The 83,429-nt window shown below is 55.4% G+C and carries 68 protein-coding genes, 1 tRNA gene and 3 pseudogenes; 33 read left to right on the top strand and 39 right to left on the bottom strand.

The genetic code is table 11. From position 1 onward, the window contains the following. Positions 1–61: 61 nt before the first annotated feature. The 5 genes from NZK35_RS00770 (at position 62) to NZK35_RS00750 (ending at position 3,780) form a co-directional block, all read left to right on the top strand. Entirely contained in the window at positions 62–394 is a 333-nt protein-coding gene (locus NZK35_RS00770; protein ID WP_259630688.1) for a hypothetical protein, read from the top strand. Further along, the gene (locus tag NZK35_RS00765; protein ID WP_259630687.1) at positions 387–1,718 is read left to right on the top strand and encodes a tetratricopeptide repeat protein; all 1,332 of its coding nucleotides are present in this window, start codon (positions 387–389) and stop codon (positions 1,716–1,718) included. Before NZK35_RS00770 ends, NZK35_RS00765 begins: the two co-directional genes overlap by 8 nt. A gap of 215 nt (positions 1,719–1,933) precedes the next feature. Next, positions 1,934–3,046 carry a tRNA guanosine(34) transglycosylase Tgt gene (gene tgt / locus NZK35_RS00760; protein ID WP_259630686.1) on the top strand — a complete coding sequence of 371 codons (1,113 nt, stop codon included), beginning with the start codon at positions 1,934–1,936 and terminating at the stop codon, positions 3,044–3,046. Then, on the top strand, positions 3,043–3,345 hold the full coding sequence (locus NZK35_RS00755; protein ID WP_259630685.1) for a P-II family nitrogen regulator: 303 nt from the start codon (positions 3,043–3,045) through the stop codon (positions 3,343–3,345). Before tgt ends, NZK35_RS00755 begins: the two co-directional genes overlap by 4 nt. Before the next feature lie 361 nt (positions 3,346–3,706). After that, a tRNA-Met gene (locus tag NZK35_RS00750) sits at positions 3,707–3,780 on the top strand. Between the two features lie 339 nt (positions 3,781–4,119). Here NZK35_RS00750 and NZK35_RS00745 read toward each other — a convergent pair. Next, positions 4,120–4,374, bottom strand: a complete 255-nt coding sequence (locus NZK35_RS00745; protein WP_259630684.1) for an indolepyruvate ferredoxin oxidoreductase subunit alpha — start codon at positions 4,372–4,374, stop codon at positions 4,120–4,122. 98 nt (positions 4,375–4,472) lie between these two features. On the opposite strand from NZK35_RS00745, the gene NZK35_RS00740 reads away from it, so the two are divergent. Continuing rightward, the gene (locus NZK35_RS00740) at positions 4,473–5,921 is read left to right on the top strand and encodes a protein kinase domain-containing protein (protein ID WP_259630683.1); all 1,449 of its coding nucleotides are present in this window, start codon (positions 4,473–4,475) and stop codon (positions 5,919–5,921) included. Positions 5,922–5,977: 56 nt separating this feature from the next. After that, positions 5,978–6,709, top strand: coding sequence for a metallophosphoesterase family protein (locus tag NZK35_RS00735; protein ID WP_259630682.1), 732 nt, complete (start codon positions 5,978–5,980; stop codon positions 6,707–6,709). Between the two features lie 198 nt (positions 6,710–6,907). Here the strand turns inward: NZK35_RS00735 and NZK35_RS00730 are convergent, their stop codons facing one another. Together NZK35_RS00730 and NZK35_RS00725 are read right to left on the bottom strand one after the other, a co-directional pair. Next, positions 6,908–7,432 carry a GNAT family N-acetyltransferase gene (locus NZK35_RS00730; RefSeq protein WP_259630681.1) on the bottom strand — a complete coding sequence of 175 codons (525 nt, stop codon included), beginning with the start codon at positions 7,430–7,432 and terminating at the stop codon, positions 6,908–6,910. Continuing rightward, entirely contained in the window at positions 7,429–7,698 is a 270-nt protein-coding gene (locus NZK35_RS00725; protein ID WP_259630680.1) for a type II toxin-antitoxin system TacA family antitoxin, read from the bottom strand. The genes NZK35_RS00730 and NZK35_RS00725 overlap by 4 nt, the downstream gene beginning before the upstream one ends. Before the next feature lie 201 nt (positions 7,699–7,899). Between NZK35_RS00725 and NZK35_RS00720 the strand changes: the two genes are divergently transcribed. Continuing rightward, positions 7,900–8,193: a cyclic-phosphate processing receiver domain-containing protein gene (locus NZK35_RS00720; protein WP_259630679.1), complete on the top strand. Its 294-nt coding sequence runs from the start codon at positions 7,900–7,902 to the stop codon at positions 8,191–8,193. A 234-nt stretch (positions 8,194–8,427) separates the two neighbouring features. Here NZK35_RS00720 and NZK35_RS00715 read toward each other — a convergent pair whose 3' ends face one another. The 5 genes from NZK35_RS00715 to NZK35_RS00695 form a co-directional block, all read right to left on the bottom strand. Further along, positions 8,428–8,883, bottom strand: a complete 456-nt coding sequence (locus NZK35_RS00715) for a hypothetical protein (RefSeq protein ID WP_259630678.1) — start codon at positions 8,881–8,883, stop codon at positions 8,428–8,430. A 22-nt stretch (positions 8,884–8,905) separates the two neighbouring features. Then, positions 8,906–10,174 carry a DUF1501 domain-containing protein gene (locus NZK35_RS00710; RefSeq protein ID WP_259630677.1) on the bottom strand — a complete coding sequence of 423 codons (1,269 nt, stop codon included), beginning with the start codon at positions 10,172–10,174 and terminating at the stop codon, positions 8,906–8,908. A 33-nt stretch (positions 10,175–10,207) separates the two neighbouring features. Beyond that, the gene (locus tag NZK35_RS00705) at positions 10,208–12,667 is read right to left on the bottom strand and encodes a DUF1549 and DUF1553 domain-containing protein (protein ID WP_259630676.1); all 2,460 of its coding nucleotides are present in this window, start codon (positions 12,665–12,667) and stop codon (positions 10,208–10,210) included. A gap of 53 nt (positions 12,668–12,720) precedes the next feature. Continuing rightward, positions 12,721–15,276, bottom strand: coding sequence for a M56 family metallopeptidase (locus NZK35_RS00700; protein WP_259630675.1), 2,556 nt, complete (start codon positions 15,274–15,276; stop codon positions 12,721–12,723). A gap of 65 nt (positions 15,277–15,341) precedes the next feature. After that, complete coding sequence (locus NZK35_RS00695; RefSeq protein WP_259630674.1) at positions 15,342–15,722, bottom strand: BlaI/MecI/CopY family transcriptional regulator; 381 nt, start codon at positions 15,720–15,722, stop codon at positions 15,342–15,344. 186 nt (positions 15,723–15,908) lie between these two features. On the opposite strand from NZK35_RS00695, the gene NZK35_RS00690 reads away from it, so the two are divergent. The 9 genes from NZK35_RS00690 to NZK35_RS00650 all read left to right on the top strand — a co-directional run bounded on the left by NZK35_RS00690 (position 15,909) and on the right by NZK35_RS00650 (position 27,957). Beyond that, the gene (locus NZK35_RS00690) at positions 15,909–16,295 is read left to right on the top strand and encodes a hypothetical protein (protein ID WP_259630673.1); all 387 of its coding nucleotides are present in this window, start codon (positions 15,909–15,911) and stop codon (positions 16,293–16,295) included. A 798-nt stretch (positions 16,296–17,093) separates the two neighbouring features. Continuing rightward, positions 17,094–17,984: a DUF2924 domain-containing protein gene (locus NZK35_RS00685; protein WP_259630672.1), complete on the top strand. Its 891-nt coding sequence runs from the start codon at positions 17,094–17,096 to the stop codon at positions 17,982–17,984. Between the two features lie 5 nt (positions 17,985–17,989). After that, on the top strand, positions 17,990–18,205 hold the full coding sequence (locus NZK35_RS00680) for a hypothetical protein (RefSeq protein ID WP_259630671.1): 216 nt from the start codon (positions 17,990–17,992) through the stop codon (positions 18,203–18,205). Positions 18,206–18,307: 102 nt separating this feature from the next. Next, positions 18,308–20,755, top strand: a complete 2,448-nt coding sequence (locus NZK35_RS00675; protein ID WP_259630670.1) for a heavy metal translocating P-type ATPase — start codon at positions 18,308–18,310, stop codon at positions 20,753–20,755. Between the two features lie 248 nt (positions 20,756–21,003). Beyond that, positions 21,004–22,449, top strand: a complete 1,446-nt coding sequence (locus NZK35_RS00670) for a TolC family protein (RefSeq protein ID WP_259630669.1) — start codon at positions 21,004–21,006, stop codon at positions 22,447–22,449. A gap of 51 nt (positions 22,450–22,500) precedes the next feature. Next, positions 22,501–24,015 (top strand): copper oxidase, encoded by a 1,515-nt coding sequence (locus tag NZK35_RS00665; protein ID WP_259630668.1) that lies wholly within the window; start codon positions 22,501–22,503, stop codon positions 24,013–24,015. Between the two features lie 77 nt (positions 24,016–24,092). Further along, on the top strand, positions 24,093–24,371 hold the full coding sequence (locus NZK35_RS00660; protein WP_259630667.1) for a metal-sensitive transcriptional regulator: 279 nt from the start codon (positions 24,093–24,095) through the stop codon (positions 24,369–24,371). A gap of 159 nt (positions 24,372–24,530) precedes the next feature. Continuing rightward, positions 24,531–25,415 carry a potassium channel family protein gene (locus NZK35_RS00655; protein ID WP_259630666.1) on the top strand — a complete coding sequence of 295 codons (885 nt, stop codon included), beginning with the start codon at positions 24,531–24,533 and terminating at the stop codon, positions 25,413–25,415. A gap of 1,093 nt (positions 25,416–26,508) precedes the next feature. Beyond that, entirely contained in the window at positions 26,509–27,957 is a 1,449-nt protein-coding gene (locus NZK35_RS00650; protein ID WP_259630665.1) for a PP2C family protein-serine/threonine phosphatase, read from the top strand. Positions 27,958–28,128: 171 nt separating this feature from the next. Here NZK35_RS00650 and NZK35_RS00645 read toward each other — a convergent pair whose 3' ends face one another. From NZK35_RS00645 to NZK35_RS00630, 4 genes are all read right to left on the bottom strand, one after another. After that, positions 28,129–28,404, bottom strand: coding sequence for a hypothetical protein (locus tag NZK35_RS00645; protein WP_259630664.1), 276 nt, complete (start codon positions 28,402–28,404; stop codon positions 28,129–28,131). Positions 28,405–28,538: 134 nt separating this feature from the next. Next, positions 28,539–29,918: a hypothetical protein gene (locus tag NZK35_RS00640; RefSeq protein ID WP_259630663.1), complete on the bottom strand. Its 1,380-nt coding sequence runs from the start codon at positions 29,916–29,918 to the stop codon at positions 28,539–28,541. Between the two features lie 115 nt (positions 29,919–30,033). Then, a complete protein-coding gene (locus NZK35_RS00635) occupies positions 30,034–33,549 on the bottom strand; it encodes an efflux RND transporter permease subunit (protein ID WP_259630662.1) in 3,516 nt (1,171 codons plus the stop codon). A gap of 11 nt (positions 33,550–33,560) precedes the next feature. Beyond that, positions 33,561–35,684 carry an efflux RND transporter periplasmic adaptor subunit gene (locus NZK35_RS00630; RefSeq protein WP_259630661.1) on the bottom strand — a complete coding sequence of 708 codons (2,124 nt, stop codon included), beginning with the start codon at positions 35,682–35,684 and terminating at the stop codon, positions 33,561–33,563. Positions 35,685–36,649: 965 nt separating this feature from the next. On the opposite strand from NZK35_RS00630, the gene NZK35_RS00625 reads away from it, so the two are divergent. Further along, positions 36,650–38,362 carry a TolC family protein gene (locus NZK35_RS00625; protein ID WP_259630660.1) on the top strand — a complete coding sequence of 571 codons (1,713 nt, stop codon included), beginning with the start codon at positions 36,650–36,652 and terminating at the stop codon, positions 38,360–38,362. Positions 38,363–38,416: 54 nt separating this feature from the next. Here the strand turns inward: NZK35_RS00625 and NZK35_RS00620 are convergent, their stop codons facing one another. The 11 genes and pseudogenes from NZK35_RS00620 to NZK35_RS00570 all read right to left on the bottom strand — a co-directional run. Beyond that, a complete protein-coding gene (locus NZK35_RS00620; RefSeq protein WP_197203807.1) occupies positions 38,417–38,971 on the bottom strand; it encodes an RNA polymerase sigma factor in 555 nt (184 codons plus the stop codon). 32 nt (positions 38,972–39,003) lie between these two features. Continuing rightward, positions 39,004–39,624: a cation transporter gene (locus NZK35_RS00615; protein WP_146439880.1), complete on the bottom strand. Its 621-nt coding sequence runs from the start codon at positions 39,622–39,624 to the stop codon at positions 39,004–39,006. Positions 39,625–39,627: 3 nt separating this feature from the next. Beyond that, entirely contained in the window at positions 39,628–39,969 is a 342-nt protein-coding gene (locus NZK35_RS00610) for an RND transporter (RefSeq protein WP_146439879.1), read from the bottom strand. A gap of 26 nt (positions 39,970–39,995) precedes the next feature. Further along, positions 39,996–43,217, bottom strand: a complete 3,222-nt coding sequence (locus tag NZK35_RS00605; protein WP_259630659.1) for an efflux RND transporter permease subunit — start codon at positions 43,215–43,217, stop codon at positions 39,996–39,998. A gap of 3 nt (positions 43,218–43,220) precedes the next feature. Then, on the bottom strand, positions 43,221–44,864 hold the full coding sequence (locus NZK35_RS00600) for an efflux RND transporter periplasmic adaptor subunit (RefSeq protein ID WP_259630658.1): 1,644 nt from the start codon (positions 44,862–44,864) through the stop codon (positions 43,221–43,223). Between the two features lie 631 nt (positions 44,865–45,495). Further along, entirely contained in the window at positions 45,496–46,074 is a 579-nt protein-coding gene (locus NZK35_RS00595; RefSeq protein ID WP_259630657.1) for a class I SAM-dependent methyltransferase, read from the bottom strand. Positions 46,075–46,083: 9 nt separating this feature from the next. Next, positions 46,084–50,103, bottom strand: coding sequence for an efflux RND transporter permease subunit (locus NZK35_RS00590; RefSeq protein ID WP_259630656.1), 4,020 nt, complete (start codon positions 50,101–50,103; stop codon positions 46,084–46,086). A 2-nt stretch (positions 50,104–50,105) separates the two neighbouring features. Continuing rightward, the gene (locus NZK35_RS00585) at positions 50,106–50,459 is read right to left on the bottom strand and encodes a four helix bundle protein (RefSeq protein WP_259630655.1); all 354 of its coding nucleotides are present in this window, start codon (positions 50,457–50,459) and stop codon (positions 50,106–50,108) included. Positions 50,460–50,465: 6 nt separating this feature from the next. Beyond that, positions 50,466–52,823, bottom strand: coding sequence for an efflux RND transporter periplasmic adaptor subunit (locus NZK35_RS00580; protein WP_259630654.1), 2,358 nt, complete (start codon positions 52,821–52,823; stop codon positions 50,466–50,468). Between the two features lie 82 nt (positions 52,824–52,905). Beyond that, positions 52,906–53,577 carry a hypothetical protein gene (locus NZK35_RS00575; protein WP_259630689.1) on the bottom strand — a complete coding sequence of 224 codons (672 nt, stop codon included), beginning with the start codon at positions 53,575–53,577 and terminating at the stop codon, positions 52,906–52,908. A 135-nt stretch (positions 53,578–53,712) separates the two neighbouring features. Further along, positions 53,713–53,820 (bottom strand): annotated as a pseudogene (locus tag NZK35_RS00570) (zf-HC2 domain-containing protein); the annotation flags it as partial. A gap of 185 nt (positions 53,821–54,005) precedes the next feature. Here NZK35_RS00570 and NZK35_RS00565 point away from each other — a divergent pair. Together NZK35_RS00565 and NZK35_RS00560 are read left to right on the top strand one after the other, a co-directional pair. After that, on the top strand, positions 54,006–54,428 hold the full coding sequence (locus tag NZK35_RS00565) for a hypothetical protein (protein ID WP_259630653.1): 423 nt from the start codon (positions 54,006–54,008) through the stop codon (positions 54,426–54,428). A 49-nt stretch (positions 54,429–54,477) separates the two neighbouring features. Then, complete coding sequence (locus NZK35_RS00560; RefSeq protein WP_259630652.1) at positions 54,478–55,356, top strand: hypothetical protein; 879 nt, start codon at positions 54,478–54,480, stop codon at positions 55,354–55,356. An 8-nt stretch (positions 55,357–55,364) separates the two neighbouring features. Here the strand turns inward: NZK35_RS00560 and NZK35_RS00555 are convergent, their stop codons facing one another. Next, positions 55,365–55,781 (bottom strand): hypothetical protein, encoded by a 417-nt coding sequence (locus NZK35_RS00555; RefSeq protein ID WP_259630651.1) that lies wholly within the window; start codon positions 55,779–55,781, stop codon positions 55,365–55,367. Further along, positions 55,778–56,191 (bottom strand): hypothetical protein, encoded by a 414-nt coding sequence (locus tag NZK35_RS00550; protein ID WP_259630690.1) that lies wholly within the window; start codon positions 56,189–56,191, stop codon positions 55,778–55,780. The genes NZK35_RS00555 and NZK35_RS00550 overlap by 4 nt, the downstream gene beginning before the upstream one ends. Between NZK35_RS00550 and NZK35_RS00545 the strand changes: the two genes are divergently transcribed. From NZK35_RS00545 to NZK35_RS00515, 7 genes and pseudogenes are all read left to right on the top strand, one after another. Continuing rightward, positions 56,130–56,294 carry a macro domain-containing protein gene (locus tag NZK35_RS00545; RefSeq protein ID WP_259630650.1) on the top strand — a complete coding sequence of 55 codons (165 nt, stop codon included), beginning with the start codon at positions 56,130–56,132 and terminating at the stop codon, positions 56,292–56,294. The genes NZK35_RS00550 and NZK35_RS00545 overlap by 62 nt on opposite strands. Further along, positions 56,233–56,835, top strand: a complete 603-nt coding sequence (locus tag NZK35_RS00540) for a macro domain-containing protein (RefSeq protein ID WP_259630649.1) — start codon at positions 56,233–56,235, stop codon at positions 56,833–56,835. Before NZK35_RS00545 ends, NZK35_RS00540 begins: the two co-directional genes overlap by 62 nt. 93 nt (positions 56,836–56,928) lie before the next feature. Continuing rightward, complete coding sequence (locus NZK35_RS00535; RefSeq protein ID WP_259630648.1) at positions 56,929–57,390, top strand: dual specificity protein phosphatase family protein; 462 nt, start codon at positions 56,929–56,931, stop codon at positions 57,388–57,390. Then, entirely contained in the window at positions 57,387–58,019 is a 633-nt protein-coding gene (locus NZK35_RS00530) for a metallophosphoesterase family protein (protein ID WP_259630647.1), read from the top strand. Before NZK35_RS00535 ends, NZK35_RS00530 begins: the two co-directional genes overlap by 4 nt. A gap of 79 nt (positions 58,020–58,098) precedes the next feature. Beyond that, positions 58,099–58,554 carry a magnesium-dependent phosphatase-1 gene (locus tag NZK35_RS00525; protein WP_407699754.1) on the top strand — a complete coding sequence of 152 codons (456 nt, stop codon included), beginning with the start codon at positions 58,099–58,101 and terminating at the stop codon, positions 58,552–58,554. A 421-nt stretch (positions 58,555–58,975) separates the two neighbouring features. Next, positions 58,976–59,650, top strand: a pseudogene (gene istB, locus NZK35_RS00520) (IS21-like element helper ATPase IstB). Between the two features lie 70 nt (positions 59,651–59,720). Further along, positions 59,721–60,302, top strand: coding sequence for a hypothetical protein (locus tag NZK35_RS00515; protein ID WP_259630645.1), 582 nt, complete (start codon positions 59,721–59,723; stop codon positions 60,300–60,302). A 37-nt stretch (positions 60,303–60,339) separates the two neighbouring features. Here NZK35_RS00515 and NZK35_RS00510 read toward each other — a convergent pair whose 3' ends face one another. The 5 genes from NZK35_RS00510 to NZK35_RS00490 all read right to left on the bottom strand — a co-directional run bounded on the left by NZK35_RS00510 (position 60,340) and on the right by NZK35_RS00490 (position 63,489). Next, positions 60,340–61,218 carry an ankyrin repeat domain-containing protein gene (locus tag NZK35_RS00510; protein ID WP_259630644.1) on the bottom strand — a complete coding sequence of 293 codons (879 nt, stop codon included), beginning with the start codon at positions 61,216–61,218 and terminating at the stop codon, positions 60,340–60,342. 98 nt (positions 61,219–61,316) lie between these two features. Beyond that, positions 61,317–62,057: an alpha/beta fold hydrolase gene (locus NZK35_RS00505; RefSeq protein ID WP_407699753.1), complete on the bottom strand. Its 741-nt coding sequence runs from the start codon at positions 62,055–62,057 to the stop codon at positions 61,317–61,319. Continuing rightward, on the bottom strand, positions 62,032–62,457 hold the full coding sequence (locus NZK35_RS00500) for an ATP-grasp domain-containing protein (protein ID WP_259630642.1): 426 nt from the start codon (positions 62,455–62,457) through the stop codon (positions 62,032–62,034). The genes NZK35_RS00505 and NZK35_RS00500 overlap by 26 nt, the downstream gene beginning before the upstream one ends. A 34-nt stretch (positions 62,458–62,491) precedes the next feature. Then, entirely contained in the window at positions 62,492–63,115 is a 624-nt protein-coding gene (locus NZK35_RS00495; RefSeq protein ID WP_259630641.1) for a mobile mystery protein B, read from the bottom strand. Further along, on the bottom strand, positions 63,112–63,489 hold the full coding sequence (locus tag NZK35_RS00490) for a helix-turn-helix domain-containing protein (RefSeq protein ID WP_259630640.1): 378 nt from the start codon (positions 63,487–63,489) through the stop codon (positions 63,112–63,114). The genes NZK35_RS00495 and NZK35_RS00490 overlap by 4 nt, the downstream gene beginning before the upstream one ends. Before the next feature lie 2,327 nt (positions 63,490–65,816). On the opposite strand from NZK35_RS00490, the gene NZK35_RS00485 reads away from it, so the two are divergent. Then, positions 65,817–65,978, top strand: a complete 162-nt coding sequence (locus NZK35_RS00485; RefSeq protein ID WP_259630639.1) for a hypothetical protein — start codon at positions 65,817–65,819, stop codon at positions 65,976–65,978. 72 nt (positions 65,979–66,050) lie between these two features. Here the strand turns inward: NZK35_RS00485 and NZK35_RS00480 are convergent, their stop codons facing one another. The 6 genes from NZK35_RS00480 to NZK35_RS00455 are packed head-to-tail and all read right to left on the bottom strand — an operon-like array spanning position 66,051 to position 72,507. Continuing rightward, positions 66,051–66,545: a hypothetical protein gene (locus NZK35_RS00480; RefSeq protein ID WP_259630638.1), complete on the bottom strand. Its 495-nt coding sequence runs from the start codon at positions 66,543–66,545 to the stop codon at positions 66,051–66,053. A gap of 12 nt (positions 66,546–66,557) precedes the next feature. Beyond that, on the bottom strand, positions 66,558–66,863 hold the full coding sequence (locus NZK35_RS00475; protein WP_259630637.1) for a hypothetical protein: 306 nt from the start codon (positions 66,861–66,863) through the stop codon (positions 66,558–66,560). A 9-nt stretch (positions 66,864–66,872) separates the two neighbouring features. Beyond that, positions 66,873–67,412, bottom strand: coding sequence for a hypothetical protein (locus NZK35_RS00470; RefSeq protein ID WP_259630636.1), 540 nt, complete (start codon positions 67,410–67,412; stop codon positions 66,873–66,875). Between the two features lie 11 nt (positions 67,413–67,423). Continuing rightward, complete coding sequence (locus NZK35_RS00465; protein WP_259630635.1) at positions 67,424–70,864, bottom strand: efflux RND transporter permease subunit; 3,441 nt, start codon at positions 70,862–70,864, stop codon at positions 67,424–67,426. A gap of 37 nt (positions 70,865–70,901) precedes the next feature. Further along, entirely contained in the window at positions 70,902–71,081 is a 180-nt protein-coding gene (locus tag NZK35_RS00460) for a four helix bundle protein (RefSeq protein WP_259630634.1), read from the bottom strand. Positions 71,082–71,088: 7 nt separating this feature from the next. Then, entirely contained in the window at positions 71,089–72,507 is a 1,419-nt protein-coding gene (locus NZK35_RS00455) for an efflux RND transporter periplasmic adaptor subunit (protein ID WP_259630633.1), read from the bottom strand. A 305-nt stretch (positions 72,508–72,812) separates the two neighbouring features. Between NZK35_RS00455 and NZK35_RS00450 the strand changes: the two genes are divergently transcribed. The 4 genes from NZK35_RS00450 (at position 72,813) to NZK35_RS00435 (ending at position 78,411) form a co-directional block, all read left to right on the top strand. Next, the gene (locus NZK35_RS00450; protein WP_259630632.1) at positions 72,813–73,076 is read left to right on the top strand and encodes a hypothetical protein; all 264 of its coding nucleotides are present in this window, start codon (positions 72,813–72,815) and stop codon (positions 73,074–73,076) included. Positions 73,077–73,596: 520 nt separating this feature from the next. Then, complete coding sequence (locus tag NZK35_RS00445; protein ID WP_259630631.1) at positions 73,597–74,670, top strand: GNAT family N-acetyltransferase; 1,074 nt, start codon at positions 73,597–73,599, stop codon at positions 74,668–74,670. A gap of 901 nt (positions 74,671–75,571) precedes the next feature. Beyond that, the gene (locus NZK35_RS00440) at positions 75,572–77,167 is read left to right on the top strand and encodes an arylsulfatase (protein WP_259630630.1); all 1,596 of its coding nucleotides are present in this window, start codon (positions 75,572–75,574) and stop codon (positions 77,165–77,167) included. A 242-nt stretch (positions 77,168–77,409) separates the two neighbouring features. Beyond that, positions 77,410–78,411 carry an HAD family hydrolase gene (locus NZK35_RS00435; protein ID WP_259630629.1) on the top strand — a complete coding sequence of 334 codons (1,002 nt, stop codon included), beginning with the start codon at positions 77,410–77,412 and terminating at the stop codon, positions 78,409–78,411. A 26-nt stretch (positions 78,412–78,437) separates the two neighbouring features. Here NZK35_RS00435 and NZK35_RS00430 read toward each other — a convergent pair whose 3' ends face one another. The 3 genes and pseudogenes from NZK35_RS00430 to NZK35_RS00420 form a co-directional block, all read right to left on the bottom strand. Beyond that, complete coding sequence (locus tag NZK35_RS00430) at positions 78,438–79,613, bottom strand: carbohydrate porin (protein ID WP_259630628.1); 1,176 nt, start codon at positions 79,611–79,613, stop codon at positions 78,438–78,440. Between the two features lie 456 nt (positions 79,614–80,069). Next, positions 80,070–80,465 carry a hypothetical protein gene (locus NZK35_RS00425; protein ID WP_259630627.1) on the bottom strand — a complete coding sequence of 132 codons (396 nt, stop codon included), beginning with the start codon at positions 80,463–80,465 and terminating at the stop codon, positions 80,070–80,072. Between the two features lie 579 nt (positions 80,466–81,044). Further along, positions 81,045–82,411, bottom strand: a pseudogene (locus NZK35_RS00420) (IS3 family transposase); the annotation flags it as partial. A gap of 49 nt (positions 82,412–82,460) precedes the next feature. Between NZK35_RS00420 and NZK35_RS00415 the strand changes: the two are divergent. Next, a partial coding sequence (locus NZK35_RS00415) for an IS66 family transposase (RefSeq protein WP_259630626.1) occupies positions 82,461–83,429 on the top strand: 969 nt, incomplete at its 3' end.

The raw sequence follows: 83,429 nt of genomic DNA, 5'->3' as shown, positions 1-83,429 counted from the left end.
GTTAACTTAGCGGTATTGCGTTTAAACATCCTGACGACGTCATCTGGCCCCGGTTGACCGAATGCACGCCGCACCGATCGCCGGAAAAGTCGTGCAAAAATCTCCAAATCCAAGCGAAGTCTGCCAAGTTTTTTCGATCTTTTTCCGGTTAATGGTTAAAAAACGTCGTTCTGGTGGGCTTTTTCTAGAGCGATCGGCGTGCCACGACTCGACAAAAAATATTTTTTTCGCTAAAAATTTTAATGCTGGGCGAGCTCCCGTCGCCGCCCGGGCCAAAAAAGTCGGCCAGACAGCTCGCACGCGAGGCTGTTGCGGCAGCAATCGTTTCTGGACCGACGGACCAACACAACAATCGCTCGCAGCCGCGAGCAGGAGAACTGAACTCGATGAATGAAGTCGAACTGGACGTCGTCGACTTGAAAGAACTCATTCTGTCGAACAATTCGTTCGGACCGAATGATGTCGCCGAGATTCGGCAAATGATCGCGGAAAACTACGGCCATTTCGCCGAGCTTCGAGACGCGGTCAATGAAATGGAAGATGATCCGGCTCTGACGCCGGCCGGCAAGACAAAGATGGGGGTCTGCCAGTTCTTACTGGGCCATTTCGCCGAAGCCTTGAAAACGCTTCGCGCCGCCGATGGCAGCGCGACGGCGCTGTTCTACTGCGCCCGCTCGCTGTTCGAGCTGAAGGATTTCGATGCCGCGATCGAGACCTACGAACAAGCCCAACGGGCCGGCTACAACGAAGATCAGTGCAAGATTTTTATCGCCGAATCGCATCGTTACAGCGGTCGCATCGAAAAAGCGATGTTGCTGCTCGACGACATCTTCGGCCCCGCCGAACAGACCGCCGAATACATGTACCAACGCGCCGCAACCGTTGCCGGTGTCGGTGGACGTCGCGACGAAGCGATCACGCTGTACCAACGCGCCGTCCAGACCGACGAAAACCACGCCGGTGCCCTGTTCGGGTTGGCCTGGGAAAATGACCGCATGGGCAACGACGAAGAAGCGCTGCGTTTATACGAACGTGCGGCCAAAGCCTTCCCGACCGGTGTCGGTGCCCTGATCAACCTCGGACTGATCTATGAAGATCGCAACGAGTTCGACAAGGCGCAGATGTGCTACAAGCGAATCTTGGACGCGCACCCCGATGACGAACGCACCCGGCTGTACATGAAGGACGCGTCGGCCAACGGCAACATGCTGTACGACGAAGAAATGCAGCGTCGCAACGATCGCTTGGCCCAAACGCTGAACATGCCGGTCGCCAATTTCGAATTGAGCGTTCGAAGCCGCAACTGTCTGTCCAAGATGGGCATCGAAACGATCGGCGATTTGACCCGCACCAGCGAGTCCGAACTGCTGTCCAGTAAGAACTTTGGCGAAACCAGCCTGATCGAAATCCGAGAGATGTTGGTCAGCAAGGGACTCAAGCTCGGACAATTTGCACACGAGAAAAAAGCTCCCGAGCCGCCGGTCGATACCAGCCACTTGTCGCCCGACGAACAAGCCATGCTGGAGCGACCGATCTCCGATCTGAACCTCTCCGTCCGGGCGCGCAAGTGCATGGCGCGATTGCAACTCAACTCGATCGGCGAATTGCTCCGCAAGACCGGCGACGAGTTGCTCGAGTGCAAGAACTTCGGCGTCACCAGCCTGACCGAAGTCCGCGAGAAACTGACCGACCTGGGGTTGAAACTGCGCGGCGATTGATTCGCATCACCCTCCTCGTTCCCAGGCTCCCGCCTGGGAACGCACTGCCCGGAGGCTCCGCCTCGTGAGCCAGCCGGTTGACTTCACCCCGCATGCAACAGCAAGGCGTCACGCGGCGCCACTCGCCAACGCGTCTGGCTGACCTTTCTCTCATTGATTCGACCTTTCAAATTTGAGATCTCGGATCGGGAATTCTTGACCGAGCCCGCTTGCGCATGACCTTCCGCTTCCAGCTCCACCACACCGACACGGCAACCGGTGCACGTCGCGGGACGTTCACCACGCCCCACGGGCCAGTGGAGACGCCGGGGTTTATGCCGGTCGGGACGCAGGGGACCGTCAAGGGGCTGACGATCGACCATGTCGCGTCCACCGGGGCACACATGATTCTCGGCAATACCTATCATCTGGGGCTGCGGCCCGGGCATGAAACCGTTCGCGCCCTCGGTGGGTTGCACGCCATGTCGGGATGGGATGGCCCGATCCTGACCGATAGCGGCGGGTTCCAAGTCTTCAGCTTGAAAGGCATCAACAAGATTTCCGAGCATAGCGTCATCTTTCGCAGCCACATCGACGGGGCGTTGATCGATCTGACGCCCGAACATTCGATCGAAATTCAAGAATCGCTCGGTAGTGACGTCGCGATGGTGTTGGACCACGTCGTCGCACTGCCGGCCGAGCGAGACGACGTGCAGCAGGCGATGGAACGATCAATTCGTTGGGCCAAACGTTGTCTGGAATACGCCAGCCGCTCCGACCAGGCGAAATTTGCGATCGTCCAAGGCGGTCTGGATGTCGAACTGCGTGTGCAGTGCGCCCGTGAGTTGTCGTCAATGAATTTTGAAGGCTACGCGGTCGGAGGACTCAGCGTCGGCGAGACCCCCGAGGAGATGTATCGCATCACCGCGGCGACCACGCCGGAGTTGCCGGCCGAAAAACCCCGCTACTTGATGGGTGTCGGTCGCCCGATCGACCTGTTGGAAAGCATCGTTCGGGGGATCGACCTGTTCGATTGCGTGATGCCGACACGCAACGGCCGCAACGGGTTCGCCTTCACCGACACCGGACCGATCAAAATTCGAAACGCGAAGCACAAAATCGACACGTCGCCGTTAGACAAATCGTGCGACTGCCTGACATGCACGCGTCACAGTCGCGGCTACTTGCGGCATCTTTTCATTGCCGGTGAAATGTTAGGCCCGACACTATTATCGTTGCACAATTTGACGTATTACCAGAAAGTGATGCGGGGTGCGCGGGACGCGATCCGAGCGGGTACACTCGTGGAATACATCGCGACGAAAAAAAGCCAATGGGGAATCACGTGAGACAGATCATCGCCGTCGTTCGCCCCCATTTGGCCGAACGGGTTTTGGAGACCCTCAAACGAGCCCCCTTGGAAGCGCTCACGGTCAGCGAAGTCAAAGGGTACGGTCGTCAGAAGAGCTACCTGGACGAGTATCAAGAGACGGAATTTTCCGAAGCGTTTTTGCCGAAAGTCGAGATCACGATGTGGGTCGACGACTCGCGTTACGAAGAGACGTTAGAAAAAGTGGTTGCGGCGGCGCGGAGCGGACGGATCGGTGACGGAAAAGTTTTCACGTTGCCCGTCGAAGTCTTTCAGTAAACGCTTTCGCGAGTCTGCCTACTTCGTCACCCTCCTGGCAGGAGAGTCGAGCGAAGCGAGGGGAGGTCGAAACGCAACGCATCCACGCCCGTTCGACTTTCAGGCCAACCGCGAATCATCAAATGCCGCTCCTGATGTGCGACGCGTTCGCGGTGACGTCATTCGGCCTGGTGTTTTCAACATACGAGCGAGCGGCGTGTGGACGATTCATCATCGCCGACGCCTTCTCACGTCGTGTCTGTTCGCGCGACCAACGTTTGCGCCGTGCGGAGTTCCGGCGGTAACGATTTCATCTTCAAGAATTTTTGAGTTTCGAATCGAAACGGCTAGGCGCGAGAGAAGCGATCGACGATAACTTCGGTGCGGGATGGAGCAGCCCGGTAGCTCGCGAGGCTCATAACCTCGAGGTCGTCGGTTCGAATCCGGCTCCCGCAACTTCAATTAGACCCTTCGGTTTACTCCGACCGTCGGGTTATCGAACAAGCCGACGTTGGTCCCATGGACTGACGCCGGCTTTTTTCGTGTTTTACCGCAGTCCTGGTAAGGACTTACGTCAACGCTGGCCGGCGAGAGATCTCTCCGAGTGTCTCTGGAAAAGTACTATCCGGCCGGCGGCGAAACGGTCTCTGGGGCGATCTCGGCCAAAGGTCTCTCTTGTCTCTGTACTATTTGACCTCAAGGTTATGAAGTCTCGGAGTGCTATCGGAAAAAAGTGGTCAACGTTCCCGGCTGCAATCTAGATCTTCGATACGGCTCTTGTTCGGACAGAAACAATTACTCATGTGCCGACGGGCATTCCTGTGACTTCTTAGCGTTGATCTCGACGAATCCTTTCCATTGGTCCGGCACATCGTCTTCGTAGAAAATCGCTTCGGTTGGGCATTCAGGCACGCAGGCTCCGCAGTCGATGCATTCGTCGGGGTCGATGTAGACCATGGATTCGTCTTCGTGAAAGCACTCGACCGGGCAAACCGGTAAGCACGCTTTGTCTTTGCACCCAATGCAGGGCTGTGTAACCACCATCGTCATTTTCGTGTCTCCTAAAGTAGAACGGTGTCACCACCGTTGAAAAAATTTTTCGTCACGGTGGCGAAGCCCCGTGTCATCCAGGAAGTGAGAAAGCGAGTTTGGAACCGGACACCAGCCACGAAAAAGAGTCTGAATTTTCCGAGTCGATCACGGATCGTCCGGATGGTTGGCTGCTGCGCGAGTGGAAATCAGGCGACGAGCGAGCCGCCAAAGTCCTATTCGACCGCTACGCGATACGCTTGGTGGCTCTGGTCGCCAGCCGACTGAATTGTCGCTACCAGTCTTCGATCGATCCGAGTGAAGTCGTTCAGTCGGCAATGGGAAGCTTCTTTGAAGCCGCGAGGCACAGTCGCATTCAAGTCAGTGCCAGTGTTTCGCTGTGGCGACTGCTAGCGACATTCGCCCGCCGCAAGATGGCTCGATCAATTGAGCGTCAGTCGGCCATCAAACGCGGCAGCGGCCAGAATAGACTCCCACTCAATAGTGAGATTGCGATCGTTGAAGGCTCCTACGCCGAAGACGACGCGGACACTTTTCTCGCTACGTTGAAGACAGAACTGACCGACGATCTGTTTGCGATCGTCGAGGGTTTGCTAATGGGCCAGACGCAGCGAGAGCTAGCCGAGTCGCTAGGGATCGACGAACGAACCGTGCGTCGTCGCCTGTCGCGAGTTCGCAAACTACTCGCTCCGAAATCCGCAACCGTCGAAGTGTCCGCACTCGCGGCAGACAGCCCGCCGGTGTTGCCTCGCGTAAACTACAACAAGTTTGTACTTGGCAAGCTGATTGGTAGCGGCGGATTTGGCAAAGTCTATCTCGCCAGGATGCAATCCGACGGCCGAACCGTAGCTGTCAAATTTCTTCGCAAAGCGTTCTGGCAAATCGAAGACGCTCGTCAGTCGTTCCAGCGCGAGATTGATATCGCGTCGCAGATTAGTCATCCCGGTGTCATTCGCTACCTCGGATATGGCGAATCCCCACACGGTGGTCCGTACGTTATCAGCAAGTGGATTGATGGGCAGTCACTTCAAAATGCCTCTGACGCAAAAGAGCAACAATGGATCAAGTGGCTCGTGCAAATATGCGAGGCGATACAAGCAGTGGATCAAGTCGGACTGATCCACGGCGACCTGACGCCGAGCAACTTACTCGTCGATGCTCAAGATCGAATCACAATCACCGACTTTGGATTCTCACAGGCTTCAACTAGATCGGCTTTGCCCGTCCTCGGTGGAACGCTTGGATTCGCAGCACCCGAGCAAATTGACCCGGCTTTCGGTTCCATCAGCTTCAAAACAGACATCTACGCCAGAGGCGGGTTGGTCCACTGGCTGCTGTTCGGGCGACCGCCCAATGCGGGCCAAGATTTCGACGAGTCGCTTTCGCAAACGATCTCGCATCGGGATTTTAGAGCATCAACCTTCGATGCTATTCCTCAGGCATTTCGCAATATCCTCGTTGCCACGCTTCGCAAGTCACCCGCCGACCGATCAATGGGCCTAACCGATATCATTCGAGTGTTGTCGCCGACGACGTTGGAGGCCTAGTGATTGGTCTCGCTATCTTGGACAGCGTCACATTCCGAGCCAATCCGAGATATTTGATGCAAGCGATCATAAGCGACGTTCATGGCAACCTAGAAGCGCTGACGGCGGTGCTGGACGCGATTGAGTCGCTGGGCATTGAACGGATCGTGTGTTTGGGGGACATCGTTGGTTACGGTCCAAACCCAGTCGAGTGCATCCAATTGCTGAAAGACTGTGAATGCATCGTCACCGGTGACTGGGATGCTGCCGCGATATCGACGGACGATCCGTGTTGGTCACCGCTCCTTCTCGAACAATTGCGTTGGGTTCGCGATGAGATCGCAGGCGATCAATCTGCACAGCAGATCATCAAATCAGGTTGCCTTGCAAAAATCATCGGGAACATCGCCCTTTTCCACGCCATGCCGCGTGATTTCAGCGACTGGATTTTCCCAGAAGATGTATTTGCTCCGAAGAAGCTTGATCGCATCATCAAACAATCGGCGTCGCTTGCCTTCTGCGGTCATAGCCATTTAGCTGGCGTGCATGTCAAAACATCCGAGTGGAAGTACGAGAGCTATGTCGAGGTTGGTGACGACTGGTTCACGCCAGAAGGTCCATGCATTTGTAGCGTTGGTTCGGTTGGTCAGCCTCGGGACAGCGATCCAAGGGCGTCGTTCGTTGTTCTTCGCGACCATCAATTTCGATTTGTTCGAGTCGACTACGACCACCAACTCACCGCAGATAAGATTCGAGCAAATCCTTTAATCCGTGACATTCACGCAGACCGGCTTTCGCAAGGCCGATGAGACTCTCGTCGCGAGAATTTGGTTAACCCTACCGAGTTCTCTCCTACATAACCCTGAGGGCGATCGCCGTTTCGTTCGGTTCGCTAGAGATTGGTTTTAGGAGAAAGGGTTATATGGCGTTGGACTATATCCAGCCTGTGGTGCAGGTGCGGAAAGTGGCGAAATTGCTGGAGTTGGTAGTAGTCGAAACAATCCATGCTACTTGCCCGTTGCGAGAGCCTCGAGTGATTTGAATGGCAAGTACAAACGCATGCGGTAGCCCGGCAGCTGCTCAAAATCGAACTGCCCGTAAAAACGTTTGGCTTGCTCGTCCACGCAATCAAGAATCACGGCAATGAAGGCAAACGTTTGGCTCGCTTGGTAGCAGTCGACGAGTGCTGTGGCGAGCAACCGCCCGCCAATGCCACGGCCCTGATACGATCGATCAACTCCCAACCAAGCTAAAACACTCACCGGCAATTGGCGACGGGGAAGCTTTTTTGCGAGCTCTGCTGGTAAGTCGGAGAAGTCGATCTGCGAGAAAGCGAGGCTGTAGTAACCCGCGATGTTGCCAGTCTCATCCAGCAGCACTTTTGAGGTCGTCAGATGCTTCTTTTGGCTCTGCAATGCTGACTTCTTCAGCCAATCGTCAACTTCACCATTGCCTGACTGAAACTTTGCTCGCGGATGCGACTTTTCGAGAACCTCGATGGACCATCCTTCAGGAAAACGCGGTCCGCTCACGCCTCCCCTCGCATGACTTTGCCTAATTGCTTCTGCGCTTTGGTCAGCTTGGGCGGTTTCGACAGTGCTTGCCAAAACTCGAGTTGCTCTTCGGGAGTCATCGAGATCACGTTCGTACCCGCTGCGGCCAACTCACGTCGAGCTTGGCCGACGACGATCGAGCGAACGTAATCGCTTACGCTGATCTTGCGGAGTTCTGCCGCAGAAGCCAGTAGAGCCTTGGATTCGTCATCAAGACGCACCATTAGCGAGTTGTTCTTTTGCATGGTTCTTCTCGTGGCTTAGAGATTTGGTTAACTTCAATTGTACTGCGATCCGCAATACAAGACAACACTTGTTCGGCTGCGAACTTTTGACCCTGGTGGCTTGTCTTTGGCCTGAGTCGATCTGGATAACGCCGGACCGCGAGGACGCCGCTACCACAAGAATTCGTTGTCACGCCAAGTCGACAAACGAGAGAAACCATCGTGAAAGTCTACCTCGATGACGAACGGGCAACGCCGGAGGGCTGGCATCGTGTGTACTGGCCCGAGGACGCGATCGAGCTACTTCGAACGGGGATGGTCGAGGTCATCAGCCTCGATCACGATCTGGGCGACGACGATCGTGGGACGGGCGACGACGTGGTGAAGTGGATCGAGGAACAGGTCGTCACGGCCGGCTTTGTTCCGCCGGAGATGCGCGTTCATTCGGCAAATATTTCGGCTCGAACGAAGATGGAACTGGGGATCCGTTCGATCGAGCGACTTGCCAAACGATAGGCCGGACGAGTTCTGCGAACCTTTGTCATAGTATCGGGTTCGTAATGGCAGCAATCTCTTTTGGCCAAGTGCAGGATTTCCATGATGGATGACGAAACGAACGACGAGCGAACCGCGGAACTCAAGTATCAGTTGAAGGACTTTTCAACGAAGTCGATTACCGATGTTAGCCCAGAGAAGGAAACTCACCCGAGGAAACCAACCATTTCAGCAAGTCAGTCGCTGTTGAAAGCGCTACTCTGAAGATTCCTCATTCGCCGTTTTTGTTTGGAAGGGCTGATGCCAGTCACTCCATAGAGACCATTGGCCATTGCTACTTCGTTGCCGCACTCGAATGAGATAGGAGGTGTCGTTAGCGAGTGACGATGATTGTGATAAACGGCCAAGGAATTCACCATTTTCCAAGTTGATGGTGACTTGGTTTGAATCAGCCTGCATCAAGGATCTCCAGACCGGATCCCCAACCGCGGCCCCCATTGAATCTTTCTCCGCAATCTCGGCCTGCCATGAATGCTGGTACCCGGGGCCGATGTAACTTGTTTTCAAAATCGTGGGATTGGTGGAGCAGACCACCGGACCGATGGGCTTGGTAGAAATTACCAAATTGTCAATCCACCGGGCCTGATCGTCTGCTCGCGCCGAGAAGCAGGTCAAACAAGCGAATACAATCGCTACATGAGTCTTTGTCATGGTTAACTCAACATTTTGCTTTCTAAGTGAACAGCCCGGGAATCGTCGATCCATCCCGGATCAGCGTGATCGGCCGTCCGACGTTTGCGCTATATTCTGTTTTGGGGTCGATTCCGATGTTTCGAAAGAACGAGGCGGCTAGGTCGTCCGGTGTAAAACCGTTGCCTTTGGGACCGGCAGCCTTGTCGTCGGTTTCACCAATGAATTGTCCTGTGCGAACATCGCCGCCGGCCATCAGAGAGCACATGGCCCTCGACCAGTGATCGCGTCCCGCATTGTTATTCACTTTGGGCGTTCTGCCGAATTCGCCGGTCACCAAGATCGCTGTCGAATCGAGCCTGCCTTGTTCACCGAAGCGATCAAGCATCGCCGACAGCGACTGGTCCAGGTCGGGTAGTAGCTGGCGTCCTAACTGATTGAAGTTATCTTGATGTGTATCCCAACCTTCCAGGAGAACAGTAACAAAACGAACTCCGGCTTCAATCAAGCGGGTCGTCAGCAACAGACTTTGTCCAAAATCGTGACGGCCAAATCGCTCCACTTCGCGATCGTTCTCGAGCGTTAAATCAAAAGCGGAACGGGCTTTGGATGAGCTGATTATTTGAAAAGCCTGCTGTGAAAAACGATCGAGACTACGGACCGAATCATCCAGGTTCTCAAACTCTGCAAACGCCGTATCAATATCGTCAACCAGCTTTCGCCGCTTGCGATATCGATCCAGCGTCATCGTTCCATCGAGTGTGATTCCTCGAACGCGAAAGGGCTGACCGAAACGAGGTTTTTCGCCCGTGGAGAGCGGACCATACTCGGCACCCAAGTAACCCGGACCTTCAACAGGGCGTTCGATGGAAACAAAGGAAGGCAGATCGGCAGCGGCGGGAAATTCTTTGCTGACGACCGAACCGTACATCGGGTAATCAACCACCGGCGTCGGCAAGTTGCCGGTCATCAGATAGCGTGTTCCCAAACCGTGGTCGGCTAGGCTGTGCGAAATTCCACGAATGATTGCGTAGCGATCGGCGCGACGAGCGAGTTTGGGGAGATGTTCACAAATCTCGACTCCGGGCACCGAGGTTCGAATCGGCTGGAATTGCCCGCGATACTCAACCGGAGCGTTGGGCTTCATATCGAACGTGTCTTGATGCGAAGGTCCGCCGCCTAAGAACACCAGAACCGCCGAACGGCCTGGATCGACCTGATCTTGAGCGTTGGCGAAGCGAAGGTAATCGCTAAGCGTCAAGCTCGTTCCGATCGAGCCCACCTGCAGAAACTGGCGGCGTGTAGCAAACATCGTAAACTCCTTGTGTGATTGGTTTCTTGAACGCTACTTGATCAGCAGGAACTCTTTGGTATTCAATAGCGCCCACAACAAATCTTGCATTCCGCTGCTCGTCGATTCCGCGCTGTTGAGATGCGCAAGACTTCGCTGAATCTCAGCCTGGGTCGGCATGCGGCAAAGTGATCGCAACCAAGCTTCTTCAATCAGCTCGATCAGTGGCGGCATCGAATCGGTAGATTCGGCGGCTGCGATTTCCGCCAACCATCCGCTGTTTTCCAGTCGTTGCTCAATGATCGGGTCGTTTTGAAGGAATACCGATTGAAGTAAGGTGGGATGATCGTTCCTTTCGCAGTCGCAGTTCACTGCTCGCTCCGGCTTTCCGAAAATCTGCATCGCGTAGGTTCCCGCTAATCGCATCGACAGATGGCCAGAAGCCCGCCGTGTGAGATCGGTTCGCACTTCATCTGTCTGGTCACTGCCAGCGACCACTTGCTTCACACTGTCGTAAACCACTTCCGCTGGCATTCTTCTCGGAACGGCTCGGCTAAAGTTTTTATTGTCGCTGTGAGTATTGTCTGTTGGCTTGCAGCTTCGTTGATACGCTTGGCTGGAAACAATTTCCCGGTGCAACCATTTCATTTCGTATCCGTTTTCGACAAAACTTGCTGCCAGCCAGTCGAGTAACAGAGGATGCGAGGGTGGGTTGGCGGGGTTCAGGTCATCGGGCGGGTCTACGATTCCTTTGTGGAAATACGACGCCCACACGCGATTGACGAACGCCTTTGCGAACCATGGATTCTCGGGTTGGCTCATCCATGCCATGATCGGCTGCCGAGGATCCGCCTGGCCTTCTAGCGTGACGCTGCCACTCCGCAAGAGATTGACTTGCTCGACTCGGTCACGCGGTTTGATATAGAGTTCCCGCCATGGATAAACCGTGCCACTGGCAAGCCTTCTCAACGCATCATTGCCAATTGGTGCTCCGTCATCACCACGCATATTCACTCCGACGCGCTTCGCCATTTCGCGGTAGATCTCAAGATCGCTCGAAGGGACACCGAATTTCACCGTTTCAAAGAACCGACTGAAGTCCCGATAATCCTCTTGCGTCCACTGGGCGAACGGGTGCTTGTGGCATTGGGCACACTGCAGACGAACACCCAGAAAGTTGTGAGCAAATGCTTCGGCGGCCCGTTCGGGTTCCTGCATGCTTCGACGGGTCCAGTAGTGAGGCATCGTCTCCCGGTCGGCAAAGTCTGACTTTGAATCATTCTCGAAATAAGCCGACGTTTCCTTGGCGTAGTCTTCGTAAGATTGGTGAGGATGCCGACCTTGGGCCAAAACGATCCTTATTACCAATTCGTCATAAGGGACATTTTCTTCCAGGCGAGCAAAAATCCACATGTACCACTGAACGGAAAGTTCTTGCCCCAGTTCGGCTTGCTGTTGCGGGTTACAACCGGTGTAATCGCAGAGCTTGTTCGTCCACCAAGCTGCGTACGCAGGCCGGGTTAAGAGTTCATCGATTTTGCGAGCCCTTTTGTCTTGTCGCGGATCGCTAAGAAACTCACGAACTTCCTGAGGTGGAGGGAGCGTTCCGGTCAGATCGATGCTGACGCGACGGAGGAATTCAGTGTCACTGCATTGTGCCGAAGGTGTGATGCGCAGCTTGTTCAGCTTGGTCGCGATAAACCGATCGATGGGTGACATCGGCGAATCGATTTTGATCGGCTGGTGTTCCGTGGACGACAGAGGACGAATCACCGGTACCGAAGCGATTCCGTTATCATAAAACGCGATAATGTGCGTATCGCCCGATCCGGTGGAGCTCACGATTCCATCCCGCGAGACGGTCGCAACCGAATCGTCGTTGGTGCGAAAGCGGCAGAGCGGCGTAACATCTTCTTGATCGCCGTTTTTCCAAGTCGCGATCACTTGCAAACCGGCGGTGTCATTCTCGTGCTGGAACAGAATTTCGCTCGGGATCAACTCAATCCGCTCGAGTTCCTGAGACGCGGCAGGCTTCGGTGCGCCCGCTTGGATCCAGCGGCGAAGTAACTCGTGCTCCCATGAGTCAGCGGTGAATCGTTCGCCACCCTCATGATCAACCGCGAGCGTCGGTTTCTTCAGGATCAGACTATTCGCTGGAGCCCCGCGATCGATCCGCCGACCGTCTGTAGAGGCAGCTTCTCCGACCAGTCCCTCGTGGTCCATGGCGAAGTCGTAGCCGAACAATGAGAGACGAAAGTCACCACGCCCCTGAAAGGATCCATGGCAGTTACGACTATTGCATCCCAATCGCCCCAAAAGCGGAACAACATGACGCTGGAAGTCTGGAACTTCTGTTGTCGTCTTTGTTTGATATCGCTGGTTGGCGGGCGGCCGAGTCTCGTCACCCCAGGAAAATGTCCCGCAGATGTTGAATGTGCAGAGTGCGAAAACGAAGCTTGCGAAGAGCTGAAAACGCCAATAGAAGACTCGCGATTTGGCGACGGATCGAAGCATATACATTCTCCCTTAAGCGTTCTCAGCGCGAACGAATCAAATCCCAGGCGAATTCACTTGTCGAGCTTGCGGACACCTTCAATGACGCTCAACTGGTCACCGAGTCGTTGAGGATGCTCGACGCCTAGCTCGATGTGGTCGCCAACCGTGATCCCGTGGTAGGCGTCTTTCTTGTTCCAGAAGCCGCTGAGCATCACTTGCTTTCCAATAATGCTTTTGGCGATTCGCGAGCGATCCTTCTCGAAGGCTTTGACAACGTCGGTCACTTCAGCGGTCAGTTCCCACAACTGCTCGTCTTTCTTGACGACCTTCGCTTGCAAGATTCCGCTAAAGCCACGGAAATCGTCGGGCAGTTCTGGGTAGTCGCCCGCTTCGACGGGAGCAACCTTGCGAAGCACCTCGCCAACTCGCAAATTCTCTCCACCGTCGTGCAACGCCCCGAATTGGATCGTCTCACCGATTCGCGTGACGACCAGAGCGTCCAGGAGGCCGGGGGGAACACCTTCGGCGTTTACGTTGTTTCCGAGTAACGATTTCGGTGAACGTGACTGATTGTTTTGCCAGACACGTGGGACGGCATCCACCGTGACCGTAAACGTTCCCCGCTCAACATCCTTCTTCACCAATCGCCCCACGATCATCCCGCGAAAACCTTGTATAGGATTATCCGATCGACCGACGACGGGGCTCTCTTGACGCATGTTCTCCATCTGCGCTCGATCACTCTGGCGCACAAATTCCGCGACCGTCAGATGATCACTTTGGCGTCCGATATGCTGCATGCCGATTTCGATCTGATCACCGACGTTCAGCTTGTGGTAAGCCTCTTTGCGGTTCCAGAAACCAGCCAGCATCATTTCTTTGCCGACGATGCTTTCGGGTTGCTTGGCTTCGTTCCCCTTCCAAACGTCTGCGATTTTCTTGACTGCGATGATCAGTTCAAAAGTTTCCGGATCTTTCTTTTTCACTTCGGCGACGACCGCTCCTCGGAAGCCACGAAACGCTTCCGGCAAGACGGGATAGTCCTCCGCCTTATAGGGAGCGACTTTCCTGAGCAGTTCTCCTGGAAAGACCAATGCATCCCCATCGTGCTTGCACTCGAACTCAACCGTCTCGCCTGGACGTGTGGTTACGAGTACGTCTAGAAACTTCCCAAAGACTCCTTTGATCTCGACCGACTTACCCACAATGGATTTCGGGTTCTCTGCTTGGCTATTTTTCCAAACGCGCGGGATGGCATCCACAACGACGACAAAGGCCCCCTTCTCGACATCCTTAGCAGCAAGACGACCGACTAACATGCCATTAAATCGTTTGATTCCTGCTGGCAATTCGTCGGGCGTTGACTTGAGTTCTGCCAACTGTTGGACGGGGTTTTGGCTCTGTGGCTCGTCCGCGACAAGCGGTGCGGACAAACCGATCAGAACTGCCAAAGCGGAAAGCTGTGATTTCATCGTGTTTCCTTGACTTGAAAGAGTTTGATATCGTGGGGTGTTAAGTTTTCGCTCGGCAACAGCCTGTGGAACGAGCGCTGTGACTGCTAAGGCGAGTAGGGTTAAACACGTTAGCAATTTGAACCGGGTGGCCGGCGCAACTTCTGTGCTGAAAGTGTTTTGGCTGAGAAGCCTTTCAACGCGCTGCCCGAGCGTTGAACGAAATGCCGCGACTCCGGCAACGAGTCCCGATTGCTTCAAGCGATGCATTTGCTGATCAATGATTTGATCTCCCATCCGGATCAAACAATGGATCAGTCCCTGTTGGTCACCAAGAACTCGCGAAGCCGAATCATCCGCAGCGAAGTCCATGGCGATTCGCAGTTGCCGACTGGCAAAACGATTTAGTAGCTGAAATGGGAACAGACACTGAACCAATCGCGCGAAAAGATTCCATTTCGCATCGCGATTTGCAATGTGAGCAAATTCGTGGGCGAGTAGGGCGTCCCATTCCGAGTTCAATCGGCTGCCATTTGCGTCGCCCACCTTCTGTGCTTGCACCAAAATGAAGGGACGCCTTATCCCAGCAGTCAAGGCTCCGTCGACATTCGCTGTTTCCAATAAGTCAACCGGTTGCCGAATTCGCATCTTTTGTGCGATTCGCATAAGCCCACGCTGAACCTCGGCCGACTCAATGGGGACGGAATTCATTCGGAGAGTGCGCAGTCGCTTGATCTGGATAGCGAGCCGCACTAGGCAAACCACGACGGTTACCGACCAAAGACCGGTAATCGCTAGAGACAGCGTTTGCCAGTTGAACCGAGGGAGCATGGGGGCGACGCTTCGGTCGTCCATGACGGGGCTCAGTCGCTTCGCATGGTGATTGAATTCGCTTGCAGGGACCGAGTGCGGCAATGTCGAATCGGTTGCTGAGATGGCAGTGGTTTTAATGGGCGCGAGTCTCTTTTCGATATCCAAGCTCGACATTGTCGAATCGCCCAGTGTTGAATCGCCCACTGCGTACTGGTACCCCAGATGCAGCGATGGAGCTAACGTCACAACAGTTGTTGTCAAAAGCGGCAGCAGGATCGCCAATTTCCAGCTTAAGACTTGTGAGGCCGGCACTCGCAATCCTCGTATCCTGCGAACCGACCAGGCAATGCCGCCGATGATCAATGTCGAGTGAATCAGGTAGGTGAGCAGAAAGCTGAAGACCACCATCACGAACCAAATCGGAATGCTCATGATTTCCTCTTTGTTCGTTTGGCATGTTCGTTGACGAGCTGCTTGATTCGTTCCAGTTCGTCCGCGTCGACTTGATCGCTGGCCAAGAGTTGGTTGACCAATTCCGCAGGGCTTCCTCCAAAGACTCGATCAACTAGGTCGCCGACCACCGACTGGTTTGCGCCGACTTCCGAAACGACGGCTCGATAATAGTACTGTCGATCCTCGACGCGATGGGTAATCAGCCCCTTGCGTTCCATTCGCGATAACACGGTAGCGACCGTCGAGTAGGCAAGTGGGGGATCTGTCTCCAATGCCTGTTGCACCTCGGCCACGGTCGCTTCCCGCCGCCGCCAGAGCAGCCGCATGACCGCCAGTTGTCGTCCCGCAAGCTTCACAATGATGCCTCGCTTAGATTGTACGTGATTCTACAAGCTGTAATACTACAGCTTGTAGAATTGCCGGTCAAGTGTCCGTCAATGCAGAAAAGCAAACAATCCCCGTGCTCACGCGGCTCGATTGAAAAGGGGAGCGAGTCTGCTGACATGCTGTGAGTGGAATTGCCGCTACAATCAAGAGAAACAATGTTCACGCACACCGACTTCAACGCGCGTTCGTCAATCCGCAACAGCGTGGACGAACCAATTCACCCAGTGAATCCGATGAACGAACCGATTCGAATGCTCCGAAGGGATTTCGTCAAATACGCAACAAGTGTTGCTTCAGGGCTGGGAATCTCCGGCGTCCTGTTTCAATCGTCTGGTGCTGATGAAGGGCTGACCGAAACGGCGTCTTCACTGAACATTACCTACCTTGAAAAAGGGCTCAACGCGTTGGCACGTGCCCATCACATGAGTTCCATGGCTGGGCATCTTGGAGCGTCTCTGATCGCCGGTTATTACGTTGGCTTACACCCCATAGCCCAGCATACTGGACCTCAGGCGACGTCCCCTACGATCGCGCACTTCTGACGCATCGCGTAAAAACCATGTTCGGCTTTGGCGAACTGGTTAGAACGGTTGATGAAGACGCGAAGGAGAAGGCTGCTTACGCCAAGCTGCGATATATGCTGTAGTGATCGCATCGCACTTCTATATCGCATTCGCGGCATGGTGTGACTCACTGAAGATAAACGTGAAGGTATTCGATACCGTGAGGGGTTTTCGCCGTCGACTATTTGGAGGAATTCCATTCACAAGCCAGACGACCGCCGTTCATTCCGTCGGGTACGCACGATCGGCGTTGGTGGGCCGAGTATCTCTACTTCATAACCCGAAGACAGCGCATATTCCGACGTCCGACGCCCCGGAGCGGGCTGGCTTAGTTGATCCCAGAGCACCCTCTCGAAACTGCCCTTGCCATAACATGTTTCCTGGCAATCACTTACAGCAATGCCGCAAAAATCGACCGTATCTCCAGAGCGGTTGGATCCAAGTCCGGGTTGCTCAACTCTAGATTTCTCAACGAACTTCGGTTGACTGTCGGGTAAACGAATTGGCCGGCGATTGTGTAATACACGATCGCCGGTTTTTTTTGGTTTCTACGGCGTTTTTTGCCGTGTCAAATGCTGCTTGGCGGTGTCTCGCCCGGTTCTCTGCCTCTCCGTTTAGAGAGTCTCGACACGAGACGGGAGACACAGGCGTTGTGCGAAGAACAACGGAAACAAATCGCGGAGCTAATCGTCGAAGCGTTCCGGCGAAATGCAGAGAAGGTTGCCAACCAGAAATCGGCAGCGGACGCAGAGAAGAACGACAAGTCGGACGCTGCCAATGAGTCCTGAAACAAAATTGAAAGTGGCGAAGCTGTCCGATTTGACGATCGGGCAACTCGCGGCGAAGTACGAAAAGCTGTTTGGCGAAAAATGTCGCTCTCGAAATCGGAGGTACGTTCATCGCCGCATCGCGTGGAAACTGCAAGCCGACGACGAAGGCGGATTGAGCGAACAGGCAATCTTGCGAGCCACCGTCGTGGCGGGCGAATCGTTGATTCGATTGACGCCGCTGAAGTCACGCAAATCCAAGAAAAAAGAAGAGTCGAAAGTTCCCGAGATATTTGACTTCTACTTGAAGCTGCGTTCGTTGTTGCCGGTAGTTGAGAAACTCGAAGAACTCGGATGGGCGAACAAAACCTGGCTGACTCGCAAGGGACGCCATAAAGGCGGTCGGCCGTTCGACAAGTGTTCGGTGCATTCGCTTCTGACCAACGTCTTGTACGTCGGCAGAATTCGTCACAAGGAAAACGTCTACGACGACGTTCACGAACCGATCATCCAGCCCGATGTTTTTGACGCTGTCCAAAAAATGCTCAAAGAACACGGTCAGGGCAGCGGCAAGCGTTTGATTAATCGACAAAACGCGTTGCTGAAAGGAATGCTGTATTGCCCAACGTGTGGATACGCGATGGCCCACAGCCCGACGAAAAAGAAGAGCAAGTTGTACCGACACTACGTTTGTCAAACGGCCATCAAGCGTGGCCACGCTCAATGCAGGACTGAATCCATACCGGCCCGGCCCCGGCAACGAACTGAAAAAGATGATCGCTTGATTTGCCAAGCCGAGCGAAACGTGCAACTGCGAAACCCGCGTCGACACGATGAACGACTGGGGTGCCGATGGATGTCGGCGCAGGCCTTGCGAATCGCTGCGCAAGCTTTGCAGTAGTGCACATGGTGATCGCTGTTGCGGCTCATGAAGTCGACGCAGGCAGCACAGGCAGCGATGCAATCGAGCATCAGCTCGACGTGCGTTTGCTCGACGTGGTCGCCACCTTCCGACAGGCAATGACTGATCAGCATGTCAGCACAGGTCGTTTGGCATTCTTGGCAGTTTTCGATGCACTCTTTCATGGATGCGGTTGCGGCACTCATTCGTTTCTCCTTTAGAAATTGTTGTTGCGTCCCCGTTGCCGCTGCATTAGCGGTATGCAACTTGCATACCACTATGGGGTATATTGGAGAATGACTTTTTGACAGCCAGGAGAAATCATGGACCACGATAAGAAACACGAGACGTCCTTGCCGGTCGCCGATCCGTCAACGCAGATCGACCCGGTTTGTGGAATGACCGTTTCGGCGGATAGTCCACGATCGGCTGAGTTTGGTGGCAAGAACTACGTTTTTTGCAGCGACGGATGCTTGAAAAAGTTCCAAGATGATCCTGCGGGGGTGCTGGCGAAGCGATCACAGAAAGAGGCATCAAGCGGTTCGCCTTGTTGCGGTGGCGGCGCAGCGGTGCAGATCGAGGAAACCTCGGATACTTCTTCGTGCTGCAGTGGTCACTCATCGACCAAGGCGAGCGATGCGCCCGCAGACCCGACGGCGATCTACACCTGCCCTATGCACCCTGAAATCGAGCAGGTTGGGCCAGGCGATTGTCCGATTTGCGGGATGGACTTGGAGCCGAAGGTCGTCGCATTGGATGACGGGGGTGAAGATAAAAAGTACGCCGACATGAAACTTCGCTTTTGGGTGGGCGTTGCGTTGTCGATGCCATTGCTCGTGATCGCGATGGGGCCGATGGTGGGTTTGCGGGTCGCGGATTGGATGAGTCAAAGCGTCTTTGGCTGGTTGCAGTTGGCGTTGGCGACGCCGGTTGTGTTCTGGTGCGGATGGCCCCTGCTGGTTCGCGGAGCCAAATCGTTTCGCACGATGAACTTGAACATGTTCTCGTTGATCGCGGTGGGAACGTTAGCAGCCTATCTTTTCAGCTTGGTCGTCGTGTTGCTTCCTGGTGTGATCCCAGAAGCCTTCTTCGAGAACGGTGTTCCACCTCTGTATTTTGAAGCGGCAGCAGTGATCATCACGTTGGTGTTGCTTGGGCAAGTGTTGGAACTGCGAGCACGCCAGCAGACGGGCGGAGCGATTCGCGAACTCATGAAGCTTGCCCCCGACACGGCACACCGAATTACAGACGATGGCGAAGAAGACGTCTCGCTCGATTCAGTCCACAAAGGCGATCGGCTGCGAGTTCGTCCTGGTGAGAAAGTTCCGGTCGATGGGAAAGTTCTCAGCGGGTCGAGCAGCGTCGACGAGTCGATGTTGACGGGCGAGCCGATGCCGGTGAAGAAGGTGGAAGGTGACGAAATCACGGGCGGAACGTTGAACCAGACCGGTGCGCTCGTGATGGAGGCCGTCGGTGTTGGCGGGGACACGGTTCTGAACCGTATCGTGCAAATGGTTGCCGACGCTCAGCGAAGCCGCGCCCCAATTCAGAAGCTGGTCGATGTGGTCGCGCGTTACTTTGTGCCAGCGGTGATCGTTTGTTCGATTCTCGCGTTCATCGGCTGGGCGGTGTTTGGTCCAGAGCCGCAACTGGCTCATGCGTTCGTAGCGGCCGTTGCGGTGTTGATCATTGCTTGCCCGTGTGCGTTGGGACTGGCGACGCCGATGTCCGTGATGGTGGGTGTTGGCCGAGGAGCGAAGGAAGGCGTGCTGATCAAGAACGCTGAAGTCCTCGAAGTCATGGAGAAGGTTGACACGATTGTCGTCGACAAGACAGGCACGCTGACCCAGGGACGACCGGAAGTGACAGGCGTCGAAACGTTTGGTGACTGGAATGAGAACGAGGTGTTGACGTTGGCTGCGGCGGTCGAATCGCAGAGCGAGCATCCGTTGGCTCAGGCGGTCGTTCGCCGAGCGAAGGCGGATGAGTTGCAGCTTGTGGAGGCGAGTGAATTCAATAGTATCACCGGTGGTGGCGTTCGCGCTCGCGTCGATGATCATGATGTGTTGATTGGCAAGGCTGACTTGTTGGACGAACAAGGCATCGAGGGCGTTGATGCGGGGCGAGACAAAGCGGGATCGCATCAGGTCGAAGGTGCGACGGTTGTGTTCGTGGCGATCGACAACAAGCTGGCGGCACTTCTCGCCATCACTGACCCGATCAAGCAAAGCACGCCTGCAGCGCTAAAGACGTTGCATGAACTGGGGTTGAGAGTGGTGATGTTGACCGGCGATGCCGAACCGACCGCGAAAGCCGTCGCATCCAAACTGGGCATCGACGAATTTCATGCTGGGGTTTCGCCTAAGGAAAAGCATGATTTCGTTCGCAAGCTGAAGAAGGAAGGCAAGACAATTGCGATGTGTGGCGATGGGATCAACGACGCTCCTGCACTTGCCGAAGCGAACGTTGGCATCGCCATGGGCACCGGGACGGGCGTTGCGATTGAGTCTGCCGGTGTCACGCTTGTCGGTGGCGATCTTCGCGGTGTGGCTGCGGCGGCAAACTTGAGTCGCAAAACGATGAGCAACATTCGTCAGAACTTGTTTTTCGCTTTCATCTACAACACCCTGGGAATTCCGGTCGCAGCTGGGTTGCTGTATCCGATCTTCGGCGTGTTGCTCAGCCCCATGATTGCAGCAGCAGCGATGAGTTTTAGCAGTGTGTCGGTGATTGCGAATGCGTTGAGATTGCGGGCAGCCAAGCTCACATAGTTCCGGTTGGTCGATTTGCGACCAGCGCATAGGCTCGGTAGACCGTACAACTGAACCCCTTTTCGCAAATGACTTCCAGAAAGTTCACTGCAAACATACCCCTCGCAGGTATCTAGCCGATCTGAAAAGCAAGCCAACATGCCGCTGCTCAGATCAAAGGAGTGATTTCAGTGCGATCGTTTTTGTTCAAGTCCGGACTATCAGTCATTGCGACTGCCGGAATTTTTTGTACCGCTGCCAGTGCCCAAATGCCTTCGATTGGTAACACGGCTTCGGCGATCGGTCGCACATTCACGCCTCCACCACCTGTGCCATCGGCACCCTACGGTTTAGATCAGCTCGATCCAAGCGGGCCACTATTTCCCGGTGTTCGCATCGACGGCAGCGACTTCGGTAGCGCGCCAGCTCCCGTTTACGTCGACGGCGAAATGATCTCGGAGACGTTCCCAACGGAAACAGAAGTCCAAGGATACAGGCTAGATGATTTCCTGACTCTGGCGGCTCAGAACAATCCCACGATCCGTCAAGCTCGACTGCAGATTTCAGCACAGACCGCCAAGGCATTGCAGGCAGGTTTGTACCCCAACCCGACTCTGAACTACATCGGCGAACAGATCGGAGTTGATGTCGAAGGCGACAAGGATTCGCCGGGCGAGTTTCAGGGTATGACAGTGAGTCAACGTTTTGTCACTGCCGGCAAGCTAAAATTGAGTCGTGAAAAATACATGCGCCGTGCTCATATCTCCGAACACCTCGCGATGGCTCAACAGTTCCGCGTCTGCAATGACGTGCGGATTCACTTCTTCCGAGCGTTAGCGGCTCGCGAAATCGTCGAGCTGCGAAAGGAGCTGTTGAAAACGGCCGAAGATGGTGCTGTCACTGCACGCGAGCTTTACAACCAAGGCCAAGCAACACGTCCACAAGTTCGCAAATCGAGCATTGCGTTGCAGCGGGCGAGGCTAGACGTGTTGTCCGCAGAGAATCACTACCGCGAATCATTTCGACGGTTGGTTGCGATCGTTGGTGTCGACTTGACCGACGGTGTCGTGTCCGGCGAGCTGATGCCGCAAGGTGAACCGCTTTCTTATCAGGAGGCGATGTCTTTGGTGCTGACGGAAAGCCCAGAACTTGCCGCCGCCCGAGCGAAGTTGGCGGCGGACCGCGTCACCGTCAGACGTGAACAAGTCGAGTGGGTTCCGGACATCGTTGCCGAAGGCGGAGCCGGATACAACTTCGAGGCCAAAGAAACCACGGCAGCGGCCGGAGTCTCGATCGAACTGCCTGTGTTTGATCGGAACCAGGGCACAATTCGCCAAGCCCAACTGGACTATCGCCGGCAACAGGAAGAGATTCGACGAACCGAGTTGATGCTGCAGCAGCAGATGGCCAACGTCTACCAGCAGTATCTGACGGCACTGCAAATCGCGACGGAATACGACCGGGTGATCATTCCCGAAGCCGAATTGGCCTATCAAGAATTGCTCGAAAGCTACAAAGCGAACCGAGTTGATTGGCCGACCGTTCTGGATGCACAGATGGATTACTTCGACTCACGTTTAACCCGAGTCCAACATCTCGAACAAGTCCGCACGAACGAAGTTCTCGTCCGAGGCTACCTGCTGCACGGCGGTTTGATGGCAGCCCCAGGGCCAACGCCACCAGGTCATATCGACGCGGTTGCGAAACCTCGTTAATCAACGCTTCGTCTTCACGAAAAACCATTCACAACAAACAGTTTCAATCTCATGCCCAGCCCAGAAGATCGTCGTAAGTTTTTGAAAGTAGGCTCTTTCGCCGCAGCAACTGGTTTCGTTGGCAATTTGCTGGGACGCGATGCCAATGCGCAAGAGCCCATGCAGCACAGCGGCATGAAGCAACACGACAACATGCCGCAGCCAATCGGCAACGCCTCGGCTCGCCCTGAAATCCCGGCCTCATCTGAGGTCGCCGCGGAATACGAGGGATTCTCTCGCTTCAAACCCAGTCGCGGGCTCGATCCAGACTCGGACTATTACATCGGCAAGCTGGTTCCAGGGTTTCGCAAGGCTTCCGATGGCCCCGCGCCATTTGAGGCTCCCGACATCCCAACGTTGCCCTACAAGATGGACAACGGTGTGAAGGTGTTTGAACTTGTGCCGATGGCAGTTCAGCAAGAGTTTCATCCTGGCGTGAAGATGAACGTTTACGGTTACAACGGCAGCATGCCTGGCCCGACGATCGAAGTCACTCAAGGCGATCGAGTTCGCATCGTTGTCACCAACGAACTGCCGGAAGATACGTTCGTGCATTGGCACGGTTTTGAGCTGCCCGTTCAGTATGACGGAGCCGCCACGTTGACACAGAACCCCATCAAGCCTGGAAAGACGAAGGTCTTTGAGTTCGACATCCATGAAGAAGGCACGTTTTTCTATCACTCGCATGTTGCGATGCAAGAAGCGTTTGGGCAAGTCGGATGGTTCATCGTCCATCCCAAGAGAGTCTTCGACCCGCCGGTGGATCGCGATTTTGGATTGCTGTTTCAGAACTTTCATATTCCGCCGACGCACACGATTAGCGATTCGTGGTCGATGGACTGGAATTGGCACACGATCAACGGCAAGAGTGGCCCCTACACGACACCGCTTGTATGCAAACATGGCGAGCGTGTTCGTGTGCGACTGTTGAACTTCGCCCCGATGCAACACCATCCGATCCACCTGCATGGGCATACGTTTTGGGTGACCAGTCACGAAGGGGCTCGCATTCCCAAGAGTGCCTGGGTTCCACGCAACAACGAATTGGTCGGTGTCGCTCAGGCTTCGAGCTTCGAGTTCATCGCCAACAACCCCGGCGATTGGATTTTCCATTGTCACATGATTCACCACATGATGAACCACATGGTCAAACAAGTGGGACCGCGAATGCGCGATGACGCTTCGGTCGATCAGTACCTCGCGAATCTCAGCAGCCGCCCGCAGGTCGACGCTTCACGAAGTGACAAATTTGCGACGCCAGGCTACCCACAGAAGATGCAGGGCATGGAGATGTCCGAGGATTTTATGAACGCGATTTGGAGCCGAAAGGAAGTTCGCGGAATGCGAGCGAACTATGCGATGTCGGTCAAAGGATTGATGACCGTGCTGCGAGTTCTGCCAGACGATCTGTATGAGTTGGTAATGAACAGCGACCAGCCGGTTGAAAAGGGAGCGGTATTCGCTGAAATCGTTCGTCGTTTCGGTGACCCCGGTAAGTACGAAGCTGCGCCCAAGATGATGATGTGAAGCGGACTAACTGCGGAGCCGTTTAGAGGCTAAAATCGGGAACTCCGCGAAACCAACCTGACTAAAAGTCTCCACGAATGCTGACCGACGACGAGAAAAAGAAGCTCAACAACCGACTTCGACGTGTCATCGGACAAGTCGAAGCGGTTGGTCGTATGATCGAGGATGAGGAATACTGCGTCGATATCCTTATGCAGTTGTCCGCCGCGACGGGAGCACTCAACAAAGTCGGCCAGATCGTCCTAGAGCAGCACATCCGATCCTGCGTCAGCGAGGCGATCAAGAGTGGCAGTGCCAAGGACCGTGACGAAAAGGTCGAAGAGCTGATGACAGTCTTTCGGAAGTACGGCGAGTGAGTTATTAACGCGATGAATTGGTTCCTGACTACTGGTGGGTTTCTGGTGACCTGCCTTGGCGTCTGGGAAACCTTCATGGCAGTTCTGCATCCTCGTGCGACGGTTGGCCCGATCACGAAAGGCATCAATCGTGGCTTTCACTTTTTAGTCCGAACGCGAATGTTCGCTCATCCGCGAGTTGTGGTTTACTGCGGACCGGCGTTGATAGCGACGCAGGTGTTGTGTTGGGCGACGCTACTGTTGCTTGGAGTCAGCCTGATCGTATGGCCTCAGCTCGGCACGGGCATCACGGCAACCGGACTGACACCGACGGATACGGATTTTGCAATCGCGGTGTATTACGCTGGTTTCACGATCACCACTCTGGGTGTGGGCGACTTGGTGCCGCGAACGCCAGCAATGCAGTTCTTGACAATCACCGCTGCCGGCTTGGGGTTCAGCTTCTTTACGCTCGTGTTGGCTTATGTCATTTCGGTCTATTCAACCCTGGCCCGTCGCAACCAGTTTGCCAACGAAATTGAGTATCGCACCGGACGAACGGGCGACAGCTTTGGCTATTTGCGAGCGTATCTGACCGGGAACGATCCTTCGTTAGTCAACCAAGACCTATACACGATGTCGTCGAACATGGCGGACTTGTTGGAGTCGCATCATTTCTATCCGGTCCTGCATTACTTTCGATTTAGCGAACCGCGGTATGCAATGAGCCGAATGCTGAGATTCTGCCTGGAGGTATCTTCGATGATGCGAGCGGTGCGGCAAGTCGATGCGGCCAAGCTCCCCGCCAGCTCCGAGGCTGTTGATCGGCTTTGGCACGCTAGCATGCAGATGCTGGAGGAGACCAAACGGCATTTCGTGATCTGTCACTCGACGCATGACGCGCCCGACCCACGGTTGGCGATCGAGATTTCACCGTTGATCGGCGACTCTGACGATTTATTGGACCAGCTAAAAGCTGCCTTTGTCGATCAGCAATCCGAGTGGCTTCACGACCTGAACGCGCTAGCCGTTTGCACCAGAAGCGAACCCCGAAAAGAATCCTGAAATCTTTTCACGAAGTCGTGAAGAAGCGTCGGGGCCGTGCATCCAAAGAGCATCAAAGAAGAGATTCCCTCAGTGGGAGTCCTCTGAAAGCTCTTGGAACTGTCCGCCATGAACCGTCGTCACACCAATGCTGCCACTCGATTGTTTGCTGCTTTTGCAGTGATCGCGGTGCTGTTGGCGTCCTCACCGGCCGCCCGAGCAGGATCAAACGACGCGAAGCCTTGCCTTCATGCGTGCTGCCAACCGCAGCATGTCGGGCACGGCTGCTGTGACAGTGATCCTTTGCACGAATGTCCCGCGATGGCTTCGTGTGAATTAACGGTTTGGCTGCCGCCGAGAACTTCCACCAACGATCTGACGCCTCGCGGTTTGGACCGCAGTGACTTCTTACGGATTGACTGGAGGACGGAGTCGGTCGCACTCGTGCGGTCGGTCTCGTTGGTTCGTCCCAGCTCTCTGATTGATTGGCACATTCGTCTTCAGATTTAGCAGTTGGCTCTGCTTCGACTTGCGAAGCCAGACCAATTCAAAAATGAAGATGTCTCTGTTCCCAAATCGGTGCATGTCGATGTCGGCTGCGCCATCAATCCTGGAGTTTCCAAAATGTTAGCGACTGTATTCTCTGCTGTTTTGTTTGCCGTTTCGCTGGTCCCTGCTGGTGATGTTGGCACCGCCGCATCGGCTGAGCCGACGTGTTGTGCCAAGCATGCATACTGCTGCACTGTCCAAGCGGCGTGCTGTGGCAAGCAAGCGGAACCGACAGCAACCACTGACGAAGTGGCCGGCGCAACTTCTCAACCGACTTGTTGTGCCAAGCGTGCCTATTGCTGCTCGGTAAACGCACGATGCTGTGGGAAGCACGCTGGAACGAACGCAGCAACCAGCGACATCGCCAGTTCAACAGGCAAACCGACCTGTTGTGCAAAGCGAGCGTACTGCTGCAGCGTCGGTGCGGCCTGCTGTGGAAAAGGATCGGCAAGTGCAACGGAATCGAAATCGGCTGAACTCAGCTAACCGCTTCTGATTCCGTTCGATCCCACATCAGCCGGGCGAGCCTGAACACTCGCCCGGCTTCTCTGTTTAAGGTGCCATGATGGACACATTCAAACACCGATGGCATCAGTTGCCGATTAGCCGGCAACTGCTTGTCCTCGTCAATGCAATTCTCTTTGGATTTGTCGTTCTGTTTCTTGTCGTTGACTACCGAGTACGGATGGATCGGCATTTGAAAGAGAAGCAGATCGCGTTGACCGAAGAAGCGAAAACGATGTACGAATCACTGTTGGTCGCTGAATCCAACGGCGGCGAGGCGATTCAAAATCTAGTCGACAATGTCTGCGCTCGAATGAATACTGACGATTCGCCCGGTCACCATATTGCTGCGGATTGGCGAGGGCTTCCGTACCAAGCTGTCTCGCATGGGCATGCTTCCGACGAAATGCTCCTGGCAATGCGATCGACTGTTGATTCAACCCTCGCCAGATCAAATGCTACCGGCGCGCTCGTTGTCGGGTCTTTTACTGGATCAGCGGGCACGGTCTACATTTCAGAGAAACGTTCAGCCGTTGTGGGCGCAACACGCCGCTCGTTGTTGATCCAGATGTTCGGAGTCCTATTGCTGGGAGGGATTACTGCCTTCGTGGTCAGCGCGGTACTTCGGCAATTGATCGCCAAACCAATCCAAGGTTTCGTTTCGGCGCTGCGGAGTGTTGCGGCCGGAGACCTAAGCGTGATTGCACGTACTCGAAGCTGTCGAGAACTGAGTTATCTGGCTGATCAGATCAATTCGATGACCGAGGCTTTGGATCACGCTCAGCGCGACCATCGCGTTCACATGGAAAAGGCGCGTCAAATTCAACAGAACTTACGACCGACGGTGAATGGATTGGTTGGAATCGACGTCGCAGAATTGTTCGAGCCGGCCGACGATGTTGGCGGTGACTACTACGACGTGATTCCATTGTCCGATGGACAATATCTACTTTGCGTCGCGGATGTGTCGGGTCATGGCGTGCCGGCCGCGATGGCGGCGACGTTGTTGAAGGCGTTTGTGTCGGAAGCGGCAAAGAAATCGTCCAGCCCCGCCCAGATTCTGACAGATGTCAACAAGCGATACTGCGAGTACGTGATGATGGGACACTTTGCGACGATGACGCTACTGGTCGTTGACCCAAAAAGGCGACAACTGACCTACGCCAATGCAGGCCATGAATTTCCGTTCTTGCAGATTGGACGCGAAACACCGGTGCGATTGAATGTGGGCGACCTGATTTTGGGCGTCGAGGACGATACCTACTACAGCGAAGAAACAATCCAGCTCGGCGATACGGCCCGTTTAGTCCTTGTTAGCGACGGAGTGACTGAAGCGTTTGACCCGAGTGAAGAACAGTACGGAACGGAGCGGATTGAGCAGTTGATGAACACCGCCAAACGCTGCAACGCTCGGGAACTGGTTGAAGCGTTTGAGTCGTCCATTGAGGCATTCCGCAAGGGCCGCAAGGCGTTCGATGACACCACGCTATTGGTGGCTCAGTTAACTTGAATGGGCTGCGGTATCGTCGCCGATATATCGTCCGATTGTGAATCCAGCATCTTTTGGAAGCGTCGGTAGAAGTGACAGACGTTCGCGATCGCAAAACGCCGGACTACTCGATACGCCAACCAACGTATCGAGCGTGTGGATTGAGACTTCATGGTAGAATGTGCTCCCGCGTTAGTGGCAACAGCTTCCGCCACCCGATGAGGGACGCTGCGAAACTGAAGTGGGAGCGGTTGTGAACGAATTTGCTGCGGGCGGTTGATAGTCAGTGTCGAATGCAACCGTCGTGTCGTATTGAATGTTGGCGGCAGCTTGCTCGGCGTATTGCTGAGCAGTCATTGCCGGTTCGTCTTTTCGATTGCCCACCCAGGGCAGCGATTGGCATCCGGCGGACAGTAAGAGGGTCAGAGTGAGCGCAGCGGTAGCACAGTATTTCCATAGCGATTTCATGACGACGTCCTTGTCGTAAGTTGAAAACAAAAAGGCAGGGACGGCGTGGTGACGTCACCACTTGCGTGAATCAGCCGCGACACCGCCCCCGCGTGAGTCAGATCGGAAGCGAGCAGTTCTCGCTCCCGAGTTGATTAACGAATCAATGGAGCATCGACTCCTTGAGACTTTAGAACAGCCAGCCACTTTTGCGGCTCGGCCACAATCTTCTTCGCGCATCCAGGGCAACAGATGTAGATCGCCTTTCCATCCGCATTGACTTTGTATGGCCCACCCATCGCATCAAGCGGTTCGTCCATCACAGGACATTTCTTTTGTGCGGCAATGAACGGCGCATCGGCAGAAACGACCTTGAAGATGCCTTCCCGAACTTGTTCGGTACCTGCGGGAACGGACGCTTGATTACCGCTGCCGTAAACCATTGCCAAATACTTTGCTGGCTCGGCCTGAATCTTCTTGATGCATCCTTTGCAGCACAGATAGATGGGCTTATCGCCGACCATCACCTTGATCGGTATACCCATGCCACCAAGTGGTTCATCCATGACGGGGCAGGTCTTCTGGGCCGCGATGGCCGCTGCGTCGGCTTGGGTTGAGGTCGAGACAGTGATCTTTGCCGTCGTCGTGGCAGCAGGCTGGGCACTGGCTTGCGTGCCGTTGCCATAAACCATCGCCAAATACTTCGCTGGCTCAGCCTGAATCTTCTTGATGCATCCCTTGCAGCACAGATAGATCGGCTTGTCACCAACCATCACCTTGATCGGCGTACCCATGCCGCCGAGCGGTTCGTCCATGACGGGACAAACTTTCTGGGCGGCAATGGCTGCTGCATCGGCTTGGGTCGCTGTGGTGACCGTGATCTGCGGGCGACCGGCGGCATACTTAGCCGGGTCCGACTTGACCGTGCCCACACAGCCCGCACAGCAAACGTAGAGCTTCTGTCCGTTGACATCGACTGCGACGGGATCACCCATGCTGCCGAGCGGTTTGCCGCTGACGGGGCAGATTTTTTGTCGTGCGATCGCCGCGGCTGCCAGCTGTTGCTCGCTGGCCGGAACGGTGGCGACTTCGTTGAAAGAGATTGTGCTGGCCGCAATACCGACCAATTGCACATCGACGTCAATCTGTCGGCCAGCGATTTGCGACAAGTTCACAGGAGCGGTCAACGCTCCTTTGCCATCGGGCAACAAGTCGTAGCGATAACGTTTTGCGTTGCCTTCGACTCGTACCGACACGGCACCACGTCCCCGGTCAACCGACACCGGCTGACCAGCGCGGTCGTAGACGAACATTTGCAGTCCGCCTTGTGAAACAATCGTTTCGATTTGCAGGTTGCCGGTTTGCTTCAAACTGCCGCCATGCGGCCCCGCTTGCGTCGCTTCGCGAGCCTGCGTCATGCCGGGCATCGCGTGGTTGTGCCCAGCGTGATTGTGCTGCGATTGGATCGCCTGTCCAAACACGCCCGACGTGGACATCGCGAGTGAGAAAGCGGTGATGATGAGTGTTCGTTTCATGGGAGAACTCCGTTGTAATAGTGTCAGGACTCCATCCGTTGGGTCCGTCGATCTTGGTGAGGTTGGTTGATTGGATGCTTGAGTCGTGAATTCCTTCACGGTCAAAAGAAAAGTTTTATGCAGCTTTCATGAGTTCCTCCCCCGGCATCGCTTTGGTGCCTTCCCAAAGCTCGTCTTGAAATCCGAATCGCATCTTCAATTCGAGGTAACCGCAGTAGAGCGTTGGCACGATGAACGACGTGAACGGCTCGGCCAACATGCCGCCGAACACGGGAATCGCCATCGCTCGGGCAACGTCCGCACCACGGCCTGTCGCGATTAACACCGGAATCAACGCGGCAAGCGTCGTCACCGTGGTCATCATGCATGGCCGAATGCGTTTGAGCCCGGCTTCGTAAACCACGCTGCGAATGTCTTCGACCGATTCGATTTTGCGTTTCTTGAGAAGTTGATGGATGTAGGTCGCCATCACCACGCCATCGTCGACCGCGAGACCGAACAGCGCGATGAAGCCAACCCAAACTGCCGTATTGAGTTCGACGCCCATCGTTGCCACTGCAATCATGCCGCCAGCGAAGGCGACGGGGATACCGGAGAACACGGCCAACGAAATCGAGAGGTTTCGGAACTCCATGTAAAGCAACATCAGATTGATGCAGATCACCATCGGAATGATCCACATCAAACGCCGGTTGGCTTCGATCTGATTTCGGAAGCTCCCAACGGCCTCGAGAGAGTATCCCGCTGGCAGCGATAACCGATTCGGGTCGGACGGAGGCAGCGACTGTGCCGCGCGGAGCTGTTCTTCGATCGCGGAAACCGATTCCAAATCGCCCTTGCTGCCATTGGTCATGAAAGAAACATGAGCGACGAGTCGACCGTTTTCGCTGTTGATTGCACCCGGCCCCCAAGTCGTTTCCAGTGTTGCGAGTTCTTCCAATGGCACAACGGCCCCCGAGTGCGTGACGACGGGCAAACGTTTCAGACCGTCGATCTGTTCGCGGAGGTCGCGGTTGTACCGAAGCCGCACGGGATAACGTTCTCGCCCCTCGACCGTTTTAATCAGGTTCATTCCGCCGAGGGCTGTTTCGATGACTTGGTTCACCATCGACGAACTCATCCCGTACCGCGATGCCGCTTCGCGGTCGACGGTGAACTCGACGTAGGGTTTACCGAGAACGATGTCGGGATTTACCGTTCCGGCGTTGATCAGCGGCGACTTCTTCAGCTCAGCGGAGACATTCATGGCCGCGTCAGCCAACTCGTCGAGTTCGTTGCCGTAAACTCGAATGGCCATCGGTGCCTTGATGCCAGACTGCAACATCACGACTCGGCCCTCGATCGGTTGTAACGCCGACGCGGGCGTGACACCGGGCAACGTGGCGACTCGGTTGATTTCGTCCCACACGTCGCGAGCAGTGACGCCTTCTCGCCACTCGCTTTCGGGTTTGAGCATCACATAGGTTTCGACCATCGCGGCCGGCGCGGGGTCGAGTGCCGATTCGACGCGACCAATCTTGCCCAGCACGTCTTTGACTTCGGGAATTTGGCCGATCAAAACATCTTGCGTTTGCAATACCTGCATCGCTTGCGAGAAACTGGCTGCCGGGTACAGCGTCGGCATGTAGAACCAGCTTCCTTCGTCGAGCGCGATCCAGTCGTCGCTCTGCAACCCCGTAAAAACATGCTTGGCATCGACGTAGCCGGGAAAGTCATTCAGATCGGCACCGAACAGGTTCGCGAACTTTTCGACCGGACGAAGCACGGTTGGCATTCCGACGTAGGCACCCACGCCGATGATCAACAGCACCAACGGAAACGAAAGTGCGAATGCTTTGTGGTTCAGGGCGTGTCGCAATCGGGCTGCGTAGACCCAGCGAACGAAGCGACTAGACGGGATTTCCTCGATAGGCCGAATTCGCTCTCGCAGCAATTGCCAGCCGGCAATAAACCCAATCGTGCCCGCGATCACGGTCACAATCCAAGTATCCAAGCCGAAACGCTCTGCGAGTCGTGACCCCCACAAGAAATGGGACGCGGCACCGAGCAATCCGGAGAGAGACAACGCGGCAACCAGCGCGGTCGATTTTCGACGCACGCTGCTCCGCAACATTAATCGACACAAGGCGGGCACAATCGTGACGGCCGCGATCATCGCTGCAGCAATCGCAAATGTCTTGGTGTAAGCCAGCGGAGAAAACAGCTTGTAATCGCGACCGGTCAAAAAGAAGACCGGCAAGAAACTGACAATGGTTGTCGCCACGGCGGTCACGACGGCCGGTGCGACTTCGACCGTGGCTTCGTAGACGACTTCCGTGCGAGGTTGCTTGATTCTCTCCTCTTCGCTGCCAGTCTCCCAATCCGAAAGATGCTGGTAAATGTTCTCCGAAACAATGATCGCCATGTCGACCATCGTTCCGATTGCGATCGCGATCCCCGCCAGCGACATGATGTTCGCTCCGACGCCGACGAACCGCATCGCGATGAACGACATCAACACAGCGACCGGCAGACAGATCGCGACAACGAAACTGCTGCGGATGTGCAATAGAAACAAGAGGATGATGATCGCCGTGATGATGATCTCGTCGCGTAACGCATGCGTCAGCGTCGCCATCGTCTCGTCGATCAGTCCGCTGCGATCGTAGACGCCATGAATGGTCACACCTTGTAGCGACGGCGTTATCGCGGCAATCTTGGCTTTCACGCGGTCGATGACGACTCGAGGATTCTCGCCGTATCGCATCACGACCACGCCGCCAACCGCTTCGGCTCCGTTGTAGTCCAATGCACCGCGACGAAAGTCTGGGCCAATCTGCACATTGGCAATGTCGCGGACGCGAACGGGAACTCCGTCACGCTGCATGATGACGGTGTCCTCGATGTCCTCGACCGCTTTGTCTTTGTCACCGCCAGTACCGAGGAACCCCTTGCTGCGGACGATGAACTCCATGCCGGTCGTTTCGACTGTCTTAGCACCGACGTCCAAGTTCGATCCATTGATCGCCATCGCCAACTTGTCGAGCGATACGTTGTGAAAGCGAAGCTTGTCGGGATCGACTTCGATTTGATACTGGCGAACATAACCGCCGATCGACGCGACCTCGCTGACCCCTTCGACCGCCTGCAACTCGTACTTCACGACGAAGTCTTGCATGCTGCGAAGTTCTGCGAGCCCCATACCTTCGTCGGGTGGTTGTAACGTGTAGTAGTAAACCTGTCCCAATCCGGTCGCGTCCGGGCCAAGTTGTGGCACAACGCCATCGGGCAACTGTGACGCGGCACTACCGAGTTGCTCAGAAACTCGACTCCGTGCCCAATAAAAGTCAATTTCGTCCTTGAACGTGACCTGCACAAAGCTGTAGCCGAACATGCTCTTGCCACGCACCGATTCCGCACCGGGAACAGCGAGCAACGAAACGCTCAGCGGATAGGTGACTTGGTCTTCGATATCCTTTGGCGAGCGACCCGGCCAAGGCGTCAACACGATAACTTGGTTCTCGCCAATGTTGGGAATCGCGTCGATCGGAATCGACTTAAAGCTGACCCAGCCAGCGACGCTTAGCCCGATCGTCAGCAAGACGACCAGCCAAGGTTCTTTGACGCAGAAGCGAATGATGAGATTAAGCATGGTTCGTCTCCTTACTGCACCGTGCGCGCGATTGAGGGAACCATGCCCGCGGGCATCGCCATGTCACGAACGACTTCGCCGCACGTCAGCATCTCGCTGCCCCAATACGGGTTCTGCAAATCGCCGCCGGGCTGCATCCAGTCTCCACCGCCGCCGGGAACCATCGGGCAGTAATAGTGCGTCAACTTCACAGCCGTCTTCGGCCCGCGAGCCACCGTGGCCGCTCGCAACATCGCGTGACTGACGCCGCGATAGGCTTCGCGAGCCGTTTCCAACGAACCGTCCATGCGTGACGCCGCGCGGCGAGCGGTCGCGAACCGGCGTTGAGCTTCATCGGGAACATTGGCCAACATTTCCAGTTCGCGGAGACCTTCGATCAGCGTGTTCAACGCAACGGGCGGAGGCGTTTGGTCGGCCGCCATCGCACACTGGATTTCAAAGTACGCGTCGTAGGTTCGATCAAGCGTGTTGCCAGCGTCGCTGGCCAGCATGACAGGAGTGGTATTGGGAAGTTCCAGCGGTCCCGGCGAATAGCTAGGTGCTTTGGTCGGGTCCATCAACGATGGGTTTCCGGCGAGCTGCATTTGTGAGTCGATCAAGAAATTGCCACCTGTTGCAACCGTCTCGCCAGCCGAAAGCCCTTCGACGATCACCGCTTCTTTTCGATTCATGGGACCGACTGTCACTCGGCGAATCTCAAAACGACCGGGTTCGGTTTCGACATAGATCACGCTGTTCTCGCCAGCTAGAAGCACGGCGTCGCGCGGCACAGTCACGACTTGCTGCATCGGCAGGGGTTCTGATGCGAACCCGAGCTGCGATGTCGGCACCAAATCCATATCGCAAAGCGGGCACTTGCCCGGTTCGTCGCGGATGACTTGCGGGTGCATCGGGCTGATGTATTTGTTCGCCAGTGCCGGATCGTAAACTTGGTCCATTGGGATCGCTGGCACGGTCACCCGAGCAGTGGCGTAGTCGCCCGGTCGCAGTTTGCCGTCAAAGTTCATGATCTCGACTCGCACGCGTACCGTTCGAGTCTTCGGGTTCACGGTCGGGTCAATGAAAGCGACGCGGCCCGTAAATACTTCGCCCGGCATCGACTGTATTTCCGCTTCGACTTGTTGGCCGAAACGAACAGCCGATGCGTCGTCGGGAAACAGATCAAGCATCAACCAAACACTGCTCAGGTCGGCTACACGGTAAAGCTTGTCCCCCGTTTTCACATAGTCGCCCTCAACGGCTGACTTTTCGATCACCGTTCCACTTTGCGGTGACTTGATGCGGATACGCGACATTGGTTTTCCCGACCTACCCAACTCGTCGATCTGACTTTCCGTCATGCCCAGTTCCGTCAAATTCTCCCGTGCCATCTTGTTCAGATCGCCGCCAGAGATTTGAAAGCGACCGATCTTGCCATCGCTGTTCATGCTGGTGATGAACTCGGTTTGTGCGGTGTAGAGCTGCGGGCTGTAGATCAACGCCAGGTCGTCGCCTTCATTGACTTTCACGCCAGCGTAGTTCGCGTACATCTTTTCCAAGCGGCCGTCGATGTACGCACTGATGGTCGACAGTTGGCTTTCGTCGAAGTCGATCGAGCCAATAGTGCGGATCGTTCGACTAACTTCGCCCATCTTCGACATCGCGGTTTGAATACCGACCAATCGCCGGGCGGATGGTTCGATAGTGACCGAGATTCCATCGCCGCCTCCGCCGCCAGTCGCTTCGACCAATTCCATCGCACACACCGGGCATCGTCCGGGTTCGGTCGACGGTGGCGTACACATCATCGGGCAGATGTATCGATTGTCTTCGCCGCCGCCGGTTTCTGCGACGGTATCACCTTGTCCGCCGGAAAAACCATCCGCAGTCAACCACTTCGTTCGCTGTGCGACACCGAGTAAGAAAAAGACAAGACCGGCGACGATTACAACGGTCGCGGCTTGCACACCCGTGCGCACCAGCCATTTCATCCCGTCACCACGTTGAGGTGCAGTCGGCTTGGCTTCAATAGGCGTGGTCGTTTCTTCGGCCACCGCTTCCACTGGCTCGCTATCGGTCGGCGCATCCGTATCGACACTGCTGACTTTATCGTCAACGTCGGCTTCGTTGGGTTGGATTGGTTCGTCCTGATTCATTACAGTTCTCGCGGCGTTTTCCGGCACGCGTTTGTGGTTCCATCCACGAACGTCAGCTCAAGAGGTGACTGGCCGACGACGCAATGGAGGGGATCGCATCATCGACCAGTCATCGCCTCCAGGCTGTGACCGGTTCATTGTTTTGGTGACGCGATCAAATCGCGTGGGGATTGCATCTGGAAAGACTTCATTCGGAACGAGCGCGCAGCATCATTCGCGTGAAAGCCAACTTGAAAACGAAGAGCTACGAGCGCGCAGCTCTCCTATCGAGACGACGCTAGATGCGCCAGATGCAAAGAAACCGCTGAGAGAAATGCGGTGAGTGATCGCCGATCGGCAATCGTGACATCAGTTGATCTGGACGAATTGAAAGTCCAGCCTCGGATGCAACGTTATCCAAGTACGCAATCACGACTAATTCACGAACCTGAGGAACAGGTACGCGATGTGGTGCCGGTGCTAGCGGTTCTGATCGAATGCCACACATGCACGATGACAACGCAACTTGGTCTTGAACCAATTTCTCGTCGTCGGATTTCGGTGGCTCGGGCACGACGTCGGAGATTTCACCGAACAGGTCGTCATGCTTTGATTGTTCGCCTTTCTTCGTGCAGCAACTGCTGGCGCCTTCTTCATTGCCGCTACAGCAACCGCACAGATCGCCGTCCGTTTTCACTTCACAGCATTTGCAAGCGTGGCAGACCGTTTCGGCCTCGCAGCACTGACCTTGAGCACATATTCCCTGCGCAGCCACCAGCGCCATCGGCTGAATCACCATTGCAGCGATCAGACAAAGATTAACGGCGGTGCGAATTAGGGGGGAGTTACTCACTGTGACCTTCCGAAAAAGATACCCATGCCCGGTATATGAACTGTATCGGAAATTTGGCCGAAGAGTTCAATAGGAATTAACCGGTTAGACAAACTTTAACAGCTCAATTTTAGCTCATTAGGACCTGAACGCCATGGATCGGCATTCTTTGAGACTCAGAACGACCCACGCGAAACGATTGCTGCTAGCAGCATTGGTTGCCGCGTCGACGTCTGGTTGTGCCTCTCATCGCGGTGTTCAGGTAGCAAAAGTCGCCGATCCGGTCGCCGCTTCGCCCCCGATGTCGGGCGCGACCAGCGACGTCGATTGGCAGCAAATCCTCAGCGAGCCGGAAACTGCTTCCATACAGCCCGTCGGCTACAACGACGGAGTGGTGATCGAATCGCCCGCCGTCTTCGCTCAACCACCCCAGGAAGACAGCAAACGAAGTTTCGGAGACTTTCTGCAACTCGATCCGCCCAAGGAAGATGGGGAGTTTGAAGGTGGGAGTGGGGAGAAAGAAGACGAGCAGGAGGAAGGCACGGAGAAGGGGAGACAAGGAGACACGGAGAGTGATGAAGATGACAAGACAAATGACAATTCCGAGACTCCCGATCTCCCAGACTCCCTGTCTCCCCCTCTCCCAGACTCCCCTTCTCCCAACTCCCCAACTGGTCAGCCTGTCGAGTATTTCATAGGCATTGCCCTCGCACGTCACCCCAAAGTCCTCGCCGCCAGACAACGCGTCGCTGCTGCAACCAATGTCATCCCGCAAGCCAAAGCCTTGCCCGACCCGACATTCAACAACACCTTCTGGCCTTTGCACGACAACGCCATCCAAACCGCGGCCGGCCGGGTAGCTAACCAGATGTCGATTAACCAGATGGTGCCGTTTCCTGACAAGCTGAAAACCAAAGCGGTCATCGCCAGCCGCGAAGTGCAAATCGCCCAATCGGAAGTTGACGCGATTGCTCGCGAGATCACCGAGTCTGTTCGTCTCGCCTACTACGAAGTCTGGTTCGCAACCCGCGCGATTGACATCGTCGAGGAAACCAAAGACCTCGTTGCCGACCTGACCGACGTTGCAGAGGCGCGTTATCGCAGTGGCGGTTCGCAACAAGACGTATTGCGTGCCCAACTCGAAACCGATCGACTCGACGAACAGCTCATCACGCTTGCTCGGCAAAAGCTGGTTGCCCAAGCCGACCTCGCTACGCTGCTACAGCAACCCGTCGGGATTCTTCCCGAAGCAACGGATGAACTCGGTATCACTGACACGCCCCAGCAAATTGAAGAATTGATCGCGTTGGCCGAGCAATGCAACCCGAAGCTACGGGGCCTCGCATGGGAAATCCAACGCGACCGCGACAGAGAACGCTTGGCTTGCTTGCAGCAGTATCCAGACTTTAGTGTCGGACTAAACTGGGGATTGGTCAGCGACAACCATGACATACTTAGCCCAGTGGCCAACGGAAACGATCAACTCAGCATCAGTTTCGGTACAACATTGCCGATTTGGCGAGAGAAGATTAACGCCGGCGTCCGCGAAGCAGCTCATCGTCGCAGCAGCACGACTCGACGCCTGGAAGCCGAACGCGACGAACTTTACGGCAAGATTCGCCGACTGATCGTTCAAGCCGACGCCTTAGTCGAGCAACGCACCATCTACAAGAATCGCATCATCCCGCGAACAGAAGACACACTCAAACTTTCGATCGCAGACTACCGAGGCAAACGGACGGACTTTTTCACGCTGATCGAAACCTACCGCGAGCTGTTGATGTTCGAGACCCAACTCGCCCGCATCGACGCCACATTGGCCGGCACGATCGCCCAGTTGGATCGCACGGTAGGTTGCCCTCAATAAGAAGTAGGGGTGTTGGGGGGTGAAGGAGAAGGGAGAACACAACTCGCTCCTCCCTCACTCCCGACTCCCATCTATCAACCTCCGCAATTCACGCCGTGCCCGGTTCAACCTCGATCCAACAGTACCTTCGGGGATGTCTAGCGTCTGGGCGATCTCTTGGTATGACAGACCGCTCTCTTCTTTGAGCGTGAAGATCGCCCGTAGTTCCGGATCGAGTTGATCGAGTGCCTGGCGTACCATCGCGACTCGTTCGTCTTGCTCGACGTGGTCGGTTTGGTCAGCGGTCGGCTCGACCACCAGTTCTTTGGTCCGCCGATGTTTCTCGCGGCGTAGATGCTGCAGAGCTTCGTTGGTGGCCAGTCGATACAGCCACGTCTCGAACTTCGATTCGCCGCTGAACTGATCGAGCTTCGTAAACGCTCGGACGAAAGTTTGCTGCGTTAAGTCGTCGGCGTCCTGTTGACCGACCATCCGCACCATCAAGCGAAAGACGCGATCCGCAGTGGCCTCGTAAATCTGGCGGAGCGCAGCGCGATCGCCGCCGGCACCGGCCTTGACCGTTGCGTCGTCGATTGGCTCTTTGACATTGCTCTCACTGCGATGCTCCATTTGTCAGATTGTACCGATACCCGAGGGGGGTACTAGCGGCCTTTGCTACTAGGCGGGTGAATCATTTGCTGCTTCGTCTCGAGCAATATTTTGCAACCACCGCGGACTACGACGGCGGCGATCAGGATGCCGATGACGAGGTCGGGGATTTGCGAGCCGGATAGCTTGACGATCAGCCCGGAGACGATGACGCCGATGTTGGCGATGACGTCGTTGGCCGAGAAGATGTAGGAGGCGCGGAAGTTGACGTCGCCACCTTTGTGTTTCGCGATCAGACGGAGACAAATTGAGTTGGCGATCAGCGCAACGACGCCCATGCCCATCATCGCCAGACCAACGGGTTCGCCACCGCCAATGAATCGACGGGCGGCCTCGACTAGAACACCGACGCCCAAAATTAATTGCAGCACACCGCTAGCGGTGGCCGCGCTGCGGCGGATGCGTGCCGCTCGGCCGACGGCATACAGACTGATCGCGTACACACTGGCATCGGCCAACATGTCCAGCGAATCGGCAATCAAGCCTGTCGAATCGGCGACAATCCCGATGGCCATTTCCGTCAGAAACATCGCCGCGTTGATGACCAGAACGATGCGCAGCGTACTCCGCTGCGCATCGCTATCGGCTTCCAGTTCGCATCCGCAGTCCGCCATCAATTACTCTGTTGGCTGAGGTGGCTGTTCGCCGAACTTGGCTTCGTAGCGAGCGGCGAACTTGTCGAAGTTGTCTGGGTTGCAGGTGAAGCACTGCGAGTCGGGGCGACTGTGTTCGTCGCACCAGTCGCCTTTCTCCTTAAAGTCGCCGACCAAGCTGGTGTCGCACAAAGGACATTCCTCTTCGGGGACGCCGTGCTCGACGCACCACCAACCGCTGTGGTCGCCCGTGGATACTTCGGCGACCGGTTCCTCTGTCACTGGAGCTTCGTTGTTGCCGCAGCCCGTCACTCCGACGAACAACAGTGCAGCAAACGCAAACGACATTCCATAGATCAAACGCATTTTCATTTCCTTTGTGTAGAGACTTCTCATTCGGTTCCGACCCCGAAACGATCGGGAGCGGTTGCGACGCCATCAGCGCCGCGTGGTTCGCAAACGTGCCCATTGCTTTGATGGGCAACGATTTCCTCGTTGGCTAATTTGTTGTTCGAGATCGGCGACTGAAAAACCATGTAGAGCACTCGCAGGACCAGCAACGACATCACCATCGCGCTGATCACGCCGCCGATCACCACCGTGGCCAGCGGTCGTTGCACTTCCGCGCCCATTCCCGTGCTAAACGCCATCGGGATGAATCCCAATGCGGCGACCAGCGTCGTCATTAACACGGGTCGCAACCGAGTGAGTGCCGCTTCCTCGACTGCCTTTTCCAAACCGAGTCCACGCTGTCGCAACGCTCGGATGGTCGACACCAATAACATGTCATCCAACACCGCGACGCCGGATAGAGCAACGAACCCGATGGCCGCCGAGATCGAAAACGGCATGTCTCGCAGCCACAACGCGATGATGCCGCCGGTCCACGCGAACGGGATGCCGGTAAAGACGCGGACGGTGTCGACGATGTTTCCGTAGGTCATGTAAAGCAACGAAAAGATCAGCACGAGCGCGACGGGCACGACGATCATCAAACGTTGTCTCGCCCGAATCATGTTCTCGAATTGTCCGCCGAACTCGACGTAGTAGCGAGCCGATGGCATCACGATTTGTCTGTCAATCTTGCGGCGTGCTTCAGCGATGAAGCTGCCGACGTCGCGGCCTCGAACATTGACCGAAACCGTGACGCGGCGTTGACCCCATTCACGAGCGATCTGCGAAGGACCGGTGGTGACATCCACATCAGCCAGTCGTCCAAGCGGGATTTGCTCTCCGCGCGGAGTCGTGATTGGGATCGCTCGAATCGACTCTGGGTCGCCGCGGTACTCGTCCGGCAAACGAACCGTCAGTGGGAATCGCAACTGGCCTTCAAATACATCGCCAACCGGACGGTTGCCGATCGCTTCGACGATGTTCAACACCGCATTGGCCGGAACGCCGTATCGAGCAATTTCGTCCTGCCGGACTTTGACTTGCAGCATCGGTTGGCCAGTCAACTGTGTTGCCCCGACGTCGGCCGAACCGTTGACGGTCAACAACACACGTTCGATCTCGGCGGCCTTGTCAACGAGCACATCTAAGTCGTCGCCGTACAGCTTGACCGCGATATCGGAACGACTGCCGGTACCGAGTTCATCCAGTCGTAGCTTGATCGGTTGTGTGTAGGCCAGTCGCTGGCCGGGCAGGTCGCGAAGAGTTTCCTCGAACAACCGAGTCAGCTCGGCTTGCGTGCTCGCTTTTTGCCACTGCGAACGCGGACGCAGCGTGATGAATACGTCGGTCAATTCGAGTCCCATCGGGTCGGTCGCAATCTCTGCTGATCCGATGCGGCTCCAAACGTGAGCGACCTCGTCCGGAAACGCATCGAGCAACGCCTTTTCCATTCGCGTGTTGAACTGGATCGAATCGTCCAGCTCCGTCCCGGCCAATCGCACCACGTTGATCGCAACCGCACCTTCGCTCAGTTGCGGCATGAACTCGGTGCCAAGGTTGGGCGCAATCATTCCAAACGCGACGACCAGCACCGCCAACGCAAAACCGATCACAGCGATCCGTTGGTGCATCGTGAAATGCAAGATTGGTCGGTAGATGAGTTTAAGTATTCGCACCAGCAGCGGTTCGCGATGACTGATCTTCTTGGGCAACAGCAAACTGGCCAGCACCGGCATCAGCGTCATCGACAACAGCATCGAACCGGCAAGCGCGAAGATGACCGTCAACGCCATCGGTCGAAACATTTTGCCCTCGACCCCTTCGAGCGTCAGGATCGGCAGGTACACAATCATGATGATCAGCTCGCCGAACATCGTCGGCCCGCGAACTTCGACCGCTGCGTCGCGGATGCGTTCGAGTCGACTGCGGCCGAGCGGGTTTGCCAGACTCAAATGCCGGACGCAGTTCTCGACCATCACGACGCTGCTATCGACAACCAAACCAAAGTCGATTGCCCCCAGACTGAGCAAGCTGGCCGCGATGCCGAACCGCCACATGCCCGTGAACGCGAACAACATCGACAGCGGGATCGCCAACGCGACGATCAAACCGGCTCTTAAGTTACCAAGGAACAGGAACAGCACCGCGACCACCAGCAGGCCGCCTTCAAATAGGTTCTTGCGAACTGTGTCGATCACCGAGTCGACCAGTTCGGTTCGGTCGTACATCGTCACCAACGTCATGCCGGCCGGCAGGTTGGTTCTGATTTCCTCGACGCGTTTCTTTAAGGCGGCGGTGTATTGATGCGTGTTCTCACCCATCAGCATGAAACCAAGACCCATCACCGCTTCGCCGCGACCGTCGGCCGACACCGCACCGCGACGAATTTCGTGACCGATTTCGACGCTCGCGACATCGCTGATTCGCACCGGCACGCCGTCTACCGATTTGATCACAATCGCTTCGATTTGTTCTTCGCTGGATGTGCGTCCCAATCCTTGCACGAGCAACATTTCGCCGAGCCGGTCGATATTGCCGCCGCCGACGTTGCGATTGTTTTCTTGCAATGCCGTGATGACTTCGTCGAACGTCAGACCACGCGACACCAATCCCGCTGGATTGATGCGAACCTGGAACTGTTTTTCGTAGCCGCCCCAACTGTTGATCTCCGCCGTGCCCGGAACCGTCCGCAGTTGCGGCTTGACAACCCAATCGTGCGTCGTGCGAAGCTGGGTAAGCAATCGCAACCGTTCGTCTTCGGGTAGCGCCCGGAAGTCAACTTCGGGATACGTCAGCACGTAGTGAAAGACTTCGCCAAGTCCCGTCGCTACCGGCCCCATCTCTGGCCGCCCGACGCCTCGTGGTAGCTCGACGGTCGCCAATCGCTCGCCGACGACTTGCCGAGCGAAGTAGATGTCGGTGCCGTCTTCAAAGGTGACGACGACTTGCGAGAAGCCAAATTTGGAAACCGAGCGAATGTTTTCGAGCGATGGTAAACCGCTCAACGATTGCTCGATGCTGTAGGTAATCTGGCGTTCGATCTCTTCGGGCGAAAGCGACGCGGCGGTCGTGTTGACTTGCACCATCACCGGGGTGGTGTCGGGAAACGCGTCGATGTCCAGTTGAGTGAGCGCGTAGCCGCCGCCGGCAATCAGTACAACGACGGAGAGCAGTACGGCGACGCGATGGCGAAGCGATAGGTCGATGAGTTTTTCGAGCATGAATCAGTGACCGCAGGTGCAGCCGGCTCCCAAGTTGCTACGAAGGAGTTGGGCGCGGAGCACATCGCTGCCACCGCTCGCGACGACTTCGCCCGGCAGCACGCCAGCGATGATTTCGACGAAGCCATCCTGCTTTGCGCCCGGACGCACTGATCGAGTCACGAAAAACTTCTGTCGATCCTTTTCAAAGAACCTCGCGTCGCGAACAAACACGACGTGGCTCGAACCATCCCACTGCAATGATTCCTCGGGGACGACGATCGCCGCCAGTTCTTGCCGCAGCACGATCTCACCACGTCCAAACGACTCATTGCGAAGGCTAGCGTCGGCGTTCGGTAGCTCTGCACGAACGCGTACCGTCCGGGTCTGCGAATCCACATCGCTGCTGATCCAAGTGATCGTTCCTTCGTGTTCGACTTGGCTGCCATCGCCTCGGTAGCGAACCGGCAATCCGAGCCGAGCCAGCGACGCCTGTTCGGCGGGCACTCGAAGGTCCAGCCAAACCGATCGTGTATCCGCGATGCGGAACATGCGGCTGCCGCGATTAACCACTTCGCCCAGCGTGACTTCGCGATCAACGATGCGACCTTCGATCGGTGCAGTCGCCGCGATCAGGTTATCGCCACCGGTCGACGATTCAATTTGTTTCATTCCGATCGCTCGAACCCGTCGTTTTGTCTCGGCCAAACTAGACGATTGCAGTGTTTCGGGATCGACGGTCACGCCCAGGTTTGCAAATCCACGCACGGCCTGTTCGACCATAACGGTTGCTTGTTGCAGATCGGTCTTCACCTCAATCACGCGGCGACCGGGAACCGCGCCGCTGGGGGCAAGCTTCTCGACACGCGCGAGTTGATCGAGTTGCAGGCGTTCCTCAAGCAGTGCCGACAACAACTCTGACTTCAGCCGTCCGATGTCTTTGGAATCGACCACCGCCAACACATCGCCGATTTTGACCCAGTCGCCAACGTTGACCAAAACCTTGCGAACAATGCCGTCGGCCGAAGGCGACACTTGGGCCGTCTTGGTCGCGTCGTATTGAATCTCGCCCGCCGCTTCGATCGACTCGGTGATGCTCGCTCGCGTCACTGGTTCTACGTCCACGCCCGCTTTGTTCATCGCTTCGATCGAGGCGAATTGAATCCGCGAACCCGCCGAACTGCTCAGCGGCAGGTTCTCCGCTCGTGGTATCAACGCCAACGCCTCGGCGGCTCTTTGCAAGTCCGCGTCGGTCACATCGACCGCCGTTTTGGTTTGTGCCAATTCAGGATGATGAAGCACGCAACCATGGACACCGTGTTCGTTGCAGAACGTTAGTTCTGGCGGTGATTCAAGCAGCGACGGATCGCAAACGACGCAGTCATCTTCCGGCACGCCGTGGCTGTCGCACCACTTCGGCCCCGACGCCACCTCCGTCGTCGCAATCGAGCTGTACGAGGGCAGCTTCCAATCGTTGTGATGCCCGTACCACCCGATGCCGGCCAGCAAGCCGAGCACGACGACAGACGGAATCCATCCAAGAATCGTTGCGACCATGTTCGGCTGCGGGTCCACCGCTTCGTTTCGCTCGGCCTCCGCGACGCCGTTTGGCATCGGCTGTTTGGTCGCCGGCGCATCGACTTCCGGCTTATCAAGAGTTGTAGACATACGGGCACACTCAAACGTTTTCGACTTTCAAAGATCGAGCGATCACCCGCGCAACATGCGCGCAGCAACCCGCTCAGGGATTTGACGATCCGCTCGTCAAATGCGTGGGAAAGTCGTCTGCTAGATCAGCAGAGTGCAGAGAGTGGCCAATCGTTCGCCGGTTGTCGGCGGCCACTGGCAGACATCGAGCCGAGTAGAAGTACGATGCGAAGAGGACAGTTTTGAAGCCGACGTCAAAACAACAAAATCAAACGAAACCTCGTGGAACGAAAGCGAATCCAAGATGCTAGGCCCAATTGGCAAAGCACCCGCACAGAAGCAATCGTGGCATTCGCCGCCCTCAGACGGGCAAGCAGGTTCCGGTGACTGCGAATCGTGGCAGCAGCAAGATTCGCAAGCACCGACCGCCGGGCTTTCGGCGGTAACGTCCGTTCTCCCAGCATCGCAGCAGCGACCACCCAGTGCTGGGCAGCCCAACACGGTGGCGATCATCAAAATGCGAAGCGATGCTTGAAACATGGCACTATTATCGGTCGCGATGGCGTAAATGTAAAGCTCAATCCATCGCGCCCGACCGTCCAGGTTGGCCGAAACTGAGCGAATTACCGCATCACATCGTGTTTGTTTCTTCCTAATCACCGCGTCGAAACCAATCAAAGACGTGGTCGTGGCCTTCGATGCCGGTAACGTTGTGGCGCGCGGGGGCGTCAAGGAATCCGGTGTGCTCAAAGCGTAATGTGATGTCTTCGTTGTGGGTCGGATCGGGCGTTCGGTCGGCGTCCCAACCGAGCATCAGGTGGCCGCTGGGTAGTAGAGCCTGATGGCATGCCGTGATCATGTCACGGACACTTTCTGGCGTATCGACTCCGAAGCCCAAGAGTCCGTTGATGTGGATCATGTCGAAGCGTACACCGCGAAAGACTCGGTCGACTTCGCAAATGTCGCCCGTGCGGTGAAGTTGGCCGTTGCCAAAACGCGCCGCCGACCGATCGAAGTCGATCGTCCAAACCGCCGTCATCTGACGGTCGAAAGCTTCCGGATACCGCCGCGTGTAGCGACGTGTTCCGGCAAGCAGGACATTGGCGGGTTTCATCCTCGCCATCGCCGGAAGCATCACTTGCAAAAGATAAACGCGATCCGGCAACGATTGAACTTGCCAGTTGAATCTGATCGCCGAGACGATCGACTTGGTTTTGGTGACTATTTGCATGATGTTGGTTTATGCGTTCTCTGCAAAGCGTTCGTCTCGGATACCCAGCCGCAACTTCCACTCCATCGCACTGCAATACAAAACCGGCACGATGAACATCGTGATGATTGCGATGACCATGCCGCCGAAGCTGGGGATCGCCATCGGCACCATAATGTCGCTGCCACGGCCGGTCGATGTCAGGATTGGAATCAATGCCAGGATTGTCGTCGCCGTGGTCATTAAACACGGTCGAACGCGACGCAGACCCGCAGCCACAGTGGCTTCGCGAGCGTGCTGGGCGTTCTCGATGCGATCCTTGCGGAAGCTTTCGTCAAGGTACGATGCGATCACGACGCCGTCGTCGCTGGCGATACCGAACAGGGCTAGGAATCCGACCCAGACCGCGACACTGAGGTTAATCGTTTTGACTTGGAACAGCTCACGCATGTTTGTGCCGATTAAACTGAAATCGAGGAACCATTCGGTCCCGTACAACCACAGCATGATGAAACCGCCCGCCCACGCGATCAGAATGCCACTGAAGACTAGCGATGTTGTGATGGCTGATTTGAATTGCAGGTACAGAATCAAGAAGATGATCCCGAGCGCGAGTGGCAAAACGATTGCCAACGTTTTTTGCGATCGGATTTGGTTTTCGTAGTTGCCCGCGAACGTGTAGGTGACTCCGGCTGGCAGCGTGAACTCGCCCGAGTCGATTTTCGATTGCAGGAACGCTTGAGCATCTTCGACAACGTCGACTTCCGCCTCACCGGGCTTCTTGTCGAATAGCACGTATCCGAGCAAGAACGTGTCTTCGCTCTTGATGACCTGCGGGCCGCGCGTGTAACGAATGTCTGCGAGTTGTCCGAGCGGAATCTGCGATCCCATCGGCGTTGGGACCAGAATCCGTTCGAGCGATTCGAGATCGTCCCGCAGTTCGCGGGCGTAACGAACTCGCACTGGGAAACGCTCACGGCCTTCGACTGTCTTCGTAATCTGCCGGCCGCCAATCGCAACCTCGATCACGTCCTGCACGCTGCGAATATGCAGTCCGTATCGCTTGATCGCGTCACGGTCGATGTCGATCTCCAAGTACGGCTTGCCGACGATGCGGTCAGCGATGACGGCTGACGATTGGACCGTTGGAATCTGCTTCAACAGCGATTCCAATTCCAGCGCAACCCGCTCGATCGTCTCCAGGTCCGGGCCTTTCACCTTCATTCCCATCGGCGCACGCATGCCGCTTTGCAGCATCACGATCCGAGCCGCGATCGGCTGCAATTTAGGGGCGGACGTCGTGCCTGGAATCTGGGCCGCCGTCGTGATCGCTTGCCAAATGTCGTCAGGCGTGCGTATTTCGTCTCGCCATTGCCGGAACGGACGACCGGTGGGATCAAGGATCAGCTCACCGTCGTCGTCGCGGACATACTCGTTTCCTTCCGTGTCATAGCGGAAGTTCAGCCGGTGACCGTCTTCGTCGGTTTTGTATTCCGACTTGTAGGTGATGTAGGTTTCGATCATCGACACGGGTGCCGGATCAAGCGGCGTGTCGGCGCGACCAATCTTGCCGACGACCGATTCGACTTCGGGGATCGAGACGAGCAATTGATTCTGCAACTGCAACACGTCCATCGCTTCACCGATCGAAGCGTGAGGCATCGTGGTGGGCATGTAGAGAAACGAACCTTCATCGAGCGGCGGCATGAATTCTTTGCCGAGTCCCGGTAGCACGCCGGTTGCTGTTCTCCAAGGACCGGACTCCCGAACAGTCGAATCAGAAACGCCAACCATCGAGAGCGTCTTGGGGACGAAACCGAAGACCTTGTCGAAACCCAACCAAGCCGATCCGCCGAACAGTAGGATCGCAGTTGGCAAGCAGAGAAACGCGAGCTTGTGATTCAGGCACCAACGCAGGATCGGTTCGTACAGGAACCGTTGAAAGACAGTAAAGAAACCGAGGATGCCGCCAATCAATCCGCCAGCGAACAGAAGATTCAGCAGCAAACCTTTCTGCGGCCCCAGCGGCAACCACTCCTGAGTCAGCAGAACACCGACGACTATCGCCGCGAGTGCACTGGCCGCGTACGGTCCGAAACGGTGGTAACGCTCAGGAATCCGTTCTTCGTACAGTTTGTATGCGGACAGCACGATCAAGATTGCACCGACCCACCATGTCAGCAGCATCGACGCGGCAAGACCGAGAATCAGTAACGCGAACCAAGCCCCGCGACGCAAACTCTTTGACTCAATGCGCCCGCCCATCAACACGTGGGCGGCTGGCGGAATGATTGTCAGCGCCACAATGACGGATGCCGCGAGTGCAAACGTCTTGGTGAATGCGAGCGGACGAAACAGCTTTCCTTCCGCACCGATCATCGTGAATACTGGCAGAAAACTGACCACGGTCGTTGTCACGGCGGTCAGCACCGCACCGGCGACTTCGTGAGCCGCCTTGAAGATCACCGTCATTTTGTCGTCTTCGGGCGCAGCTTCATCCAGGTATTTGAGAATGTTCTCGGTGAGAATAATCCCCATATCGACCATCGTCCCGATCGCAATCGCGATGCCGGACAACGCCACGATGTTTGCGTCCACGCCAAACGTCTTCATGGCGATGAAGCACATCAACACCGCCAGCGGCAATAAAGCGCTGATCAGGAACGAACTGCGTAGGTGGACGACCATCACCAGGATCACGATGATTGTCACGAGGATTTCTTCAAAGAGCGCTGTGTTCAGCGTGCCTAGCGTCTCATAAATCAAGCCCGTGCGATCGTAGAATGGCACGACCGCGACTTGACTGGTCGTAATCCATGTCGGCCACTGTTCTTGGGGCATGCTACGAAGATGCTTGACGAGTTGAGTGTTGAGAGTCGAGGGTTGAGAGAGTGAAGTGACGATGTCTTCGGAACTCTCAACTCTCAACCCTAAACTCTCAACCCACTGCTCAACTTCATCGGCCGACGTCTTTGTGTAATCGACAAGCACCTTCGTCGGCAGGCCCGGCGAAACTTCCTTGATACGCTGTTTGATGTTCTTGATCGCTGCCAGCGGGTTGTATCCGTAACGCACGACCGCGACTCCGCCGACGGCTTCGGCACCGGCCTTATCGAGCGCACCACGTCGGAGAACCGGCCCGAGTGACACGTTGGCCACGTCGGCCACCGTGATCGGCACGTTGTCCGTCACTTTTACGACCGTCTTTTCGATGTCTTCGATGTTCTCGATGAAGCCAAGACCGCGGATGACGTATTCCGCCTTGTTCAGTTCGATCGTCCGAGCTCCCACATCAACGTTCGTCATGCGGATCGACTCGAACACCTTCGCAAGCGTCACTCCAGCGGCCCGCATCGCATCGGGATCAACGTCGATTTGGTATTCCTGAACGAATCCGCCGATCGACGCGACTTCACTGATCCCTTCCGCTGAAGTCAAAGAGTAGCGAACGTAGTAATCTTGAATCGTTCGCAGCTCTCGCAAGTCCCAACCGCCGGTCGGGTTGCCGTCGGGATCGCGGCCCTCAAGCGTGTAAAGATAAATCTGCCCCAATGCTGTCGCGTCCGGTCCGAGAGTCGGTTGCACGCCATCGGGCAAGGTACCAGCCGGCAAGCTGTTCAGCTTTTCCAGCACTCGCGTTCGCGACCAATAGAAGTCTGCGTCTTCGCCGAAGATGATGTAAATCGACGAGAAGCCGAACATCGAATAGCTGCGGATCGTCTTGACTTCGGGAATGCCCAACAGCGCAACCGTCAACGGATAACCGATCTGGTCCTCGACGTCCTGTGGGCTGCGACCCATCCACTGCGTGAACACGATTTGTTGGTTCTCGCCAATGTCGGGAATCGCGTCGACGGGAACGGGATTGCGAGGCAATGCGCCGGTGTCCCAGTCGAATGGCGCGACCATGACGCCCCAGCCTAGCGTGGCAATGACCAGCAACAACACAACGAGCTTATTGGTCAGGCAGAACCAGATCAACCGGCCGAGCAGGCTCCGCTTCGCTTCGTCTAGTTGAGAGTCGGTAGTTGAGAGTTGAGAGCTAGGCATACTTAGACGCCCAGGCTACGTTTCAGGCCGCTAATCATCCGTGCAATTTCTTCGCAATCCTGATACAGCTTCCGTGCATCTTCTTTCGGAATGAACTCTTGCCGTTGAGCGATATGAAGTTGCGACACGACCTCCATGACAGATCCGTAGGCAATCTGAAGAAACCGAGAGAAATCCTTTTTTGATTCGCGACCACTGCCCTCGGCGATATTCGACGACACCGAAACTGCCGCGCGACGCATCTGATTCGCCAAACCAAACTTCTCATAGTCGGGAAAGTCACGAGTAAAACGATATACTTCGTCGGCCAAATCAACTGACTTTTGCCAGACATCAAGCTTTTCAAAACCAAACATGGACGTCTATTCCCTCCCCTTGCTCTCAACTCTCGACCCTAAACTCTCAACTCGGTCCACACACTTCAGCATCGACGGGCCGTAGTACGGATTGCGAACTGCATCGTCAGACTGAATCCACGATGCACCACGTCCCTCAAACGCCATCGGGCAATGCAGTTCGTAAAGAGCCGCGTCGGTGGGAAGGCCGAACATCCGCTCCAGGCTCAGCATCTGCTCAGACAGCAACGCGAATCCGCTCCGCAACGCGGCGAGGTCGTTTGCTTTCTGCATTCTTGCGACGATCTCGGACAAGTCGCGTTTCTCTTTGCTCCACATTTCGACCGCTTTGGACTCAGAGACGATTGGCAGCAAGGAAGCCAATCGCTGATGCAACGGATCGACGGCTTGCTTCGCAGCCTCCAGATCGTCGGCCGCGAGCGCCTTGCCAACTCCCAAGTAGGGACCGACAAAGCCGTTCAATTGCTGAGTCACTTCTGGCGGAGCGTCCATGTTTGTCATGGCTGGCATCTGCATTTCGTCGTGAGACATCGGCAGCGGGAACTGAACCTTCATTTGATCGACGTGCTGGCGAGTCAACGCGAACACACGATCGGCTTCACGCATGGAATCCACTTCGCGACCTTCGGTGACGTCGTTCCTCAATAACATCGCAATCTCGAACCACTGCGGTCGCATCGGAGGACCGATCAAGTCCGCCGGCACCGCCTCGACCGCTTTACCCAACTCGTCGTAGCCGGCACGAATCTCTGCGAGGTTCGCTGCTTCGACCTTTTCTTGAATCGTTTTGTATTGCTCAACAATGCCCTGCATCGCATCACGTACCGCTGCCACCAACTCCATCGGACTCGCGGGCATCGTGACACCTTCGTCTGCCTTTGGCATTTCCATACCGCCGTGGTTGTGTCCACCGCCGCCGCCACCTTGAGGTGTCATCATCGAGGGCTTCGCAGAAATCTGCAGCGCACTGTCGAGCTTGAAGTTTCCGTTGGTCACAACGAGGTCGCCTTCGTTGAGACCGGACTTCACCAGATAGAAGTCACCTGCTCGCGGACCGATCACAATCTCGCGACCTTCATAAGTCGGCTTGTCTGCGTCGGGAATCTGAACGTAGACGATCGCTCGTGTACCGGTTAGCAACACGGCTGACGTCGGTACGATCAACGGCTTCGCAGCATTGGTCGGTTCCGCAGTGACATAGCCCAATGATTCGGCCCGCACCAATGGCATCCCGCAAATGTCGCAGTCGCCCGGTTGATCTTTCACGATCTCCGGATGCATCGGGCTGATCCACTTTCCAGCCAACGACGCATCAAGCACTCGGCCGCCCGCCGCGACGTTGCTCTTCACGATCGCCCGCACGAACATCTCCGGCTTCAGTCGGCCGTCATCGTTGCTGACGTTCACGCGAACCTTCACCGTTCGTGTGTCTTTGTTCAACACCGGGTCGATGAACGCGATGCGACCATGAAAAACCTCGCCCGGATAAGCTTCCGTCGTGAACTCGACGTCTTGCCCGTACCGCAACCAAGCTAGGTCCGATTCGTAAGCATCCATCTGAACCCACAAGTGGTTCAAATCAGCGACAGTGTAGATTCGGTCGCCGGTCTGTACGCGATCACCTTCTTGTTTCATCTTGCCGACGACCACGCCGCCAACCGGCGAATAGATCGTTACGGTTTCGGATGACTTACCACGTTGCTCGATTGTCTGAACCTGTTCTGGCGTCAGTCCCAGCAACCGCAACTTCTCGCGAGCGGATTCGGCAAGATCGAGTGGTTCGATGAAACGCGATGAGCTTTGCGGCCGGTCCCGCCGAGCGGCGGCAAGCAACTCTTCCTGTGCGGTGTAGAGTGCCTCGCTGTAGATTTGCACCATGTGGTCGCCCTTGTTGACTTCGACGCCCGTATAGTCAACGAACATGCGTTCGAGCCTGCCGGGAACCCAAGCCGTGATGTGGGCAAGTCGTGTTTCGTCGTACTCGATCTTGCCCACCATCCGAACATCGGCCGTCACGTATTGCCGACGGACGGGGCTGACCTGAACGTTCATTAGGCTCTTGATCTCAGAGCTGATCGAAACGGTGCGAACACCGTCGGCCGATTCTCTCACTGGAACCAAGTCCATCCCACAGATCGGACAACTGCCCGGACCATCGCGACGGATTTGCGGATGCATCGAGCAAGTCCAAATCGTCGGTTTCCCTTGCATGGCCTCCGAATTCGACGTACCGGAATTCGAGGACACTTTCGGCTCATCCGATCCGCCGCCAAACCATGAAGCGACGAAGACACCGAGCAGCACAAACGCCACCGCTTGTGCAATCCAGAGTTTCCCGCGGTGTTGTTTGAAGAATTCGTTCATGAGATTAGTTGAAAGTTTATCGTTGAGAGTTGAGGGTTTGTCAGATGGAAGTTTGGATGGTCGGACGCTTTACTGTCGACCCTCAACTGTCGACTCTCAACTTCCCCAACCAAGTCACCAGCTTCGCCACTTCATCTTGGTCGCGAACGCCGACGGCGGTGACGCTTCGAGTGCCTTGCTTCCAAGTTGCCGCGATGCTGGAATCGAGATCGACTAGGCAGCAGTCTTTGTCGCCGCACGTTGCCATGCTTTGGTGGCGATCGCCAAACCAAGCGGTCTCTTCGTCGTCGTGTTCAAATAGAACCAACGTCGAACCGTCGTTGCGTTTGCAGACCGCCTTTACGCACGTGCAACAAGGCATCTTCAAGACGCTGGTTGATGCCAACGAATAACCCTCTGGCAATCCGCCCGAGACGATCGGTCGATAGCCGACCAACTTCACTGCTCCGTCCGCGTCGACTTTCTCACCGTCGTACTTGGTAAGCAGCATCTGTTCCGCTGCGTCAGGGTCGTTGGGCAACTTCTGTAAATAGTCATCCATCACCCCAGCGAACTCGAGCATGTGGTCAGCTGACATGCCTTCTTCGCCTTCGTGCGAATGCATCGCCATGCCGCCGGCAGTGTTATTTACGCTACCCTGATCGCCGCCGTACCAAAGGCCAAAACCGAGCAACAACAGAATCGACGCGGCCAACGACACCAGCCCCGCGCCGTACGGCGACTCGCGAATCCAAACGCTAAACCGTCGCGACAAGGTCACCGGCTCAACGGCCGTCGGCGATTCACGCTCAATTCGCTGCCACAGATTAGACGGCTTTGCAGGGATGGGCGTTTGAGCGAAATTCGACCCGATTGACCTGAACGAACTCAGCTCTGCCGCACACGATTCGCATGACTCAACGTGTTTCGCCACCGTTGCCGCTTGTCCAGCCGCAAGCTCGTCGTCGTGATAAGCCGACAGATATGGCTGCACTGTTTTGCAATCGTTGGTTGACATAACCCGCTCATTCTCTGGGAGACGCTTCTGCTGATGTGTTTTTGATGCCCGAGTTACGTGTTTCTTCACGCATTTCAGTGAATTTGCAGAATTCTTTCCGCATCGCGTGAAGAAAGCGACCGCCCAAGTATCCAAATGCACGTCAATCGAAAATTCGCCCTCCTCATCCGCGAAGGCAAGACCCCATGCGACTCACGAAATTCATCCCGTTTCTACTCGGCGGGCTGCTCATTCTCGGCATTTACGGCTGCAGCTCGCCCGAATCCGATCCCGTGACGCCATCCGCGACTCCCGCCAGCGACACGGCCGAGGATCACGCAGGCCATGACCATGGCGACCATGCCAATCACGGTCACGGGGATCATGCCGCCGTCGACGCCGATTCGCCGATGGCCAAGATGATGCCCGGTTTGAAAGAGCTTTCGCCGGAAGACTACAAGTCCGCCATGGCCCAACACATGTGCCCCGTCAGCGGTGAGATGCTGGGAACAATGGGAGCACCCGAAAAGGTCGACGTGAACGGCAAGTCAGTGTGGATTTGCTGCGACGGCTGCAAAGACAAACTGCTCGCCGACCCAGACAAGTACCTCGCCAAGTTGAATCAGTAGCCCCACGTTCATCACCCTGCACCATCACTTTTTTCTAAGAACTATATCAATGAAACTTCGCATTCTCACTGCAATTGTCGCCGCCACACTGTTCGCGTCGCCCCAACTCGCGACCGCGCAGGACATCCACTCCGGACACGACCACGCTGGCCACAGCCACGCCACTGCGGCAACTGGCCCACACGGTGGCACTGTGCAAACCGTTGGCGACCGCCGAGTCGAAACGGTGATCGCCGACAAAGGCATCATGTTCATGATTCTTGGCAAGAACGATCAACCCATCGCTCCGCCCGATGCGAGCGGTACACTGAAACTTCGAGTCGGCGACAGCGAGAAGGAATACACCTACCAACTCAAAACGCTCAAGAATCTCGCGATTGGAGTCGGCGTCGACCTTTCCAAAGTCGTTGATCGACCGTTGCACATGAACGTCGAGATCACCAACATCGGAAACCAGCCTCTGGTATTCCACGCGATGGGCAAACTCGCCAGCGGTAAGCTCTCTGATGAACTCCTCATCAGCCTCCAAGCCACATGCCCCGTCAGCGGTCAACCGCTCGGCTCGATGGGCAAGCCGCCCAAAATCACAATCGGTGACAAGTCACTCTTCGTCTGCTGTGCCGGCTGTACCAAGAAAGTCGAAGCCTCACCCGACCAGTACCTCACCAAGTACTACAGCGCCAAAGGGGAACAAGTCCGCGAGGGCGTTTTCAAATCGACGCTTGCCGATGCTGCCGCAATCGCCGCACAGAAAACCTGTCCCGTGATGGACGAACCGTTGGGCGGCATGGGCGTCCCAGGTAAAGTCAACGTCAACGGAAAGGCCGTCTACATCTGCTGCCCTGGCTGCGTTAAAAAGCTAGTCGCCGAACCCGACAAGTACCTCGCGTCCCTCAAAGCCAAGGGAATCACGCCACCCGCGTTCTAAATATGGCGTCAAACATCTTTCGCCGCCGGACCGACTGAGCGAATCAGATCGCTCCACATTTCACGCTGCTTGACCCAATACAGTTGCTTCGTGATCGGACGCAAGTTCCTTTCGTGAATTTTTGAACGCCCCGTCATTTCGCGGGGCAAGTACAGCAACGCTTCCTGGATCTCGGGTGCGAGCAGCGATAGGCTCAGGATTTGAGTGAGACGAGGCTGTGATACTTTGCCCATTTTGGCAAGTTCGATCGTATCCTGCGCTTCGCCACGCCGCAGCATCTCGTCCATACGAATCGCGAGCGCCATCAAGCGTGAAATCCTTGGAACCTTCCCTCGCCGTTTCACCGGTGGTTCGTCTGCCGGCTCCGCCTTCTTTTTGACGGGTTTCTTCAGGTTCACGTTGACATTGCATTTGACCATGATCATGAGTTCGTCTCCTGTTGTTGTTCGGTCGCTTCGGCGGAAATGGTTTTGATGCCCGCCGGGTGCATCGAAATCGAAAGTGAGCTTTCGTCAGCGTCGAATTCGATCCGGCTGATCAGCAACGTCAGCACCGCCGACTTCTCGCGAGTGTTCAGCTCATTCCAGACGTTGCCAAAATCTGCAAAGGCGGCGTTCACATCACGCTCGTCGATCTGTTCCGCAGCCAAACGTTTGATCTCGCCGTCAACGATTTCAAGCGACTCAATAATCCCAGCAACCTCTTGATGCAAGGCGGTCAGCATGTGGTGGCGATCAAGCGAATGGTCGATCCGGGAATCCTGTCGCAACGCATTGGCACTGGCAGAGGAGAAGAATTTCAATTCGATCGCGTTGCCACTGATTGGTGCTGGCACCGGTGGCGGGTCGACTGAGGCAGTTTTTGATATGATGAGGGATGAACTCGCAAACGTTAGCTTCGGAGGGCGAATCGTCATCGTTCAATTTCAGAAAGACTGAATATACAGGTTCCGATCAAATGCAGATCAATTCTCAAGTCGGTGATGTACTGGAAGTAGCCGCTGATGTTTTGATCTCTACCGCGAACCCTTGGCTAAATCTATCGGGCGGCGTCAATGGAGCGATCCTTTCGGCGGTTGGACCGACGATTCAAGAAGAACTGCACGCCCACCTGAAGAGCCAAGGCATCTCCGCCGTGCCGGCTGGAACCGTCGTTCAAAGTCGGGCCGGAAACCTCCCGTTCAATTGCATTCTGCATGCTGTAGCGATCGACCCGTTTTACGATTCGTCCATTGAGCTAGTCCGCCAGACCGTCGCCGCCGCACTGGACCTTGCCATCAAGGCGGGAGCGAAAACGATCTCTACGCCGACACTGGCCACCGGATACGGCCCCATGTCGATCGCTGATTTCGGAACTGCAGTGGCACCGCTTGCGGGTGCACCTAGGTTTGATGGGCTTTCATTGACAATCGTAGTCCGCTCGGAAACGCACCGATCCGAGCTGTCCAAAGCAATCTCAGCGGCTCAGGCTCAGGCGTGAAGGAAACCGCATGAAGTACGGTTTCCTCTTTCTATTGTTGGCTTTGGCAAGCGTTTTGATGGCGGGCGTTCTAGACTCGGAACACTGCTTGTGTTGCCGTACGCGTTGTATGTAGCGGTGGTGTGGCATGTCGTTCGACTGCTGTCGCGAGAGCCAGAATTGAATTCGCTTGGCGACGACCTCGTCCTCTCGAGACGACTCCTTGGCCATGAGTTGCCAGATAACATCGCTTCAGTGGTCGACTTAACGTGCGACTTTACGGAACCCAATGATCGCTGGAAGATTCAGTCTTACACCTGCTATCCGATGCTGGACGGCTCTGGAGCGACGGCAGACGAACTACGAGCGTTAGCAGTGGAAATCAATGACATGCCGAAGCCCGTGCTGATCCATTGTGCCCAGGGCCACGGTCGAACAGGCCTTGTTGCTGCAGCGGTTCTGCTTGTATCGGGAAAAGTACAAACCGCTGCAGATGCAATCGCGATGGTGCAGTCGGTCCGACCAGGAGTTGAGTTGAATCGAGAGCAAAGGTCTGTTCTGGAGAAACTTCAGTGAACCGCTACTCCATTGTCAAACCTAGTTCGGGGATGGATACCCTAGCGATCATAAGCGACATTCATGGCAACCTAGAAGCACTGACGGCGGTGCTGGACAAGATTGAGTCGCTGGGCATAGAACGGATCGTGTGTTTGGGGGACATCGTTGGTTACGGTCCAAACCCAGTCGAATGCATCCACTTGCTGAAGGACTGTGAAGCAATCGTCACGGGTGACCGGGATGCTGCCGCGATATCGACGGACGATCCGTGTTGGTCACCGTTCCTTCTCGAACAATTGCGTTGGGTTCGCGATGAGATCGCAGGCGATCAATCTGCACAGCAGATCATCAAATCAGGTTGCCTTGCAAAAATCATCGGGAACATCGCCCTTTTCCACGCCATTCGTCCACGAGTAGCGAAAGCGATTCCGTATCAAGTGAGTCCGCATTGGAATCCCAGTCGCAATCCGAATCGACGTCGCCGTCAGCCAGCGAATCGGGAAGCGAATCTCAAAGTGAATCAAGCATCGACCGCAGTTCGGACTCGCAAAGCTACTCATCGAGTGTCATTGACGGACTTCCTGATTAAACCTGACCCTCCATCGGGCCGTGGCGACCAAAGACAGAACAAAAAGCATGTTTGCTGACGCTCAACCGACATCAACAGCAGTAGGTTCAATACCGGTCACGCTGTCAATTTTATCCTGCATCGACTGCTCACGGTCTGTGCGTGTTCCGACTTTGATGCTGGTGGTGATATCGCCACCGTTCCGCTGGCGGAACGAACGAGTCGTCGACCGAGCGAGTCGCGAGGTGCGATTGTACGATGACGTCACCAGTATCCTTGACCACTGCGACGATCATTCGATTCCGATGGCGCTCGCGTCGCGAACGGAACAGCCGTCGTGGGCGCGAGAGCTGATTGAATTGCTTTCGATTAATCACCGTTTTGCCTTCGCCGAGATTTACCCATCGTCAAAATTGAGGCATTTCGCGGCGTTGAGTGAATCCAGTGGCCTCGAATATTCGAGCATGGTCTTCTTCGACGACGAGATGCGAAACATCAACGAAGTCTCGTCGCTGGGTGTCACCAGCATCCACGTACCCGATGGCATCACTGCCGGCCTCTTTCATAACACTCTGCGAAAATTCGAGAACCAAGGCAATGCGAGCCGGCATTAAGATTGACACGGAGTCGGTCGGCGAGTGTCTAGCGGCGATTGGTTTTCCCGGCTGGCGACAATTAGAAATCCCGGTTTGAGGCTGGCTTTGGCAACGATGCCGGTGCGGTCAGCGACAATTACAATTCCCGGATTTTGCGATTCGGGTCATCATCGTAACTCCTTGTTTTCACGGAGATTGCGATGGTCACGGACGGAAAGGTTAAAGAACTGCGGCGTTTGCTAGCATCTGGCAAGTCACTGGCCGCATCGTCAAGGATGACTGAGATGGATGAGAAAACGGCAAGACATTATCGAAACGACAATCGGATCGGCCATCAACTACCGGCACGTGATCGATTCATTGGTTCGCAAACCGGGAGCATTCGAAAACTACAAATACCGTCAGGACATGTTCCCGACGAGTCACTTCCGAATCGCCTATGACATGCCATGTTCAATACTTATCGGAACTGGCGGAACTGGAATGCCAGGCCCGCAACGAGAGTCGGATCAAGCGTCTAATGACCAACTCACGTCTTCCGCTGGGCAAGACATGGGAGACGTTCAACTTCGATCGCTTGCCATTGTCAGTGACACGACAACTGGAGAGTCTTCGGGAGGGATCGTTCTTGGATCGTCGGGAGAACGTACTGATTTTCGGTCAGCCCGGTGCGGGGAAGAGTCACGCGCTTCGTGCCTTGGCGAATCAACTCGTCCAGCAAGGCCGGAGCATGCTTCTGACAACGTGCAGCTTGCTGGTGCAACAGTTGCTGATCGCAAAGCGGGATCTTCGCCTGCAAAAGTACATCAAGCAACTGTCTCGTTTCGAGGGCCTGATGATCGACGACCTGGGTTACGTGCAGCAGAATTGAGAAGAGATGGAGGTGCTGTTCACGCTGCTGGCGGAACGTTACGAGAGAGGGAGTGTTCTGTTGACGAGCAACTTGGCGTTCAGCAAGTGGGACCAGATCTTCAAAGATGCGATGACGACGGCGGCGGCGATCGATCGCTTGGTTCACCACAGCGTGATCATCGAGTTGAACGTGCCAAGCTATCGCGTGGAAACAGCCAAGAAAACGAAGTCAGCTGGACGGTCAGCAAAGGCTTCTCAATAAAAATCGGATTCGTAATCGGGAATTCTAGTTGTCGCTAAAGCGGAGAACCAATTGTCGCCGAACAGGCCTCATGATTCGCGAAACCATCATTCGCAAGATTGTCGAGCGTGACGTTGCCGGCGAAAGTTTGCTCGACGACGTTGTGCGTCGCGACGACGAACTTCTCCACGTTGCCGCGTGCAACGAATTCGGCGCGTGGAACACGGCACTCCAGTACGCCGGCGTTGACGTTCGCCATGTTGGCGACCGTCGCGACCTCACGCAAGCCCGCGTAGAACAACAACTCCGCCGTTTGTGTACTACAGGCTACGACCTGGGGGCCATGGTGAACCGCAACCGCGACCGCCCGCTCTACGAAGCCGCACTGCGCTACCACGGCACCTGGCGTGCCGCGCTCACGGCCGCCGGCATCAACCTCGCAAACGTCTCCCGCCGCCGTCCCGAGCATTTCGACCGAGAGACCATGATCCTCTGGATCCGCCAGCGCCAAGCCGTCGGCCAATCCATGACCTACACCGAAGTCTGCCTGGAAAACCGAGACAAAGCCATGGCCATCCGCCGCACGTTCGGAAGTTGGTCCAAGGCGATTAAAGCTGTTAATACGGAAGAAGATGGATCAACGAATGCTGCAAATTTCGCTGAGGGCCAATAGACAAGTGCTACGTGCGACTTGGAGGCTTTCTTAGACCCTACTTCTTCTGTTTCCTGACAACGGACTTCTTCGCGGGCTTCTTTCTCGGCTTTTTCCGATTCCAACCGGTACGCGCCGACTCGATGATTTCGGTCATCTCTTCGTCCATTTCCAACATCACCTTGGCAAAGGACGTGAACTCCAATGTCGGATTCGCTCCGGCGTCCAGCAGTCGCTGGACACACTCTTCGTCTCCCATCCATGTCGCTCGCATGAGTGCCGTCCCATTGTCTCGCCCGCTGCGGCGATCGACGTCAACACCGTGCTCGATGAGCAGATCGATGCTATCAGGGTGCATCACACATTGACTCAGCAGCGAATTGCCGCCTTTATCTGTGATCTCCGGGTTCAGCCCAGCTTCCAGTAGGCAGCCCAACAATCGTGGACTTTCAAACTTATCAATCTTCGGCCACTCACCATCCTGGATTCCACTCAGATCTCCCAGCTCTGTCACAAGCTGCTCAATCTCTTCGACTTCATCGCACTGGTCGGTGATGTAGTCGTGTTTCATCAGTCGCAATAGTCGCTTGAGTGTCGGTTTCGCTTTGCTCGTTTTCGTCACGGTCACGGTCGTCTGTGGTTTCCTCTCGGCCTTGCTCTTTTTCCAATTGGCGCGAGCCTTCTCGATAAGTTTTCCTAGCTTCGCATTGGAATCTAGTTTGTGCTTGATGGGCCAACTGAGCCGCACCGTCGGATTTGCTCCCGCTTGCAGCATGCGTTTTGCGACTCGAATCGCATCGCTAAGTTGGCTTGCCAGTGCACCGTTATCTTGAAACTGTTGAGCCTCGAGCCGCACATCCTTGGGGTAGTGGGCGTTTGCTGAAATCCAATGCAAACCGTCAAAGCCGCCAAGTTTAAGGTTAAGCGACTTCTCCATCCTTCCGGAGATAATTGCTTGAACTTTCTGGGTGTGGTTTGCGAACCCTGATAGTGCCGCACCCAACCGATCGAGCGCAGGAGACGAAGCTGGCGAAGCTACTTCGGCAAGGATTCGTGTTCCGGTCCCTTGCGCTCGGGTGCGGTTCTCGATGTGGACGCAACCTCGCTAAGAATCTGTCGAATGTAGGAATTCACTTCGATCGGGTGAGTAAGCGAAAGTACGTGGCCGCCGCCTGCAACGCTCTCGTCGGGATCGGTGTAGCGCAACGGTAGTGTCCAGTCGCGGTCACCGTGCAGGTGAAAGACGGGACAGGATACCTTCGGTGTAATCGACCAATCCAAGATGCGACGTAACGACCATTTGAAAACGACCGGGTTGGAGTCGCGGAACTGACAAGCAAGTCCGTATGCGAACGGTGCATGCCGTTTGACGAACCGCGTTGCGATCGGTCGAGTCAAAGTTTGAAGAAAGCGTACCGGCATGAAGGGGATCAAGAACCGAAATGGTCGAGCACAGCGGGCATACATTGGCAGTTGTGACGGCGACTTGATGCTGCCAATCAAAATCACAGCTCGGGCGTCAATGTGTTCTGCCAGATGCAAAGCGACGATTCCGCCAAACGACGCGCCGCCAACAATGCACGGACTTTCGTCAAGTGTTTCGGCTAAGCGGCCAGCGTAGTCATTGATGGTTTCGGTACGCTCTGGCTCCAGCCAACCGGGGCAACACATCTGCGGAAACGCAATCTTCTGCGCGGTGAAGATGCGAGCGTCTGCGGCAAGCCCGGAGAGCAGAACGAGCGGTGGCGTATCAGTTGAAGTTGTAGACATTGCCATGAGTTAACTTGGGATATCGTTCGTCGTTCCTCATCGCGTATTCGGAAACCGCCTCCACGATCGCGTTCGAGTCACAATCGTACAAGTCGGCTCCGCCAAACGGGTTCAATTCGATCAAACGATATTCATCGCCGACTTGGCAGATGTCTAAGACGTAAACCGGGCAAGGTGGTAGCATTGACGAGGCCACCTCAACAGCTAATTTCCGTGCTTCAACGCCGCCGCCACTGTCGGCCGCACACCGCGTGTCCGCGTTGTACCCGCTGCTAGCGACCACTTGACGTGCAACCACGACAAACCGCCACTCGCGGCCAACGTCGACGACCGGTGCAACGACTACCGGCAACGTTTCATTTTCGTAGTAGAAACCGTGATCGAGCGTCTTGAGCGATATCGACACGTTATTCGACTGGTGCCTGGATTAATCCGTGTGTTTACTCGCTGAACCTTTCGTGTAAGTCAATCAGCGGTCCATAGTTTCGCGAGTCAGCTGCTTTGATTGCAGCAATGTACTCGTCGCGAATCGGACTCTCGGTGTCGCGAAGATCGGTTGCCGGCCAGAGTGTTGCTGGCTGGTCATGTTGCATCAGCCAGACATTCGTCAATAGTCGAGCCCATCGACCATTCCCATCTTCAAAGGGATGAACCCAAACCGCGCGGTGATGAAACTCAGCGGCGGTTGCGATCACGAGAGCGCCCGTTTCGTTGTGTCTCTTGTCGGCCTCCATCGCAATGACGCCGAGTTCCGCGGCGATGATGTTGGGGCTCACTCCGATGTTCTTTTCAGTCGATCGGATCTCTCCTGCCCAACTCCAGATCGAACCAAGCATTTCACGATGGAGTCCGAGAAGCCAATCGAAATTGAACGGTGCGATCTTCCGGGAAGGCTTCGACAGCAAGTATTTCTCTGTCACGCGAAGGATCGAAGCAAACTCGACTTCGTTGAGCTCGCGCCGTGTTTTGATCGTCTTGAGCTTTAGGCCCGATCCGTCAAACGGCGTGTCGTCATCTTTCCCGCTAGAACCAAGCCCCGTACCTTTGCTACGACCAGCAATCATGAGGCCCACAGTTTTCGGCTGGACGATGCAATCCGAGCTTTCGCTTCTTCGAGATGCGATTGAGCGGAAGCTCGCGAGACAGCTTGGGACTCGAGAGCCACATTGCCCTGCGTAAGTGCAATCAAACGTTTGGCTTTTGCAGTGGCAATCTGATCTCGGAATTGCTCGGCGGGAATCTCTGTTAGATCAAGAGAGATACCCAACGCGAGCAGAATGGCCTGCAAGTTTGCAAACGAGAATTCGTGGTCCTCACCGCCGAGAATCCGAATGACCGTGGCCCGCGAAACGCCGCTGCGGCGCGCAAGATCCGAAACAGAGATATCGAGCTCTCGTTTTCGTTCTTGGATGCGGGCGACTATTTCAGGAACGGGCATGGCGACACGTCCGGGGCATATGGAGGGGCTGATTCGCAGATGAGGCAGAAAACCGCAGCTCATCGGCCACGCTTTAGTTGTTGCATACGTGCTACAAAAGTCAACTGATTATTTGCTTGGCAGCGACGATACGCCCTGCAAAAGACGACAAAAACGCGATACTACTCAAGCGGGAACAAAAACGGCCCGATACTGGCCCCGCCAATACCCGCACAAGCACGAACCCCTCAAGAGAGTGGTCAAGAATCGGTTTGAGGGAGGTGTGGTTTGCTCAACTTCTCTGAAAGGTTGGAACACTTTCCGACCCAACGGTAAACGAAAAGCCGACGTGTGCTCCACGTCGGCTTTTTTCGTTTTATCCCGTTACGGTCGCATGAAGCTCAATTACTTCTCTTCGAGGGAAGCGATGAGTTGATCAAATTGCTTTTTCCATCGTGTTTGGAATGATTTCGATTCAGGAGTTTTCCCCGTCACCAGACGCGTGACCTGCGGTAGCAGTTATCAAAACCGAAGACGCGTGATTGGCGAATCGAGCCGCGCATCACGCGGATCGCTCCCTTCCACACTTGCACCAGCGACGTTACCGATGTCCAAGATGATGAATCCACCACACTGAACTAACTCACAAGCCATCTAAATTGACTGCGACTTTCGTGAACGGCGTTTTCGTTGGAAACGCAGTATCACACAGGTTCGGTCGCTCTTGAACAAAGAATTCTACCCACAGATTCTGCGGAAGTCCCAAAATAGATGGTGTTCATCCTTACTGTGAAGCGACGATGGCACCCCAGAGGAATAGGCAAGTCAAGAATGCGTAAGCCGCGTATCGCCATGCTTGGCGATTGTTGAGCCAGCCCCCTGGCCCAGTCCTTGCATGGGAAATCGCTGCCAGTGTCCCGAAGATGGGGATTCCCCAAAGTCCGATGACGATTGGCATAAAGACTCCCCAATTGTCTGTGTTTCGATTTCCTATCACCGCAAAGAGGGTGAATAGGCACACAACGGCGTAAAAGCTGAACCCGCCGAAAAGGAACACAGCAATACCGCTTGTCCCTCCCGTTCGGATCTCAACTGCTTGGGCCGAATCGCTCGCGGGCGGCGATGGCGTCTTGGCATTTGCGTCTGACCGTCGTGTGCCGGTTGCCATGGTGTAGACGAGCAACAGGATCGCGGCTAGGAGCAATCCCGGAAGCGGTAACATGAAATAGGCGTGCATCAGCGACAGAATCACACCGATGCAAATGACTCCGGTGGAAATCTCCCAACGTCGAAACCTTAGGTAGGCGGCGGCGGCGCTCGTTCCCCAAATTGCAGCGTTCAGAAGTTGAATCAGCCACAGGATCGATCCAGCCCAGGCTCCCGGGCCAAATCCGAGGGTCAGGACGAAAACGAGCATCATCGCTGTGTAGGCAGCCGCGGAGTAAACAAGAATCGAGCGGATGACAGAAACGCTTGCAGTCGATGATTGCGGAACGCCGGATTTGCCATTCACCACCCCAAGGCATGAGGAGACACTAAGAATGAATCCCGCGACCGCTCCGAGGATCGAGAAAGCGATTGGAATCAGTCCCAGCGAAAACACGTAGACTGCCAGGAGCTGATTCGTACTCTGCCGGCCGCCTGCCCAACCGTATTCGAGGTCATGCCCGGGAGATCCGGAAAACATCTCACCGGGATCTCCACCTGATCCCCAGATGGCACCCTTGATCCAGGCGCAGATGAAAAGGAACCCATGAATGGACACTGCCCCGATGAGCGTTGCCCAAATGATTCGAGGCCAAGTCGAAACGCGCGTGTCGGGCTGAGAGCTTTCTGGTTCCATGTTTGATCTTTCGTGAAGGTTGCCGGAGAGAGTTGAATCGTAACTCTTACCCATTTTTCGGCGTGTCCGCAGGACTCCGGTGTCACAGATGTGAGAAAACGAATAACACAGTGACCATGATCCCCGCGGTGACGGTTCCGAGAACCAAACCGAGACTCGTTCCCAGGAATGTGCTTGACAGATTGAAACCGATGGCTGCACCGACTGCGGTTACAAAGCAGACCGCGAAAGCAATCCCAATGGCTGCCGGCCGATGGTCAGCACGAGGACCAGCCGCTTCGGCGGGTATGGCGACAAGACGTCGGAAAATCCACCCTGAGATAGCGCCGGCCACCGGGACGCTCAGGGCGGACAAAGAAAGCGATTCGACTTGCAGCCAGACAATGAACGCGACGATCGTACCACAAACGATTCCGATTTTGATCGGATTGATTCTCTCAACCCATGCCGGAGGGGCTTGGAGAGATTCGGTCGTTTCTCGCTGAGGTTCAGCTAATGACTGTCCATGATTTGTAAGTTGGTCTTGCTCAGGATCGACCGCTCGCACTTGCACTCGGTCTCGCGTACCGCCGGTGACTTCAACTTCTTGGCCCGCGTCAATCCATTCGCCCGACGATACCGCAGCAAGCATCAATTCGCCCAGGCAAATCTGCCCCGACGGTTTTAATGGGCCACGTGTTCTTCCGCGATCACCAATTCGGATGATGACTGACAATTGAGTCGCCTCGATAAAAGTGGACTAGGGTTTGGATAAGCGACCGTTGATGAAAAATCCGCCTATCACTCCAACGATGATGGAAATTGGGAATACGATGAAAAGATAAATCGCCCACCACCAACTCAGCTCAAATCCGTCCCCGAGCGAGGTTTCGCCCAAAAATAAATCAGGTTTGGACACTCGCAACCAGACAATCATTACGATTGCGGACAGCACGGGGACGAGGACTGCACCCGCAAAACCAGCCAGGATTGGATGAACGCCCCGTCCTGAAACCGTCAAAAAAGCTGCGAGACCCGAGGATGCTCCGATCATCCCACCGAGAACACCGGGGATGAGAATATAGAAAACGACGTCTTCAAAATCATGACAGGAGCTGCCCGCGAAAACGAATGCCAACAGTGTTACGGTTGCAAATCCGAGCATGCCACCAACAAACGCTGCATGCGATGGCCAGAAGACGCGATGGTCATTGCGCTTTGCGATCTCCACAAGTTCGTGCTTTTCTAACTTCATGAATTGTTGGGTTCACTCATCGATTTGCAGGAAGACTGGAATCAACACAGCGGCGACGCAAACGATGGTTGTCAGGGTACCAATGACAAGGCGATTGGAATAGGCAGAAAGCAGGTGCAGTCCGCTCAACATGCCAACGATGCCGGCACCTGCCGTGATCCCGGCACGAAACTTCGCTGTCTGGCCTGCCGCAATGAAGGTGGTTACCAAGCCGGCAACAATCCAGACGGTGAGAAAAGTTTGGAAGCCAGCGGCAGCCAGCCCCGGCGACGCATTGACGATCGCCGAGATCAGCGTATTGAAAATCAATGACCACATCGCGTCGGCTCAGTGCCCGTGGTCATCGTGAGCTTCTTCGCTAAAGTCGCCCGAATAGGGAGTGCCATCGACAACGCCCGTCATCGTTCCCGCGTACTCCTGCACAACGCCAAGGCTTTCATGCGTGCCAACGAAACGAGACGACTTTCCCTCAGGATCGCCTTCTTGCGGATCGGCTGACAGGACAACTTGCATCTCGGGATCGGTGATGGCCAGTTCGATGGACTCTGCGTCGATCGGCGTCGCGGTTTTCTCGTCGCTGCCTAGCACGTAAACCGTTGCTCGTTGCTTGTCGTGGTTCACGGTGAACTCGACATGGAACTTGCCTCCGCCCCAATCGGCAATCGTTCCATCGTGCGGACCGACTCCATGCCCGTGGCCTTCAACACTGTGGTCCTTCTCTCCGTCGTGCGGATGGTCGTGGCCATGGTCATCGGTCGCGGAACTGTCGGCTGTATCAGACGCCTGGCCGGTTGTCGGACTGGACTGATTGCACCCCATTACGGAAGCAAGCAGGCACATCACAGCAACCAAACTGAACTTTTTCATCTTTCGATCCTTCAAATCGAGGTAACTTCCTCAGCGCCCAAGATCCGTTTGGTGTCTTGACCGCTGAACTTCCAAAAGAGTCCCGGGTGAATCAGGAACTCACAAAACGTCGAGGTAATCAGGCCACCAAGAATCACAGTCGCCACGGGGTAGAGAATTTCTCGACCAGGCTCCTGTCCTCCGATGACCAGTGGGATCAATCCGATGCCGGCCGTGAGCGCCGTCATCAAAACGGGAGCCAGTCGTTCCAGGCTGCCACGCATGATCATGTCTGTGCCGAACCCTTCTCCTTCTTCCTTCATCAAGTGGAAGTAGTGCGTGACCAGCAGAATTCCATTGCGGACGGCGATGCCACCAAGGGAGATGAAGCCGACCAGGCTGGCGACCGTCAGGTTTTGGTTTGTCAGCACCAACGCGATCACCCCACCGATGAACGCTGTCGGTAGTGCATTCAAGATTTGCAGAACCACACGAACGGACGGGAACAGAATCATCAGCACACCGAACATGCCGATGACCGAAACTCCCGCCAGCACCATGATCAAGCGGGTCGCACTTTGCTGGCTCTCAAATTGTCCGCCGTACTCGACGTAGTAGCCGATCGGCAGTTCTAAATTCTGGTTCAGTCGACCTTTGATCGCTTCGACCGCACTCGCCAAGTCCCGGCCTTGCGTGTTGCAGCGAATCACAATCCGGCGTCTCGCGTTTTCGCGGTTGACGGAGTTCGGTCCGGATCCCTCGCCGATGGTTGCGACCTCGTGTAATTCAATCTGGCCGCGTTCAGCTTGGCCTTCGGAGTGCGGCAGGTCGATTCGCAATCGGCCCAGATTGGCGTAGTCTGTACGATACGCTTCTTCCAATCGCACAAGCAGATCGAAGCGCCGCTGCCCTTGCAGCACTTGAGAGACGACTTCGCCTTGCAGTGCCGTTTGCAGCACATCGGCGACGTACTCGCGAGTCAATCCATAAAGAGCAAGGTCATCGCCACGTAGCTGAATGTGCAACTCCGGCGTCATCCGAATCGGTTCAATGATCGGCGGAGTGATGCCCGGGATGTCTCGGATGGACGACTTCACTTGTTCGGCCTGAGACAGCAACTTGTCCAAGTCATCGCCGTGGATCTTGATCGCGATTTGAGCGTAGACACCAGACACCATGTGGCTGATCAGGTGCGCGAGCGGTTGTTCGACTTCGATGTCAACGCCCGGCACTTCGTCCTTGATCCGCTCCAGCAACTCCGCCAACATCGCCTCGCGATCCTGATCCACCTCTGGGTTCATGCTCAGAATGTATTCGCCGAAGTTGACTGGCGATGCATGCTCGTCCATCTCCGCTCGCCCCGTGCGTCGGACGAAGTTCAAGATCTCGCCGTCCGGGTTGGACGGGCTACGCTGCATCGATAAGAACACGTCGTCGATGTTTCCTGATACTTGATTGGACGCTTGAAGCGAAGACCCCGGTGGCATCGTGACGTTGACCTGCACGCTGCCTTCATCGAATGCCGGCAGAAAGTTCTTTCCGAGCTGTGTCAACTGCCACGCCGAAATGGCGACCACGATCCAGGTGATGGCCAACAAGCTTGCGGGCATCGCCATGCTCAAACGAATCAACGGCGTGGCCAGTGTCTTCATCGCTCGCAAGACGAAGCCGTCTTGGTCCCGGTGAGTCGCACTTGAGTTGGGCAGTAGGTAGTACGACAGGACCGGAGTCACGGTCAGCGAAACGAGAAACGATGAGAGAATCGAGACGATGTAGGCGAATCCGAGCGGGGCGAACAACCGTCCTTCCACGCCGGAGAGTGCGAACAACGGCAGGAAAACCAAGATCACGACCGCCGTGCCGAACAAAATCGCGCTGCGGATTTCTTTGCTGGCCTCATACACGACATGAAGCGACGATTTCGGATCAGGCCGGTGGTTGTTTTCCCTCAGTCGGCGAAAGATATTTTCGACATCGACAATGGCGTCGTCGACAAGCTCGCCCATCGCGACGGCAATGCCACCGAGCGTCATGACGTTGATGGACAGTTCCGTGCCGCTGAACCAACTGACCCAGCGAAACACAAGCGTCGTCATCACCAAGGACATCGGAATGGCGGTCAGCGTGATGAAAGTCGTGCGGAAGTTCAGAAGGAACAGGAACAGCACGATGATGACCAACACCGCTCCGATAACCAACGCTTCGGCAACATTGAAGATTCCGCGGTCGATGAAATTCTTCAGACGAAAGAGTTCGGAATTGATGATGATGTCCGGCGGCAGCGACGCTTCGACCTCGTCAAACGCCGCGGCGATTTCGTCTGTCAGTTTTCGTGTGTCCACATGGGGCTGTTTCACAACGGTAAAAACGATCCCGCTGTGACCGTTCACGCTACCGTCACCGCGTTTCAGTTCGGGACCTTCGACCACGCGTGCGACTTGTTCCAGCAGCACACTCCGTTTGGTTCGCCGAACGACGGGTACCTTCCGAAGATCGTCAATGACGCTCCGTGAACCCGTGCCCAAACGTCCGAGGATCCGAATCGGGCGTTCGGTTTCGCCGGTGGTTGCAAAGCCGCCGCTGGTGTTGATGTTGCTTTCGCGAAGAGCTTGTTCGACTTCTTGGACGGTGACGTCGTATTCCAAAAGTGCGGTCGGATCGAGCAAGATTTGATACTGTTTGCGATCACCACCCTGCATAAAGACCTCGGCGACGCCGGTGACTTTCAGCAAACGAGGCCGAATGATCCAATCCGCCACGGTGCGCAGTTCCAGCAACTGCTTCGCTTCGGTCGGAAGCGGCACCTCGTAACCCTGGCCGTCGATCTCAACCGTGACTTTGGCTGCCAATGATTGATCGCTAGGATTGCGTTCGAGACCGACGACCTCGCAATCGACTTGCTTCCATTGATCGACTTGATGTCGATCCCCGGCTCTCCAAACGTAGAGTTGAGCCTCACCATCGGCATCGACCCATTCGGCAACAAATTCAGTTCGCTCGATCGGTGCTAGTTGCCCGCCTTTCGGACCCGCTTGGCGGTAGATCCCTGCGACCACAATTTGCCCCATGATCGACGACGGTGGCGTCATCTGTGGGCGGATGCCGTCGGGAAGAACGCCTTCCAGTGTCGAAAGACGCTCGCTGACCGTTTGTCGGGCAGCTTTGATTTCGGTCGACCAGTCGAATTCGATGTACAGAACGTTTAGCCCGGCCGTGGTTTGGCTGCGAACTGCCTGCACGCCATTGGCGCCCATCAATGCGATCTCGATCGGCTGAGTGACGAGTGTCTCGACTTCTTCGGTCGCTAGCCCAGGTGCCTCGGTGATGATCACCACGCGAGGTCGATCGAGGTCGGGGAAGACATCAATCGACATTTGTGTCGCGAGGTAAGAACCGTACGCCAGCAGCACCAGGCTGGCGATCATCACCAGCATGCGGTAGCGGAGAGCAAAACGTATGACTGCGTTTAACATTGAAGATTGTCGATCGAAGATTGAAGATTGAGCATGGTTACGTGCCTCTTGCGGTCTTTCGCGATGCGACCATGATGGCGGTGATTTGATTGGCCTCGTCGAGCAGTGATTCGACTCGTTCCTTCGGCAATAGGTCGCCTTCGATGATCAGTTCAAGCCAGTAGCAACTCTCATCGGCTTCCTCGATGACGGTTCCTCCAAAACCGTCAATCTTCATTCTTCAATCAATGCGCAGCATGCACGGTGCCGTCAGCGTGGACATGCAGACCAGGCTGCCGGCCACTGGCCGATTGCGATTTCAAGACGCGACGAAGTGAAGCACCAGCGTTCTGGGCGATAAAGGTCCCCGGCGTGATACTTCCGTCATTGGCGATGACGACTGAGCGACGGTCTTCATACAAAATGTTGACTGCGATTTGATTGAACAGGTCGCCGTTTTGTCGGTAGACGAAGGCATCGGGACCTTCCCGTGCGATCGCTTCTGACGGAAGAACGAAGACGTCTTCGAGTCTCTCAACAGGTACATGAATCCGCGCTCGCTGGCCCGGCCGGAATCGCCAAACCAAGAACGTCTCGCTGTTCTTTTCATAGCTTCGTGATTGGTTCTCGAGCGGTATGAAGAAATCGAAGGTGCGGCTCTCGACGTCGATCGAATTGGACAGGTGCCGGATTTGGAACGACTGATCCAGGGGCGACCAAACTTCCGCATTGTCATCGGAGAACTCGACCTCGATCTCTCGAGCCTCTTGGGCTGCCTTTTCAAGAAGTCCCGCTTCTCGCTTAAACGCGTGGCCGACGACATAGAGATGCCGGTGGTTCGCGAGGTCAGCGATCAACTGCCCCGCTTGAACCGTTTGCCCAAGTTCGACCGCGAGCGACTGGACTTCATAGGCGATCAACTGATCATTTCCGCTTTCAACCACGAAGCTTGCCTGGGAAACGGGCGACAGTTCATCAATTCGTTCGGCTGTTGAAAGTCCTCGTGGCGGCGGAGCACTGACTTCAATCGTCGAAACGAAATTTCCCTGGACGACTTGTTTGACTTGAGATGGCGAGAGTCCCCGGTTGAGCAGCTCCTGTTTCGCCGCTTGCGTGAGTGTTTCTTGCCGCTCAATGTCGTTATCCATCTGGATCAGTTTCGATCCAGCAATGCCACCCGAGCTGGCAAGGTCGGACAGACGATTGATCTCCTTGCGAAGAAGCGCTATTTCTCGCGTGGCCTTAAAAAGTTGCGTTTGAGTCGCCTGCAGGTACTCGCTGAACAATGCAATCGTCACCAAACGCTCGCCGGGACGAACCGTATCACCGGGGAAGACATGAATTTCCGCGACGGAGCCAACAGCCGGCGAAGTGACTCCGCGATCGGATATCCCCGGACGATCTTGGACCATTCCCGGGATCGTAATCGTCCGCCAATAGTCGGTCGGACGGGCCGCTTTGGAGCGTAATTTCAGATTCTTGCGAGCTTGCACGCTCAGCTCCAAAATCTCCAGTTCGCCGCTGCCTGATGCTGCTTCGGAACTAGCATTGTCTTCCGACGCGGTCGTCTCAAACAGGCTGTCTCGATATGCCCACAGGCCGGCAACAACGGCAATCACCAGCAGTGGTCCTACGAGGGATTTCACCCACTTCAATTTCTTCATGGTTTCGTCTCGGACTCTCACAAACGAAATTGCGCAAGCGGCAATTCATTGGGTGGGTCGATGAAGGAGGCAGCCACGATCCAATCGCATTATTCGACGATCAGTTTCGGGCCGGAAAAAAGAAGGGAAGCCGGAAGGCGAAGTCAATTTTCGCCTAGCGATTCCTAGAGCCTCAGCGCAGCATGCAACAGAAAGAGTGGTAGACGCTTCTCAATGGGCGTCTGATGCCCAGTTGCAAGTGGTCTTCGTTCGACGTTTGCGAGTTCGCGATCGGGACTGGGATACGCAGTGAGATCAACGTCAACATGACTTCGTGCAGTGTCCGTGTGCGGCAGGAAGAATTGGCCGCCGCCAACGTAAATGGCATCTGCGTCATGCTCGATCGGCAGGTCACTGGTTGTGCCGTCGGACTCCCCGCCATGGTGATCGTGGTGATGCTGGTCGTGATGATCATGTGTCCCGTGTCCAATATGGACGTGGGGCCGAGCAGCATGGTCACCTTGCGCAAACGATCCTCCATGCGAGTGGGGGCATGCCTGCCCCGCCGCGAGAAACGGAACGATCAGTAGTGCTAACAAACGGTGCAAACAATTCCTCCTATGGAGCCCTTAGTTTAAACGAGCAACCCGTTTGGTTCCAAGATGAGATCAGAAAGGATTCCCCGGCTTTAAGCGTCTTTCGATGAGCCCCGTGCAGCAAAGCCCCCAATTCAGTCGCCAAATTGGATCGTCGACTGCCTGAGACGTATCGATTGCTCTCAACGAGGAGGCCGGATTGCGTCAGAACATCTGTGTGCCCGGATGGCCACATCATTGATCCCCCAAACAGCACGGGAATGAGGCACGGAAAAGACTCTAGGACGCGTTATAGTGAGTAGGTCCGCAACAGCTTTTTCTTCGCGAACCTTTACCTCTCCGCACTTTATACACTCTTTCGGCCGTACCCGTCATGCCTCATGAGAATCAAGATCCCGTCACGAGGAAAGCCTCTGGCTTCCAATTCGCCGTCGCTGGCAGGATTGAGTTCCTGAATGCGGATCACTGGGACAATGTGACTGCGGAGTCATCTGTATTCTTGAGTCGCCGGTACTTGAGTTCCGCTCAGGATGAGTTCTCCGGGCAGATTGTTCGCGACTTTGCCATCGTCTACGACAGGGAGGACCCCGTGGCCGCAGTCGCGACCCAGACATTTGATGTCGTCGGAACTCAACTGATTGGTAAAAATTCAGCGCTAATGCAGAATTTGCCCGAGCAATGGAAACGGAAGTCACTGTCACTGCTGAAACGTCGGATCATGATGTGCGGCAATGTCCATACGTGGGGGCCACATGGGGTTGCAATCGCAGCGGGCCAAGATCACCAGCGGGTTTGGCGGGGGATTGCCGATTGTCTGTATCGAATCCGACGTGCCAATCGACTCCATGGCCAGGTCGACTATGTGATCGTCAAAGACCTACTCGAATCGGACCCATTGGATGCGTCGGCATTGGAACCGTATCGCTACCGATCGATGGAGACCGAGCCGAACATGGTTCTTTCGCTCAATCCACAGTGGCAGTCGATGGACGACTACCTGGGTAGTTTGACAAAGCGTTACCGCGCTGCAGCGAGAAAAGTCAAAAAGCCGTTCGATTGCGACACGCTTTCGGTATCGCCGATTCAAAACCTGCGAGCCGAATCAGAGCGAATCTTGGAATTGTACAAGTCGGTGGCAGCGAAGGCCGATGTCTGTTTGTTTGAGTTGAGCATCACGACGCTGCCACGAATCGCCGAAGCGTTGGATGATGATTTTGAGACGATTGGGATCCGTGAAAATGGATTGTTGATTGGATTCGTGACTGTTATTCGTGACGGCGAAACAGCAATTGGTTTCTACTTGGGCATGGACTACGAAGCAAACGCACGCTTGCCGGTCTACCACGCATTGCTGTTGGCCGTAATCGAACAAGCCATTCGTTGGCGATGCAAACGTATTTCGTTTGGACGAACGGCATTGGAAGCCAAGAGTCGGTTGGGTTGCAAACCCGAAGCTGCTCACATTTGGGTCAGGCATCGTGTTCCTGTCCTCAACTTCGTCGTCCAGCAAATCCTGAAGAACGTCAATCACGATGAACCGCCAGAGCGAAATCCGTTTAAGGATGCCAACGAGGAAACGCTACATTGAATTCTTCGTCGTTGCGAACACACGCATAAACTCGATGATCGCTGGTGGTTAAAACCCTGAAACTCAAACTCGCCATGAACTAGCGATTCGAGCAGGGCCAGTCCCTACCGGTCGCGTCCCGCGATCGGATGGCAATAAGCGGACCTTGACAAGACACTGTTGAAACCCGCCGATGTCTCATCGGCAGATACCGAAACAAACGATGTCACCAACTTCAACGATCAAATGAACAAAATGAAAAATCGCCGTCTTTTTGCTTGGCGACGCCGGGAAATTCAATAAGACTTTCGCACTGGAAGCTCGAAGGTCTGAACTCGCTGTCATTGTGCACCGTGCTGTTTTGTTGGCAAAACTCCGCGTGGCGTCGATCGCAGCGATTGCCGTATCCGCCGTGCGGCTCAACTTTCGGGTTTCCGAGGACTAGGCCGACGCGGCCGTTCGCGGGGTGACATTTGTCGACTAAGGACCCTACTTACCTTGTTATTCGTTAAGGCCGATTCTAGTGTTTCGTCAATTTTTCGATTGCGGGTGCCGCGAGAAAGCGGCCAGGTACCAAGATCGCGAAGCCCCCTTGGGCCATTTGATTTGTTGTATCCGCCCCCTTTTCCGCTCGACAAACGCAACCGCAAAATTGGATGTGATCAGAGCTATAGTGTGCGTCGAGCAATTGAACGGCTACCCTAAGAACAAGTGGCTACGAAGCAACTATGTCTGATTCGGCAGAAGCCACTCGCAAAGCCGGCGTTTGGCCACATGCGGTGAAGGCACCTTTTCAGGCTGAACAATCGGCCAGTGTTCACTACTGTCGACTTGGTTCACGCCATCATTCATCACGGCACTTGGAACGGAATTGCCACAGCGTTTAACCTACGGACCCTACAATTTCAACTGGAGCGTATCAATGAATCGAATTTTCGCTTTTACAATCGGCGTCCTCGCGTGCTACGGAGGGATCGCATATCCATCGCGTGCGAATGCCCAGCAACCGAAATCCACGAAGCCTAACATACTGGTGATCTGGGGTGATGATATCGGCACATGGAATATCAGCCACAATAATCGCGGGATGATGGGCTATAAAACGCCAAACATCGATCGCATTGCCCAGGAAGGTTTGTCGTTTACGGATTACTACGCGCAGCAGAGCTGTACAGCAGGCCGAGCCGCCTTTATCAGCGGCTCAGTGCCAGTCCGTTCGGGAATGACAAAAGTGGGGATGCCCGCCGCTGCAGAGGGCTGGCAAAAAACAGATGTAACGATGGCGACAGTGCTCAAGAGCCAAGGATACGCGACCGGCCAATTTGGCAAGAATCACCAGGGCGATCGCGATGAGCATTTGCCCACGATGCATGGCTTTGATGAATTCTTTGGCAACCTCTACCACCTGAACGCGGAGGAAGAACCAGAGAACCGCGACTACCCGGCCGACCTAAAGCTTGCCAATGGTAAGACATTTAAGGAAACGTTTGGCCCGCGCGGTGTGCTGAAATGCAAAGCCGACGGCAAGGGCGGCCAAACAATCGAAGACACCGGCCCTCTGACGAAGAAACGGATGGAGACGATTGACGATGAATCGATCGCGGTCGCAAAGGAGTTCATTACTCGCCATGCGAAGTCCGGCAAGCCTTTCTTCTGCTGGTGGAACGGGACACGCATGCACTTCCGAACCCACGTGAAACCTGAACACAAGGGTCTTAGCGGCAAGAGCGGTAACGAATACCACGACGGTATGGTCGAACATGATATGCATGTTGGAGAACTGCTCAAACTCATCGACGAACTTGGCATCGCCGACAACACGATCGTTCAATACTCGACCGACAACGGCCCGCATTTCAACACTTGGCCTGACGCCGGCACAACGCCCTTCCACGGCGAGAAGAACTCGAACTGGGAAGGTGCCTATCGGGTGCCCTGTTTCGTTCGCTGGCCGGGCAAATGGCCCGCCGGTGTGACGCTCAACGGTATCGTCGCTCATGAAGACTGGCTACCAACGTTTGCGGCCGTCGCAGGCGCACCGGACATCAAGGAAAAGTTGAAAACGGGCGTTGAACTCAACGGTCGGAAATACAAGAACTACATCGACGGATACGATCAAAACGACTACCTCAGCGGCAAATCGAAGGAGTCGCCCCGCAAGGAATTCATCTATGTCGATGACGGCGGCCACGTAGCTTGCATCCGAGTGGGCGATTGGAAGGCCGTCTATCTTGAAAACCGAGCCAACACCCTCCAGATCTGGAAAGAACCGTTCGTTCATCTTCGCACCCCAGACCTCTACAACCTGCGACGCGATCCGTTTGAGAAAGCCAAGATCGGTTCGAACACATACGAAGATTGGTACATCGATCGCGCCTATTTGCTAGGCCCCATGCAGGTCGTGGCGAGCAAGTTCCTGATGACGCTGAAGGAGTATCCGCCCAGTCAAGCCCCGGGGGACTGGAGTCTGGAAACTCTTGAAAAGCAGATCGCCAACATGACACTAGGCGGTCAGTAGAAAAGCCGTCGCTTCGAGGGTGCCGTCAAGAGACGGCACCCCTTTGGTTAACGCGGCAAAAACGCGAGTGGCGTTATTGAGCGATTGTAGAACGTGGCAGAGAAGGCGGCTCCGTGCCCCATGCTTTTCGGCAATGAAAAATCCGAGCAATCGCCGCTGATATGATCAGAATAAGCAGCCGAGCATGCCGACAGTCCAGATCTCGATTTTGCCGCTCGACCCCCTATTGAAACCGTAGATTGATGCTCAACGCCAGACTCACATTCGCAGTAGCTCTCACCCTAGCTACTTCCTTACTTTCGCAGGCACAGGTTTCTACCGCAGTCGATCCATTACCTTCATGGAATCGAGGGCCAACGAAAGCGGCGATCATCAGTTTTGTTGAACGAGTCGCATCTGAAGGCTCTCCTGACTTTGTCCCCGTGTCGGAACGTCTTGCAACTTTCGATAACGATGGCACGCTTTGGGCGGAGCAGCCTATCTATTTCCAGTTAGCTTTTGTGCTCAATCGCGTTAAAACGCTCGCCCCGCAGCACCCAGAGTGGAAAGAGCAAGAACCGTTCGCGTCGGTGCTAAACGGAGATTTAAAAACGGCTGCTTCCGGTGGCAAGAAAGCGCTCGCCGAACTAGTCATGGCAACACATGCTGGGATGACAACCGAGGAATTCGAGAAAGTTGTGATCGACTGGATTTCCACCGCCAAGCATCCTCAAACCGGAAGACTTTATTCCGAAATGGTTTATCAACCGATGCTTGAGTTACTCGCGTACCTACGGGCAAATGGCTTTAAAACGTTCATCGTTTCCGGTGGCGGAATCGAGTTCATGCGGCCTTGGGCCGAAAGAGTTTACGGCATACCGCCGGAGCAAGTCATCGGTAGCAGTATCGAAACCAAATACGAACTTCGTGATGGAATACCTAGCCTTGTCCGCTTACCCAGATTGAAGTTTTTCGATGACAAGGAAGGTAAACCGGTCGCCATTCACCACCACATTGGTCGTCGTCCAACTGCGGCGTTCGGCAATTCTGATGGAGACTATCAGATGCTTGAATGGACGACAGCGGGCAAAGGTTTGCGGTTTGGTGCAATCGTGCATCACACCGATGCTGAGCGTGAATTCGCCTATGACCGAGAATCCCACATCGGTCAACTCGCTAAGGGTCTAGATGACGCGAAATCAAAAGGATGGACTGTTGTGGACATGAAGTCGGATTGGAATCAAATCTTTCCGATCGCTCGGTGAGCCACGTCAAAGAGCGCTCAATGTAATCAGAACGCGATGTTCATTCGAACGCCCAGGATATAAGCTTCGTCGAGTTGCCGACGTGCTTGATCAATCCATTGAAAATCTGGCGTACAAGAAATCGATTTGGTTATCTGGGCCCGATAGAATAATTCAATTCCCTGTCCATTACCAATCGGCCCTAGCGACGCCGCCTGCAGGATCGGTCCAATTTCATCGCTGGTTCCGCTGTAATAGTAGCCGATCCCGAATGAATCACCTGATCGCAAAGGACTGGCTCCGCCCAATCCTACACTTAACAAATAGTTGACCGGGTTGGTCGAATCATCGGCGATCGCCGCTCTGGCAAAATAGCCCCAATGCCGAGTCGCATCGCAGGGGTCAACCCATACGGCTTGATCTGTATTCCAGTACAACGACCAAGAGCCGTTAGCGCGGTTGATTGGGACGTTGGGCAGCAAAATCCGCGGGTCCTGCCCTAGCGAAACATAGTCACGACTGCTCCAGGTGCCCGCGAACAGCTGGTGTCCCGGTTTTCCCATCAACGGCGTTGCAAGACGCAACTCAGCCGACAGTGCGACCCCTTCGGCGAACAACTCGTCAAATCCGTCGGAGTCGGCTGTGTCGGTCGGGTTCATGACCAAGAAGTTGAACAACGGCTCGCCCTCATCCCCGAGGATGAACAAGCCGCACCCCAGCGATGAATATGGAATCGTCCGAAGGGCAATTGGGTTTGCGATGAATGCGACGTTCGAAAATTGAGTGATGCCACGGCCACTCGCATACGCATTGGCATCGCCATCGAGCGTGTCGAGCTTTCCCGCATAGATTGCAAATCGTTCACTGAAAAATTGAGTAAACAATACATTGGTCAGATACAGATCGCGGCTGTCGGCAACCGGCAATTCTGTTGGCAACGTAGGCGGAAAAAGAACGCCGGCGGGCTCGGCAATCGAGCGTCCGAATCGGTGCTCGGCCCGCAACTTAAGAAAGGAACCCTCATTTAATCCAAGCTTTCCCAGGTTCATGTTGGCGACGTAATCGCCGTGTCCGCCATAACGATCCGTTTCGTCCAAGCCGCCGCTGACGGTGCCAAAGTAGTACTGGGTGACATTGTTTGAGACGCTTATCCCATGATCTGATAAACAGGTATAGAACGACTCTCGCCAACTCGGATCGTCGCTGCCGATTGAATCGCACACCGCGGCGTCGCAGCCGGGCGAGAGGTGATCGCAATCGACGCCAATCAAACAGCTGTCGCACACTTCCACCTGAGCGGACGCTGGCTCGGCAACAAGGCAGACAAATAAGACTCCGAGAGAGGTGAACGCGAGTCCAGCGAGTCTTTTAGAGAGATGTGCATTAAAATCCATATCGCGCATCCTTGCTTCCCAACAGACGATCCATCAAGCAGTGAACTGATCGGAAGGGATCGAACTGATTCTCCGTAAGGGCCCATCATTTTTGGAAAATACAAGGGCTGAGACGACACGTTATGCGGATTCTGTACCTTACGCCACCGACGAGCAGCAACGCAGGCTGATCAAGAACATCGTCGAGGCACTCAGTGAGGTGGCGTCGTGATCGCACTTGCACCCACCACGCGGATCTTTATCTACACCGAGGCGACCGATCTGAGGAAGAGCTTCGATGGCTCATCACGATGCCCCCCTTTGAGAGTCTGCGGTTTTAGCTGCGTTTCGTAGCGTCTCCAACTTACCTATCACTTCGCTATCGGCATCGATCAGGAAGCGTCTTTCGATCGGATTTGGTTCGACTGTGACTTTTTCGAGAATGATCTGCTCAAACAGCCAATCGATCTTGACACCGAGTTTTTTAGCAAGCTGGCCAAGCGTAAGTCGGCCTTTGAAACGTAGGCCTGGACGGCTCGCTGGACGCTTGATCCCGGCTTCATTTCGAACTCGACGAACTAACCCGAGGCCGACGTACCATCGGTCGCATCCACGAAAGCCTTGGCGCGACAACGTGTATGCGATGAAATCGTCACCGATCCCGGCGTCGTGCTTGGCGAGTTGCACAATCTGCCGCCGCAATTCATCTCCATTGGGTAGCGCCGAGAGCGAACCGACTTTTACGTTGATCAATCGCGTCGTTAGCTTCCCGCTCTTCCAGACGATGCATGTCTCGATCTGTCCAGTTTGTGGTTGCTTTAAAACGACCTTCTCAATCAGTGATCGGACAATGCGTTTCTTTTGTTCATTTGAAAGCCGTCCACCACCCCAAAGCTCCTTCAGTTTGTCACCGGCTTTCGCCCAACGCTTAGCGAGCGCTGGTGAAAGTGTTTTCGCTTCCGCATTGTCGCGTACATCGTGATCTTGTTCAGCTTGGCGGAATGTGTCAACGACAGTGAGACAACTTTTTGGTGTGCGTTAGTTGCTCGTGCAACACTGCTCGGGGGCCAGCCCCCGAACCCCCGGGATTTTTCCAGGCATGGCTCGGGTGTTCATAGATTCGTTGGACTGTATGTTTGCGATGTCCGGTGAAACGGAAGGTGGCTCTGCGGGGACGCAACCATCTGAGGGATAACCGGATCGAGGGTGCGTCATAGACGTTACTTCAGGAGCCCCTGGGCAATTCGCTTCAGGGGCTTCGTTTTTTATTTCACGTTCTCGTTTGGGTGCGTTGATCCAAGCCGCTGCTGGGATCTTTTCGGGTTGTGGGATGCCGTGCACGAAACGTTCGGGATTGTTCCGCCATGCTTCTTGAAGCGTTCGTTTTCGACCTGCAATGATTTCATCGGCTTGGCCGTCGTGCAACGATGATGGAGTAAGCAACCCAATGCCGCTGTGATAATGTTCGTCGTTGTACCAGCCAAAGAAATCTCGACAGAACCCAATCGCATCTTCGTGGCATCCAAATCGCTTCGGGAATTCAGGACGGTACTTCATCGTTTTGAATTGGCTTTCCGAAAATGGATTGTCGTTGGAAACGTGCGGTCGACTGTGTGACTTGGTGACCCCCAGCGAACCAAGCAACTGGGCCACCGAATGAGATGTCATCGATGGGCCACGATCGCTGTGAAGGATCAATTGTTCCGGCTGGACTTCTTGTTTTTCGATGGTTGTTTCAATGAGTTGTTTCGCCAGATCGGCACTTTCGCGATGCGCCAGCATCCAACCGACCACATAGCGACTGTAGATATCCAGGATCACGTAAAGGTAGTAATAGGTCCATGTCTCCGGACCCTTCAGCTTGGTGATGTCCCACGACCAGACTTCATTGGGACCGGTCGCAAGCAATTCAGGCTTTTGGTAATTGGGGTGTTGCAGTTGGTTTCGCCGTTCGCGAGAGCTTTGATTCTCGGCGAGCACGCGATACATCGTCCGCACGCTGCACAGGTAGTCACCTTCGTCAAGCAATTTCGAGTAGATCTGCCGCGGTGACTGATCAGCGAAACGTTCGCTGTTAAGCTGATCAAGCACCGCCTTTCGTTCTTCGGCTGAAAGTGCGCGAGCGGGCGTCGGTCTCGGTTTGGATTGCCGATCGGGCTCGCGGCGACGGTAAAACGTCGCCCGCGAAACGCTTAACGCTCGGCACGCAGCGGCGACACCGACTCGTTTGCTGAGCCCTTCGACCGCTTTCAGTCTGTCTTCTCGTGTGATCGTGTCTGCATCATCTCCGAGACTTTTTTTTGGACGTCAATGATCAACTCCGCCTGGCGGAGCCGTTCTTTCAGGCGTTCGTTCTCGCGTTTCAGAGATGCGTTCTCTTTTGCCGCTGACGGTTGTGCCGGTGACGCTGCTTTGCTGGACTTTTTCGATGATGGCAATGCTTCTTCCCGAAGTTGACGACGCCAGCGCTGAACCACTGACGAATAAAGACCCTCACGACGAAGCAAGGCTCCGATCTCACCGGGCTGTGTGCAAGCTTCGGCCTCGATCGCGATGCGGCGTTTGTAGTCCTCTGTAAAGCGACGACGGGCTGCCTTCTCGACTACTTCAGGATTTTTCGAAATCTTTTTGTCGGCATTCTCGGTCATGTAAACTCTCCGTGCCCTCAACTTTGAAAAACTCAAAGTTGTCTCACTCATGTTGGCACTGAGGGGCCAAGCCCAAGTCGATGACGCACGCGACGGCATCGAACAAGCGGTCTTAGAAAACAACCGCACCGGCGGAGGGAAGAAACCGCCGAAGCGTCGTAATCAAAAAGAACGGTTCCCCGATGGCTTGGAACGTAAAGAGGTTGTTGTTGACCTGAGCGAAGAAGAGAAGGAAGGCTTGGTTCGAATAGGTGAGGACATCGTCGAGTCGGCCCACTACACGCGAGCGAAAGTCTATATCATTCGAACGATCTATCCAAAGTACGCTCGTCCCGGTCAGCCCAATTCCGGCGTCTTTCAGGCCGACCGTCCAGCGACGCTGTTACAAGGTGATCGCTACGACATCTCTTTTGCCTCGGCGATCATCGCTAACCGACTCAGTTATCACCTGCCAATCCATCGCCAAGAAGACATGTTCTCCGAGTGCGGGCTCTATCTTTCCCGCAGCACGCTGCTGAACATTCAAGAAGCGGCCGAGCGCGTGCTTCGCCCTTTCGCCGAGTGGCTTGCCGACTTGGTGCGTACCGATACTGTGATCGGAAGTGACGACACGTCGATTCGCTTGCTGCTGCCCAAAGAGCTTCCGGATGTGGACGAGGCCGACCCCAAGAGCGGTCGGGTTCGCGAAGTGCTTGCTGCGGCGATCGCGAATAATCGCAAGAGCATCCTGGCGAAGATGTGGGCCTATCGCGGTGTCAACCTTCCAATCAATGTGTTCGACTTTACGGTCAGCCGGCACCGCGACGGCCCGGATCTCTTCTTGGTTGACTCAGGTTACGAAGGCACACTGTTAGGAGACTGTTACGGGGCAAACACGGGGATTTACATTCGATCAAACGGCAAGATCATTCATGCCGCCTGCGCTGCGCATGCGCGCCGCAAGGTCGAGGCTGCGCTTGACAATCATCCTGTGCATGCAAAGTACTTGCTGCGATTGCTCCGTGAGATCTATGATGTT

Origin of the sequence: Stieleria sedimenti (assembly GCF_025060895.1) — a bacterium.
Taxonomy (GTDB): Bacteria; Planctomycetota; Planctomycetia; order Pirellulales; family Pirellulaceae; genus Stieleria; species Stieleria sedimenti.
Note: the sequence above shows the minus strand (reverse complement) of the source record. Positions and strands in the feature narration are given on the sequence as shown.

Coding starts and splice junctions, on each gene's coding strand:
- NZK35_RS00475 (WP_259630637.1), bottom strand. CDS start 66,863: ATGTGGTCATTGATTTTCAATACGCTGATCTCGGCGATCGTCAATGCG.
- NZK35_RS00625 (WP_259630660.1), top strand. CDS start 36,650: ATGGATCGGCATTCTTTGAGACTCAGAACGACCCACGCGAAACGATTG.
- NZK35_RS00510 (WP_259630644.1), bottom strand. CDS start 61,218: ATGGAGAAGTCGCTTAACCTTAAACTTGGCGGCTTTGACGGTTTGCAT.
- NZK35_RS00690 (WP_259630673.1), top strand. CDS start 15,909: ATGTTCACGCACACCGACTTCAACGCGCGTTCGTCAATCCGCAACAGC.
- NZK35_RS00590 (WP_259630656.1), bottom strand. CDS start 50,103: ATGCCTAGCTCTCAACTCTCAACTACCGACTCTCAACTAGACGAAGCG.
- NZK35_RS00555 (WP_259630651.1), bottom strand. CDS start 55,781: ATGATCATGGTCAAATGCAATGTCAACGTGAACCTGAAGAAACCCGTC.
- NZK35_RS00665 (WP_259630668.1), top strand. CDS start 22,501: ATGCCCAGCCCAGAAGATCGTCGTAAGTTTTTGAAAGTAGGCTCTTTC.
- NZK35_RS00635 (WP_259630662.1), bottom strand. CDS start 33,549: ATGCTTAATCTCATCATTCGCTTCTGCGTCAAAGAACCTTGGCTGGTC.
- NZK35_RS00600 (WP_259630658.1), bottom strand. CDS start 44,864: ATGTCTACAACTCTTGATAAGCCGGAAGTCGATGCGCCGGCGACCAAA.
- NZK35_RS00710 (WP_259630677.1), bottom strand. CDS start 10,174: ATGTTTGCTACACGCCGCCAGTTTCTGCAGGTGGGCTCGATCGGAACG.
- NZK35_RS00675 (WP_259630670.1), top strand. CDS start 18,308: ATGGACCACGATAAGAAACACGAGACGTCCTTGCCGGTCGCCGATCCG.
- NZK35_RS00725 (WP_259630680.1), bottom strand. CDS start 7,698: ATGCAAAAGAACAACTCGCTAATGGTGCGTCTTGATGACGAATCCAAG.
- NZK35_RS00580 (WP_259630654.1), bottom strand. CDS start 52,823: ATGAACGAATTCTTCAAACAACACCGCGGGAAACTCTGGATTGCACAA.
- NZK35_RS00490 (WP_259630640.1), bottom strand. CDS start 63,489: ATGCCCGTTCCTGAAATAGTCGCCCGCATCCAAGAACGAAAACGAGAG.
- NZK35_RS00595 (WP_259630657.1), bottom strand. CDS start 46,074: ATGCAAATAGTCACCAAAACCAAGTCGATCGTCTCGGCGATCAGATTC.
- NZK35_RS00585 (WP_259630655.1), bottom strand. CDS start 50,459: ATGTTTGGTTTTGAAAAGCTTGATGTCTGGCAAAAGTCAGTTGATTTG.
- NZK35_RS00605 (WP_259630659.1), bottom strand. CDS start 43,217: ATGCTCGAAAAACTCATCGACCTATCGCTTCGCCATCGCGTCGCCGTA.
- NZK35_RS00505 (WP_407699753.1), bottom strand. CDS start 62,057: ATGGCAATGTCTACAACTTCAACTGATACGCCACCGCTCGTTCTGCTC.
- NZK35_RS00455 (WP_259630633.1), bottom strand. CDS start 72,507: ATGAAGAAATTGAAGTGGGTGAAATCCCTCGTAGGACCACTGCTGGTG.
- NZK35_RS00670 (WP_259630669.1), top strand. CDS start 21,004: ATGCCTTCGATTGGTAACACGGCTTCGGCGATCGGTCGCACATTCACG.
- NZK35_RS00645 (WP_259630664.1), bottom strand. CDS start 28,404: ATGAAATCGCTATGGAAATACTGTGCTACCGCTGCGCTCACTCTGACC.
- NZK35_RS00615 (WP_146439880.1), bottom strand. CDS start 39,624: ATGGCGGACTGCGGATGCGAACTGGAAGCCGATAGCGATGCGCAGCGG.
- NZK35_RS00640 (WP_259630663.1), bottom strand. CDS start 29,918: ATGAAACGAACACTCATCATCACCGCTTTCTCACTCGCGATGTCCACG.
- NZK35_RS00515 (WP_259630645.1), top strand. CDS start 59,721: ATGATTCGCGAAACCATCATTCGCAAGATTGTCGAGCGTGACGTTGCC.
- NZK35_RS00705 (WP_259630676.1), bottom strand. CDS start 12,667: ATGCTTCGATCCGTCGCCAAATCGCGAGTCTTCTATTGGCGTTTTCAG.
- NZK35_RS00460 (WP_259630634.1), bottom strand. CDS start 71,081: ATGAAGATTGACGGTTTTGGAGGAACCGTCATCGAGGAAGCCGATGAG.
- NZK35_RS00465 (WP_259630635.1), bottom strand. CDS start 70,864: ATGTTAAACGCAGTCATACGTTTTGCTCTCCGCTACCGCATGCTGGTG.
- NZK35_RS00745 (WP_259630684.1), bottom strand. CDS start 4,374: ATGACGATGGTGGTTACACAGCCCTGCATTGGGTGCAAAGACAAAGCG.
- NZK35_RS00770 (WP_259630688.1), top strand. CDS start 62: ATGCACGCCGCACCGATCGCCGGAAAAGTCGTGCAAAAATCTCCAAAT.
- tgt (WP_259630686.1), top strand. CDS start 1,934: ATGACCTTCCGCTTCCAGCTCCACCACACCGACACGGCAACCGGTGCA.
- NZK35_RS00435 (WP_259630629.1), top strand. CDS start 77,410: ATGCTCAACGCCAGACTCACATTCGCAGTAGCTCTCACCCTAGCTACT.
- NZK35_RS00495 (WP_259630641.1), bottom strand. CDS start 63,115: ATGATTGCTGGTCGTAGCAAAGGTACGGGGCTTGGTTCTAGCGGGAAA.
- NZK35_RS00655 (WP_259630666.1), top strand. CDS start 24,531: ATGTTCGCTCATCCGCGAGTTGTGGTTTACTGCGGACCGGCGTTGATA.
- NZK35_RS00630 (WP_259630661.1), bottom strand. CDS start 35,684: ATGAATCAGGACGAACCAATCCAACCCAACGAAGCCGACGTTGACGAT.
- NZK35_RS00765 (WP_259630687.1), top strand. CDS start 387: ATGAATGAAGTCGAACTGGACGTCGTCGACTTGAAAGAACTCATTCTG.
- NZK35_RS00560 (WP_259630652.1), top strand. CDS start 54,478: ATGAAACTTCGCATTCTCACTGCAATTGTCGCCGCCACACTGTTCGCG.
- NZK35_RS00620 (WP_197203807.1), bottom strand. CDS start 38,971: ATGGAGCATCGCAGTGAGAGCAATGTCAAAGAGCCAATCGACGACGCA.
- NZK35_RS00485 (WP_259630639.1), top strand. CDS start 65,817: ATGATTTGTAAGTTGGTCTTGCTCAGGATCGACCGCTCGCACTTGCAC.
- NZK35_RS00650 (WP_259630665.1), top strand. CDS start 26,509: ATGGACACATTCAAACACCGATGGCATCAGTTGCCGATTAGCCGGCAA.
- NZK35_RS00685 (WP_259630672.1), top strand. CDS start 17,094: ATGAGTCCTGAAACAAAATTGAAAGTGGCGAAGCTGTCCGATTTGACG.
- NZK35_RS00660 (WP_259630667.1), top strand. CDS start 24,093: ATGCTGACCGACGACGAGAAAAAGAAGCTCAACAACCGACTTCGACGT.
- NZK35_RS00680 (WP_259630671.1), top strand. CDS start 17,990: ATGGTGATCGCTGTTGCGGCTCATGAAGTCGACGCAGGCAGCACAGGC.
- NZK35_RS00565 (WP_259630653.1), top strand. CDS start 54,006: ATGCGACTCACGAAATTCATCCCGTTTCTACTCGGCGGGCTGCTCATT.
- NZK35_RS00540 (WP_259630649.1), top strand. CDS start 56,233: ATGAACTCGCAAACGTTAGCTTCGGAGGGCGAATCGTCATCGTTCAAT.
- NZK35_RS00470 (WP_259630636.1), bottom strand. CDS start 67,412: ATGAAAAAGTTCAGTTTGGTTGCTGTGATGTGCCTGCTTGCTTCCGTA.
- NZK35_RS00610 (WP_146439879.1), bottom strand. CDS start 39,969: ATGCGTTTGATCTATGGAATGTCGTTTGCGTTTGCTGCACTGTTGTTC.
- NZK35_RS00440 (WP_259630630.1), top strand. CDS start 75,572: ATGAATCGAATTTTCGCTTTTACAATCGGCGTCCTCGCGTGCTACGGA.
- NZK35_RS00715 (WP_259630678.1), bottom strand. CDS start 8,883: ATGACAAAGACTCATGTAGCGATTGTATTCGCTTGTTTGACCTGCTTC.
- NZK35_RS00735 (WP_259630682.1), top strand. CDS start 5,978: ATGCAAGCGATCATAAGCGACGTTCATGGCAACCTAGAAGCGCTGACG.
- NZK35_RS00480 (WP_259630638.1), bottom strand. CDS start 66,545: ATGAAGTTAGAAAAGCACGAACTTGTGGAGATCGCAAAGCGCAATGAC.
- NZK35_RS00450 (WP_259630632.1), top strand. CDS start 72,813: ATGACTTCGTGCAGTGTCCGTGTGCGGCAGGAAGAATTGGCCGCCGCC.